A 113,161-nucleotide genomic window follows, 5' to 3' on the forward strand; every position below is an offset into this window, starting at 1 on the left:
GTTATTCTTTTCAGCAGCCAAGCCTACGACCGTGACAGTTTTCTCGGTGAGCCGCTGCCTGCGGGCGTTGAGCTGCAATTCCAGCCCGCCCGGCTCAACCTCGACACCGTGGCCCTGGCCGAGCAGCACGAAGTGGTCTGCGCCTTCATCAACGACGACCTCAGTGCACCGGTGCTGGAGCAGTTGGCCAAGGGCGGCACGCGCCTGATTGCCTTGCGCTCGGCCGGTTACAACCATGTCGACCTGGCCGTCGCCAAGCGCCTGGGCCTGACCGTGGTGCGTGTCCCCGCCTACTCGCCCCATGCAGTCGCCGAGCACGCCGTCGCGCTGATCCTGGCCCTCAACCGGCGCCTGCACCGCGCCTACAACCGCACCCGCGATGGCGACTTCAGCCTGCACGGCCTGACCGGGTTCGACTTGGTCGGCAAGACCGTCGGCGTGGTCGGCACCGGGCAGATCGGCGCCACGATTGCCAAGATCATGGCTGGTTTCGGCTGCCAGTTGCTGGCCTATGATCCCTTCCCCAACCCACAGGTCCAGGCCCTGGGCGCCCGCTATGTGAGCCTGCCCGAACTGCTGGCCGAGGCGCAGATCATCAGCCTGCATTGCCCGCTGACCGCCGAAAGCAAACACCTGATCAACGCCAGCTCCCTGGCGCACATGCAGCCGGGGGCGATGCTGATCAACACCGGTCGCGGTGGCCTGGTGGACACTCCGGCGCTGATCGAAGCGCTCAAGGACGGCCAGCTCGGTTACCTGGGGCTGGACGTGTACGAGGAAGAAGCACAGCTGTTCTTCGAGGACCGCTCCGACCTGCCCCTGCAAGATGACGTACTGGCGCGCCTGCTGACCTTCCCCAACGTGATCATCACCGCTCACCAGGCGTTCCTCACCCGCGAGGCCCTGGCCGCCATTGCTGGCACCACACTGGCCAACATCAGCGCGTGGGCCGACGGCCAGCCGCAGAACGTCGTGCAAGGATGATCAGCGGTCACATACCAGGCTCATGATGGGCGGGCACCCGTGATAGGATGCCGCGCCTATTTGGAGGATCCATGGCCGAACACGATTTCCGCTTCAGCTTGCTGAGCCCGCAACACACCCTGATCGAATGCCGCGCCCTGGTGCCGGGCCGTTACCAGGTCACCGGCAACGGTGGCGCGATCAAGAACGGCGACGTTCTGATCGTCACCCTGCGCGGCAGTAAAACCCTGTCGATGCGCCTTACCGTCGAAGGTGACGCGCGCTACTCCATCCGCCCTGCGGGCCAATGGGTCGCCATGGCCCAGGGGCCGAAATTCGGCGAACTGGAGATTCACACCTGGAAGGTCAACTGCGACAGCTGCGACAGCGTGCTGGAGTTTGAATTTGCGGTCGAAACCAAGCTGACCAAAGAGCCCCTGCAACCGGCGGCCAATGCGCGCATCAAGGAATTGGGCTGGGCCAGCGAAGGCGACCAGCACCGCTGCCCGAAATGCCAGCAGGCCGCACAATGAAAGGCCTGCTTCTGCTCGCCGCCGTCGGGGCAGGCCTTGCCGGCTGTGCCGGGGACGCGGTCAAGCTCAAGCAGGACCACAGCTACGTGGTGGAGTGGATCGGTGAGCGGCCGTTGATGGACTACGCGCACCTGACCGTCACCCTCGGCGCCGATGGCCGCGCTTACGGCAACGGCGGCTGCAACCACTGGTTCGCGCCCTACACCGTCGATGGCGACAAGCTCAGCTTCGGCAAGATCGGCAGCACCCGCAAGCTCTGCGCCGAGGCCCTGATGGAGCAGGAACACCGCTTCTTCCAGGCCTTGCAAGGCGTGCAGCGCTGGGACATTTCACCGATCGAGCAGACGCGTTTCTGGCCGGCCGATGGCATGCCGATCCGCCTGTGGCTCGAAGAAGGCTGATACACCTTCCCCTGTATGTAGGGCCCGCTCCCACAGGGGTTATGTGTTGTTGATTTATCCGCGCAGGGCCTTGAGCTTGGCCAGCACCCCTTCCGCCGTCTGCTCACCCATCAACTGCTCGCGCACCTTGCCCTTGTTATCGATGATGTAGGTCACCGGCAACGCTTCGCTGCGCGGGATATCGAAAATCTCTTCCGGGTTCTGCGCCAGCACGGTGAACTTGATCCCCAGCTTCTCGCTGGCGGCCTTGAGTTCTTCACCTTGCACATTGTCGAAGTTGACCCCGAACACCCCTACCTTCTGCGCTTTCAGCTGCTCGGCCAGGGCATTGAGCTCCGGGATTTCCGTGCGGCACGGGCCACACCATTCGGCCCAGTAGTTGACCACCACCCACTGCTTGTCCAGGCGCTCGGCCGCCACTTTCTGGCCATATTGGTCAACGCCGTAATCGTTACCGCAGCCGCTGAGCAGCAGGGTTGTGATGATCGCCAATGCACCGATCAGTCGCCTTGTCATGGGGTAATCCTTCGCAAAAATGAACGTTGGCTGCGACCTATCGCCTCTTACGGTTTAAGGACGGGGCGCAGCCCGGGTAGAATACCCGCCACCTTACGCAAGATGCGACCCGCACATGACCGATCTGACGCTTTATCACAACCCGCGCTGCTCGAAATCCCGCGGTGCGCTGGAACTGCTGGAAGCCCGTGGCCTCACCCCGACCGTGGTGCGCTACCTGGAAACCCCACTGGGCGCGGCGCAATTGAAGGCCCTGCTGGCCAAGCTCGGCCTCAGCGCCCGCCAATTGCTGCGCACTGGCGAAGACGAATACAAAACCCTCAACCTGGCCGACACCAGCCTCAGCGAAGCGCAATTGATTGCGGCCATCGCCGAGCACCCCAAGTTGATGGAACGCCCGATCCTGGAAACCGCCGACAAAGCCATCATCGGCCGCCCGCCGGAAAACGTGCTGGAGATCCTGCCGTGACGACGCCGTATGTGCTGGTGTTGTATTACAGCCGCAATGGCGCGGTGAGCGAAATGGCCCGGCAGATCGCCCGGGGCATCGAGCAGGCCGGGCTGGAAGCGCGCCTGCGCACCGTGCCGGCGATTTCCGCCGAGTGCGAGGCCGTGGCCCCCAGCATTCCGGACGAAGGCGCGCTGTATGCCAGCCTGGACGACTTGAAACACTGTTCGGGCCTGGCCCTGGGCAGCCCAACCCGCTTCGGCAACATGGCGGCGCCGCTCAAGTACTTCCTCGACGGCACCAGCAACCTGTGGCTCACCGGCGCCCTCGTCGGCAAGCCGGCCGGAGTGTTCACCTCCACCGCCAGCCTGCATGGCGGCCAGGAAACCACCTTGATGTCGATGCTGCTGCCGCTGCTGCACCACGGCATGTTGATCACCGGCCTGCCCTACAGCGAGCAAGCCCTGCTCGACACCCAGGGCGGCGGCACGCCCTATGGCGCCAGCCACCATTCGGGACCGGACGGCAAGCGCATGCTCGATCAGCATGAAATCACCCTGTGTCGCGCCCTGGGCCTGCGCCTGGCGAAAACCGCGATCCTGCTGGAGAACGGCCGTGGCCAGGAAGCCTAAGGTCCTGCCGCCCCAGGCGTGGCTGGAGCCACGGGTGAAAGTCGCCCGCATCTTGAGCCTGCTGGCGTTCCTGGGCCTGGTGGGGTTGTTGTGCGTGTATTACCTGTTCGTCGCCGACCTGCATGGCGCGCGGCCGTGGGTGATCCTGGTGATCGAATTGGTGCCGCTGCTGATCCTCGCGCCGGGGATGTTGCTCGGTAGCGCGCGCGGCTATTCGTGGATGTGCTTTGTGGTGAACCTGTATTTCATCAAGGGCGCGCTGGCAGCGTATGACCCGAACCGGCAGTGGTTCGGAGTACTGGAGATGTTGGCGAGCCTGGCGGTGTTTTGTACGGCGTTGCTGTATGTGCGGTGGCGGCATCAGCTCAATCGCCGGCTGGCTAAGCCTGTGGTGGCCTGAAGACCGCTATCGCCGGCAAGCCGGCTCCTACATTTGGAATGCATTCCCCTGTAGGAGCCGGCTTGCCGGCGATGGCATCACCTCAATCTCAATGATTCACCGTATAAGCCAGCATCATCGACAGCTGGCACATCGGCCGCCCACTCTCGGCATGCCACTGGTTGAACGCCCCCTGCACCGTCGCCAGATCCCGCAAGCTGGTGGGCACCTTGTCGATGATCTTCTGCGCGTTCAGCGCCGCCACCACGTCATAACTCGGCACAAAGGTGTCCTTGCCCACCATGCGTAAGAAGCGCGGCGCCGACAGCCCGCCCAACTGGTACCCGTGTTTGCTCAGGTACTTCCACAGCCCGACGATATCCGTCACCGGCCAGTCGGCGATAAAGGCACCGAAGCTGCCCTTCTCCTGCTGGATGTCGAGGATCATCTGCGCATTGCGCGGCACGCTCTTGAGCTTGCCCAGGTGGCGGATGATGCTGGTGTCCTGCATCAGTCGCTCCAAATGCTCGGCGCCCATCAGCACGACTTTTTCCGGGTCGAAGCCGAAAAACACTTTTTCGAACGCCGGCCACTTGGCATCCACCACGCTGTGCTTGAGCCCCGCGCGAAACACCCGCAGCGCCAGGGTGGACAGGTAACGATCATCGCTGATCTTGCGCAATTGCGCCGGGGTATGGGGTACAGGCAGGTGGGCTTCCAGCTCGGCCGCCGAACCAAAACGGTTCAGACAATATTCGTGCAGCCACTTGTAATCGCGCATGCCCTCTCCTGGCAATGGAATTGAAAACGGCGCCCGCGAGCGCCGTGTGTCAGAGCATTGGAATCGCTCAGAGGTTCACAACATTGACGAAGCGCGATGCGGCCGTCTCGTCGATCTTCAAGCTGGTGAAATCGAACAGGTTGCGGTCAGCCAACTGTGACGGCTGTACATTCTGCAGGCTGCGGAAAATGCTCTCGGTACGGCCCGGGGTCTTGCGTTCCCAGTCCACCAGCATCTCCTTGACCACCTGGCGCTGCAGGTTTTCCTGGGAGCCGCACAGGTTGCACGGGATGATCGGGAACTGCTTGAGGTCGGAGTAGGCCTGGATGTCCTTCTCGTTGCAATACGCCAGCGGGCGAATCACCACGTTGCGCCCGTCGTCGGCACGCAGCTTGGGCGGCATCGCCTTGAGGGAGCCGTTGAAGAACATATTGAGGAAAAAGGTCTCGACGATGTCGTCGCGGTGATGCCCCAGGGCCATCTTGGTTGCGCCGATTTCATCAGCGAACGTGTAGAGCGTGCCGCGGCGCAGGCGCGAGCACAGCGAGCAGGTGGTCTTGCCTTCAGGGATCAGTTCCTTGACCACCGAATAGGTGTCTTTCTCGACGATGTGGTACTCCACGCCCAACTCTTTGAGGTAGGCCGGCAGCACATGCTCCGGGAAGCCCGGCTGTTTCTGGTCCATGTTGACGGCGACGATCTCGAACTTGATCGGTGCGACCTTCTGCAGGTGCAACAGCACGTCGAGCATGGTGTAGCTGTCTTTGCCGCCGGAGAGGCAGACCATGACCTTGTCGCCGTCCTCAATCATGTTGAAATCGGCGACCGCTTCACCGGCCAGGCGACGCAGGCGTTTTTGCAGTTTGTTCTGGTTGACCGTAAGAGTGCCCATGGCGCTTGGATCCGCTAGAGGTGTGTGACGAAAAGCGCAGCATTTTACGCAAAAATACTTCAATGGGCGACGCCGATCCAATGTGGGAGCTGGCTTGCCTGCGAAAGCAGTGGATCAGCCAGCTCATTTGTTTCTGACCCGCCGCTTTAGCAGGCAAGCCAGCTCCCACATCGACCGTGGCAGTCCAGACAGACCTCGCCGCGATTAAGCTCCCCGTTTACAGCGCGATTTGCTCTAAAGCCCTACAGTTTTTCCGGTCATCACTTCCTATACTGCGACTTGAGGTCGCACATATATCCAGACCTTTGTGGCCATTTGGCCCGTGGGCGCTCCGATGGGGGGCGATGGTAATAACGACAGGAGTGACTGGCATGATCCATCACGTCGTGGGGCTTTTTACCCATCCCGACCAGGAATGGCGGGAAATCCGTGGCGATAAAGAAGAAAGCATCGGCCACATGTACCTCACTCACACCCTGATTCTCGCGGCGATCCCCGCCATATCAGCCTTTATCGGTACCACCCAGGTCGGTTGGGTCATCGGCAGCCGTGCGCCGGTGATGTTGACCCAGGAAAGCGCGTTATGGATGACCCTCATGTCCTACGCGGCCATGCTCGGCGGCGTGGCGGTGATGGGTGCGTTCATCCACTGGATGGCGCGCACCTACGACGCCAACCCCAGCATGGCGCGCTGCGTCGCGTTTGCCACCTACACCGCCACCCCCCTGTTCATCGGTGGGTTGGCCGCGCTCTACCCGCATATGTGGCTGGGCATGATCGTGGGTACGGCGGCGATCTGCTACACGGTGTACCTGTTGTATGTGGGCCTGCCGACCTTCATGAACATCGACCCGGATGAGGGCTTCCTGTTTTCCAGCTCGGTATTGGCCGTGGGCCTGGTGGTGCTGGTGGCGATCATGGCGTTTACCGTGATCGTGTGGGGCCTGGGCGTGGGGCCGATCTACACCAACTAGCCAGTTTCAAACTGTGAGCAAGGCCACCGCAAGGTGGCTTTGTGCGTTATGCATGACCATTCGGCGCCTGACAGATTCGGAAACACCCAGCTTTGCGGCATACTGGAGGTCTCTGGAGATATGTAAAGCATGCCCGAGCAACTCAATACCCGCGTCGAAGATTGTTTCCTACAAGCCGAATCCTTTTTCAAACGAAGTTTCAAACGCCCCCAGGTCAGCCTCAAGCTGCGGGGCCAGAAGGCCGGTGTCGCGCATTTGCACGAGAACCTGCTGCGTTTCAACCCACAGCTGTACCGTGAAAACACCCAGCACTTCCTCAAGCAGACCGTGGCCCACGAAGTGGCGCACCTGATCGCCCACCAATTATTTGGCGAGCGCATCCAGCCCCATGGCGAGGAATGGCAATTGATCATGCGTGGGGTCTACGAGCTGCCGCCTGATCGTTGCCACACCTATGAAGTGAAGCGCCGCCAGGTGACCCGCTATATCTACCGCTGCCCGTGTGCGGACAGTGATTTTCCGTTTTCGTCGCAGCGCCATGGGCTCGTCGCTCAGGGGCGGCGGTATTTGTGTCGGCGGTGCCGGCAGACCTTGGTGTTTACCGGGGAAACCCGGGTGGAATGACCTTCTCTGTAGGAGCTGGCTTGCCGGCGATTGCGCCCTCAAGATCGCCATCGCCGGCAAGCCGGTTCCTACAGGATTGCGCCGGTTTGCCGCCAGGCATCTATCTGCTGAACACTGAAACCCAGCTCTGCCAGCACTTCATCCGTGTGCGCCCCCACGGCGGCCCCAATATGCTTGGGGGCTGGCAAACCCTCGGAAAATTTCAACGGGCAAGCAATTTGCGCCTGGGTCGACCCATCCCCCCTCGGCACCTGGCTCACCAGCTGCCGCGCCTTGAGCTGTGGATGCGCCACAGCCTCACTCAAGCTCAACACCGGCTCCACGCACGCATCCACCCCGGCGAACAGCTCACACAGCTCATCAAAGCTGCGCTTCTCAAATTCAACCTGCAGGGCCGCCTTGAGTTTGGGTGACAAGCCCAACGCCGCCAACTCCGGCCGCCCCAACGCCTCGCAGAGCTGCTGCATGAACGCCGGTTCCAGGCTGCCCACCGACATCCAGCGCCCCTCCCGCGAGCGGTAGTAGTCATAGAAACTGCCGCCGTTCAGCACATGGTTTTCCCGCGCCGGCTCCACCCCGCACGCCAGGTAGCCCGCGCCGGCCATGGCGTTCAGGCTGAACGAGCAATCGGTCATGCTCACATCCAGGTACTGGCCCACCCCGCTCTGTTGCCGGGCGATAACCGCCGCCAGCAACCCCACCACCGCATGCAACGAGCCCCCGCCCACATCCGCCAGTTGTACGCCCAGCGGCACCGGCCCGCTGTCCTCGCGCCCGGTGTAGCTGGCCACCCCCGCCAGCGCCAGGTAATTGATGTCGTGCCCGGCGCGGTCCTTGTAGGGGCCGGTCTGGCCGTAACCGGTGATCGACACATAAATCAGCCCGGGGTTGATCGCCTTCAGCGCCTCATACCCCAGGCCCAGGCGCTCCATCACCCCGGGCCGGAACTGCTCCAGGACAATGTCGTATTCCTTGACCAGCGCGCGCACGATTTCCAGCGCCTCGGCCTGTTTGAGGTCCAGCGCCAGGCTGCGTTTGTTGCGATTGAGGTAGGCGTGGCTCGCCGAAGTGCCGTGGTCGTGGGGCGGCAACACCCGCAGCAAGTCCGGGCGTGTGGGCGATTCGATACGCAGCACCTCGGCGCCCATGTCCGCCAGCATCAACGACGCAAACGGGCCGGGCAGCAAGGTGGAGAAATCCAGTACTTTGAGGGACGCCAAGGGACCTGACATGGGCACTCCAATTCCGTTTCGGGTGCCCACAGACTAGGCAGCCTTGGGCCCGTCGGCAATCGCCGGAACGGTCAGCGACAGTGACCGTTTTGATCACGGCGGGCTTTTTCGTGGCGGCGGCTTTATCATTGGCCCACGTTTGCTGGCAGAGTGTTCCATGAAGTTTGCAATTGCCCTGTTTTCCGCCGCCCATGCGCCCTCCTCGCGCCGCGCCTTGCTGTTTGCCAAGGCCGCGCTGGCCGGCGGGCATGAGATCGTGCGGCTGTTTTTCTATCAGGACGGCGTGTACAGCGCTTCCAACGCCATCGTCGCCCCTCAGGACGAGCAAGACATCGCCCGCCAATGGCGCGAATTTGTCAGCGAGCACAGCCTCGACGGCGTGGTGTGCATCGCCGCCGCCCTGCGCCGTGGCGTGCTCAACCAGGAGGAAGCCACGCGTTATCAACGCAGCGCGGTGAACCTGGAAGCGCCGTGGGCGCTCTCCGGCCTGGGGCAGTTGCACGATGCTGCGCAGGTCGCCGACCGCCTGATCTGCTTTGGAGGGCCGTGAGATGTCCAAATCCTTATTGGTGATCAGCCGCCAGGCGCCCTGGTCCGGCCCGAGTGCGCGGGAAGCCCTGGACATCGTGCTGGCCGGTGGCGCCTTCGATCTGCCGATCGGCCTGCTGTTCATGGATGACGGCGTGTTCCAGCTCGCACCGCACCAGAATGCCAAGGCCGTACAACAGAAGGACCTCAGCGCCAACCTGCAGGCATTGGGGCTGTTCGGCATCGACGACGTATTTGTCTGCCGTCATAGCATGGCCGTGCGTGGCTTGACGCCGCCCACCGAGGCGCAACCGTTGAGCAACGAAGCCATTTCCGAATTGATTGACCGTTACGACCAGGTGATTACCCTCTGATGTCGACTTTACATGTGGTGTCTCACTCGCCGTTTTCCGATAGCCGTCTCGACAGCTGCCTGCGTATCTGCGGCACCGAGGACGCAATCCTGCTGTGCGGCGACGGCGCCTACGGGCTCCATGCCCCTGCCCTGCACACCAAGGGCGTGAAGGTGTTTGTGCTGGCCGAAGACATGCAGGCACGTAACCTGCCCCTGCCGGACTGGGCCGACAGCGTCGACTACCCGGGCTTCGTGCAGTTGTCGATCGACTACGACAAGGTCAACACCTGGCTATGAACACCCTGACCGTAGGCGAACACACCCTTGAGCTGGACAAGGACGGCTACCTCGTCGACCTCAATCAATGGTCTGCCGACGTGGCCAACGCCCTGGCCGCCGCCGAGTCCCTGGAGCTGACCCCGGCCCACTGGGAAATCCTCGAACTGCTGCGCGGTTTCTACGCCGAGTTCCAGCTGTCCCCGGCCACGCGCCCGCTGATCAAGTACACCGCCTTGAAGCTCGGCCCGGAAAAGGGCAACAGCCTGCACCTCAACAAACTGTTCAACGGCACTCCCGCCAAACTCGCCGCCAAGCTGGCGGGCCTGCCCAGGCCGACGAATTGCTTATGACCGACTTTGCCCCGCTGACCCTCCAAACCCCGGCCGAACACCCGTTTGCGCAGTTCGTGCGCATCCTGGGCAAAGGCAAGCGCGGCGCGCGCAACCTCACCCGCGAGGAAGCCCGCGAAGCCATGGGCATGCTGCTCGATGAAAAAGTCGAAGACACCCAGCTCGGCGCCTTCCTGATGCTGCTGCGCCACAAGGAAGAAAGCCCGGAAGAACTCGCCGGCTTCACCGAAGCCGTGCGCGAACGCCTCGACGCCCCGGCGTTGAACGTGGATATCGACTGGCCGACCTACGCCGGCAAGAAGCGCCACCTGCCGTGGTACCTGCTGGCGGCCAAATGCCTGGCACAGAACGGCGTGCGCATCCTCATGCACGGCGGCGGCGCGCACACGGCCGGTCGGCTGTACACCGAACAATTGCTGGAAGGTTTGCAGATCCCGCTGTGCCGCACTTGGCAGCAGGTCGAGGCGGCCTATGAGCATGGCAACCTGGCGTTTATCCCGCTGGGCGACTGGGCACCGCAACTGCAACGCATGATCGATTTGCGCAACACCCTGGGCCTGCGCTCACCGATCCACTCCCTGGCGCGCCTGCTCAACCCGCTGAATGCGCGCCTGGGCCTGCAAAGCATCTTTCACCCGGGCTATCAGGGCGTGCACCGCGATGCCAGCGGCCTGCTGGGCGATAACGTGATTGTGGTGAAAGGCGATGGCGGCGAAATCGAGATCAATCCCGACTCCGCCAGCCATCTGTACGGCACCACCGGTGGCGAAAGCTGGGACGAAGAATGGCCTGCCCTCTCCGCCCAGCGCCACGTCAAGCCGGCGGCGCTGGAGCCCGAACACCTCAAGGCTCTGTGGCGTGGCGATGTCGAAGACAGCTACCCGCAATTGGCCCTGATCGCCACCATGGCCCTGGCCTTGCGTGGCCTCGGTCACCCGCGGGAACAGGCGTTCGTGCTGGCCCAGCAGTACTGGGACGCGCGGGACAAATCGATTTAATCGATTATTCACGCCCGGTCTTTGCGCTTTTAAATCGAACTCAGCCCTTTAGACTGGCCTCCAACGCTTATTAGCCGAGGAGCCAGTCATGGGCTTGCTGATCGAAGGACACTGGAAAGACCAGTGGTACGAAAGTAGCGCCGATGGCGCATTCCAACGCGAACAGGCACAACGCCGGAACTGGGTCACCGCCGACGGCGCGCCCGGCCCGAGCGGCGAAGGCGGCTTCAAGGCCGAGGCCGGCCGCTATCACCTGTATGTGTCCCTGGCCTGCCCTTGGGCCCATCGCACCCTGATCCTGCGCAAGCTCAAGGGCCTGGAAGACCTAATCGACGTGTCGGTGGTCAGTTGGCTGATGCTGGAGAACGGCTGGACCTTCGACAAGGCCCACGGCTCCACCGGCGACACGCTGGATGACTTCAATTTCATGCACCAACGCTACACCGCCGATAACGCCGACTACACCGGCCGCGTCACGGTGCCGGTGCTGTGGGACAAAAAGCTCAAGCGCATCGTGAGCAACGAGTCGGCGGAGATCATCCGCATGTTCAATAGCGCCTTCAACGGCCTGACCGGCAACACCCTGGACTTCTACCCCGAGGCCTTGCGCCCGACCATCGACGCCCTGAACGAGCGCATCTACCCCGCCGTGAACAACGGCGTGTACCGCGCAGGCTTCGCCACGTCGCAGCAGGCGTATGAGCGTGCGTTTGATGATGTGTTTGCCGAGCTGGATCACCTGGAACAACACCTGAGCGATCATCGCTACCTGGCCGGTGAGTACCTGACCGAAGCCGACGTGCGCCTGTTCACCACGCTGATTCGCTTTGACGCGGTGTATTACGGGCACTTCAAATGCAACCTGCGCAGGATTGCGGATTATCCGAACCTGTCGAACTGGCTAAGGGAAATGTATCAGTGGCCGGGAGTGGCCGAGACGGTGGATTTTGCGCACATCAAGGGGCATTACTACGCGAGCCATCGCACGATCAATCCGACGGGGATTGTGCCTAAAGGGCCCTCGCAATCGTTCGATACCCAGCACAACCGCGAACGATTAAACGGTAAGTCTGTAGTGAGCGGGCTTGCCCCGCGCGGCGATATACCAGGCGCCTAGAGTCTGCCTGACACACTGCGGCGCGGGGCAAGCCCGCTCACTACAAGGTTCAGAGTTGAGATTGGGCGCCTTCGAACCACTTGAGCTTCTCGCGCAGCACCACCACCTCACCAACGATCACCAGTGTCGGGGCATGCACTTCATGCTCCGCCACCATGCGCGGCAAGTCGGCCAGGGTGCCGGTGAACACGCGCTGGTTGGAGGTGGTGCCCTGCTGAATCAACGCCGCTGGCGTATCCGCCGCACGACCATGCTTGATCAGCTGTTCGCAGATGATCGGCAGACCGATCAGGCCCATGTAGAACACCAAGGTCTGCGAGGGGCCCACCAGGTCATGCCAAGGCAAGTCTGACGTGCCGTCCTTCAAATGCCCGGTGATGAACCGCACCGACTGCGCATAATCGCGGTGGGTCAACGGGATCCCGGCATACGCCGCGCAACCGCTGGCCGCCGTGATACCCGGCACCACCTGGAACGGGATGCCGTGGGCCGCCAATTCCTCAATCTCTTCGCCGCCGCGCCCAAAGATGAACGGATCGCCACCCTTGAGGCGCAGCACCCGCTTGCCTTGCTTGGCCAGGTCGACCAATTGCTGGTTGATCTGGTCTTGCGGCACAGCGTGATCGGCGCGGCGTTTGCCGACGTACACGCGCTCGGCGTCACGACGGCACAGCTCAAGGATCGCCGGTGCGACCAGGCGGTCGTACAGCACCACGTCAGCCTGCTGCATCAGGCGCAAGGCGCGGAAGGTCAGCAGGTCCGGGTCGCCGGGGCCGGCGCCCACCAGGTACACCTCACCCGGCGCGTCTGGCGGTGCGCCGTTGACCTTCTCGATCAACAGCCGCTCGGCCTCGGCGCCCTGCCCGGCCAGTTGGCGGTCGGCAATCGGGCCCTGGAAGACGTCTTCCCAGAACGCGCGACGTTGCTGCACATCCGGGTACAAATTCTTCACCTGGGCACGAAAGCGCGCCGCCAACCCGGCCAGTTGGCCGTAGGTGGACGGGATCCAGGTTTCCAGCTTGGCGCGGATCAAGCGTGCCAGCACCGGCGCATCGCCACCGCTGGACACTGCAATCACCAACGGTGAACGGTCGACAATCGCCGGGAAGATCACGCTGCACAAGGCCGGCGCGTCCACCACATTGACCGGCACGCAACGACGCTTGGCATCACTGGACACTTGCGCGTTCAGTGGCTCATCGTCGGTGGCGGCGATGATCAGGGTGCACCCGTCGAGGTCGGCCTCCTGGTAACCGCGCAAAATCAGTTCCCCGCCACTACCCAGCACCAACTCGTTGAGCTGGCTTTCGATCTGGGGAGCAACCACCCGCAGCAACGCACCGGCGTCGGCCAGCAGCCGGGATTTGCGCAAGGCAATCTCCCCGCCACCGACGACCAACACACGACTGCCGCGCAGGTTATGAAACAGCGGCAGAAATTCCATTTAGCGGATGACCTCAACGCCCGCCATGTAAGGCTTGAGCACGTCCGGTACGCGGATCGAACCGTCAGCCTGCTGGTAGTTTTCCAGCACTGCCACCAGCGTACGGCCCACGGCCAGGCCGGAACCGTTGAGGGTGTGCACCAGCTCCGGCTTGCCGGTTTCCGGGTTACGGAAACGCGCTTGCATGCGACGGGCCTGGAAATCACCGCAGTTGGAGCACGACGAAATCTCGCGGTACTTGTCCTGGCTCGGCACCCACACTTCGAGGTCGTAGGTCTTCACGGCGCTGAACCCCATGTCGCCGGTGCACAGCGCGAGCACGCGGTACGGCAGTTCCAGCAGTTGCAGGACGCGTTCGGCGTTGGCGGTCAGGCCTTCCAGGGCTTCCATCGACTTCGACGGCTCGACCACTTGCACCATCTCGACTTTGTCGAACTGGTGCTGGCGGATCATGCCGCGAGTGTCACGGCCCGAAGCACCGGCTTCGCTGCGGAAGCATGGGCTGTGCGCCACAAACTTCAGGGGCAGTTGCTTGGCGTCGAGAATTTCGCCAGAAACGATGTTGGTCAGCGACACTTCGGCCGTCGGGATCAGGTACAGGTCGGCTTCGCCGTCGCGGCTGATCTTGAACAGGTCTTCTTCGAATTTCGGCAGTTGGCTGGTGCCCACCAGCGCCGGCGCCTGCACCAGGTAAGGGGTGTAGGCCTCTTCGTAACCGTGCTCGGCGGTGTGCAGGTTGATCATGAACTGCGCCAGGGCACGGTGCATGCGCGCGATAGGACCGCGCAGCAAGGCAAAGCGTGCGCCGGACATTTTCGCCGCGGTTTCGAAGTCCAGGCCGCCGGTCAATTCGCCCAGGGCGACGTGGTCCTTGATCTCGAAATCAAAAGCGGTTGGCGTGCCCCAGCGGCGCACTTCGACGTTGCCGTCTTCGTCTTCGCCAATCGGCACGGATTCGTGAGGCACGTTTGGAATGCCCAGCAGGATCGAGTCCAGCTCGGTCTGGATCTTGTCCAGCTCGACCTTGCCCTCGGACAGCTCGGTGCCCATGCGCTCGACATCCGCCATCAACGGCGCGATGTCTTCGCCGCGCTGCTTGGCCTGACCGATGGATTTGGAACGCGCATTACGCTCAGCCTGCAGTGCTTCGGTGCGGGTCTGGACGGTCTTGCGCTGTTCTTCCAGCGCTTCGATGCGCGCGACGTCCAAGGCAAAGCCACGGGATGCCAGGCGGTCCGCTACGTCCTGAAGGTTGCTACGTAACAGTTTGGAATCGAGCATGTCGGTCTCTCGTTTATCAAAGTTTGGTCAAGGACAGGCCAGCCCAGGTGGCGAGCAGCCCGCCGAACACGCTGATGCCCAGATAACCGAAGGCTACCAGGGCCTGCCCGCTTTCCAGCAGGCGCAGCGTATCCAGTGAAAAGGATGAAAAGGTCGTCAGACCGCCTACAAAGCCGACAATCAAGCCGGCGCGAATTTCAATCGGTACTTCCGGGCGCAACAGGAACCAGCCGTACAACAGCCCGATGATCAGGCAGCCCACCAGGTTGACCGCCAGGGTCGCCGCATAAAAATGCTTCGGCCAGTTGGCGCTGACCCAGGTGCCCGCGGCGAAACGCAATAATGTACCAGCGATGCCGGCTGCGGACACGGCAAGAATCGTCTTGAGCACTACTTTCTCCGCTGCCGGGGGCTGAGTCGATCCAGTTGCGCGAGGTGATTGAGCTTTTCACCAATCTTCAGCTCCAGCCCACGGGGCACCGGCTGATAGAGCGCCAGCGGCTCAAGCTCATCGGGGAAGTAGTCTTCACCCGCCGCATAGGCGTCCGGCTCATCGTGGGCATAGCGGTATTCATCACCGTAGCCCAATTGCTTCATCAGTTTGGTCGGCGCATTGCGCAAGTGCATCGGCACTTCGAGTGAGCCGTACTCGGCGGCAGCTCGCAACGCAGACTTGAAGCCCATGTACACCGCGTTGCTTTTGGGCGCGCAGGCCAGGTAGGTAATGGCCTGGGCCACGGCCAGCTCGCCTTCGGGGCTGCCGAGGCGCTCCTGCACGTCCCACGCGGCAAGGCACAGGCTCAGCGCGCGCGGGTCAGCATTGCCGATGTCTTCGCTGGCCATGCGCACCACACGGCGCGCGAGGTAGAGCGGGTCGCAACCACCGTCGATCATCCGTGCAAACCAGTACAGTGCGCCGTCGGGGTTGGAGCCACGCACGGATTTGTGCAGCGCCGAGATCTGATCGTAGAAGGCTTCGCCACCCTTGTCGAAACGACGACGGGTATCACCGAGCAGGCTCTGCAGCAGGTCGACGCCTATCTCGCCGCCATCTTCGGCCAGGTCCGAGGCGTTTTCCAGCAGGTTGAGAAAGCGCCGCCCATCGCCGTCAGCGGCACTGAGCAGGATCTTGAAACCTTCGTCACTGACGCTCAGCTGGCGCTTGCCCAGCCCTTTGTCTTCACTCAGGGCGCGCTGCAGCAGCTTTTGCATCGCCGCCTCGTCCAGGCTCTTGAGCACGTAGACCCGCGCCCGCGAGAGCAAGGCGTTGTTCAACTCGAACGAGGGGTTTTCGGTGGTGGCGCCGATGAAGATCAGCGTGCCGTCTTCGACATAGGGCAGGAACGCATCCTGCTGCGACTTGTTGAAGCGATGCACTTCGTCGACAAACAGGATGGTGCGCTTGCCGTACTGCCCGGCCTGCTGCTTGGCCACGTCCACCGCCTGGCGGATCTCCTTGACCCCGGCGAGCACCGCCGAGACCGTTTCGAAGTGCGCATCCGAGACTTTCGCCAGCAGCCGCGCCAGGGTGGTCTTGCCCACGCCTGGCGGCCCCCAGAAAATCATCGAGTGCAGCGCACCCTGCTCCAGGGCTTCGCGCAATGGCTTGCCACGGGCGAGCAGGTGTTCCTGGCCGACGTACTCATCCAGGTTGGTCGAGCGCAGGCGCGCGGCCAAAGGTTGAGCAATCGGGTCACTTCGAAACAAATCCATGGGCAGCGTTTGAAACCTCTGGGCAGATTATTCCTGGATCACGTCGGCACCCTTGGGGATGTCGAACTTGAACTTGGACGCCGGCACCGGCTCATTGGCCTTGACCCCGGAGAACAGGATATCGGTGCGCTGGCCGACGCTGTCGATCAGGCGCATGTTGTTGATCACACCGTTGCCAAACGACAGGTTCAGGCTGTCGAACAGCGTGTCCTTGGATTTGGGCTTGAGGGTGAACTCAATCACGTTGCTGGTTTGCTTGGAGGTGATTTCGAAGCTGTCATTGATCTTCGACACATCACCGGACAGCAGCAAGGCCGGGGTCTGGTTCAGGCGCGGGTCAAGCTTCTTGATGGTCGCCTGTTCCAGATCCGGGTCCCACAGGGTGACTTTCTGGCCGTCGGAGACGATGGTCTGCTCGGACTTGCCTTCGGTGTGCCAGTAGAACAGCCCTGGGCGCTGCACGGCCATTTCGCCTTCGGTTTGCTGCAGCTGGGTGCCGCCGGCATCCAGGGTCAGCTGCGAGAAACGTGCGGTCAGGGTCTTGGATTTGTCCAACAGGTTGGTCAGGCTGGCAACGGAAGCCGGGTCGGCATGGGCCGAAACAGCGGTCAGGGCCAGGGCCGGCAACAACAGCATGCGGATAAGACGCATGGGAGTCCTCATTGAATGGTCAGGGCGCGCCGCGTGCTGCCACGCGGCGCGGGATCAGTCGCGCATCTGCCCGGGGGCAATGACTTCGCGCGAGCCGTTGGTGTTCATTGCGGTGACGACGCCGGCCATTTCCATGGCTTCGATCATGCGGGCGGCGCGGTTGTAGCCGATCTTCAGCTTGCGCTGTACCGCAGAGATCGAGGCACGACGGCTTTCCAGCACAAACGCCACGGCTTCGTCATACAGGGCATCGGTTTCGGCATCGTCTTCACCGCCACCGCCGCCGTTTTCAAAGCCGCTGCCAGCCTCTTCGACGCCGTTGAGGATGTCGTCGTTGTATTCCGGTGCGCCCCGTAGCTTCCAGGCTTCCACCACGCGGTGCACTTCATCGTCGGACACGAACGCGCCGTGAACCCGGATCGGCAGACTGGTGCCGGGCGGCATGTAGAGCATGTCACCGTGGCCCAACAGTTGCTCGGCGCCGCCTTGGTCGATGATGGTCCGCGAGTCGATCTTGCTCGACACCTGGAACGCCATGCGCGTGGGGATGTTGGCCTTGATCAGGCCGGTGATCACGTCCACCGATGGCCGCTGGGTGGCGAGGATCAGGTGGATACCGGCCGCACGGGCCTTCTGGGCGATACGTGCGATGAGTTCTTCAACCTTCTTGCCGACGATCATCATCATGTCGGCAAATTCGTCGACCACCACCACGATGGTCGGCAGCTTGGTCAGCTTCGGCGCTTCGTCGTGAATGCTTTCGCGCCTGTACAACGGGTCGTCAATGGTCTCGCCGCGCTCGTGGGCTTCCTTGATCTTGGCGTTGAAACCCGACAGGTTACGCACGCCCATCTTCGCCATCAGCTTGTAGCGGCGCTCCATCTCGGCAACGCTCCAGCGCAGGGCGTTGGCGGCGTCCTTCATGTCGGTGACCACCGGACACAACAGGTGCGGGATGCCTTCGTAGATCGACAGTTCGAGCATTTTCGGGTCGATCATGATCAGCTTGGCGTCTTCCGGGCCGGACTTGAACAGGATCGACAGGATCATCGCGTTCACACCCACCGACTTACCGGAACCAGTGGTACCGGCCACCAGCAGGTGAGGCATTTTCGCCAGGTCCGTGATCACCGGCTTGCCGCCGATGTCGTGGCCCAGGGCCAGGGTGACCGGCGACTTGAAGTTGTCGTATTCCGGTGTCGACAGCACTTCGGAGAAGCGCACGATCTGGCGGTCTTCGTTGGGAATCTCGATACCCACGGTGGTCTTGCCGGGAATCACCTCCACCACACGCACGCTGGTCACGGCCAGGGAGCGAGCCAGGTCTTTGGCCAGGTTGGCGATACGGCTGACCTTGACACCGGCGGCGGGCTGGATTTCGTAGCGGGTGATCACCGGGCCGGGGTGGATGGAGTCCACCGACACTTCGACGCCGAATTCCTTGAGCTTGATTTCCAGCAGGTGGCCGACGGCCGCCAGGGATTCCGGGGAATAGTTGAGTTGTTTCTTTTCGGCCGGGTCGAGGATCGAGATCGGCGGCAAGGTGCCTTCGACGGCGCTGTCGACAAACAGCGGCGCCTGTTTCTCTTTCTGCACGCGATGGCTCGGCTCGGGGGCCTTGGGCGGCGCAGGAGCGATCACCGGCGGCACCTGCTTCTCGCGGTCCGACATGTGCTTGCTCAGGGCCTGTTCGCGCTCGATAAGGCGCTCCTTGACCTTGGCCTGCTCGCGACGGTCCGGTGTGCTCGGGGCGACGACCTCGTTGACGCGGGTGTCCACCTCACGCAACTGGGCCACCATGCGCTTGCGGTCGACACGCGCTTCCCACCAGCGGTTGGCGGCGCCCTGGAACAGCTCCAGCAGGTCGAGGGTGATTTTGCCGGTCACGTCCATCACCTTGAACCAGGACAGGTCGGTGAACACCGTGAGGCCGAACAGGAACAACGCGATGAACATCAGGGTGCTGCCCTGGATATTCAGGGTCCTGCGGGCCAGGTCACCGAGGCTTTCGCCCAGCGCGCCGCCCGCGCCCGCCGGCAGACCGGTGGGTGCATGGAAATGAATGTGGGCCAGCGCCGCGCCGGACAGCACCAGGAACACCAGGCCGATCAGGCGCCAGGAAAACAGCCAGCCGCTCCACTGCCATGGCTCATGACGCTGGCGGAAGATCTGCCAGGTCTTGATCGCAAGCAACAAGGGGAAGATGTAAGCGAAGTAACCCAGCACCATGAACAGGATATCGGCGCTGTAGGAACCGGCAGGCCCGCCGAAGTTTTGCACGTCTTCGATCTTGCTGTTGTGGCTCCAGCCCGGATCGTCCTTGCCATACGTGAGCAAGGCCATCATCAGGAACAGGCACAGCGCGCCGATCGCGATCAACGCACCTTCCTTGAGTCGATAATGCAGGTGCTGGCGCCAGGCCGGCACGACTGCTGCTTTGGGTGTTGCGGCGGATTTCTTCAAAACGGGTCTATTCCTGCGCCATCAGCGCGTCCATCTGTTGAATGACTGCACATGACTGCCCAATCCGAGCAGCTGAAAAATGAACGAATGTCGTTGAATCTACTTTTAACACCGGATAACGGCTAGGTGAAATGGCGATAACGCCACAATGGCCGCATTGTACGGGTTTGTGCCCCCGATGCCACGCCCTTGCCCCTTACCCAGCAGCATAGACAATTGTGTTGTTATGACGCGGTCAATTTGAGCATGCATTGTCTTTGCTGACAAAGGCTTATGAGCTGTTTTTATCAATCCGGACTAGCTTGCCAAATGGCCTGCACGGCGCGGACCCGATTACGACCGCGACGATGACCCAGAGTTGCAGAAACACCTGCTCACGCTAATCCGTGCCGACACCCGATTCGGGCTGGCCCCACAGCGCTGCGTCGACAATAATCAGCACTTGTGCGGCAGGCGCCTGACCTGCCACTCCCCTCCCCTTCCGTAAGCCTGGATGCCATGCTGACCTGGTTGCAACGCGACTCTTTGACTTTCCCACCGCTGGCCAAGGCCATGCGTGAACCCAATGGCCTGCTGGCCGCCGGTGGCGACCTGTCGGCCGAACGACTGGTCCAGGCCTATCGCCATGGCTGCTTTCCGTGGTTCTCCGATGGCCAGCCGATCCTCTGGTGGTCGCCGGACCCGCGCACCGTGATCTTCCCCGACGAGCTGCATGTCTCGCGCAGCCTTGCGAAACTGCTGCGCCAGCAGCGCTATACCGTGACCTTCGACCAGGACTTCGCCGCCGTCATCCAGGCCTGCGCTGCGCCGCGCGCCTACGCTGACAGCACCTGGATCACCGAAGGTATCCAGAATGCGTACCTGGAGCTGCACCACCGCGGCTACGCACACTCTGTGGAAGTGTGGGATGCGGGCACGCTGGTGGGCGGCCTGTACGGCCTGGCGATGGGGCAACTGTTCTTCGGCGAGTCCATGTTCAGCCGCGCCGACAACGCTTCGAAATTCGGCTTTGCCACACTCACCCGCCAACTGCAGGCCTGGGGTTTCGTCCTGATCGACTGCCAGATGCCCAATGACCACCTGCACAGCCTCGGCGCCAGGGCCATACCGCGCGACGTTTTTGCCGGTTTCCTGCGCGACCACCTGGACCAAGCCAGCTCTGGACCGTGGGTTTCCTAGGCGACTTGCGCGCACCTGGCTTACACTTATTTCAAAGCTTATCCCGAGGGTTGATCATGACCGAGCTGGCGCGATTGAAGTTCTATGCCACTCAAGCCCACTCTTGCAGCTATCTGCCCGACGAGCAGGCCACGACGCTGTTCCTCGATCCCAGCCAGCCGATGGACGTGCATGTGTATGCCGACCTTTCCGAGATGGGCTTCCGGCGCAGCGGCGATCACCTGTACCGCCCTCACTGCCAGAATTGCAACGCCTGCGTACCGGCGCGCATTCCGGTGGCGCAATTCCTGCCGGACCGCAATCAGAAGCGCATCCTCAAGCGCAACGCCGACCTGACGGTCACCGCCACCAAACCTCGGTTCAGCGAAGAATATTTCGACCTTTACCAGCGCTACATCGAACAACGCCATGCCGACGGCGATATGTTTCCGCCAAGCCGCGATCAGTTTTCGACGTTTCTGGTGCGCGACCTGCCGTTTTCGCGATTTTATGAGTTTCGCCTCAACGGCCGCCTGCTGGCCGTCGCGGTCACCGACTTGCTGCCCAACGGCCTTTCGGCGGTTTATACCTTCTATGAACCCGCCGAAGAGCGCCGCAGCCTCGGGCGCTTTGCCATCCTATGGCAAATCGGCGAAGCCCTGCGCCTGGAACTGGAAGCGGTGTACCTGGGCTACTGGATCAAAAACTGCAAAAAGATGAACTACAAGACCCAATATCGGCCCATTGAACTGCTGATTAATCAAAGATGGGTCGTGCTTAACTAGAACCCCTTGGCTTAAACACCCTTTTTCGGGCACAATGCACGCCGCTTTTGCCTGGCGCAGTTGCACCGGGCCATTCACTGGATACCGAGGGCTTTACTGCATGTCGAAAGAAGACAGCTTCGAAATGGAAGGCACTGTCGTCGACACCCTGCCCAACACCATGTTTCGTGTGGAGTTGGAAAATGGGCACGTCGTAACCGCGCATATCTCCGGCAAGATGCGCAAGAACTACATTCGTATTCTTACCGGTGACAAAGTGCGCGTCGAGCTGACGCCCTATGACTTGAGCAAAGGGCGCATCACTTACCGCGCTCGCTAAGCAAGTCAATACAAAACGCCCGGTTATGCCGGGCGTTTTTGTGTGTGCGCTATTTAACCATCACCACCATTCTCCTGTGGGAGCTGGCTTGCCTGCGATGGCGGTGGATCAGTCACACATAGGCGAGTTGGGCCGCCGCTATCGCAGACAAGCCAGCTTCCACAGTGGATCTTCAGTGATCATGCGATAGCGGCCAACCTCATTACACACAGCAAAAAGGCGCCTTTCGGCGCCTTTTGCTTTATTGCAGTCAGCTATCAGGCCATTTCAGCCGTGGTTTCGAACTCGAAGGTCAGCTCGCCGTCCTTCAGGTCGATGTGCACCACGCCGCCATGGTCGGACAACTCGCCGAACAGGATCTCTTCGGCCAATGGCCGCTTGATCTTGTCCTGGATCAGACGCGCCATCGGGCGAGCGCCCATTGCCGCATCGTAACCACCTTCGGCCAGCCAGCTGCGTGCCGCGTCCGTGACTTCCAGCTGCACGCGCTTGTCTTCCAACTGCGCCTGAAGCTCGGTAAGGAACTTGTCCACCACGCTTTTGATGACCTCATGGCTGAGGCGACCAAACTGGATAATGGTGTCCAGACGGTTGCGGAACTCCGGCGTGAAGCTCTTCTTGATCACTTCCATGGCATCGGAGGAGTGATCCTGATGGCTGAAGCCAATCGAAGCCCGCGCGGCCGTTTCGGCACCGGCGTTGGTGGTCATGATCACGATCACGTTGCGGAAGTCCGCTTTGCGCCCGTTGTTGTCGGTCAGGGTCCCGTGGTCCATCACCTGCAGCAGCAGGTTGAAGACTTCCGGGTGAGCCTTCTCGATTTCATCGAGCAGCAACACGCAATGCGGTTGCTTGGTGATGGCCTCGGTCAAAAGGCCGCCCTGGTCGAAACCGACATAGCCCGGAGGCGCACCGATCAGGCGCGACACAGTGTGACGCTCCATGTATTCGGACATGTCGAAACGTACCAGCTCGATCCCCATGGCCTTCGCCAATTGCCGCGCCGCCTCGGTCTTGCCGACGCCCGTCGGGCCTGCGAACAGGAACGAACCCACTGGCTTGTCCGGCGACTTGAGGCCCGCACGGGACAGCTTGATCGCGGTGGACAACGAGTCGATCGCCGCATCCTGGCCAAAAACGGTCAGTTTCAGGTCGCGCTCGAGGTTACGCAGCAGCTCTTTGTCGGAACTGGTGACGTGTTTTGGCGGAATCCGCGCGATCTTCGCCACAATGTCCTCGACCTGAGGCACGTCGATGCGCTTCACACGCTTCTCGACCGGTTGCAGGCGCTGGTAGGCACCCGCCTCGTCGATCACGTCGATGGCCTTGTCCGGCATGTGTCGATCATTGATGTAGCGCGACGCCAGCTCAGCCGCCGAGCGCAGGGCTTCATCGGTGTACTCGATGCCGTGGTGCGCCTCGAAGCGCCCTTTGAGCCCGCGCAGGATGCCGATGGTGTCTTCAACCGAAGGCTCGGACACGTCGACTTTCTGGAAGCGACGCGCCAGTGCACGGTCTTTTTCGAAGATGCCACGGAATTCCTGGAACGTGGTCGAGCCGATGCAGCGGATATCACCCGACGACAACAGCGGCTTGAGCAGGTTGGAGGCGTCCATCACCCCACCGGACGCCGCACCGGCACCAATGATGGTGTGAATTTCGTCGATGAACAGGATCGCCTGCGGGCGTTTTTTCAGCTCGCCGAGCAGCGCCTTGAAGCGCTTCTCGAAGTCGCCACGGTACTTGGTCCCGGCGAGCAACGCGCCCAGGTCCAGGGAATAGACGACACTGTTGGCCAGCAGGTCTGGCACCTGGTTGTCGACAATGCGCTTGGCCAGGCCTTCGGCAATCGCGGTCTTGCCCACGCCTGCCTCACCCACCAGCAACGGGTTGTTCTTGCGACGACGCGCGAGGATCTGCGCTACACGCTCAACCTCATTCTCACGCCCCACCAGCGGATCGATCCGCCCCTGGCGCGCCAGTTCATTGAGGTTGCTGGCATAGGCATCCAGTGGATTGCCCGAAGAAGAAGACTCACCGCCCTCGTCGTCCTGCATATCCTGCTCACCCTCGGAATGATCGCCGTGCCCGGGCACCTTGGAGATACCGTGGGCGATGTAGTTGACGACATCGATACGGGCAACGCTCTGCTGCTTGAGCAGGAACACTGCCTGGCTTTCCTGTTCACTGAAGATCGCCACAAGCACGTTGGCGCCTGTGACTTCTCGCTTGCCGGAGCTCTGCACATGGAACACGGCACGCTGAAGCACCCGCTGGAAGCCCAGGGTCGGCTGGGTTTCACGGTCTTCATCGTGAACGGGGATCAGTGGCGTTGTGGAGTCGATAAACTCCTGCAGGTCATGCTTGAGTTTGTCGAGGTTGGCGCCGCACGCACGCAAGACGGTGGCGGCAGCTTCGTTATCCAAAAGTGCCAACAGCAGGTGTTCGACGGTCATAAATTCATGACGTTTCGAACGGGCCTCCTTGAAGGCAAGATTGAGGGTGACTTCGAGCTCGCGGTTTAACATAGCTTCACCTCATACCCAAGTGGTCGGCGTTAACCGTCCTTCTCGATTTCACAGAGTAGCGGATGCTGGCTTTCCCTGGCGTACTGGTTGACCTGCATGGCCTTTGTCTCGGCGATGTCGCGGGTAAACACTCCACATACTGCCCGTCCTTCTGTGTGAACGGCCAGCATTACCTTGGTCGCCAACTCGCGGTTCAGGTTAAAAAACACCTCGAGCACTTCGACGACGAAATCCATCGGTGTGTAGTCATCATTGAACAAAACCACCTTGTACATCGGCGGAGCCTGCAGGGCGGGCTTGGCCTCCTGAACAGCAATGCCTGCAGAACCGTCGTCGTCATGTTCCTGATCCGGGCGATCCTGATTGAATGTTAGTCGAATCTGGCTGTTTGCATGCATGGAAAGAAAGGTTCGTCAGTGGTTCAAATACAGTGGTGGGGGCGACCTGTCAGAATTTCAACTCCGACCGGCTGGTCGCCTTGACTATCGGCGAAACGGTGTTACAACCAATAGAACCCACAGTGGGTAAAAAAGGTCCGCGCAGTCAACCTTATTTATTCGGGTTAGGACGGATAAACTGGATGATACTCCAGTGATGGAGTCTGGTGCAGAGGGATATGGGCATGACTAGCGGTAAGGTCAAGTGGTTCAACAATACCAAGGGTTACGGCTTCATCATTGAAGACGGCAAGGACGAAGACCTTTTTGCGCATTACTCAGCGATTAACATGGAAGGCTACAAAACACTGAAGGCGGGGCAGCCGGTCTCCTTTGACATTCTTCAGGGACCCAAAGGTATGCACGCAGTGAATATCAGTGTGCCAGGCACCAACGACACAGCAACTAACGGCACTGCTCGAAAATCAGAAAACGAATTGGCCTGATTGGCCACTGAGCAAGCGCCCAATAAAAAACCGGCCATTCCGCTTCGACGGTATGGCCGGCTTTTTATGCCCAGCCGCTTACATGTGCGAAATCAGCGCATCACCAAAGCCCGACGATGACACCAGCTTGGCGCCCTCCATCAAGCGCTCGAAGTCATAGGTCACAGTCTTGGCCGAAATCGCGCCATTGGTGCCCTTGATAATCAGGTCGGCTGCCTCGGTCCAGCCCATGTGGCGCAGCATCATTTCCGCCGACAGGATCAGCGAGCCGGGGTTCACCTGGTCCTTACCCGCATACTTGGGCGCCGTACCGTGGGTGGCTTCGAACATGGCCACGGTGTCGGAGAGGTTGGCCCCCGGCGCAATACCAATCCCACCCACCTCCGCCGCCAGCGCGTCGGACAGGTAGTCACCATTGAGGTTGAGGGTCGCGATCACGTCATACTCAGCCGGGCGCAGCAGGATCTGCTGGAGCATGGCGTCGGCAATGGCGTCCTTGACCACCACGCTCTTGCCGGTCTTCGGGTTCTTGAACTGCATCCACGGGCCGCCATCCAGCAGCGTCGCACCAAACTCTTCAGCCGCCACTTCATAGGCCCACTCCTTGAAGGCCCCCTCGGTGAACTTCATGATGTTGCCCTTGTGCACGATGGTCAGCGAATCGCGGTCATTATCCACCACATATTGCAGGGCTTTGCGCGCCAGGCGCTTGGTGCCTTCCTTGGAGACCGGCTTCACGCCAATCCCGCAATCCTGGTCGAAACGGATCTTGGTAACGCCCATTTCTTCCTTAAGGAACTTGATAACCTTGATCGCTTCCGGCGAGCCAGCCTTCCACTCGATGCCGGCGTAAATATCTTCGGAGTTTTCACGAAAGATGGTCATGTCCACATCGCCGGGCTTCTTGACCGGGCTTGGCACACCTTCAAACCAGCGCACGGGGCGCAGGCATACATAAAGATCGAGCTGCTGGCGCAGGGCCACGTTCAGCGAACGGATGCCGCCACCCACCGGCGTGGTCAGCGGGCCTTTAATGGAAACCACGTAATCCTTGACCGCATCCAGGGTTTCCTGAGGCAGCCAGGTGTCCTGGTCGTAGACTTGAGTCGCCTTTTCGCCGGCATACACCTCCATCCAGGAGATCTTGCGCTTGCCGCCGTAGGCCTTTTCAACAGCTGCATCGACCACCTTGATCATCACCGGGCTGATGTCGACGCCAATACCGTCACCTTCTATATAAGGGATGATCGGGTTATTAGGAACATTGAGAGAATGGTCTGCATTGACGGTGATTTTGTCGCCGACTGCCGGAACCTGAATCTTCTTGTATCCCATGCTGAACTCCATCTATGGATTGAACATCTGGCTGCGTTCGAGCCTACTCCAGATAAATGGCGACTGAAACCTCGCGCCATGCTCATTTGCATCGAAAACAGCACATTTAGTGGCCTACAAGCCTGAAAGAAACGGGAAAAGTGCCAATCTTGAGCACAACGTGCGGCTTCTGGCGCAACCCGGCCCCTGCGACCTTTAGACCAATGGACGACACACCTTTTGTATGAAGGCTCGGCGTAAGCATAGCGACCTATGTATAATGCCGCCGCTGACCAAAGAGTCACGACGGCCGACCGCTCTATAACAGTGCCCTCCGCCAGAAAAGCCGGACTAAACAATAGTCCACCCGCTTGACGCTCGACTGATGCAACCCAACATCACCGCGAAGAAACCTCGACATTTCGCTCATGGATGACTTTGAACGAACGCGCTCCACCCGGCGCATCTCGAGTTTCTGCGCACGCTTTCAGCAAAGAAGAGAGTTAATCCGAATATGCCCACCCGCTCGAAGATCATCTACACCTTCACCGACGAAGCCCCAGCCCTCGCCACCTATTCACTGCTGCCTATCGTAGAGGCCTTCACCGCTTCCGCTGATATTGCCGTGGAAACCCGCGACATCTCCCTCGCCGGGCGCATCCTCGCAAGCTTCCCCGAGCAACTGGGCGCCAAGGCCATCCCGGACCACCTCGCCGAACTGGGCGACCTGGCCGTTACGCCTGAAGCCAACATCATCAAGCTGCCTAACATCAGTGCCTCGACCCCACAGCTGCAAGCGGCGATCAAGGAACTGCAGGCCTTGGGCTACGCCCTGCCGGACTACCCGGAAACCGTAACCACCGACGCGGAAAAAGAAACCCGTGCACGTTACGACAAGGTCAAGGGCAGCGCCGTGAACCCGGTCCTGCGCGAAGGCAACTCCGACCGCCGTGCACCGCTGTCGGTCAAGAATTACGCACGCAAGCACCCGCACAAGATGGGCGCCTGGGCTGCTGACTCCAAGTCGCACATCGCGCACATGAACAACGGCGACTTCTACGGCAGCGAAAAAGCCGTACAGATCGAAGCCGCTGACGCTGTCAAAATCGAGCTGATCGCTCAAGACGGCACCGCAACCGTCCTGAAAGAAAAGACCTCGGTACAAGCTGGCGAGATCATCGACACTGCCGTGCTGAGCAAGAAAGCCCTGCGCAGCTTCATCGCCGCTGAAATCGAAGACGCCAAGAAACAAGGCGTTCTGCTGTCGGTTCACCTGAAAGCCACCATGATGAAGGTCTCCGACCCGATCATGTTCGGCCAGATCGTTGCCGAATTCTACAAAGATGCCCTGACCAAGCACGCTGCCGTGCTGGAGCAGATCGGCTTCAACCTGAACAACGGCATCGGCGACCTGTACGCACGCATCAAGGCCCTGCCGGCCGAGCAACAAGCGCAGATCGAAGCCGACATCCAGGCGGTCTATGCTGCTCGCCCATCCCTGGCGATGGTCAACTCCGACAAAGGCATCACCAACCTGCACGTGCCGAGCGACGTCATCGTCGACGCCTCGATGCCAGCCATGATCCGTGACTCCGGTAAAATGTGGGGCACCGACGGCCAGCTGCACGACACCAAGGCTGTGATTCCGGATCGCTGCTACGCCACCATCTACCAGGCGGTCATCGAAGACTGCAAGGCCAATGGCGCCTTCGACCCAACCACCATGGGCAGCGTGCCAAACGTTGGCCTGATGGCGAAGAAAGCCGAAGAGTACGGCTCCCACGACAAGACCTTCCAGATCAAGGCTGACGGCGTTGTCCGCGTCACCGACAGCAAGGGCACCCTGCTGATGGAACAGGCTGTTGAAGCCGGCGACATCTTCCGCATGTGCCAGACCAAAGATGCGCCGATCCAGGACTGGGTCAAACTGGCCGTCAACCGCGCTCGCGCCAGCAACACCCCGGCCATCTTCTGGCTGGACCCTAAGCGTGCACACGACGGCGTGGTGGTCGAGAAAGTTCAGGCTTGCCTGAAAGACCACAACACCGAAGGCCTGGACATCCGCATCATGTCGCCAGTCGACGCGATGAAGTTCACCCTGGAGCGCACCCGCAAGGGCCTGGACACTATCTCGGTGACCGGTAACGTGCTGCGTGACTACCTGACCGACCTGTTCCCGATCATGGAGCTGGGCACCAGCGCCAAGATGCTGTCCATCGTGCCGCTGATGAACGGCGGTGGCCTGTTCGAAACCGGCGCCGGTGGTTCGGCGCCGAAACACGTACAGCAACTGGTGGAAGAGAACTTCCTGCGCTGGGATTCCCTGGGTGAGTTCCTGGCCCTGGCCGCATCCCTCGAGCATTTGGGTGTGAACTACAACAACCCGAAAGCCCTGGTACTGTCCAAGACCCTGGACCAGGCCACTGGCCTGTTCCTGGACAACAACAAGTCGCCATCGCGTAAAGTCGGCAACATCGACAACCGCGGCAGCCACTTCTACCTGGCGCTGTACTGGGCACAAGCCCTGGCTGCCCAGACCGAAGACACTGCACTGCAAGCGCAGTTCGGCGAACTGGCCAAGACCCTGACCGAGAACGAAGCGACCATCGTTGCCGAACTCAACGCCGTACAGGGCAAGCCAGTGGACATCGGCGGCTACTACGCGCCGAACCCAGAGCTGACCAGCAAAGCCATGCGCCCAAGCAACACCCTCAACGCGGCCATTGCCAAGTTGAAGTAAGGTTGTAAGGATGCAAAGAAGCCCCGGCCCCGTGCCGGGGTTTTTATTTACACCCCGTTCTCACTGAACAAACCCAATCAAATGTGGGAGCTGGCTTGCCTGCGATAGCAGTCTTTCAGTTAACACAGCAGCAGCTGACCCACCGCTATCGCAGGCAAGCCAGCTCCCACACCGATCGAGTTTCTTCAGTCACTACACATTGAGGCAACCATGACCTGGCAACCCCACATCACCGTCGCCACCATTGTCGAAGACAACGGCCGCTTCCTGATGGTCGAAGAACTCAAGGGCGGCCGCGCCGTGCTCAACCAGCCCGCCGGCCACCTCGACCCGCACGAAACCCTGACCGAAGCCGCCGTGCGCGAAACCCTCGAAGAAACCGGCTGGGACGTGGAAGCCACCGGCATCGTCGGCATCTACCTGTACACGGCCCCGAGCAATGGCGTGACCTACCAACGGGTCTGCTTCATCGCCAAGGCGCTGAAACACCACCCGGACTATCAGCTCGACGAAGGCATCCTGCGCGCCCGCTGGCTGACCCGTGACGAGCTGATGGCCGTGCGCGACGACTGGCGCAGCGAGCTGATCATCCGCTGCATCGACGATTATCTGGCCGGGCAGCGCCACAGTCTCGAATTGATCCGCCCTTCTCTTTAGCCTTGAAGGCCTGAGCCTGATAGAATCGCGTCCTTTTTCAAGACACCCGTTGAAACCCTATGCGTGATCCAGCCCCTTCTGACACACAAAAGAAGCGCGTCATCGTCGGCATGTCCGGTGGCGTGGACTCTTCCGTTTCCGCCGTTCTGCTCATGGAGCAGGGCTATGAGGTGGAAGGCCTGTTCATGAAGAACTGGGAAGAAGACGATGGAACGGAATATTGCACCGCCATGGACGACCTGGCAGACGCACAGGCCGTGTGCGACAAGATTGGCATCAAGCTGCACACCGCCAACTTCGCCGCCGAGTACTGGGACAACGTGTTCGAGCACTTCCTGGCCGAATACAAGGCCGGCCGCACGCCGAACCCGGACATCCTGTGCAACCGTGAAATCAAGTTCAAGGCGTTCCTCGACTACGCCATGATGCTCGGCGCCGACTTGATCGCCACTGGCCATTACGTGCGTCGCCGCGACATCGATGGCCGCACCGAACTGCTCAAGGGCCTGGACCCGAACAAGGACCAGAGCTACTTCCTGCACGCCGTCGGCGGTGAACAGATCGCCAAGACCCTGTTCCCGGTGGGCGAGTTGGAAAAACCCGAAGTGCGCAAGATCGCCGAGAAACACGGCCTGGCCACCGCGAAGAAGAAGGACTCCACCGGCATCTGCTTTATCGGTGAGCGCCGCTTCAGCGACTTCCTCAAGCAGTACCTGCCGGCGCAACCAGGCGAGATCCATACCACCGAAGGTGAAGTCATCGGCCGTCACCATGGCTTGATGTACCACACCATCGGCCAACGCCAGGGCCTGGGCATCGGCGGCTTGAAAGATGCCGGTGAAGAGCCGTGGTATGTGCTGGTCAAGGACCTGGAAAACAACGTGCTGATCGTCGGCCAAGGCAACGAGCATCCGCTGTTGTTCTCGGGCGCCCTGCTCGCCTCGGAGATCTATTGGGTCAACCCGATCGACCTGAGCACCCCGCGCCGTCTGACCGCCAAGGTGCGTTATCGCCAGAGCGACCAGCCCTGCACCCTGGAAAAAACCGCCACCGGTTACCGCGCCACCTTTGATGACCCGCAACGCGCGGTCACGCCTGGCCAGTCCGTGGTGTTCTACGACGGCGAAATCTGCCTGGGCGGCGGCGTGATTGAAGTGGCCGAAGCCTGGAGCGCATCGGCATGAGCCCGACCCAGGAGCAATTGACGGCATTGGGCGGGGTATTCCTCGCCGCGGTGCTGGTGGACAAGATTGCCAAGACCGGCCAGGTCACCGAAGCCGGCCTGACCTGCATGCTCGGCAGCCTGCTGATCCGCGACCCCAAGGACACCCTGGAAGTCTATGGCGGTGATGATCTGGCGCTGCGTGAAGGCTACCGCGCGCTGATCGGCGCCCTGGAGCGCGACCCGAGCACCCTGCAGCGCGAGCCGTTGCGCTATGCGTTGTCGATGCTCGGCCTCGAACGCCAACTGGCCAAGCGCGAGGACATGCTCGAAACCATCGGCAAACGCCTGCCGCAGATTCAGTCCCAAGTGGAACACTTCGGCCCCGCCCACGAAAACGTGATCGCGGCCTGTGGTGCGCTGTACCAGGACACCTTGAGCACCTTGCGCCAACGCATCCAGGTGCACGGCGACATGCGCAACCTGCAGCAACCGAACAACGCCTCGAAAATCCGCGCCCTGCTCCTGGCCGGTATTCGTTCGGCGCGGTTGTGGCGCCAGTTGGGCGGTCATCGTTGGCAACTGGTGATCAGCCGGCGCAAATTGCTCAAAGAGCTTTACCCGTTGATGCGCAACGAATAAGTCGCAGCGACCCGTTTTTTTATAGCCTCACGCGTAATACGCCGGTCAGTTGGCGACGGACCGGCGGATTTTTTCATGTATGATACGCGCCCCATTTCGTTGCCCGACTGTCCGAGAACACCCCATGCAGCTCTCTTCGCTCACTGCGGTTTCCCCTGTTGACGGCCGCTACGCCGGCAAAACCCAGGCCCTGCGCCCTATTTTCAGCGAATACGGCTTGATCCGTGCTCGTGTTCTGGTTGAAGTGCGCTGGCTCCAGCGCCTGGCCGCTCACCCCGCCATCAGCGAAGTGCCGGCGTTCTCCGCCGAAGCCAACGCTGTGCTCAACACCCTGGCGGAAAACTTCTCCCTGGAGCACGCCGAGCGTGTGAAAGAGATCGAGCGCACCACCAACCACGACGTAAAAGCCATCGAATACCTGCTCAAAGAGCAAGCGGCCAAGCTGCCGGAACTGGCCCAGGTCAGCGAGTTCATCCACTTTGCCTGCACCAGCGAGGACATCAACAACCTGTCCCACGCCCTGATGCTGCGCGAAGGCCGTGATGACGTGATGCTGCCACTGATGCGCCAGACCGCCAACGCCATCCGCGAACTGGCCATCCGTTTCGCCGACGTGCCAATGCTGTCGCGCACCCACGGCCAGCCGGCCTCGCCGACCACCCTGGGTAAAGAACTGGCCAATGTGGTGTACCGCCTGGAGCGTCAGATCGCTCAAGTCGCGGCCGTACCGCTGCTGGGCAAGATCAACGGCGCCGTGGGCAACTACAACGCCCACCTGTCGGCCTACCCCGAGATCGACTGGGAAGCCAATGCCCGCGCCTTCATCGAAGACGAGCTGGGCCTGGGCTTCAACCCGTACACCACGCAGATCGAACCCCACGACTACATCGCCGAGCTGTTCGACGCCATTGCGCGCTTCAACACCATCCTGATCGACTTCGATCGCGATATCTGGGGCTACATCTCCCTGGGCTACTTCAAGCAGCGCACCATTGCCGGCGAAATCGGTTCGTCGACCATGCCGCACAAGGTCAACCCGATCGACTTCGAAAACTCCGAAGGCAACCTCGGCATCGCCAACGCGCTGTTCCAGCACCTGGCCAGCAAGTTGCCGATCTCCCGCTGGCAGCGCGACCTGACCGACTCCACCGTACTGCGCAACCTCGGCGTGGGCTTCGCGCACAGCGTGATCGCGTACGAGGCCAGCCTCAAAGGCATCAGCAAACTTGAGCTCAATGAGCAGAAGATTGCCGCTGACCTGGACGCCTGCTGGGAAGTCCTCGCCGAGCCGATCCAGACCGTGATGCGCCGCTACAACATCGAAAACCCGTACGAAAAACTGAAAGAGTTGACGCGCGGCAAGGGCATCAGCCCTGAAGCGCTGCAAACTTTCATCGACGGCCTGGACATGCCAGCTGCGGCCAAGGCCGAGCTGAAACTGCTCACCCCGGCCAACTACATCGGCAACGCTGTAGCGCAAGCCAAGCGCATCTGATCTTCGCAAGACCCTTTGAGACGCCCGGCCGCGCCGGGCGTTTTTATTCCAGTCTGAAAAGTGCTTTCTTTCAATAGGTTACACATGAATCCTGATATCCCTCTTCAACTTCTGGGCGGCATCACGGCACGGGAATTCCTGCGCGACTACTGGCAGAAAAAACCGCTGCTGATCCGCCAGGCCATCCCTGATTTCGAAAGCCCGATCGACGCCGACGAACTGGCCGGCCTGGCCCTGGAAGAAGAAGTCGAATCGCGCCTGGTGATCGAGCACGGCGAGCGCCCGTGGGAACTGCGTCGCGGCCCCTTCGCTGAAGACACGTTCAGCACCCTGCCGGAACGCGAGTGGACCCTGCTGGTGCAGGCCGTCGACCAGTTCGTGCCGGAAGTGGCCGAGCTGCTGGAGCAGTTCCGCTTCCTGCCAAGCTGGCGCATCGACGATGTGATGATCAGCTTTGCCGCACCTGGCGGCAGCGTCGGCCCGCACTTCGACAACTACGACGTGTTCCTGCTGCAAGCCCAGGGCAAGCGCAACTGGAAGATCGGCCAGATGTGCAACTCCGAAAGCCCGCTGCTGCAGCACGCTGACCTGCGCATCCTCGCCGAATTCGAAGAAAGCGCCGAATGGGTGCTGGAACCGGGCGACATGCTGTACCTGCCGCCACGCCTGGCGCATTTCGGCATCGCCGAAGATGACTGCATGACCTATTCCGTCGGCTTTCGTGCACCGAGCGCGGCTGAAGTGCTGACCCACTTCACCGACTTCCTCAGCCAGTACCTGACTGACGAAGAGCGCTACACCGACGCCGACGCACAGCCGGCCAGCGACCCGCACCAGATCCAGGGCGATGCCCTAGACCGCCTCAAGAGCCTGTTGGCCGAGCACATGAGCGACGAGCGCATGCTGCTGACCTGGTTCGGCCAGTTCATGACCGAACCGCGCTATCCTGAATTGGTGGCCGGCGAAGAATTGGGCGAAGAAGACTTCATCAACGCCCTGCAAGATGGCGCGATCCTGGTGCGCAACCCGAGCGCGCGCCTGGCCTGGTCGGAAGTGGACGACGACGTGCTGCTGTTCGCCAGCGGCCAGAGCCGTTACCTGCCGGGCAAGCTGCGCGAGCTGCTGAAACTGATCTGCTCCGCCGACGCCCTGCACGCCGAGAACCTCGGCTCGTGGCTGGCGGACGAAGACGGCCGTGACCTGCTGTGCGAACTGGTCAAGCAAGGAAGCCTGGGATTTGCCGATGAATAAGATTCACGTAAGTGTCGCGGACTGGCAAAAGGATATCGCCGAGATACGGCGCATTCGTGAAGCGGTGTTTATCGCGGAGCAATCGGTTCCACCGGAGCTGGAGTGGGATTCGGAAGACGCAGGCGCGGTGCATTTCCTCGCATTTGAAGGCGACTTTCCTATCGGCACTGCGCGCCTGCTGCCTACGGGCGAGATTGGTCGGGTATCGGTCCTCAAGGACTGGCGCGGCCTGAACGTGGGCGACAAGCTGATGGATGCGGTGATTGGCGTGGCCCAGAAACGTGGCCAGACCAAGCAGTTCCTCAGTGCGCAGGTGTATGCGGCGCCGTTTTATGAGCGCTTGGGTTTCAAGATCGTCAGTGATGAGTTTCTTGAGGTCGGGATTCCGCATGTCGATATGGTGCGCGAGGACTGAGCTGTCTCGTTCGCGAAGGCTATTTCCGCACCAACACAAATGCCCTGCCATGCCAGGGCATTTTGCCGTCTACGATTCAATTTGCGACCCACCAGGCCGACAAACTGGCACTATCCCGCCTAAATGACTCGCAGAGATAACGGACATGTCCCTACGCACCCTGCTCACCGCCCTCCTCCTGACCGCCAGCTTCGCCGCCGTGGCCGACACCGAAGTCGTCAACCTGAGCAACCGCACCAGTGCCGACCTGCTCCCGGTGGCACAGAACTTCATCGGCAAGGACGGCACCGTCAGCGCCTACGGCAACCAGCTTATCGTCAAGGCCGACCCCGGCAAGATCCAGGACCTGCGCGCCCTGCTCACCCAACTGGACACGCCCGCCAAGCGCCTGCTGATCACCGTCGACACCAATGAGAACAACCAGCAGAACACCGGCGACAGCCAGACTCGCATCATCAGCTACGGCACCGCCAGCCGTGACGGTGGCATCCAGCAAGTCCAGGCCAGCGAAGGCGTGCCTGCGCTGATCCAGGTTGGGCAGAGCGTGCCACTCACCACCACCCAGCCGGACGCCTACGGCCGCCCGCAGAACCAGACCCAGTATCGCAACGTCACCCAGGGCTTCTACGTGACGGCAAGCGTCACCGGCGAGACCGTTCACCTGGCCATCAGCACTAACCGTGACCGCATGAGCCAGGAACGTCCCGATGTAGTGAACGTGCAAAGCACCGACACAACTGTCAGCGGTCGCCTGGGCGAGTGGATCACCCTGGCCGGCATCAATCGCGAGACCCAGGCCGACAAATCCTCTACAACCCGCAGCTACTCTACTCAGGGCCGAGATGACCTGACTTTGCGGGTCAAGGTCGACACCCTGAACTGAAGCACCAAAAACTGACCGATGAGTCGTCCTAGACTAAAGATGTAGTGCTTAAAAAAAAGCACTACAAAACATTTGACGATACAAAAAAGCCTGTGCATGATGGCCTCGCTCCCGCTAATCAGGGGCCCTGGCAAGGGCCTTCGGATCGCCGCTCCAAGCTACCCACCCGAGCCGATTCGTGTCTGTACCGCCCACAAGGCGTGTTTGACTTTGGTTGCGACTGGAACGAAGTTGTCCCGAGGGACGGAAGCTAACCAGGTAAACCGGCTACACACTGATGGAACGTACAAAGGCCCACGACGCCCGAAGACTGTCCGCAGTTTGCCCTTACCTGCTCAACTCCCCCTTGAGCACCACGTTCATCCCGTCGCCTTCCCCGCCAGACCCGACATGACCGCCTAAGCTTCTGGTCAGCGAGCAGCCCTGCCCACGCATTGAATGCACGGCTGGAAAACGGATCTTCTAAACGCGACGAGGTTTATCTCCATGGCACTGACACGCGAACAGCAAATTGCAGCCCTTGAAAAAGACTGGGCTGAAAACCCACGCTGGAAAGGCGTGACCCGCGCTTATTCCGCTGCTGACGTCGTCCGCCTGCGTGGCTCGGTTCAACCTGAGCACACCTTTGCAAAACTCGGCGCCGAGAAGCTGTGGAACCTGGTAACCCAAGGTGCCAAGCCTTCCTTCCGTCCCGACAAAGATTTCGTCAACTGCATGGGCGCCCTTACTGGCGGCCAGGCAGTGCAACAGGTGAAAGCCGGTATCCAGGCGATCTACCTGTCCGGCTGGCAAGTGGCAGCGGACAACAACTCCGCTGAATCCATGTACCCCGACCAATCGCTGTACCCGGTGGACTCGGTGCCGACCGTGGTCAAGCGCATCAACAACTCGTTCCGCCGTGCCGACCAGATCCAGTGGAAAGCCGGCAAGAACCCAGGCGACGAAGGCTACATCGACTACTTCGCACCGATCGTGGCTGACGCTGAAGCGGGTTTCGGCGGCGTGCTGAACGCCTACGAGCTGATGAAGAGCATGATCGAGGCTGGCGCTGCCGGCGTGCACTTCGAAGACCAGTTGGCCTCCGTGAAAAAATGCGGCCACATGGGCGGCAAGGTACTGGTACCCACCCAGGAAGCCGTACAGAAGCTGACCGCTGCCCGCCTGGCCGCTGACGTTGCCGGTACGCCAACCATCATCCTGGCCCGTACCGACGCCAACGCAGCAGACCTGCTGACCTCGGACTGCGACCCGTATGACAAGCCGTTCGTGACCGGCGAGCGCACCCAGGAAGGGTTCTACAAGGTACGCGCCGGCCTCGACCAGGCCATCGCTCGCGGCCTGGCCTACGCACCGTACGCCGACCTGATCTGGTGCGAAACCGCCAAGCCGGACCTGGACGAAGCCCGTCGCTTTGCCGAAGCGATCAAGAAGGAATACCCGGACCAACTGCTGTCCTACAACTGCTCGCCTTCTTTCAACTGGAAGAAGAACCTGGACGACGCGACCATCGCCAAGTTCCAGCGCGAACTGTCCGCCATGGGCTACAAGCACCAGTTCATCACCCTGGCCGGCATTCACAACATGTGGCACAGCATGTTCAACCTGGCGCACGACTACGCCCGCAATGACATGACCGCCTACGTGAAGCTGCAGGAGCAGGAATTCGCTGACGCCGCCAAGGGCTACACCTTCGTGGCGCACCAGCAGGAAGTGGGCACCGGCTACTTCGACGACATGACCACCGTGATCCAGGGTGGCACCTCGTCCGTGACCGCGCTGACCGGTTCGACCGAAGAAGAACAGTTCCACTAAGCAGCAGCGAGTACACGGCCACTGCGGCCCCACGGAAGACCTAACCGCAGTGCCGCGCAGCAATCACGCCCCGACTGGTTCGGGGCGTTTTTTTGCCCGATGGAAAGCCTCCTGACACGATGAAGATCAAAATGTGGGAGCGGGCTTGCTCGCGAATGCGGTAGGTCAATCAGCCCATCAGCGACTAGTACACCGCTTTCGCGAGCAAGCCCGCTCCCACAAGGGGGATGTGTGCAACCTCAGAATTTTGCGCAAAACATTGATCCAGAGCGGTATTCCCAAGGATCAGATCGGTTAAAAGATCCACTCCAACAACTAAGCGACAATCAAGCAAGTAACGGCAACTTCCCCCGCCACACGCGAAACATTCGCTTAAACCCCACGCAAACAATATTCATTATCATTTGGCGCATGAAAGCTTCGTTACCAGACAAACAAAACTTAATTGTTCAAAAGCCCGCTAATGCCCATAGCACAAGGGCTGCAGCCCCACAAAGGTGCACTATGTCCTTATTCCATCGAATAATTTCGCTATAGGAATTTTACTTGCCCGGTGTTTAGCCATAAAATCACCGCGATTGATTGCAGTGCGACATATCGTCACTGCATCGTTACTTTTTCGAGCTCAGAGACCTTTGCTCTCTGTTAAGGATTTCCAGCATGACCGAAGCGACAGGACTCATGGCCCACAACTGGGGCTTTGCCATTTTCCTCCTCGGTGTTGTCGGCCTCTGCGCCTTCATGCTCGGTGTCTCCAGCCTCCTCGGGTCAAAAGCCTGGGGCCGCAGCAAAAATGAACCGTTCGAGTCCGGCATGCTGCCTACAGGTGGCGCCCGCTTGCGGCTTTCAGCCAAATTCTATCTGGTCGCGATGCTGTTCGTGATCTTCGATATCGAAGCCCTCTTTCTCTTTGCCTGGTCTGTGTCCGTCCGCGAAAGCGGCTGGACCGGATTCGTCGAAGCCCTCGTTTTCATAGCAATTCTGTTGGCAGGCCTTGTCTACCTATTCCGAGTGGGTGCCCTTGATTGGGCTCCGGAAGCTCGTCGTAAGCGGCAAGCGAAGCTGAAACAATGAGGCTTTGGCGATGCAATACAATCTCACCAGGATCGACCCGGATGCTCCTAACGAGCAGTACCCCATCGGCGAACGGGAAACCGTTTCCGACCCGTTAGAAGACCAAGTCCACAAAAACATCTACATGGGCAAGCTCGAAGACGTGCTGAGTGGCGCGGTCAACTGGGGGCGTAAAAACTCCCTGTGGCCGTACAACTTCGGTCTGTCGTGCTGCTACGTGGAAATGACCACCGCCTTCACGGCGCCCCACGACATCGCGCGCTTTGGCGCCGAAGTTATCCGGGCCTCGCCGCGCCAGGCGGATTTCATGGTCATCGCCGGAACCTGCTTCATCAAGATGGCGCCGATCATTCAGCGTCTCTACGAGCAAATGCTCGAGCCGAAGTGGGTTATCTCCATGGGTTCGTGCGCCAACTCCGGTGGCATGTACGACATCTACTCCGTCGTTCAAGGGGTGGACAAGTTCCTGCCCGTGGACGTCTACGTGCCTGGCTGCCCGCCTCGCCCTGAAGCGTTCCTGCAAGGCTTGATGCTGCTGCAGGAATCGATTGGCAAGGAGCGTCGCCCGCTTTCCTGGGTCGTTGGTGATCAAGGCGTGTATCGCGCCGAGATGCCTTCGCAAAAGGAAGAGCGCCGCGAACAGCGAATCGCAGTCACCAACCTGCGCAGCCCTGACGAAGTCTGATCCAGCCCGCTTCTTTTATAGAACGAACACCTGGCTTCATTCTTTACGTTGACCGAAAGCGATAAAAAAACCATGACTACAGGCAGTGCTCTGTACATCCCGCCTTATAAGGCAGACGACCAGGATGTGGTCGTCGAACTCAATAACCGTTTTGGCCCTGATGCCTTCACCGCCCAGGCCACGCGCACCGGCATGCCGGTGCTGTGGGTGGCGCGCGCCAAGCTCGTCGAAGTCCTGACCTTCCTGCGCAACCTGCCCAAGCCGTACGTCATGCTCTATGACCTGCATGGCGTGGACGAGCGTCTGCGCACCAAGCGTCAAGGGCTGCCAAGCGGCGCCGACTTCACCGTGTTCTACCACCTGATGTCGCTGGAACGTAACAGCGACGTGATGATCAAGGTCGCCCTGTCTGAGAGCGACTTGAGCATCCCGACCGTGACCGGTATCTGGCCGAACGCCAGCTGGTACGAGCGTGAAGTGTGGGACATGTTCGGCATCGACTTCCCGGGCCACCCGCACCTGTCGCGCATCATGATGCCGCCGACCTGGGAAGGTCACCCGCTGCGCAAGGACTTCCCTGCCCGCGCCACCGAATTCGATCCGTTCAGCCTCAACCTCGCCAAGCAGCAGCTTGAAGAGGAAGCGGCGCGTTTCCGTCCGGAAGACTGGGGCATGAAACGCTCCGGCACCAACGAGGACTACATGTTCCTCAACCTGGGCCCGAACCACCCTTCGGCTCACGGTGCCTTCCGTATCATCCTGCAACTGGATGGCGAAGAAATCGTCGACTGCGTACCGGACATCGGCTACCACCACCGTGGTGCCGAGAAGATGGCCGAGCGTCAGTCATGGCACAGCTTCATCCCGTACACCGACCGTATCGACTACCTCGGCGGCGTGATGAACAACCTGCCGTACGTGCTCTCGGTCGAGAAGCTGGCCGGCATCAAGGTGCCAGACCGCGTCGACACCATCCGCATCATGATGGCCGAGTTCTTCCGGATCACCAGCCACCTGCTGTTCCTGGGTACCTATATCCAGGACGTCGGCGCCATGACCCCGGTGTTCTTCACCTTCACCGACCGTCAGCGCGCCTACAAGGTCATCGAAGCCATCACCGGTTTCCGCCTGCACCCGGCCTGGTACCGCATCGGCGGCGTCGCCCACGACCTGCCAAATGGCTGGGAGCGCCTGGTCAAGGAGTTCGTCGAGTGGATGCCCAAGCGTCTGGACGAATACCAGAAGGCCGCGCTGGATAACAGCATCCTTAAAGGTCGCACCATCGGCGTCGCCCAGTACAACACCAAAGAGGCCCTGGAATGGGGCGTCACCGGTGCTGGCCTGCGTTCCACCGGCTGCGATTTCGACCTGCGTAAAGCGCGCCCGTATTCCGGCTACGAGAACTTCGAGTTCGAAGTGCCGCTGGCGGCCAATGGCGATGCCTACGACCGTTGCATCGTGCGCGTCGAAGAAATGCGCCAGAGCCTGAAGATCATCGAGCAGTGCATGCGCAACATGCCGGCCGGTCCGTACAAGGCGGATCACCCGCTGACCACGCCGCCGCCGAAAGAGCGCACGCTGCAGCACATCGAAACCCTGATCACGCACTTCCTGCAGGTTTCGTGGGGCCCGGTCATGCCGGCCAACGAATCCTTCCAGATGATCGAAGCGACCAAGGGTATCAACAGTTATTACCTGACGAGCGATGGCGGCACCATGAGCTACCGCACCCGGATCCGTACCCCAAGCTTCGCCCACTTGCAGCAGATCCCTTCGGTGATCAAAGGCGAGATGGTCGCGGACTTGATTGCGTACCTGGGTAGTATCGATTTCGTTATGGCCGACGTGGACCGCTAAGCATGAACAGCACGCTTATCCAGACAGACCGTTTCACCCTGAGTGAAACCGAGCGCTCGGCCATCGAGCACGAGCTGCATCACTACGAAGACCCGCGCGCGGCGTCGATCGAAGCCTTGAAGATCGTCCAGAAGGAACGTGGCTGGGTGCCGGACGGCGCCCTCTATGCCATCGGTGAAATCCTCGGCATCCCTGCCAGCGACGTTGAAGGCGTGGCCACGTTCTACAGCCAGATCTTCCGTCAGCCCGTGGGCCGCCACATCATTCGCGTGTGCGACAGCATGGTCTGCTACATCGGGGGTCACGAGTCCGTGGTCAGCGAGATCCAGAACAAGCTGGGCATTGGCCTGGGCCAAACCACCCCGGACGGCCGCTTCACGCTGCTGCCGGTGTGCTGCCTGGGCAACTGCGACAAGGCGCCGGCGTTGATGATCGACGACGACACATTCGGTGACGTGCAGCCTGCTGGCGTGACCCAATTGCTCGAGGGCTACCCATGACCCTTACATCTTTCGGCCCGGCCAACCTGATCAAGCGTTCGCCTGAGACCCACCCGCTGACCTGGCGCCTGCGTGACGATGCCGAGCCGGTATGGTTCGACGAGTACCAGGCCAAAAACGGCTACGCCGCGGCGCGCAAAGCCTTCGCCGACATGGCCCAGGACGACATCGTCCAGACCGTGAAAGACGCAGGTCTCAAAGGCCGCGGCGGCGCAGGCTTCCCCACGGGTGTTAAGTGGGGCCTGATGCCAAAGGACGAATCCATCAACATCCGCTACCTGCTGTGCAACGCGGATGAAATGGAACCCAACACCTGGAAAGACCGCATGCTGATGGAGCAACTGCCCCATCTGCTGATCGAAGGCATGCTGATCAGCGCCCGTGCGCTGAAAACCTACCGTGGCTACATTTTCCTGCGTGGCGAATACACCACCGCCGCCAAGCACCTCAACCGTGCCGTGGAAGAAGCCAAGGCCGCTGGCCTTTTGGGCAAGAACATCCTCGGTTCCGGTTTTGACTTCGAACTGTTCGTGCACACCGGTGCCGGGCGTTACATCTGCGGTGAAGAAACCGCACTGATCAACTCCCTCGAAGGCCGTCGCGCCAACCCGCGCTCCAAGCCGCCCTTCCCTGCCGCCGTGGGCGTGTGGGGCAAGCCGACCTGCGTGAACAACGTCGAGACCCTGTGCAACGTGCCGGCGATCATCGCCGACGGCGTGGACTGGTACAAATCGTTGGCCCGCGAAGGCAGCGAAGACATGGGCACCAAGCTCATGGGCTTCTCCGGCAAGGTCAAGAACCCTGGCCTGTGGGAACTGCCGTTCGGCGTGACCGCACGCGAGCTGTTCGAGGACTACGCCGGCGGCATGCGCGACGGCTACACCTTGAAAGCCTGGCAGCCAGGCGGCGCCGGCACCGGTTTCCTGCTCCCTGAGCACCTCGACGCACAGATGTACGCCGGCGGCATCGGCAAGGTCGGCACCCGGATGGGTACAGGCCTGGCGATGGCGGTGGACAACACCGTGAACATGGTCTCGTTGCTGCGCAACATGGAGCAGTTCTTTGCCCGTGAATCGTGCGGTTTCTGCACCCCATGCCGCGACGGTTTGCCATGGAGCGTGAAGCTCTTGATGGCCCTGGAAAAAGGCGAAGGCCGCGAGGGTGACATCGAGACCCTGCTGGGTCTGGTCGGTTTCCTCGGCCCGGGCAAGACCTTCTGTGCTCACGCACCGGGCGCCGTGGAGCCATTGGGCAGCGCCATCAAATACTTCCGCTCGGAGTTCGAAGCCGGCATCGCGCCTACCAGCGCCGCCGTCCCGCCTCTGGCAAGGCCGATCGTAGTCGGCGCGTAACGCTTAAACAGGCGAAGGGCGCGTGCCCTTCAACTGCTCATGTGCTGACGCCTTAACGGCTGTGTAGATGCACATGAATAACAAGATTCCATTAGCCACGCCCGCTGACAACGGGCCAACGAAGAACTTTGAACCATGGCCACTATCCACGTAGACGGCAAAGCGCTCGAAGTCGATGGGGCGGACAACCTGTTACAGGCGTGTCTGTCACTCGGCCTCGATATCCCGTATTTCTGCTGGCACCCCGCACTCGGTAGCGTCGGTGCCTGTCGCCAGTGCGCGGTCAAGCAATACACCGACGAGAACGACACCCGTGGTCGTATCGTCATGTCGTGCATGACCCCCGCCACCGACAACACCTGGATCTCCATCGACGATGAAGAATCCAAGGCGTTCCGCGCCAGTGTCGTCGAATGGCTGATGACCAACCACCCCCACGACTGCCCGGTCTGTGAGGAAGGCGGTCACTGCCACCTGCAAGACATGACCGTGATGACCGGCCACAACGAGCGCCGTTATCGCTTCACCAAGCGTACCCACCAGAACCAGGACCTCGGCCCGTTCATTTCCCACGAAATGAACCGCTGCATCGCCTGCTACCGTTGCGTGCGCTTCTATAAGGACTACGCCGGCGGTACCGACCTGGGCGTGTTCGGCGCCCACGACAACGTGTACTTTGGTCGCGTTGAAGACGGCGTGCTGGAAAGCGAGTTCTCCGGCAACCTCACCGAGGTCTGCCCGACCGGTGTGTTCACCGACAAGACTCACTCCGAGCGCTACAACCGTAAGTGGGACATGCAGTTCTCGCCGAGCATCTGCCATGGCTGCTCCAGCGGTTGCAACATCTCCCCGGGCGAGCGCTACGGCGAACTGCGTCGTATCGAAAACCGCTTCAACGGTTCGGTCAACCAGTACTTCCTGTGCGACCGTGGCCGTTTCGGCTACGGCTACGTCAACCGCAAGGACCGTCCGCGCCAGCCACTGCTGGCCAACGGCGGCAAGCTGAGCCTGGACGACGCGCTGGATAAAGCCGCCGACCTGCTGCGCGGCCGCAACATCGTCGGTATCGGTTCGCCCCGCGCCAGCCTCGAAAGCAACTACGCGTTGCGCGAACTGGTGGGTGCCGAGCACTTCTACTCCGGTATCGAAGCCGGTGAGCTGGAGCGCATCCGCCTGGTCCTGCAAGTGCTGAACGACAGCCCGCTGCCGGTTCCGAACATGCGCGACATCGAAGACCACGACGCCATCTTCGTGCTCGGTGAAGACCTGACCCAAACCGCTGCCCGCATCGCCCTGTCGCTGCGCCAGTCGGTCAAAGGCAAGGCTGAAGACATGGCCGACGCGATGCGCGTACAGCCGTGGCTCGACGCCGCGGTGAAAAACATCGGCCAGCACGCGCTGAACCCGCTGTTTATCGCAAGCATCGCTGAAACCAAGCTCGACGACATCGCCGAAGAATGCGTCCACGCAGCCCCAGACGACCTGGCCCGCCTCGGTTTCGCCGTGGCCCACGCCCTGGACACCAGCGCGCCGGCCGTCGAAGGCCTGGACACTGAAGCCGTTGAACTGGCCCAGCGCATCGCCGACGCACTGCTGGCCGCCAAGCGTCCCTTGATCATTGCCGGTACCTCGCTGGGTTCCAAGGCGCTGATCGAAGCCGCTGCCAACATCGCCAAAGCCTTGAAACTGCGCGACAAGAACGGTTCCATCAGCCTGGTCGTGCCGGAAGCCAACAGCCTTGGCCTGGCCATGCTCGGTGGCGAGTCCCTGGACGCCGCGCTGCAAGCCGTAACGGATGGCAAGGCCGACGCCATCGTCGTGCTGGAAAACGACCTGTACACCCGCACCGATGCCGCCAAGGTTGACGCTACACTCAACGCCGCCAAGGTGCTGATCGTTGCCGACCACCAGAAGACCGCCACCAGCGACCGTGCCGACCTGGTCCTGCCAGCCGCCACCTTCGCCGAAGGCGACGGTACCCTGGTCAGCCAGGAAGGCCGCGCCCAGCGCTTCTTCCAGGTGTTCGATCCGAAGTACATGGACGCCAGCATCCTGGTTCACGAAGGCTGGCGCTGGCTGCATGCCCTGCGCGCCACCCTGCTGAACCAGCCGATCGACTGGACCCAGCTCGACCACGTGACCGCCGCCGCTGCTGCCAGCGCGCCGCAGCTGGCGCGTATCGTCGACGCCGCACCGTCCGCCGCGTTCCGCATCAAGGGCATGAAACTGGCCCGTGAACCGCTGCGTTACTCCGGTCGTACCGCCATGCGCGCCAACATCAGCGTGCACGAACCGCGTACCCCACAAGACCAGGACACCGCGTTTGCCTTCTCCATGGAAGGTTACTCGGGATCGGTCGAGCCGCGTCAGCAGGTGCCATTCGCCTGGTCGCCGGGCTGGAACTCGCCACAGGCCTGGAACAAGTTCCAGGACGAAGTCGGTGGTCACATCCGCGCTGGCGACCCGGGCACCCGCCTGATCGAAAGCACCGGTGACTCGCTGAACTGGTTCGCCGCCGTACCGCGTCCGTTCAACCCGGCCCAGGGCACCTGGCAGGTTGTACCGTTCTTCCACCTGTTCGGCAGCGAAGAGAACTCTTCCAAGGCCGCGCCGGTGCAAGAGCGCATCCCGACCGCCTACGTTTCCCTGGCCAAGTCCGAAGCCGACCGCCTGGGCGTCAACGACGGTGCACTGCTCAGCCTGAACGTGGCCGGCCAGACCCTGCGTCTGCCGCTGCGCATCAACGAAGCGTTGGGCGCTGGCCTGGTAGCACTGCCGAAAGGTTTCGCCGGCATCCCAGCGGCCATCTTTGGCAAAACCGTTGACGGTCTGCAGGAGGCAGCGCAATGACCTGGTTCACCCCTGAAGTGATCGACGTGATCATTGCGGTCCTCAAGGCTGTCGTGATCCTGTTGGCCGTGGTCGTCGCGGGCGCCCTGCTCAGCTTCGTCGAACGTCGCCTGCTGGGCTGGTGGCAGGACCGTTACGGTCCGAACCGCGTTGGCCCGTTCGGCATGTTCCAGATCGCTGCCGACATGCTCAAAATGTTCTTCAAGGAAGACTGGACCCCGCCGTTTGCCGACAAGGTGATCTTCACCCTGGCACCGGTCGTGGCCATGAGCGCCTTGCTGATCGCCTTCGCGATCATCCCGATCACCCCGACCTGGGGCGTGGCGGACCTGAACATCGGCTTGCTGTTCTTCTTCGCCATGGCCGGTCTGTCGGTCTACGCGGTACTGTTCGCCGGCTGGTCGAGTAATAACAAGTTCGCCCTGCTGGGCAGCTTGCGCGCCTCGGCCCAGACCGTGTCCTACGAAGTGTTCATGGGCCTCGCGCTGATGGGCATCGTGGTGCAGGTCGGCTCGTTCAACATGCGCGACATCGTCGAGTACCAGGCGCAGAACCTGTGGTTCATCATTCCGCAGTTCTTCGGCTTCTGTACCTTCTTCATCGCTGGCGTCGCCGTGACTCACCGTCACCCGTTCGACCAGCCGGAAGCGGAACAGGAACTGGCCGACGGTTACCACATTGAATACGCCGGCATGAAATGGGGCATGTTCTTCGTTGGCGAATACATCGGCATCATCTTGATCTCGGCCCTGCTGGTCACGCTGTTCTTCGGCGGCTGGCACGGTCCGTTCGGCATCCTGCCGCAGTTGGCCTTCTTCTGGTTCTTCCTGAAGACCGCGTTCTTCATCATGTTGTTTATCCTGCTGCGCGCTTCCATTCCGCGTCCACGATACGACCAGGTGATGGATTTCAGCTGGCGCTTCTGCCTGCCGCTGACCCTGATCAATTTGCTGGTGACTGCTGCCGTTGTGTTGTTGAACACGCCAGCGGGCGCGGTTCAGTGAGGATTTGACCCATGTTCAAATATATTGGCGACATCGTTAAGGGTACCGGTACCCAGTTGCGAAGCCTGGTGATGGTTTTCGGCCACGGCTTCCGCAAGCGCGACACCCTGCAATACCCGGAAGAAGCGGTGTACCTGCCGCCGCGCTATCGCGGCCGCATCGTGCTCACCCGCGACCCCGATGGCGAAGAGCGTTGCGTAGCCTGCAACCTGTGCGCCGTGGCGTGCCCGGTGGGTTGCATCTCCCTGCAGAAAGCTGAAACCGAAGACGGTCGCTGGTACCCGGACTTCTTCCGCATCAACTTCTCGCGCTGCATTTTCTGCGGCCTCTGCGAGGAAGCTTGCCCGACCACCGCAATCCAGCTCACGCCGGATTTCGAGATGGCCGAGTTCAAACGTCAGGACCTGGTGTACGAGAAAGAAGATCTGCTGATCTCTGGTCCCGGTAAAAACCCTGATTACAACTTCTATCGTGTTGCAGGTATGGCCGTTGCCGGTAAGCCAAAAGGCGCCGCACAAAACGAAGCCGAGCCGATCAACGTGAAGAGCTTGCTGCCTTAAGGAAGAAAGATGGAATTCGCTTTCTATTTCGCGTCCGGTATTGCAGTGGTGTCCACGCTTCGCGTGATCACCAACACCAACCCCGTGCACGCCCTGCTCTATCTGATCATTTCGTTGATCGCCGTGGCCATGACCTTCTTCAGCCTCGGCGCACCGTTCGCCGGTGTGCTGGAAGTGATCGCCTACGCCGGCGCCATCATGGTGCTGTTCGTGTTTGTGGTGATGATGCTCAACCTGGGGCCGGCTTCGGTCGCCCAGGAACGTGTCTGGCTCAAGCCCGGCATCTGGCTCGGCCCGGTCGTCCTGGCAGCCCTGCTGCTGGGTGAACTGCTGTATGTACTGTTCGCTCACCAGAGCGGCCAGGCCATCGGCCACACCACCGTAGACGCGAAGGCCGTGGGCATCAGCCTGTTCGGCCCGTACCTGCTGGTGGTCGAACTGGCGTCGATGCTGCTGCTCGCTGCAGCCGTCACCGCCTTCCACTTGGGCCGCAACGAAGCCAAGGAGCAATGACGATGCCTGCTATCCCTTTGGAGCATGGTCTGGCGGTCGCCGGCATCCTGTTCTGCCTTGGCCTGGTCGGCCTGATGGTTCGCCGTAACATTCTGTTCGTGTTGATGAGCCTGGAAATCATGATGAACGCCGCCGCACTGGCCTTCATCGTTGCGGGTGCACGTTGGGGCCAGCCGGATGGACAAGTCATGTTCATCCTGGTGATCAGCCTGGCAGCCGCCGAGGCCAGTATCGGCCTGGCGATCCTGCTGCAACTGTATCGTCGCTTCCACACGCTTGATATCGACGCTGCCAGTGAGATGCGCGGATGAACATGATCTTTCTGACTTTCGTATTCCCCCTGATCGGTTTCCTGCTGCTGTCGTTCTCTCGCGGGCGCTGGTCGGAAAACCTCTCGGCCCTGGTGGGCGTGGGTTCCATTGGCCTGTCGGCCATCGTGGCCGCCTACGTCATCTGGCAATTCAACGTGGCGCCGCCGGAAGGCGGCCACTACACCCTCGTGCTGTGGCAGTGGATGTCGGTGGAGGGCTTCAAGCCCAACTTCGCCCTCTACATCGACGGCCTGTCGATCACCATGCTCGGCGTGGTGGTGGGTGTGGGCTTCCTGATCCACCTGTTCGCGTCCTGGTACATGCGCGGTGAAGCGGGCTACTCGCGCTTCTTCTCGTACACCAACCTGTTTATCGCCAGCATGCTGTTCCTGGTGCTGGGCGATAACCTGTTGTTCCTGTACTTCGGTTGGGAAGGCGTGGGCCTGTGCTCGTACCTGTTGATCGGTTTCTACTACAGCAACCGCAACAACGGTAACGCCGCCCTCAAAGCCTTCATCGTGACCCGTATCGGTGACGTGTTCATGGCCATCGGCCTGTTCATCCTGTTCCAACAGGTGGGCACGCTGAACATCCAGGAACTGCTGGTGCTGGCACCGCAGAAATTCCAGGTTGGCGACTTCTGGATCACCCTGGCCACCCTGATGCTGCTGGGCGGCGCTGTCGGTAAATCCGCGCAACTGCCACTGCAAACCTGGCTGGCGGATGCGATGGCCGGTCCTACCCCTGTTTCCGCACTGATCCACGCGGCAACGATGGTAACGGCGGGTGTCTACCTGATCGCACGTACCCACGGCCTGTTCACCCTGGCGCCGGAAATCCTGCACCTGGTAGGCCTGGTGGGCGGCGTGACGCTGGTACTGGCCGGCTTCGCCGCGCTGGTGCAGACCGACATCAAGCGTATCCTCGCCTACTCGACCATGAGCCAGATCGGCTACATGTTCCTGGCCCTGGGCGTTGGCGCCTGGGACGCGGCGATCTTCCACCTGATGACCCACGCCTTCTTCAAGGCCCTGCTGTTCCTCGCTTCCGGTGCGGTGATCGTTGCCTGCCACCACGAGCAGAACATCTTCAAGATGGGCGGTCTGTGGAAGAAACTGCCACTGGCCTACGCCAGCTTCATCGTCGGTGGTGCCGCCCTGGCCGCCCTGCCGCTGGTGACCGCCGGTTTCTACTCGAAAGACGAAATCCTCTGGGAAGCCTTTGCCAGCGGTAACCAGAACCTGCTGTACGCAGGCCTGGTGGGGGCATTCATGACCTCGCTGTACACCTTCCGCCTGATCTTCATCACCTTCCACGGTGAAGCCAAGACCGAAGCACACGCAGGCCACGGCATTTCGCACTGGCTGCCTTTGTCGGTACTGATCGTGCTGTCGACCTTCGTCGGCGCCCTGATCACCCCGCCACTGGCTGGCGTGCTGCCAGAAAGCGCCGGCCATGCCGGTGGCGCTGCCAAGCACAGCCTGGAAATCGCCTCGGGCGCCATCGCTATCGCGGGTATCCTGCTGGCCGCGCTGCTGTTCCTGGGCAAGCGTCGCTTCGTGACGGCGGTTGCCAACAGTGGCATTGGCCGCTTCCTGTCGGCCTGGTGGTTCGCTGCCTGGGGCTTCGACTGGATCTACGACAAACTGTTCGTCAAGCCTTACCTGGCCATCAGCCATGTACTGCGCAAAGACCCGCTCGACCAGACCATCGGTTTGATCCCGCGCGCCGCCAAGGCCGGTCACACCGCCCTGAGCCGCAGCGAGACTGGCCAACTGCGCTGGTATGCAGCCTCCATGGCGGCCGGTGCCGTTCTGGTGATTGGCGCCATCGTGGTGGTAGCGGTCTGATTATGAACATTGCCAACTTTGCGAACTTGCGAAAGGAAACGAGCCTGTCATGATTCTGCCCTGGCTAATCCTGATCCCCTTCATCGGCGGCCTGCTCTGCTGGATGGGTGAACGCTTCGGCGCCACCCTCCCCCGCTGGATTGCGTTGCTGACCATGTCCCTGGAACTCGCGCTCGGCCTCTGGCTGTGGGCCCATGGCGACTATTCATTTGCTCCGGCACCGGGTGTCGATCCAACGTTCGCGCTTGAATTCAAGCACGTGTGGATCCAGCGCTTCGGCATCAACGTGCACCTGGCCCTCGACGGCCTGTCGCTGTTGATGATCCTGCTGACCGGCCTGCTGGGTATCCTCTCGGTACTCTGCTCCTGGAAAGAGATCCAGCGTCACGTGGGCTTCTTCCACCTGAACCTGATGTGGATCCTGGGCGGCGTTGTCGGCGTGTTCCTCGCCCTCGACCTGTTCATGTTCTTCTTCTTCTGGGAAATGATGCTGGTGCCGATGTACTTCCTCATCGCGCTCTGGGGTCACAGTTCTTCGGACGGCAAGAAAACCCGGATCTACGCAGCGACCAAGTTCTTCATCTTCACCCAGGCTTCCGGCCTGATCATGTTGGTGGCGATCCTGGGCCTGGTACTGGTCAACTTCAACAACACCGGCGTGATCACCTTCAACTACGCCGACCTGTTGAAGACCAAGATGTCCCTGACCACCGAGTACATCCTGATGCTGGGCTTCTTCATCGCGTTCGCGGTGAAGCTGCCGGTGGTGCCGTTCCACTCCTGGCTGCCTGACGCTCACGCCCAGGCGCCGACTGCAGGTTCCGTGGACCTGGCGGGCATCCTGTTGAAGACCGCTGCGTATGGTCTGCTGCGTTTCGCCCTGCCGCTGTTCCCGAATGCCTCGGCCGAGTTCGCGCCGATCGCCATGACCCTGGGTCTGATCGGGATCTTCTACGGTGCGTTCCTGGCCTTCGCACAAACCGACATCAAGCGTCTGATTGCCTTCTCGTCCGTTTCCCACATGGGCTTCGTACTGATCGGCATCTACTCCGGCAGCCAACTGGCGCTGCAAGGCGCGGTGATCCAGATGTTGGCCCACGGTGTTTCGGCCGCTGCCCTCTTTATCCTGAGTGGCCAGCTGTACGAGCGCCTGCACACCCGTGACATGCGTGAAATGGGTGGGGTGTGGTCGCGTATCGCCTACCTGCCGGCGATCAGCCTGTTCTTCGCCGCCGCGTCCCTGGGCTTGCCGGGTACCGGTAACTTCATCGGCGAGTTCCTGATCCTGATGGGCGCGTTCGTACAGACCCCATGGGTCAGCGCCATCGCCACGTCCGGCCTGGTGTTCGGTTCGGTCTACTCGCTGATCATGATCCACCGCGCCTACTTCGGCCCGGCCAAGTCCGACACCGTCCTGCAAGGGATGGACGCTCGCGAACTGATCATGGTGCTCGGCCTTGCGGTCCTGCTGATCTACATCGGCGTGTACCCGCAACCGTTCCTGGACACTTCTGCCGCAACGATGCATGGCGTGCAGCAGTGGTTCGGCACCGCCTTCTCTCAACTCGCTTCGGCCCGGTAAGAGCGCTATGGAATTCACGATCCAACACTTTATCGCGCTTGCGCCGCTGCTGATTACCAGCCTCACCATCGTGGTGGTGATGCTGGCGATCGCCTGGCGCCGCAATCACTCGCAAACGTTCCTGCTGTCCTGTGCCGGTCTGAACCTGGCCCTGCTGTCGATCATCCCGGCCCTCAAGGTCGCGCCACTGGCGGTCACGCCTTTGATGATGGTCGATGACTTCGCCCTGCTGTACATCGCGCTGATCCTGGTGGCCACGCTGGCCTGCGTCACCCTCGCCCACGCCTACCTCGGCGAAGGCGGCACCGGCTACCCAGGCAACCGCGAAGAGCTGTACCTGCTGATCCTGCTGGCTGCGGCCGGTGGCATCGTGCTGGTCAGCGCACAGCACCTGGCGGGCCTGTTCATCGGCCTGGAACTGCTGTCGATCCCGACCTACGGCCTGGTGGCCTATGCGTTCTTCAACAAGCGCTCCCTGGAAGCCGGCATCAAGTACATGGTGCTGTCGGCGGCCGGTTCCGCGTTCCTGTTGTTCGGTATGGCCCTGCTCTATGCCGAAGCCGGCAACCTGAGCTTCACCGGTATCGGCCACGCCCTGGCCGCCACCAGCATGCCTGCGCCGATTGCCCAACTGGGCCTGGCCATGATGCTGATCGGCCTGGCGTTCAAGCTCTCCTTGGTGCCGTTCCACCTGTGGACCCCGGACGTGTACGAAGGTGCCCCGGCGCCGGTGGCTGCGTTCCTGGCCACTGCGTCGAAGGTTGCAGTGTTTGCGGTGATGGTGCGTCTGTTCCAGATCTCCCCTGCCGCCAATACCGGCGTGCTGAGCACCGTGCTGACCGTGATCGCCATTGCGTCGATCCTGTTCGGCAACCTGCTGGCCCTGACCCAGAACAACCTCAAGCGTCTGCTGGGTTACTCGTCCATCGCCCACTTCGGCTACCTGCTGATCGCCCTGGTGGCGAGCAAAGGCCTGGCCGTGGAAGCCATGGGCGTGTACCTGGTGACCTACGTGATCACCAGCCTGGGTGCATTCGGCGTGATCACGCTGATGTCCTCGCCATTCAAAGGCCGTGACGCCGACGCCCTGTACGAATACCGCGGCCTGTTCTGGCGCCGTCCGTACCTGACTGCCGTACTGACCGTGATGATGCTGTCCCTGGCCGGTATCCCGCTGACGGCCGGCTTCATCGGCAAGTTCTACATCGTCGCGACCGGTGTTGAAGCCCACGAGTGGTGGTTGGTCGCCTCCCTGGTACTGGGCAGCGCCATCGGCGTGTTCTACTACCTGCGCGTGATGGTCACCCTGTACCTGATCGAGCCAAACCTGCGTCGCGTGGACGCCGAGCTGCACTGGGAACAGAAGGCAGGCGGCGTGATGCTCCTGGCCATCGCCCTGCTCGCGTTCTTCCTGGGCGTATACCCACAACCGCTGCTCACCCTGGTGCAGCACGCGGTGTTGGGCGTTTGATCGCTTAGCACAACGTAGAAAACAAAACGGCGCCTTCGGGCGCCGTTTTGCATTCCCGGGAACAACAAAGCCCGCTCACCACAGAATATGCCGTTGTAGTGAGCGGGCTTGCCCCGCGCGGCGATGTCTCAGGTGACGCGCTACATCAGGTAGATCGCGGCGCGGGGCAAGCCCGCTCACTACAGGTGATCACCAGGCTCTACCGTCCACCCAGCATGTCAGCGAAGGTCTCGCCATCCGGCAGCCCCTCCCCTACCCAGATCGACGGCGCAACGCGGGGCGAGCCTTCGGTCCAGAACAGTGAGTGCCGCGCGAGGCCCGAAGGATCGATCTGCGCGCTTAATTGCGGCATGCCGTCACCAATCCGCTCCGGGTCGGGCAAGTCGAGCCATTGTGCGGGTACCCAGGCCGTGTCGGCGTGGCTTGCCGGTGTCCAGCAGCCGGCCAATGGCAGGGCCTGCAACACCTCGTCGAACGATTCCAGGGCAAACCCTTCGCTCAGCGCCGACAACGCCAGGCGCTCCAACTGGCCGTACCACACCTCATCCCGTTCCAACCGCGCCAGCAAGGGCACGTCCTCGCCTGCACTGGCGAGGGTCAGCGGAAAATACCGCCCCACGCGGTCCACGCTGGGAATCATCACCCCCGCCCAACCGCTGTCACCGCACACCCCCGCCGCCAGCGCAAAACGCCAGATCGGGCTGCACAGGTACACGTCCAGCCACTGGTCACCCAGGCGCTCACGACTGCACTGCAAACCGGCCTGCAGCCAAGTGTCCCAGGTGTTCAAAAACGCCGGCGGCAAACGGCGGCTGACAAAATCCCCATGGCTTGCGACCTTGCCGAAAAATCCATTCATGACGGGTCCTTAAAAACTGCTGGGGCAATGGAACGGCTCAAGGCTGTCACGCCGGAACGGGTTGATCACACTGCTGGCGCGCAACTGGTACGCCACGCGGTGGCCCTCCACGGTGAAGGTCAATTGCAATTGCTCGCCCTGGGCGCTCACCGCCGCCTTGTCCATCATGCGCAGCCAGCCCCAAGGGCCGTCACTGCGCAACGGGTTGACCAGCGCCGGCGTGGCGTCCAGGCGCACCAACCCTCCGGACTTGCCGCTGGGCAGGGAGATGCTGGTGAAGTCCGGCGAAGTGCCGGTGTCGTACACCACCGGCTGGCCATCGATGTCCAGGGTCACTTTGGTCAACGCCGGATCAGCCCCCAGGGCCTTCAGATCAAAACGCATCGACGGCTGGCGCGCCCCGGCCACAAAGAACATGTCGCGCAGTTTGGCGCCGCGCTGGAACTGGTTGAGCACATCCTGGGAAATATTCAGCGGCGTCACACCGGTTGACCGCCAGCGCCACTGGCTGCCGCTCATGTCGACGTAAGGCGCAAGGTTCTTGCTGAAAAAATCATCCATCAACCCACCCGGGCCGAAGAACTTGCCGAAGTCATCGGCGGTGGCATCACGCCCGGAACTGCGCACCAGCGGGTAGCGCCCCTCAATCGCCACCCGGCAGAACGGCGCGCCAGTGGCCTCCCACAGCGCGTTCAAGCGGGCCTTCTCGTTACCCAGGGTCAGCGCGCTGCCACCGGCCTCCACATCACGCAGCAAGGTCGACAAAGGCGCCGGCTGGGTGTCACCCGAACGCTTCAAGCGCCCCAGCACTTCGTTGGAGGGTGCCGGCGCAGCACTGCGGCGGGCCGCATCGGCGCTGTCGAAAAACTGCCCGGCATCTTTCAGCGAGGCCAGCACGTCATCCAATGGCTGCGGGCCGGTGCCGGTTCCGACCAAACGATGCAACGCCGCAAAATGCTGATCCACCGGGTTGGCCGAAGCGTCCGCAACCGCAGCCGGGGTGTCACCGCCCAAGGCCGATTGCAGTTTCTGGGTGGCGGCAGCGATTTTGTCGCGCACGCGCTGGTCGGTGTCCTTGCTGGTAGCCGAAGTCAGGGCACCGTCCAGGGTTGTTTCCTTGGAGACGGCTTGCAACAAGGCGCGCAGCAGTGAATCAGTGGCAGCCAGCGTATTGGTCACCTGGGACGCCTGGCCCAGGCCGGTCAACGGCACCAGGTGCACATCCGCGAGAAAGGTGTCCCACTGGCGGATGTAGTCGGCGTAATACAGCTCCAGCACCGCCGCCTGCATCGCCGGGTTGCCGCCGGCGATCTGCGCCGATTCCTGGCGATCGAGCACCCAACTGTCCTTGGCCATGTCGGCCACGGCTTGCGGGGTCTTGTCGGTCAACTCACGGTAACCGGCGATCCGGTACACACCGCTGACCCCACGGGACAACGGCTCACCACTGGCGCGGGTAAACAGCGACGATACGTCCCGCCCCACCGCGCTGTTGACGCTCAATTCCGGCAGATGTTGCTGATCCACCTGGCGCTTGACCCGGTTATAGATGCGCTGGGACAACGGCATGCTCGCCAGCGCCAGGCGCACCTTGGCGATCAACGCGCTGTCCAGTTGCACCGGTTCGGCTTCGTCATCGGCCTCGAGCAACGCCGCCACGTGATCCGACAATTGCTGCAACTGCGCCGGCGTCGCCTGGGGCAGTTCGCGGCGCCAGTCCACATCGACCCAGGCCTGCACCGACGGCGCGTCGAAGAACTGCCGCTCGCCCAGCATCAGGTAGGCGCGCAGGGTTTCATACAGAAACTCCTGATTGCTCGCATCACCCCGGCGCAACGCGTTTTCCATGTTGGCGACGATGTGCGGCAACAACGTACTGCGCAGCAGGCGGCGGTACAGGGTGATCGCCCCCGCACCCAGCTTGTTGCCCTGGTACAGGCCCATGCGGCTGAGCAGCGGCACGCTGTTGTCGGCGTCGCTGTAGCCACTGGGCAAACTGCGCGTGGCATTGAGCAACGGCAACGTCACCAGCACATCACCCTCTACCGGCAGTGCCTTGGCCAATTGCGCGACGTTGTTGGCGGCGCCAGACGCATCGGCGATCAATTGCAGGTTGCGGTTGTAGCTGATGGTCATCGCCGCCAGCAGCAACACGAACACTGCCGCCGCCGTGATACGCCCGGCCCGGCCAAGCAAGCGCCGACGCCGCTCCTCTTGATGATTGACCCCGGCAAGCCCGGCCTCCTTGAAAATCACCTCACGCAGCAACCGCGTGATGAAATAGCTGCGCCCGCTGGCCACATTCGGCGCCAGCACCTTGCGGCCCAGGCCGAACGAAGCCGCCAGCGAAGTCAGCACGCGGTCAATCGGGCTGCCTTCCTGGGTGCCGCTGGTGAAGTACACCCCACGCAACAGCGCCGGCTCCTGGTAGCGGTTGGTTTCAAACACCGTGTTGAGAAAGCGCGTCAGGCCATCGCCCAGGCTGGCAAATTGTTGCGGGAAGCTATAGAGCAAGGCACGTCGCGACAGGTCGCGCTCCTGCTGCAAACGCTCCAGTACCCGCCGCTGCAACTGGCGCTCCAACGCATCGAACTCGCCCGGGAACGACGCCAACCCCGTGTCGGGCTGCGGTGGCTGGGGCAATGGAAAGGTCACCCCCCACACCTGCGCACGCTCATCGCGGCCGAAGGTCTCGAAAAACTCCGAGAAGCCCGCCAGCAAATCGCACTTGGTGATGATCACGTACACCGGAAACCGCAGGCCCAGGCGCTCGTACAGCTCGTTGATGCGCGCGCGGATCGCCACGGCCTGGGCCTGGCGCTGGGCGTCGGTCTGTTGCAGCAGGTCGCTGACACTCAAGGCCACGATCACACCGTTGACCGGGCGCTGGCGACGGTACTTTTTCAGCAGGTCGAGAAAGCCGCCCCAGGCCGCCTTGTCCACCTCGGTGTAGCTGTCCTGGGTGGTGTAGCGCCCGGCGGTGTCGAGCAACACGGCTTCGTCGGTGAACCACCAGTCGCAATGCCGGGTACCGCCCACGCCGCCGATGGCACCACTGCCCATCGCTTCGCGCAAGGGAAACTGCAGGCCGGAGTGGGTCAGCGCGGTGGTCTTGCCGCTGCCCGGCGCGCCGACAAACATGTACCACGGCAGTTGGTACAGGTACTGCCCGCTCATCTTCCAGCCCGGGTTGGCCTTGCGCAGCACGGCCATGGCCGAGCGCATGCGCTCGCCCAGCTCAGCCACTTCGGCCTGGGTTTCACGCACGCCGGGCGCGACCGCTGGCGCCTCGGCGACGCCGGCCATCAGGCCACGGTTGGCCCGCCAGGCACGCCACAGGCGCCAGACGAAATAGCCCAGCCAAATCAGCATAAACAGCGCGATCAACCCCCAGCGACGTGACTCCGGCGCCAGCGGCTCACTGCCGTTGAACGCCAGCAGCGGGCCTTCGTACCACACCAGCAACGACAGCAGCGCCACGCCGATCAGCGACAGCAACCACGGCTTGAGCAGCCACAGAATAAAGCGCTCCACCGGGGACCATAACAATGAGAAAAACGAAGAAAAGTTCATGGTTATTGCGCCTGGGAAGGGATCAGCACGGTGATATCGACGCGGCGGTTACGTGCACGATTGGCCGCCGAATCATTGGGCACCAGCGGCTCGGTTTCGCCACGGCCCTCGCTGCGGTAACGCTCGGCTGGCCCGGCACGCTGCGCGAGCAAACGCGCCACGGTCTTGGCCCGCGCCTGGGACAAGTCGAAGTTGGACCCCAGCCGCGACGTCGCCGACGGCCGCACGTTATCGGTATGCCCGACCACCACCACATCCCCCGGCACCGTGGCCAGGGCGTCACCAATGCGCGCCAGCAGCCCGTCAAAATTGCTCGACACCTCGGCACTGCCGGAGGCAAACACACCGTCGCCGCGCAAGGTGATGACCGAGCGGTCGGCACTGTCTTTCACCGCCACCAGCCCTTGGGCCACTTCCGGCGCGAGGAACCCGGCCAGGCGCACTGGCGCCGGCGCCGTGGGCACCGCCACCTTCAGCGGCGAGGCCACACGAATCGAACCCAACTGGGCAAACACCGGGTCGGACGCACGGTTGAGCAGCCAGCTGTAAGTCAACTGCACACTCAACAACAGCACCGCCGCCACCGACGCCAGCACCCACAACGGTACCCGGCGCAGCATTGATGCTTGCGGGGCCTCGGCGCCACGCCAGCGCGGTGAGAGGTCCTGCTCCTGCTGGCCGCGTTGCTGGTTGATCAGTTGCAACAGGCGCTCGCGCAACAGGCCCAGCTGATCCAGGCCGCGCTCCAGCACCCGGTAGCGGCCCTCCAGGCCCAGGGCCATGCACAGGTACATCAACTCCAGCACATCGATGTGAGTACGCGGGTCCTGGCTGAGGCGCTGCAGGATCATGAAAAATTTCTCGCCACCCCACGCCTCGTTGTGGAACGTCACCAACAGGCTGCGGCTGCCCCACACCCCCGCGCCCCAGGGCGTACTGGCGATGGTCTCATCCACCAGAGTGCACAACGCGTAGCGTGCAGCGGCCACGGTTTCCACATCCACCTGGCTCGCACGGGCCTGGGCTTCAAAGGCCTGCACCGCCTGGATCAAGCGCTGGCGCAGGCTCTCCATGTCCGGCATCGCCGTCAGGGTGCGCAACGGCACCACCAGGTCCAGCAGCGGGTTGGCCGCCCGTACCAGCGGGTTGAGGCCCTGTCCGTGCAGCACAGGCGCGGCGCGTTGCACCGGCGCGGCCACAGTGGGCGACGGTGTGGCCCGGCGCCCGCCGGGGGTAGGGATCAGCAAGGTGCGGTCCGGGTCCTGGCCGCCTTCAAAAGTGTCGTTCACGTCAGTCACCTTGCCTTAATTGCGGATGGCCCAGAACTGCATATCGAGCCCCGGGAACACCCCGGCGATGTGCATGGCAAACCCCGCCGACTGGCTGAGCAATTGCCAATATTCGCTGCTGCGGTCGAGTTCGAAATAGGTGAAGCCGGCGTGGAACGGCAACTGCCGTGGCGCCACCGGCAACGGACGCAGGCCGATGCCCGGCAGTTGCAGGTTGACCAGGTCGCGGATTTTTTCCACCGAGCCGATCTTCACCTGCGGCGGGAAACCGTTGCGCACGCTTTCAGCCGACATCTGCGCCTGCACCGCCAGGATGAAGGTCGCCGAGCGCAGCAGTTCCTGATCGGGCAGCACCGCCACGCGAATCCCGTACTGACGCTCTTCCAGCGGGATCGCGATGGCGCGCACATCCATCACCGCCGACAGCGCGCGGCGCAGGTCGAGCATCACCGGGGCGAAGGTTTCCGCCAGGGCGCCATGGCGATACACCGGGTAACTGGCGGCACGCTTGTCATCACGGGTAAAGGTCGCCAACTCACCGGCCAGGGAGGCAAGGTCGCGGTACAGCTGTTCGGGGTGCAAACCGGTCATTGCCGCCAGGTGCCGTACCAGCGGCACGCTGCGGTTGAGCACTTGCAACAGCAGGAAGTCGGCGATTTCCGCCGCACCGCTGCCGTCCGGGCGGGTCAGGCGCGACGCCAGGGCTTCGACCCGTTGCTGCACCAGGCCCAGCAGTTCGTCGTTGAATGCGCGCAGGCGTTCGGCCGCACGAATATCCAGGCACGGCGGGCAGTAATCGCGGTCAAGCAGCACGCTTTTGTCGGCGCGTTTTTCCACCACGTGAGCAACGCCCAACACGCTATGGGTGTCGGCCACATCGCCTTCGAACGCCAGGCGCAGGCGCAATTTGCCGATGCTCATCAGCGCGCTGCTGTCCAGGCCATTGCTGTCCCAGGCCTCGTATTCGCTGCTGCGATGGCGGGCAAAGTTTTCAAAGCTGGGGTTGTCGTCGACCTCCGACACGCCCGGACGCAGGCTCGGCAAGGCCAGCACCACTTTCAGGTCGCGGGCATCGTCGGGGATCTCCAGGGGCAGCGGCATTTCATCATCAAACGGCAGGCCCACGGGTGTGCCGTCGGGCAATACGCCGCTGTAGGAGAGCAGCGACAGCTTGCCCATCGCCAACTGCTGCGGGTCGATGTCCAATTTGGAAAAACCCCAGCCGTAGGCGCGCAAGGTCGCGACCCGGGCTTCGAGTTGGGTTTGCAGAAAACGGTCATGCTGCTGCAGGTGCTGGGGCTGCAGGAGCATGCCTTCGGACCAGACGACTTTGTTGTTCCAGGACATAAATTTTTCTCATCAAATGAATGCGTTGCGTGGCCATGATCACGTGCGCATGCGGGCGACTTGTTCTTCGTAAGCCTTGGAAAACAGTTCGCCAAACAGGCGTTGCAGGTCCTCGTCGGCGTCCCGTGCCAGGTCTTCGTAGCGCTCCACCAGGCGGTCCCACAGGCGCGCCTTGCGCCGCGCCGGCATCCACTTGTCGAGCGCGCCGTGGGTGGTGCGCCGCTGCTCGACCCGGGCCGGGTCGAAGCGCTGCACCACCGCGCCCAGCGCCGCACGCATGCCGGCGATCACCGCCAGCTCGTGGGCCTTGAGGTCATCGAACGAGGCATTCAGCGCCTTGACCGGGCGCATGTAGGCCGGTGAATCGCTGTTGAGCATCTGGGTCAAGGCGCTGTCGGCGTCAGGAAAGAACTTCAGCGGGTTGTTGGAATAGGCACCGATCATGGTCATGTCGATGTGGCTTTCACGCTTGGTCAGCGCACGGGCCATCAGCACATCCATGGTGCCGCCCGTGGCGGCACGCAGCATTTCACCCACCAGCTGGGCGAGTTCGGTGGGGGTACGGGTGGTGTGCAGGTCGGGAAGGCCCAGGCCCAAAAGCAGGGCCGTGAGAACACCTTCATCCCCTGTGGGGGCGGGCTTGCTCGCGAAGGTCTCAAGGACGACGGGTTGTTCCTGGATGACCGCATGATCGTTCTTCGCGGGCAAGCCCGCTCCCACAGGGGATGTGGATAGCCCAAGTAACGGGTCGTAATCCTCCGGGATCACCTGGGGCTCGGCCTGCCAGATTGGCGGGTTGAACGCCTGCAGTTGCGGCGCCACATGGTCGCTCTCGGTGCCGCGAAACACCGGGGTCAGCGATGGGTTCAAGCCCAGCGGGTCCGACAGCGGCATCGCCCCGTCGAACAGCGAGTGGCCTTCGAGGATCCGCGCACCGGCCAGATCGTCGTGCAACAGCACCGGCACCACCACCTCCGGGTCGCGCACGAGCGCCTGCGGCACTTCCAACGGCGGCAGTTCGGCGGCCACGGGCGGTGGTGGCGGCACGAACAACGGCGGCAGGATGCGCGTGGCCAGGGCGTCGTCTTCGGGTTCCGGCGCCTGGGGCTGTTCCAGGCGCACGAGCAACGCGTAGTCGCCGATCACCAGGCGATCACCCTCCTCCAGCACACGCTCGCGGCCGTTGCCCAGCGGCCGTTCGTTGACCAGGCTGGGGTTGCTGCCGGTGTCGGTGAGGTAGAACTGCTCGCCGCGCAGGTCGATGCGCGCGTGCACCCGGGAGATGTATTTGCCCGGGTCGTCCAGGGTCAGGTCGTTGTCCGGCCCACGGCCAATGGAGCCGCCCACTTCGGTGAAGCGGCAGATCACATCGCCGGGCATGGGTTGGTCGCGGTAGCTTTTGACCAGCAGGATCAGGTTCATAGCGGGCTCCAGAGTGAGTTACTTGCCATCGTCGGCCTCCTTGGGCGGCAACGGCACGCCAGCCGGTCCGGTGGCGGCCGTGAGAGCCAGGGCTTGTGCCGCCGAGGCGGCTTCGGGCAGTGGCAGCGGGATGGTCGAGGCGACGATCATCGCCGGCGTGAGGGTCAGGAAAGTGGAGCCGACCTTGAGCGTGATGGTCGCCCCGGCCTCGATCACCACGTTCATGCCGCCCTTGATGTAGGTGTCCATGCCAGCGGTGATGCCGGTCTTCATGCCACCGTTGATGATCATGTTGGCGCCGGCCGCCATCGACACGTCGCCCGTGGCTTTCTCGTTGCGATGGCCGCCCACCGACGAATGCCGGTCACCGCCGACCTTCTCGCGCAGGTCCTGGTCGATCTTGGAATGGCGGTCGCCGCCCACCCAGTCCAGGGAGTCCTTGAGCACGCGCTGGTCGAGGTTTTTCTGCGCGTGCAGGAACACCTGTTCCGAACCCTTTTTGTCTTCGAAACGCAGCTCGTTGTAGCCCCCGCCCCCCTTGGACGAGTTGCTCTTGAGGGTCGAGCGTGTGGCGTTCTCCGGCAATGAATACGGCGGCATGGTGTCGGCGTTGTAGACGCTGCCCGTGACCAGCGGCTGGTCGGGATCACCTTCCAGAAAGCTCACCACCACTTCCTGGCCGATGCGCGGCGTGTATAGCGCGCCCCAGCGCTTGCCCGCCCAGCTCTGCGCCACGCGGATCCAGCACGAGCTGTTTTCGTCGCGCTTGCCTTCGCGGTCCCAGTGGAACTGCACCTTGATGCGCCCGTATTTGTCGGTCCAGATTTCTTCGCCCTGCTTGCCCACCACCATGGCGGTCTGCGGGCCGTGCATCAGCGGCTTGCGCGCTACACAGGGCGCACGGAACTGCTGCTGGCGTGACAGCGCGACAAACTCGCAGCTCAGCACCGGCGCGGGGTCGGCGGGCGGGGTAGGCTCGTAGGTGTCCGAAGACAATGCATAACGCGCCTCCAGCAACAGGAACTGCGCGTTCTGTTCGCTGCGCGGGTGTTCGGTCAGGGTCAACAGGGCGCCGGGGAACAGGCCTCGGGCACGGGTCGCACCGGTCACGCGCTGGGTGTCGGTGTGCAGCGACTCAATCAAGGTGCGCGCATAGGTTTCACCCTGTTTGCGTTCGGTGTACTTGCCCGGGTAGTCATAGCGCTCGTGGCGCGACTGCGGGTAACTGCCGGCCAGAGTGGACTTGGCCAGCAGGTTGGCGCTGGGCTTCTCGAAGTCGAAGTCTTGCAGCGTATAGCCGCCCGGTTCCACGTCGCCGCCCATGCGCCAGTCATAGATCACTTCGCTTTCGCGCATGGCGTGGTCTTCGGCGGGCATGAAGCGGATCTGCGCGTACCCCGGCGCCGGTGAATGCGCGCCGTAGGAGTCCGCCAGCACCAAGGTGTGACGCCCTGCGGCACTCTTGAAGTAGTAGTAGATGCCCTCCTGCTCCATCAGGCGGCTGACGAAGTTGAAATCGCTCTCGCGGTACTGCACGCAATAGGTCAGCGGCTTGTAGCTGCCGCTGAGGCCCGAGGTGTCGACGTCGGCAATGCTGTAGGGCGCGAACACCTGCTTGAGGATGTCCGGCACACTCAGTTCCTGGAAGATCCGGCAGTCGCTGGTCAGCGTCAGGAACCACAACCACGGGCGCAGCACCGCCTTGTAGGTGGCGTAGCGGCCCTGGCGCGTGCTGAACGAGAAGTGGCTGACATGCCCGCTGAAATAGCGGCTGCCGCCCTTGGGCAGGTCCACGGCCACGGTCATCTGGGTGGCCAGCAGGTCGTCGATGTTCAGGTCGGCGCGCTCGCTGTACAGCTCCACGTGGTATTCGCTGAGCTGGGACAAGCCTTCGCTCGCCTGCATGCGTCGAAACAACAGCACGTCGGGGCCGAGGACGCTGGTCACCTGGATCTCGCGATGGGTCTGGGTCGTTGCCATCGGGGCTTACCTCTCGGCCTCGGCCGTAAAGGCATAGGCAAACTCGCCCGCCTCCACGCTGACCTGCACTTGGGTCGCCGGTGTGCCCAGCAGCAGGCGGTTGAGAAATTCGGTGCTGATCGCCGGCAGCATCGAGTTGGTGAGGATCGCGTCGATCATGCGCCCGCCACTTTCCAGCTCAGTGCAACGGCTGGCGATCAGGTGCACCACGTCGTCGCTGTAGGTGAACGGGATCTTGTGGTTGTCGGCGATGCGTTTTTCGATGCGCCCCAGTTGCAGGCGGATGATGCTGCCGAGCATGGCGTCGCTCAGCGGGTAATACGGGATCACCACCAGGCGGCCGAGCAAGGCCGGTGGGAACACTTCCAGCAGTGGCTCGCGCAGGGCCTTGGCGATGTCATCCGGCGCGGGCGTGGTCTTCGGATCGCGACACAGGCGGCTGATCAACTGAGTGCCGGCGTTGGTGGTGAGCAGGATCAAGGTGTTCTTGAAGTCGATGATCCGGCCCTCGCCGTCCTCCATCCAGCCCTTGTCGAACACCTGGAAAAACAGCTCATGCACGTCCGGGTGGGCCTTCTCCACTTCGTCCAGCAGCACCACGCTGTAAGGCTTGCGCCGCACCGCTTCGGTCAGCACGCCGCCCTCGCCATACCCCACGTAGCCGGGTGGCGCGCCCTTCAAGGTGGAGACGGTGTGGGCTTCCTGGTACTCGCTCATGTTGATGGTGATCACGTTCTGTTCACCGCCATACAGCGACTCGGCCAGGGCCAGGGCGGTCTCGGTCTTGCCCACGCCGGAGGTGCCCGCGAGCATGAACACACCCACCGGCTTGCCCGGGTTGTCGAGGCCCGCGCGGGAGGTCTGGATGCGCCGTGCGATCATCTCCAACGCATGGTTCTGGCCGATGATGCGTTGGCCCAGGCGCTCGGCCAGACGCAGCACGTTATCGATTTCGTTCTTGACCATGCGGCCCACGGGGATGCCGGTCCAGTCCTGCACCACCGAGGCCACGGCCTGTTCGTCGACACTGATCAGCACCAGCGGGTGTTCACCCTGTTGCGCGACCAATTCGTCCTGCAACTGGCGCAATTCGATCAGCCCGGCTTCACGGTCAGTGGCATCGGCCAACTGACTGCGCAGGCGCTGGATCTGCTCCACCAGTGCCAGCTCGTTATCCCAGCGCCCTTCCACCTCATCCAGGCGTTCACGTTCGCTGGCCAGCAAGGCCTCGACCGAGGCACGGCGGCTGGCGGTTTCCACGCCAATCGCGGTTTCACGCTCGATAATTGCCAGTTCGGTTTCCAGGGATTCAATGCGCCGACGGCTGTCGTCCACCTCGGCGGGCGTGGCGTGCAGGCTGATGGCCACGCGGGCGCAGGCAGTGTCGATCAGGCTGACGGCCTTATCCGGCAACTGGCGTGCCGGGATGTAGCGATTCGACAAGCGCACCGCCGCTTCCAGCGCCGAGTCCAGGATATGCACCTGATGGTGGTCCTGCATGGTCTCGGCGATGCCGCGCAGCATCAGCAAGGCGCGGGCTTCGTCGGGTTCGTCAACCTGCACGGTCTGGAAACGCCGGGTCAGCGCCGGGTCTTTTTCAATGTGCTTCTTGTACTCGGCAAAGGTGGTCGCCCCGACGGTACGCAAGGTGCCACGGGCCAGCGCCGGCTTGAGCAGGTTGGCCGCATCACCGGTGCCGGCTGCACCGCCCGCGCCCACCAAAGTGTGGGTTTCATCGATGAACAGCACGATGGGTTTGACGCTGGCTTGCACCTCGTCGATCACCGAGCGCAGTCGCTGTTCGAACTCGCCTTTCATGCTCGCGCCAGCCTGCAACAGGCCGACATCGAGCGCGAGCAACTGCACCTCTTTCAGGCTTGGCGGCACGTCGCCCCGAGCAATGCGCTGGGCGAAACCTTCGACCACGGCCGTTTTGCCAACGCCCGCCTCGCCCACCAGGATCGGGTTGTTCTGGCGGCGACGCATCAGGATGTCGATGACCTGGCGGATCTCTTCATCGCGGCCCACGATCGGGTCCATCTTGTGGCTGCGCGCCTGCTCGGTAAGGTCGACCGTGAAGCGTTTCAAGGCTTCCTGCTTGGCGGGCGCCACCGCGCCGAGGTCTTCACCCGGCAACTGGTAACCGTCGCTGGCAGCCATCTGCGCTTCGGGCGAGTCGTTGAGCAACGCGGCGAATCGCTCGCTCAAATCATCAATGCCAACCTTGTTGAACTCCCGGGACACGCCATACAACCCGTTGCGCAGGCTCGGGGTTTTCAGCAGCGCCAGCAGCAAATGCCCGGAACGCACCTGGGACTCGCCGAGCATCAGGGTGGCGTAGACCCAGGCGCGTTCGACCGCCTCTTCCACCTGGGAAGACAGGTCGGTCACCGAGGTCGAGCCACGGGGCAGACGGTCCAGCGCGGCGGTCAGGTCGCGGGCCAATACCGCCGGGTCGATGCCGTAATGGCGCACCAGCCGCAACAGGTCCGAATCGGTGAGTTGCAGGATCTGCTGCAACCAGTGCACCAGCTCCACATAGGGGTTGCCGCGCATCTTGCAGAACACGGTGCTGCTTTCGATGGCCCGGTAGCACAGGCTGTTGAGTTTGCCGAAAAGCGCGACGCGACTGATATCAGCCATGGGCAGGTCCTTGAGAAGAAATGCGAGGGTTGATCAGCAATTGCCGATCATCGTGTTGAGGGGCTTTGCTGCTCAGCCAACTGGTCCAGCCCAGGGGCGCAGACCCCAGGCGCAGGCCCGGCAGCTGTTCTTTCTTGACGATCAGGTTGACGTCCCAGTCCATCGCCAGGCCGACGTACTGGCGCACCCAGTCCTGCACGCGCTGCAGGCTGTCGCCACCGGGCAGCAGGCGACGGGTTTGCGCGAGGTCCAGGGGGCCGATCAACAGGCGGAACTTGTGCTGGGTGTTCCAGACTTTCTTGCCCATCACCGTGGTCTGGCCGAGCACGGCGGCGTCGGGGCCGCTGCGCAGTGCACACAGCCCGTCGGCGGGCAAGGTCATCCAGTGGCCGACAAACTGCTCGACCTGCACCGGCACACCCAGGTAATCGCTGAGTAACGCCGCCAGGCCCTCGGCATTACGTGTCTGTGGCCCGAGGCGCCCGGCGAAGTGCAGCTTGGCCACGTCCGGCACGGCATTGCGGTTAAGCAACGACGCCTGACCGATGCCGATCAATGAACCCAGGTACTGGGCGAAACGGTCCGCCCCCGGCCGGTCCAGGCTCACCGCCGGTTGGGCACTGGCCCAGGCGCGGTAGAACAGGCTGATCATGCGGTGGTGGAACACGTCGCAGAACGCGGCCAGGGTCGGGTCATTCAGGTTGCGCTGGCGGTCGCGGATGTATTCGGTGAGGTGGATCGGCAGCGGGCCATTGGCGCCCATCAGGCCGAAAAAATTCAACAGCAGCTTGGGCGTCACACCCGGCTTGAGCGCGGCGATCATCGCCGGCTCGAACGCCAGCGACGGTTGCTGGCCGAAGCGCACGGGCTCATCCGCGGGGCGCGCGGCCTGGCCGATGCGCGGCAACTGCGGGAACGCGCATTCGAGTTGGCGCAGCGCGCCGTAGAAGTCGAAGCGTCCGGGGTGCGCCTCAAGGGCGCTGAGCAGGCTCAGAGGATCTCGCATCTGCCCACCCGCGCCGGCCACTGCATGATCACACCGCGTGCCGTGCTCTTGATCACCGTTTCAGTGAACGAATTGAGTGACACGTACTTGGCAAAAAACTGTTCCAACACCGAACCCAACACAAACACACCAGCGCCTTCGAAGGCCGACTCATCCAGGGTCACGCTGATTTGCAGACCGCGTCCGTAAGTGATCGGCCCCGGCAGTGGCAGACGCCGCACGATGCTCTCGGCGGTGACGGAACGCAGGCCTTCGATCTGCTTGTGCGCAGCTTCATCGTCGATGCGGCAGTACAGGCGCAGCAGGTCGCGCAAGGCGGTGGCGCCCTGCTCCTTGTCCTGATCCAGCAGCGACAAATAGTTGAGGGACAAATGGCTGACCAGCCGCCACGCAGTTTCCCCTTCGGCAAACGACGCCGCCGGCACCGTCGGCCCGGCCACGCAACGCACCGACTGCACCGGCGCGCCGCTCTCGACCGTGAAGTCGGTACGGCCGCTGCCCACCGGCATGCTCAACACCAGGTCGCGGTTGCTGCACAGGGTGTCAATGCCCAATTGGCGCAAGTCACTGCGGTGCGGCGCTTCCTGGGCGTCCACCAGCGACAGGAACAGCTCGCTGCCGATGTAGCTGGAGCGCGGCCCCTGGCGCCGTTGCTGTTCGGACAGCACGCGGGTATCGCGGCGCACCTGGTAGAAGGCCTTCGGTGGCGTGCGCGCATGCAGGTCGTTGGCGCGGTAGAACGATTCGAACGTCTGGCTGGCCTCGGCGCCGCTGCCGTAGCCGGTGACGCCTTCGATCTGGTAGATCTCGTAATCCATCGGCCGCGTGCGGTCCGGGATCACGTGGTATTCCGATTGCTGATCCGACAGGTGCACACGCTCGGTGCGCATCGGGAACAGGTTGATTGCCGGTGTGCAGTACAAGCCGAAGTTGGCCGCGCTGAGGCTCTGTTCCAGCACCGGGTCGAGCTTCTTGAACAGCACGATCACGTCCAGCTGTTCGGCCGCGCAACGGCTCACGCTGTTGGCCAGCCCGACGATGTCGGCAAACAGGAAGCGCTGGGGCATGGCGAAGTATTCCTGCAACAGCCGATAGCCCTGGAACGAGCGCGGGCCCGTGGGCAGCAAGGCTTCACTGTCGCTGTAGCCTTTGCTGCGAATCGCGCTTTTGGGCAGGAACTGGTGCCAGTCCACATGCTCCTGCACCGGCATCACCAGCACCCCGGCCGCCTGGGCCAGCAGGTGTTCGAGGATGCGCGAGGGCATGGCTTCGCCGCCACGGATGTGCAGCGCCAGGTCGTCCAGGGTCAGGTCGCTGAAGGTCAGGCCGGCGCCCACGCGCAAACGCAGGCGCAGCGCCGCCTTGACCCCACCGAGGCGCGACAGGTCGACCCCGGCCACCTGCGCGCCGCAGGCAAAGTAGCGCGCCTCCACCAGTTCCACCGGCCACAGGGTCACGTCATGGGCGGTGCGGAATTCGCAGGCGGTCTGGTCGCCCTTGCCCAGTTGGCTGTGCAGCGCGCTGTCACGCGGCACCTTGAACCCTGCAGCGAGGCTGCCCTCGCTCATGTCCGGCTGCAGCTGCACCACGGCCATCGACGGCGTGGGCGCCAGGTATTGCGGATACACCAGTTCCAGCAGGTGGTTGGTAAAGCGCGGAAATTCGGCGTCGATCTTCAACTGCACACGGGCCGCGAGGAAGCTGAAGCCCTCCAGCAACCGTTCCACATAGGGGTCGGCGCAGGCGTAGGTTTCCAGCCCGAGGCGGCCGGCGACCTTGGGGTAGTCGCGGGCGAATTCGCCGCCGACTTCCCGCAGGTGGGCCAGTTCACGTTCGTAATAGCGCAGCAGTTTGGCGTTCACCGCACGTCCCTTGTCTCGATATCGAAGACCCGGGCCTCGCCTGCTTCCAGGTCGAGTTCGGTCTTCAGGTACAGGCGCTCGGGCAACGGTTGGCCCCATAACTCGCCATGAATTTCAAAGGCCATCTGGTTAGGACTGGCCGCCGCCCCCGAGGGCGCCACCGGCACCACTCGGACGCTGTCACGTAAAATCCGCGGTTCGAAATCCCAGATCGCCTGGCGGATGCGCCGCCCCAGCTCTTCCCGGTCCAAACCTGCGGCGGTCTTGCCGGCGAGGTCCGGCAAACCAAAATTGATCACCGACTGACCCGCCAGCGGGTGTGCGCTGAGGTCGCGGAAACTGCCCAGGCTGGTGCTGTTGAGCAGCCACCCCAGGTCACGCAACACCGCCTTGCGCAGGCCGCGCATGGACAGCACACGCTTGTCACGGGGCTCCACGGAGTGCTCGGTGTCGTCGTCGCTCAAGCGATCGAGCAACGACGGTTGCAAACGTTCACGACTGGTCAGCTCTGCCATGGAATTACGTTTCCTGTAGTGAGCGGGCTTGCCCCGCGCCAGCGCCAACCCGTACCAATCAAGGACGCCGTGGCGTTTCAGACAGACCGAAGCGAATGGGTTTGGGGCGGCTTCGCCACCCAGCGCGGGGCAAGCCCGCTCACTACAGGGCCTTTTCCAGAGCCTGAGTCAGATCTTCTGGTTCTTCTCCAGGTCCCACTTCTTCGGCGTGCCGGTGATCACGGTGTCGCCGGTGAAGGAGTCGTACTCGTAGCTGATGGTGGTGAAGTTGATGGAGAAGGTTTCGCTCGGGCGTTCGCCATTACTGCTGGCGGAGTAGGAGCTGATGATGGCCTGGCCGAGGATCAGCTTGAGGAACACCTGTTGCTTCTTGTCCGGGCCGCCGGTCTGGATGAAGTGGATCTCGGCATCGCCCAGGCTTTTGCCGCACACCGCCTGCATGAACAGGTCGGCCGAGGCCAGGTCGGTGGCCTTGGTCAGGGAGATTTCCGAGAACGACGGGTTGCTGGTGTCACGGTCGGTGCCGCCGCCGCTGATGGAGATCGCACGGCCCACGCCCATCTGGATGGCGTCGATGGTGATCCAGTCCTTGTGCGCGTCGACGGTGGAAGTGCCCTTGATTTGGGTGCCTTTGAAGTTGAGCAGGATCATGGTGGTTACCTTTCAGGTTGATCAGTTGGATTTGGTAGACGGCAGCTTGGAGACCAGGCGCAAGGACACGGTCAGGCCTTCGAGCTGGTAGTGCGGGCGCAGGAAGAACTTGGCGCCGTAGTAGCCGGGGTTGCCTTCGATTTCTTCCACCACCACTTCGGCGCCGGCCAGGGGCTTGCGGGCTTTGTCGGCGTCGGTGGCGGTGGCCGGGTTGTGCTCCACGTAGCGGCCGATCCAGTTGTTGAGCCACACCTGCATGTCGTCGCGTTCTTTGAACGAGCCGATCTTGTCGCGCACGATGCACTTCAAGTAATGGGCGAACCGGCAGGTGGCGAACAGGTACGGCAGGCGCGCGGCCAGGTTGGCGTTGGCGGTGGCGTCCGGGTCGTCGTATTCAGCGGGTTTGTGCATCGATTGCGCGCCGATGAAGGCAGCCAGGTCGCTGTTCTTCTTGTGCACCAGCGGCATGAAACCGTTCTTGGCCAGCTCGGCTTCACGGCGGTCGCTGATGGCGATTTCCGTCGGGCAGGTCATGTCGACGCCGCCGTCATCGGTCGGGAAGGTGTGCACCGGCAACCCTTCCACCACCCCACCGGATTCGATGCCACGGATCTGCGAGCACCAGCCGTAGTGCTTGAACGAACGGTTGATGTTCACCGCCATGGCATACGCGGCGTTGGCCCAGGTGAAGTCCTTGGCGCCGGCGCTGTCGGTGGTTTCTTCGAAGTCGAAGGCTTCCACCGGGTTGGTCTTGGCTCCGTAGGGCGCACGGGACAGGAAGCGCGGCATGGCCAGGCCCACGTAGCGCGAGTCTTCACTGGCGCGGAAGCTGCGCCAGGCGGCGTGCTCAGGGGTCTGGAAGATCTTGGTCAAGTCCCGTGGGTTGGCCAGTTCCTGCCAGGATTCCATCAACATCACGCTAGGGTCGGCAGCCGTGATCAGCGGGCAGTGGGCCGCCGCGCTGACGCGGGCCATCTGGGTCAGCAGCTCCACATCCGGCGCGCTGTTGTTGAAGTAGTAGTCGGCGACAAATGCGCCGTACGGCTCGCCGCCGAACTGGCCGTATTCCTCTTCATAGAGCTTCTTGAAGATCGGGCTCTGGTCCCAGGCCACACCCTTGAACTTGCGCAGGGTCTTGTGCACTTCGTTCTTGGAAATGTTCATCACCCGGATCTTCAGGGTCTCGTCGGTCTCGGTGTTGTTGACCAGGTAATGCAGGCCACGCCAGGCGCTTTCCACGCCCTGGAATTCCTCGTGGTGGAGGATGTGGTTGACCTGTTCGGTGAGCTTCTGGTCGAGGGCGGCGATCAGGCCCTCGATAGTGCCGAGCACGTCGTTGGGCATCAGCTGCGTGCCTTGCAGCGCCTGTTCGGCCAGGGTGCGCACGGCGGTTTCCACCGCTTCCTTGGCCTTGTCGGTCTTGGGCTTGAACTCTTTTTGCAGCAGGCTGGCGAAGTCGCCGGCGTCGAACGCCGTGGCGGGGGCAAGCTGCCCTGGCTGTTCAGATTGGGTGGTGGACATGAAGGCATCCTCAAATTTTGGGCAAAGCGTCCCCGTACCGGGGCAAACGGGGCACCGGCGGCGTTAACGTTGTTTCAGTTATTCAGGTTGTTTGGGTGCACTGCTCAAGGCTTGCATCACGGCCGGATCGCTGAGCAGCTTGGCCAGCAATTCCTCGGCGCCCACCTTGCCGTCCATGTAGGTCAGCAGGTTCGACAGTTGGCTGCGCGCCGTCAGCAGCTGGTTGAGGCTCGGCACCTTGCTGGCGATGGCGGCCGGGGTGAAGTCGTCCATCGATTCGAAGGTGATCTCCACCGGCAGGTTGCCTTCGCCGGTCAGGGTGTTGGGCACCTGGAACGCCACGCGCGGTTTCATGGACTTGAGGCGTTCGTCGAAGTTGTCGATGTCGACTTCCAGGAACTTGCGCTCGGCCACCGGTGGCAGAGGCTCGGCCGGTTTGCCGGAGAGGTCCGAGAACACGCCCATGACGAAGGGCAACTGCACGGTCTTTTCCGCCCCGTAGATCTCCACGTCGTATTCGATCTGCACACGTGGCGCCCGGTTGCGAGCGATGAACTTCTGACTGCTTTCTTTGGCCACAGGAATAGCTCCGGTGAGTGGGGGTGAGTACTAAAAGGGTCAGTCGTCGCTGTTGCGAACACCGCTGACCAGCGCCAGTTGCGCGAGACCGTCGGGTGCGAGGTCTTGCAGCAATTCCATGAAATTCTTGTCGATCAGCTTCTTGGCCCGTTGCAGCAGAATCGGCACCGGGCTTGCGGGTTCAAAGGTCTGGAAATACGTACACAGGCGGTCGATGGTCTGGCGTGCGTCTTCGCGGCTGTTGATCTCACCGCGCACGGCTTGCGGCGCCGCGACAGCGATTGGCGCCGTGGCAGTGACGACCGGTGCCGCTTCGACGGGCGCAACACCCGGCAGACGGCGCCGGATCACCTCGCCGGCACGGCGCAACAGGGTCGCCAGGCCGCTCAGGTCGATGGCACGGCCCACGCCGACCTTCTCGGTGAGCAGCTGCTCGATCTGCACGCTGTGCTTCAAGGCCTGCGTCAGGGCCGCCTCAGTGGCGCTCAAGTCCTGGGGATCGGCTTCGGCAAATGCGCCGTCGATGATCGCCAGGTTGGCGTTCTCGCCGTCACTTTGCTCGCCGGTGGCCGCCTCCACCTGTCGCAGGCTCACGCGGCCCAGGCTGCGGGCACTGACCAGCGGCGCATCGAGCACGTCGCGCAGCAGGCCGGTGGGCTCGCACAGGAACGCAAGAATGTTGATGCGCAGCAGTGGGTCGTTGTCGTCATCGGGGTCCAACTGCGGGTGCAGGCCGTCCCAGCAGTTTTCCAGCAGGGCCTGCACCAGTTCCAGGCCTGCGGCAAGGCCATTGAAGCCATTGAGGTTGAGTTGGGCGCGGGTCAGCCAGATGGCCAGGCGCAAGTCGCGGCTGCGCTCCATCAGCGGCAGTGCGAGGGTCATCACCCGCTTCCAGCTCGGCTCGATGGCCTGGGTGATGGTGTCGCCGTACTGCACTTCGGGCTTGCCGAGGGCTTCTTCTTCCAGCTCAAGAAACTGGGGGTCGTACTCGAAGTTCTGGCCACAGGCGTCGGCCTCGCCCTCTCCCAAGAGCAGGGGCAAGGCCAGCGCGGTGAAATCCAGTGGTTGAGCTTCGGTGGGCAGGCCCATCGTACTTCCCTCGTTCAAGTTGTTCTGGGAATAGAACAAGCGAGGGAAATGATTTATTCCGCGCGGCGAGAAAAATTCTTAATGCGCGCGTTCTTCCTCGACACGCCGCCGATGGGATTCGGCATACGCGGCTTCGCGGGCCATCAGCAGCGGGTCATCCGAAGGGCCGATGCCGGCCGGCAGTTCCAGCGGGTTGAAGTCCACATCGCGGCAGGCGCCCTCCACCTGGGACTGCTGGCGGTCGATGACCAGGGTGCCAGCATTGATCTGGCGGCGCCCTTCCGGCCAGCGCACGGTGGCGTCGGTGGTCACATCGCCGGGGTTGGCCAGGGTGATGATCAGGTGCCAGCGCACCGGGCCTTGCTCCAGCCGGGTGGCGAAACCGAAGGCGAGGAAGTCGGGGTCGCGCGATTGCCCGGCTGTCATGGGCTTGTAAGGCGTCTCTGGCACCATGCTCCAGCGCACGAAGTGCACCCGGCCGCTGGCGTCAGTCATGCGAAAGGCATTGACGCTGTAGAACGTGGAGTTATCAAACCCCGACGCTTCCGGGTGGGAGGCCAGCCAGTTCTCGAACGGGCGGATTTCGGGGTGGCTGTTTTTGAAAGCCTGCATCTTTTGCGGGTCGGGGCCGCTGCCGCCATATTCCGGCATCGAGGCGCGCAACTGTTCGTAGAGGCCTTCGGGGGTGTTGACCGGGAACACCGGCACGGAATTCATCGCCATGTACCAGGCCTCCCCTTCCGCATCGGCCAGGCGCAGGGCCATGCTGCGGATCATGCCATGGACATCGGCCTGGGACGGGTCCCCCCCGGCCGCCGACAAGCGTCCGATCAGCGGGAAGTTGCCACGTTGTAACAAGGACGCGCTGGAAATCTCTACCGCATTACCGTTGCTTTCAAAATGGCCGCTGATGCACTGGCCCTTGGCATGGTTGCGACGAAACCCGGGGTGAGTGCCGCCCGCCACGGCTTCCATCTCATCGACGATTTGCACGGCAGTAGGGGACGCAGGATGAAACGACGGCAGCAGCCAGGCAGCGAGGCCTGTGACCACCACGGCAGCGAGGGCGAGGGGCAGGTAATGACGTTTTTGCAGCGAGAAGGTTGTTTTCATCTAGCTATCTGAGGTCGCGGCATTGGAAACCCATGCCCGACCCCAGAGCGGTTATTTCTGGATAGCGGCGATCCACATCGGTGCAGGCACAGCAGCAAACAGCTGGGCAGCACTTCGGTCGGCGACAAGTCGGGCAACGGCGTTGAGGTCTACACCTTGTTCGGGCTCGCCGATCAGGGCGTAGCCCAGTTCAGACTGGCGCCAGGTTACTACGTTCATCTGCGCGACGCTTTGCTGGGTGATGGACTGGTCCGGCTTGGGCTCCTTCATCACACACAGCGCCACCGGCGCACCGTTGGCCGGCAGGTACACCAGCTGGATCAAAGCCTTGTTGTTGAAGCGCAGGCGTTGCACGCGCTTGAAGGTCAGGCCGGCGGAACTCAGGTCGGGCACGCGCAGGGCCAGGCCGTCGATGTCGCGGATATCGGCGAGGGTCTTGGTCACCACGTCCGAAGGCTGTGCGCCGTAGGCAACGGTTTCACGGGTGTAGAGATGCTGGTAGGCAGCAGCCTGCTGAACCCAGGGAGAGGTCTGGGCAACGGCCGGCGCACTTGCATCAAAACCGGGCTTGAGGGCACCGCTGAATGCACCAACCTGGAGCACCAGGGCGTAGCAGGCGGCACCGGCAACGAACGTCAGGGCCGGCCATGCAAATTTAGGTTGGAGGAACGCGAACAGGCGCGAGAAAACGCTGTCTGCTTTACCGGACGGATGGACAGCCGCGCGTTGGGCAGGCGCCGGCTCGGGTTCGGCCGCCGCCGAATGCTGGGCAGCCAGGGCCGCGATACTGAGCTTGAGGCTCTCGGGCACAGGCGGCAGGTTCTGGCGGGCGAAGGCTTCTTCATAAGGCAGGCACGAAGCCATCAACCGAGAGACGCGCTCAGCCAGGTCCGGCGACGCATCGATCAGCCGCTCAAGCTCCTGGTTCTGCTGCGACGAAAGCTCGCCGTCAACATAGGCCATTAGCAAGGCATCATCCGCTACCATGGGGTTATCTCTCCGTTTGTCATCATCAGTTTCTGCTAGGTGGTTCTCGGCCTTATGGGCCGAAGCGGCGAGTCAGCGGGTAGCGACAAGCCATCATATTGACATCATCAATGCCCTGGCAACAGGGGCCAAAGCACTTTTAAAACAGCCGCAAAAACACTCGGCGACACGTACAAAGACATTAAGAAAACACCCTGGAACTGAAAATATTCCCAGGGCCGAATAAATCTTATATGTTTCACCATGTGTTAGGGGTACTTTTCCTGACACGATTGTCAGAATGTTTGGCCTGGTACCTGCATAAGCTGTCAATAACCTTTCAAAACCCTGCCAAACTGATACATTTTGTTAACGACTTGATACAATTCGCCGTCATCAAAGGAGCCCCAGCACCGCAAAAAGGACGCCGCGACACAGGCATCCGCTACGGTATCGACCTCGTAGCCTGACCGCACCATTTTAGGCATCAAGAAATAAAAAGAGGAAATATGTCGATCACCGGTGCTGACTTACCCGCACTGCTTCCAGAACTGCTGCCACGCCTGTGGGCATTCGCGTTGCGCATTTCCGGCGACAAGCACGATGCCGAAGACCTGGTTCAGCTCGCCTGCGTGCGTGCGCTGGAACGCTCCCATCAGCTGCAGCCCGACACCTCGGTACTGAGCTGGATGTTCTCGATTGTCCATTCCACCTGGATCAACGAACTGCGTTCACGCAAGGTGCGCAGCCGTTCGCGCATGGACTGGAACGACGAATTCCTGGAAACAGTCAGTGACCCCGAGGCACCCAACCCGGAATCGGACCTGATGCACCGGCAAATCATCGAAGCCGTGGAAAAACTCCCCGACGGCCAGCGCGAAGTCATGCTGCTGGTGGGCGTCGAGCGCTTCAGCTACAAGGAGGCGGCCGAGATGCTCGACCTGCCGATCGGTACGGTAATGAGCCGGCTGTCGCGGGCGCGTCAAGCGATCGGCGCGCTTTTTGATTCGCCAAAAAGCAAACCTTTGCGCGCTCGCCCCGCCAACTCGTCAACCTCCTGAAACCGCTCTAGGCCGGCGTCCGCAACGGGACCACCCGAAGGACTACGCCAGCCCTCCTCCCTCCCCGCGAAACGCACTGGGGCTCACCCCCGTCCAGCGCTTGAACGCCCGCCGAAAGCTGCGCACATCGCTGTAGCCAACCTCTTCGGTAATCCGCTCGATCGACAACCCCGGGTTGCCCAGCAAGCCCATGGTGCGCGCACGCCGTACCTGTTCCAGCAGGCCTTCGAAGGTCAACCCGTGCTCGGTCAGGCGCCGGCGCAGGGTGCGGCCGCTCATGTTCAGGTCGCTGGCGACCTTCTCCAACTGGCTGCCTTGCAGGTCGCGGGAGATGGCGCGTTCCACGGCCTGGATCAGGTCCATCTTCTGGTGCAACTGCGCACTTTCCAGCTCAAGTAATTCCAAGGCCTGGCGCAACGCCAAGGCATGGTGATTGGGCAAGCGCACGTCCATCCAGTGCGGCGCCAGCACCATGCGGTTGTGCAGGCAGCCGAAGCGCACGTCATCGCCGAGCAGGCGCTGGTACTCCGTTGCATAAGGCGGCGCGGCGTGCATGAACTCCACCCGCAACGGCATGAAGTCTGCCCCTACCAGTGCTCGGCCGTACACCATGATGCTGGCGAAGAACTCTTCAGCAGCAAACACCTGCACGTCGGCGTAGGGCAGCAGGCATTCCACGTCGATAAACACTTCATGAGCGCTCTCATGGGTGCGGGTGGTGGCGATGCCGCCGGAGGTGTGCTGGTGGCGCTCGCCGATGGCGAAGGCGTCGCGCAGGGTCTTGCACAGGGAAATCACATGGCCGAGCAAGCCGAGGGTGCCCAGCACGTTCTGGTGCCCCACACACAGGCCCAGGCCCTGGTCGGGCAGCACTTTGAGCGCGCGCTGGATCATTGCTACCGCTTGGCGATAGGAAATGCGTTGGGCTGGGTCATCCAGGTCGGCCAGGGTAAAGCCCAGGCCACGGCACAGCGCTTCGGCACTGGCGCCCTTCTGCGCCACCACCTGCCCAAGGGTCTGCAACAGGAACGGCGACACGAGCGCCAGCTCGAATTGTGGGTCAACGGCTTTCCTTTGCATGGATCACGGGTTCCTGACTGAGTGCTTCAGTTCTTGTTTTAGAAACATTCTGACAATCATAGGCGCTTGCAAGAGTCGTTGCATACTGAGTGAAACCTGTCCGGCAAAGTCCCCCTATCTGTCCTCCAAAACCCTGCCTCACTGCGCGCCGAGGGCTTATTTCTATGGCCTGCGGTGCCCTAACAATAATAAAGAGGCCAGACATGAACCCCACCCGTGCGTTTCACCCCCTGCATGTTGCGCTGTTAAGCCTGATCAGCCTGCCGGCCCTGGCCACCGAAGGCGGCGTCGACAACATCGGCCCCGGCACCGATGGCTTCTACATCCTGCCCCTGGACGTGAACAACCTGCCGGACCATATGTTCGCCTTCAACCTGTATTACAACCACTACGAGGCGCGCAAACTGGACATCAGCTCCCTGGGCGGCAAGGTGCCGGACGTGCGCATCAAGTCCGACGCCATCATCCCCCGCCTGGATTACCTGAGCCCGGTGCGCATCTTCGGCGGGCGGCTGGGTGGCTATATCGCGCAGCCCTACCTCAAACAGCAGGTGTCGTTGTTCGGCATGTCTGACACCCGCGAAAGCATGGGTGACACCACCGTCGCGCCGATCATCCTGTGGGACATGGGCAAGGACCTGACCCTGGCGGCCGCCGTGGAAATCACCCTGCCCACCGGCGAATACGACGCCACGCGCCTGGCCAACACCAGCAACAACTTCTACACCTACAAGCCACTGGTCTCAGCCACCTGGATGCCCAACGCGCGCACCGAACTGTCAATCAAGACCACCTACAGCTTCAACGAAGAGAACCACGACACCGACTACCGCTCCGGGCAGATCTTCCACTTCGATTATTCGGCCAGCTACAAAGTGACCGACAACCTGAGCCTGGGGGTCAACGGCTACTACCTCAAGCAGACCACCGACGATAAGCAGTACGGGCGCACGGTGGTCAACATCTTCGGCGAGGACGTGAACGACGGCGTGCGCGGGCAGGTGTTTGCGATCGGTCCTGCGGTGTATTTCACCTTTCTCAAATACGCCAGTGCGGAGATCCGTTGGGCCAAGGAGTTCGACGTGAAGAATCGGCCAGAAGGCGACATGTTGTGGGCGAAGCTGACGATTCCGTTTGCCCTGTAAAATGTGGGAGCTGGCTTGCCTGCGATGGCATCACCGAGGTGTGACTGACACACCGAGGTGCCTGCATCGCGGGCAAGCCCGCTCCCACATTTTTACCGCGTTTCGTCAGGTGTAGACGGGCCAGGTGTCGACGATCTTGCCGCCACGTACCGCGAGCAAATCACCAAACTGCAGCAGCACGAACTCACTCTGGGTGGGCCGCAGGAACACCTGGTCCTCGACATTCAAACCCACCGACGGCGAGCCGTTGACCATTTCCTGGTTCGAACTGCGCCCGTACAGGTCGTTGCTTTGCAGCCCCTGGGGCGATTCGAATTCGGCCATCCAATTGCCGCCATAGATAAAAAACGTGCTGCGCTGGTTCGGGTCCCACCACGAGAACACCCGCGACTTGCCGTCCAGCGCCGGGATGTTCACCGGCCCGGTGCTTTTTAATACCGGCGTGGCGATAAACGCGGCGGGCACGTGCTCGCTGAGGGACGCCAGGTCGTAATGGGTGGGCTTGAGCAACGCCGTGCCCACCGACACTTCCGTGCTCAAGCGCTCTTGCTCATGAATGCGATAGCTCGGGCTGCCGGCGGTATTCAAGGTCAGCCCTTCCCTCCACAGCCCGGTGACGTGCTGGCGGGTGAAATCGACATAGCCGTTGTAGCGTTGCATCACCTGCTCGAACAATGCCTGGGGCGAACCGAGAATCCCCGGCACGCCCATGCCCACGAACGGGTCGTAGCCCATGAAACCGGCAAATGCCAGGTGCTGCGGGTGGGCGCCGATCAGCGTAAGCATCTGCCCCAGCACGGCGTTATCGCTGATTCCGCCACGGTGCAACCCCACGTCCAGCTCGATATTGACCTGCAAGCGCGTGCCCAAGCCCTGCGCCAAACCCAGGTACTGCTGGAGGCGCTGCGGCGTATCCAGCAACCACTGCAACTGCCGCGCAGGGTCGAACGTGCCCCTGTGGGTTTGATAAAACAGCTCGGCCGACCGCACCGGCAGCGGCTTGCCGATCAGGATATCGGCCTCGGGAAACACCTGGGCGTCATGGTTCAGAAATGGCTGGTGAAACGACATCAAGCGCTGCGTCCCCGCGCGCTTGGCGATGTACGCCAGCAGCCCCGGCGACGGCAAGGACTTCTCCACCAGCCGCAAGTGCTTGCCGCCGCGCTTCACCGACTGCATCACCACGTCGATGTTGTGATCCAGGCGGTCGAGGTCGATCAGCATCACCGGGCGCATCGGCCCGTGGGCCTTGAGTTCGGCATTGAGGGTGCGGAAATACTCGTTGTAAGGCCCGCCGCGATCACTCGGGCGCAGCAACCAGGCGCCGGCTGCCAGCACAGCGGCGCTGCCCAGTACAAAATGTCGGCGCTTCATCAGGCCACTCCCAGGATGGATGACAGGTGTGCATTGAGGAATTTGCCGCTGGGGTCCAGCTCGCGGCGCACCCGGGTAAATTCGTCCCAACGCGGGTACAGCGGCTGCAAGGTGCGCGCGTTGAGGGTGTGCAACTTGCCCCAGTGCGGGCGCCCGGCGTACTTCCAGAAAATCGGCTCCACGGCGGCAAAGAAGTTGTGATGGTCCATCGCATAGTGCTGGTGCACGGAGATCGAGCAGCTGTCGCGGCCTTCGAACATGCTCAAGGGGATGTTGTCGGCCTTGACGTAGCGGTACTCGATGGGAAACCAGGTGCGCAGGTCCTTGTCGTCGATCAGCTTGAGGATCTCCCGCAGGCACGCCGGGCCATGTTCAGCGGGCACCGAGTACTCCATTTCGTTGAAACGCACATTGCGCACATTCGCGTAAACCTGGAACGACTCGGCCACCCGGTCCTGAAAACTGGCAAAGAACCGCAGGCTGTTGAGCAAGGTGCGGCGGGTGTCAGGGAAGTCGCTGGCGTACTTGTCGAGCTTCTCGATGATCGTCACGAACTCATTGCCGCCTGCCTCGGCCGGGTCGATGAGCGGCGTCTCGGGGTCGGTGGTTTCATTGAGCGCGATGGACAAGGCGTAGTCGGAATGGGTGACCACCAGCATTTCCCAGTGCTGGTTTTCCCGGGTGTTCTTCTCGACGTCTTCCAGCAGTTCTTCGGTCTTGGCGATCCACTGGCGTTCCCGCAGTCGGTACGGCGCGCGGTTCTGCGAGCGGATGCGGGTGGCCACGCCCAGGGCGCCAAGGGACACCCGGGCTGCACTGAATATCTCGGGGTGATGTTCGGCGTCGCAATCGAGCACGTCGCCCTGGGCCGTCACCAGTTGCATGCCAGTGACGCAACCGGAATACGAGGTGAAGCCCACGCCCGTGCCATGGGTGGAGGTGGAAATCGCCCCGGCCAGGGTCTGGTAATCGATATCGGCCATGTTCGGCAGCGCCTGCCCCACCGCCTTCAGCGCCGGCCCCATGCGCGACATCGGCGTACCGGCCGCAAAAGTAGCCTGCAACGTGGCGGGATCATGGTCGAGCAGCCCGTTGAAATAGCTCAGGGACAGCAGCGTGCCGTCGGTTGGCACCAGCGCGCTGAACGAATGGGCCGATCCCACCGGCCGGACAGTGCCCGGCGCCTGGCGTATCACCTGCACCAGCTCATCCAGGTCCTTCGGCGCCAGGCGCGCCAAGGGCAGGCAGGTCTGCGCTCCCGACCAGTTGCGCCACGGAATCAGCCGCGGCGCACGCGCCAATTGGGCCAGCACCGGGTTGCTGGTCAGCGCCAGAAAGGCGCCGGCCGCCGCCGACCGTTGCAAGAGTTGCCGCCGTGAAAGCGTCATCCACCACCCCTTCTTATTGTTGGATTTGAGTACCGGACATAAAGCTGATCAGCGCCAGGAACTGCTCTTCGGAACACTGCATGCACAGGCCCATCGGCGGCATGCCGTTGTAGCCGTTGATGCTGTGGTCCAGCAGGGTGTCCGCGCCCTGGGCCACACGCGGGCTCCAGGCGCTGCGGTCGCCGGTCAAAGGCGCGCCGGACGCCGGGTTGGCGTGGCACAGCTTGCAACTGGTGTCGTAGACCTGGGCCAGGGCTGGGTCGGCGGGCATGGCGGTGGCAGCGGAGGCACTATCAGGGCGGGGTTTGGGTTTATCGTCACAGGCCGTCAGCAGGCCGAGCAGAGCCAACAGTAACGCGATGCGGCGCATGGCCACCCTCTCTTCTTATACGGTGGAAAGTGCAGTCCACACTAAGGCAGCCGTCTCGCGGCGTTGAGGGTTTTGGGGGACACAAAGGGGGGCTTGGGCGGCCAGCCACCCTGCCCCCACATCGGGCGGTCAGGCCTGCAACAGGCCTTCGAGGGCAGTGCGCAGCGCAGGCAGTTGCGCCAAACGCAGACCAAAGGTGTCGCCGAGCAACGCCAGCAGTTCATCGGCGCTGTCCAGGGTGCGCTTTTCGCTGGGCTGGTCGAGGGAATGAACCGCGTAGTTCGTATTATTCAAGGTATAGCGTTTGCCTGGCGCCAACAGCGCAGCTTTCAACTGGCCCACAAACGTCGAGCCCGGGTGTGTGGAGACGTACCAGTTGCCGATTTCATAGTCGATCGCCACCTGCTCTTGCAGGTCGAACACATACAGGCCACGCCATTCCTCGGCGACCTGGGCCCACAGCGTGTACTGCCCCTCATGGTGGGTCAGGCGATAGGGTTCATGGGCGGTGGCTTGCGGCGCTTCGGTGTCCAGGCGCAGCGGGCTGCTGGGCACCATGCCGCCAAAGCCGACGTCGGTGATATAGCTAACGCCGTCCAGGGTCACCAGGCTCAGGCGATGGGTACGCCCGGTGCGCACGTCCGGCGGCCCGCCCATCACCACCCAACCGGTAATGCCCCGCGCTTCGAAGCCCAGCGCCTGCAACAGCGCCAGGAACATTTGGTTCAGCTCATAGCAATAGCCACCACGCCCATCGAACAACACTTTCTGCTCGACGCTGGCCAGGTCGATCGGCACCGGCAGGTGCATCAAGGTCGACAGGCTCTCGAACGCAAAGGTACACACATGGCGCAGTTGCAGCGCCTGCAAGGTCTGCAGGGTGGGCGGTGGCGGCGCGTCATAACCCAGGCGCTGCAGGTAGCGCTGGCTGTGGGTCAGGTGGGGCATGGCACATTCCTTGGGCGCGTGGCAGAGGCGTCACTATGCCGCGCCAGCGTGCACCTTGTCATTTTGAGTGAACCTTTTTGAACGCCAACCTATCCATTCATAACAAGACAGGGAGGCAACATGAGTACCGCAAAAATCTACACCATCCATTACCAGCTGCACGGTCAACCGAAATCCTTTGTAGTGCGCGCCGAAATCATGAACAACGCCGAGGCCTGGCACTGGGCGGCGGTGGATGCCGACATCGCCCACGTCAGCCGCGTGGGACGTGTGGGGCATGAGCAGGTTAAAAAGACCACACGGCCCTGGGCGGAGAAGTTCGGGATTACCGAGGTGACGTGGGTTGCGCCGAAGTGAAGGGAAAAGCCCCGCCTTATAAGGCGGGGTTTTTGCAGGTTATTTGCCTTTTTCAAAGGTGACGGGCTATAAAATCAACGATTCGACAGCTACCTGAACGCTGACATCTAGAATGCCCACCAAACCCTCCCCCCAAGCCTCCCGCGCCGAGTACGCACGCCGCATAAACCGTGTGCTCAACCACATCGACGCGCACCTCGACCAACCGCTGGACGGCGCGCAGCTGGCTGACATCGCCAATTTCTCGCGCTTCCACTTTCATCGCGTCTTCGCCGCCTGGATGGGCGAAACCCTGGGCAGCTATGCGCAGCGTCGGCGGCTGGAGAAAGCGGCTTTCCGGTTGTCTTGCGGTAACCCGGAAACGGTACTGGAAACCGCCTTGGCCACGGGCTTCCAATCCGGTGAAGCCTTTGCGCGGGCCTTCAAGCTCAAGTTCGGCTGCACGCCTTCGGCCTGGCGCGCCACGACGCTTGAGCGGCTCAAAGCCCAGGCCGCCGCGATTGGGCAGTCGCCTGGCAGCCAGCAGAGCAATCCTGATCAGGTCTTCGGCAATCCACATCAGGCGGGCGAGCGCGAGTTCGGCGAATCTGACGGCTCTTATCGGCCAGCGGATGACTTTGCCATGGATGTACGCATCATCGATTTACCTAAAGCACGTGTCGCGTACCAACGTTTGATCGGCCCCTACGGGCCTGCCATCGGCGAGTTCTGGCGCGGGGTCATGGCGCCGTGGATGCATTCCCATGGCCTCAGTGACCAAACCTGCTACGGCATAGGCTATGACGACCCGTCGCTCACCCCCGCCAACAAGTGCCGCTATGACGCGTGTGTCGAAGTACCGGCGCAGTTTGTCGCCAGCGGCCAGGCCGATACCCAGACGCTGCCGGGCGGCCGGTATGCCGTGGCGCGGTTCAAAGGCAAACCGGAACAGATCGCCAACGCCTGGATGTGGCTGACACGAGAATGGATGCCGTCCAGCGGGCTGCAATGCGACGACCGGCCGTGCTTCGAGATGTTTTCGGCGCCTACGGTGATTGATCCTCGGACCGGGGAATTCAACTGCGAGATCTGTATTCCGGTGCGGGCGTTGTAGTGCCCATCTTCGAAGTTGCGAGTATCAGTGCCAATCCCTTAAGCAGTGCATACATTGTCGTGCACGCCAGGTTCTCAGTTGCCCACCGCAGAATGAACAGAAGGCAACCTTTTGCACGCAACGAAGCCTCATCCGATGGTGGAAGTACTCCCACACAATGACGGGATCAATGTGTTCCCGTCGCACTATCTCATCGACTACAGCCTGGTCACCCAAGTCATGGAAAACCCCTATGGTTGATAGCGTTTCAATCGAAGGGCAATAAGCGGTTATCTGTTCGCCGCAGCGATTACAGACGCGGTGGGTAGGTAGGGAAGTCATAAGGTCATCCGTGGGCTTAGACTCGGAACAGTATCCTGAGCTCGCCTCACTGGAAACAGGAACGCTACGATGGATGACCTCAACCTCGCCCTTAGCAACTCTTCTCAGTGAGTGGAATTGGCCGTCAGTTATTTTTTAATCTGCTCCCCAAGTAAAAGATCACTTGGCCGATACCCGTAGACGATTAAACCAGGTGATGTCGTATGCGTGATCTACCCTGCCCGTGCTGCGGTTTCGAGACATTGGAATACGAGTACGGCTCGTACACTATTTGCGCCCTCTGTGGCTGGGAAGACGATGGTGTCCAGTTAGCTAATCCAACGTCAGACGGAGGCGCAAATTCGATGTCCCTCGCTGCCGCTCAGATGAGCCTCTTAAACAAATACCCAAGATCTGTTCAGCATGCAGGGGGATTTCGACGAGGGGTCGAATGGCGACCGTTAGACGTCAATGATATTGAAGCTGCGAACGCACGTAAGACCATCAAGCACTGGCACTCCATCGCGATTCGCTGGGAAGCAGAAGCCTATTGGACTGTAGCTGGAACGACCGGCGTCAAGGTTTGAATTGACGAGACCAACAGTTTTTTCCGAGTATGGCCGGAAGCGGATTCGTTATTGACCGAACGTTGCCATCGAAGACACGGCATCAGATTCGACTCCACTTCTTTCTAGACACTGAGAACAGCCACATGGGCGCCCCCATCATCATCGGTGACAGCTATAACCTTTGGATCAGCAATGCCCTGAAGGATGCTTTTTGCGACGTGCTGACCCGTGTTGCAGCACTGGAAGGCAACGACATCATGGCCATTTACGAGGACGCTCCAGGGGTTGCCGGCACCTATGGCGTGAGCGGTGTGGGCATTTATCTCGATGAATTTTATCGCTACCTCGGCGGGTTCTCGGGGGTACGGCGCCACATCGATATTTGCCGGGCGCGCTTGCACGAGGTCGCCGAGGCCTGCAAATTGACGCCGTCGGGGACGAAGCGGATGGCGCACATACTGGCGTGGGTGGCCTACCACATGGATGGCAACCCGGTCTCTGAAGGCTGCTTTGTCTATGAGGATTGGCCGCCGGACGCCGCGTACGCCCCCAGCAATTGCGCCACCTCCTGATAACACCGCGCCAACTCCCCTGCCCCCAGCAACCGCAAACCCTGCGCTGTGCGCCGGGCCTGAAGCGCATTCAGCCCAGGCTCGAACGCATGCCTGGAAAGCCGCCGAATACCCCGCTGTGCACACCGCGCAACCGGTGTGCCCGGCGCCAGTTCCCGTGTCCTGGCAAACACCCGCCCCAAGCTGCGACTCAACTGCAACGACAACGCGCCCACCGCTCCACCCTCGCCCCCCGGCAAGGCCTGCAATGACACCATCCGATGCTGTTGCCTGGCCTGCCATTTCAACAGGTCCATGTGCGCGCCATCGCGCAGTAACCGCCCGGTGCTTGTGTGCAGCGCCCGTTTCAGCGCACGCACCTGGGCGGCGGGGTTTCTTGGCAATATCTGGAAAGCCAGCATGCAGATCGCCAGCGCCACCGGCCAGGCGAGGGCCTGGTTGGCGAAGTCGGTAAAGTCGTATTGGGCGGTGCCACCGGTGCCGACCAGCGTGTTGAAGGCGATCAGGTAGGCAATCGCCTGCAAGGCATGACGCGGCTGGGTAGTGGCCTGCATCCCCCACACCCAGAAGGCGATCAGCACCACCGCCAGCAACGCGAAGCCGCTGATGTGCGGCAGCAGCAAGAACTTGCACGCGGCCGCCGCCACGATGCCGTAAATCGTGCCCCTGAACAGACCGGCAAGGCCCTTTGTAGGCGTGGGACTGGTCGCCAGCAAGGTGCAGGACGGGCCCAGCACGGCCAGCAATGTTGGCCCCTGATCCCACGCCGTGAAGTACCAGACGGCAGCGGTCGTCAGGGTCGCGACCAGGGCGCGCAGGCCGTTGAGCAACGCGTCGCCATAGTGCCGGTGGAAGCCGACCGCACGGGCCGGCGCCGGGGTGTCGTGTTCGAGGCAGGCGAAGTTCTGCAAGGCATTGGAGAGGTCCGCCAACGGATCGCTCAGCTGTACCGACTCTTCATCAAGGCCATCTTGCAACGCCCTGATCCGCGCGGCGGTCGTGGAAAAATCCGCATCGGTTTCAGCCAGCTTTTGCAGGGCCTCAGCCACGCCCACGACCGGCGTGCTGACCGACAGGTGTTGCAGGGCCACGGCATGCAGATACGCCAGCCCCGCCTGCAGCGTCGCGAACCGGGAACGGATCAGCACCGATTCGCCTCGACCGATCCCCAGCAGGTCATCCACCTTGGCGATGTCGAGGGCGAGTTGGCGCCGTTCGGCAGCGGCTACATCCTCCCCCTTGAACTGGCTCGCCAGCAACCGCAGCGCGCGCGAAGAAACGTCCTTGAGCATCGGGCCCAGGCGCCGCTCGACGGTCTTTCGCCCAAACAAGGAGGCCACCAGGCTCAGGCTCAACACCCCCAGCACCACCGCCGTGCCCCGCGTGACCAGGTGATCAAACCCTTGCTGAGGCGCGACGATGGCCGGGCCCAGCGCCAGGCACACCGTATAACCCGCCACCACCGCCGCCGTGGCGTGGTAGTGCCGCAGCAGGGTCATGCCAGCGACACACAGCCCCAACCACACGCCGATACCGAGGATGAACAACAGCATTTTCTGCGCGAACAACCCCAGCAGAATCACCGCCACCAGGAGCCCCAGCGCAGTGCCCACCACCCGCATGAAGCCCTTGCCGATCACCGCGCCTTGGAGCGGATGGATCAGCAACAACACCGTCGACGCCGCCGAGAACGGCGAGTCCAGGTGCAATTGAAAACCCAGCCACAACGCCAATGTCGCCGCCATCACACTGCGCGCCACGTAGCCCCAGGTGGCCTGGGTCCACGGCCGAGGCAGTACGGCCCATAGCCGCCCCACATACCCCGCCATCACATGAACGCCTGCAGCCAGCGCGACAGCCGCCAATGCGGCGCGCTCCCGGGCTCGGTCACTTCGATACTGGCCGTCATCCCCGCCGCCAGCTCCACACCCTCGGGCACCGCATCCAGCTCGATGCGCACCGGCACGCGTTGCGCCAAGCGTATCCAGCTGAACGTCGGCGCCACCTGGGGCAGGCCGCTGTCACTGCGCAACTCGTTACCGTCGGCGATGCCCCGGCCGATGCTCGCCACATGCCCTTCCAGCAACGGCGCAAAGCCCATCAGCTTGATCGAGGCCGGCGCGCCCACCCACACGCCCGGCAGCTTGGTCTCTTCGAAGTACCCGGTGACCCAGAAACTGTGGCCGTCGACCACATAGATGTTGGTGCTGCCCGCCACCGCGTAATCCCCCGGTTGCAGGCGAAGCTGCGTGACGTAGCCGTCCACCGGCGAACGAATCGTCGTGCGCGCCAGGTCCAGCTCGGCCTGGGCCAACTGGCTCTGCGCCGCGTCCACCCGCGCCTTGGCTACGGCCAGGTCCTGGGCGGCGTTGTCGGTTTCTTCCCGCGCAATCGCGTCACCCAACTGAGTGCGCCGCCGGAACTGCGCGGTGCGCTGCGCAAACACACTGCGCGCCTCGGCCAGCTCGGCCATGCGCTGCTGCTGGGCCAACAGGTAGGCACGCTGATCGATCTGATACAGCAACGCGCCCTTGGCCACCCATTGGTTGTCGCCCACCAGCAACCGCTCGACCTGGCCGGACACCTCGGGCGCAATCCGCAATACCTGCGCGCTGACCCGCCCGTCCCGCGTCCAGGGCGCCAGCACATAGGCGCGCCACAACTGCGTGCAGAACAGCAAGGCAACCAGCCCCAGCACCAGCGTCACCAGGATTTTCAACGTGTTGTTGAGCCTCATCGCGTCGCCCTCACAGCTTCAGCACTAGGGTGGAAAGTACAATCAGCGAGACAAAAAACCGCGTGAGGCTGGGGTGCCAGGTCCAGTCCAGCCACCGGCGCATGAACCGCTCCAGCACCGCATACATCAACGCCGCAGCGCCCACATAAAGCAAAAACGGCGGCAGGTAGAGGTTGGCAAACGTGATTTCGCTGAGCATTGCAGAAGTCTCACCATCGGCCTTCACCTTGAAGGCCCTGCTGCCATGGTAGGCAGTGCCCGGGCGCGCCGATATTGAGTATGCTGCCAACTTATAATCAAATTCAGACACCTGAGTGCCGCGCAATGGACGAGACCACCCTCTACACCGTGGGCCAGTTTGAACTCGATGATTTCACGCAACCCGCCGTCGCGGTGATGCTCGGCACCCAGCGCAACAACGCCGAATACGCCGTACACACCCATCGCAAAGGCCAACTGGTAGTGGCCTGCCACGGCGGCATCGTGTGCACCGTGGAAGACGGCGTATGGATGGTGCCCACCGGGTTCGGCGTATGGATCCCGGCCGGCGTCGCCCACAGCAACCGCATCACCGCCAACGGCAAAGTCGGCTTCCTGTTCATCGAACCCGGCGCCGCCGCCCTCCCGGAAAAATGCTGCACCCTGGTGCTGTCCCCCCTCATCCTCGAACTGATCCTGCACCTGAGCACCCTGCCCCAGGACTACCCCCCCCGAAAGCCCCACCGCCCGCCTGGCGGGCGTGCTGATCGAACAAATGGAACAGGCGCCCTCGGAACAGCTGTACCTGCCCCTACCCGCCTCGACTCAGTTGCGCGCCATTGCCCGCCAACTGGCCCAGGCGCCAGACAATCGCAGCACCATGGCCGAGTGGGCGAAGCAAGTGGCGATGAGCGAACGGTCACTGGCGCGGTTGGTGAAGCGCGAAACCGGGCTGACGTTTGGGCAGTGGCGCAAGCAGTGGCAGATTATCGTGGCGTTGCAGAGCCTGGCCGAGGGGGAGTCAGTGCAGCGGACGGCGGAGGCGTTGGGGTATGAGTCGGTGAGTTCGTTTATCAGTATGTTTAGGAAGACGTTGGGGGCGTCGCCGGGGAGGTATGTGCGGGGGGTTGGGGGTGTGAGGTTTTCTGGGGGGTTGGGGTGATGCGGGGGATGTTGGGTAAAAACGTTGAGGGGGACTGACCGCTTTCGCCCAATAGCAGTCATTGCTGGCGCTGAATCGGACGCTGTCGACGCCTGAAGTTAGTTTTCGCCAGCACTATGGGATGCAGTCAATGAAGATGAGGTACGCGGAGCAGGATTGCCATATCAGGCTGACAGAATGTAGTTAACGCCCAAAAAGCCCCCCAAAGCTTAGCTTAAGTTTGAGAGGCCATTGTACATAGGCAGTATTTCATCTCGCCGCAACTAAGAACGGAAGTAGACCCCGCGAGAGAAGTTGATGACATGACTTCTGGATAGTTAGTCTTGCTTGTAACCACGCGTATTGAGCAGCATCCCGGACTTGTCAAATACAAAAGCTAATATTGTATTGGTTTTAAGTTTATAAAGGTATACGTAGCGACCGTCCGGATTGTAGTTTTCATGAGAGGGCGAGCCCAGGCAGCTTTGAACTTCCTGAGATGTTAATTCGCCTGCTTTGTAGTCACCAAAGGTTTTTGGACAACTTTCAGAAGGCGTAGGGTTTGGTTGGTTCAATCTTTTGATTTGAAAATCTGTCCCGCCCGCGCCAGTCTCATTAAACGTTATGACAAACTTTTCGACTGCGCCTGGTGAGTCAACAATCCACATTTCTCTCCATGCGCTGACGCCGGGGCTTCCAACAGGCTGCTGAATTACGGTTTTCAATATATTGGTTTGCGGCGTAATCTCAAAACCTCCTAATATCTTTTTCAATCCCGCGTTGGTGTCAGATGTCAGTTTCTCATTAGCAAGCGTTCCCTCGCTAAAATTTATTTTATTTTTTTGTGCCGGATCTATGTCGCCAGAGGACTGGCAGCCAGATAGTACTAAGGAAAAAATGACCGCAATAAACTTTATATTCATCAATTCACTCCTTGAATGAGATTTGCAAATCAAATAGTCAGTAACTATTACCTCTGACTAAATGACATGCCTTACTGCCCTTTTGGTTCGAAAGTAGGCACAGGAAGATATCCATTTGCCATCATTGTGTCCACTGCCCTTCCTTATCGTTAGCGGGCTCCCACGATCGGCAACATTGGATCAATAACAGCCTCCCGCAGAGCAATAATTCAATCCACCACTAATCTCCTTCCCCCAAACACCTCCCCCCTCCCCACCCAAACAACCATCCCCCCCAACACCAACACCCCCAACACCACCCACGGAATCCCCCCCGCCCCCCACGTCGCCAACATCACCCCACCCACTACCCCACTCCCCGCAAACGCCAGGTTAAAAACCGTCACCAACATCGACTGCGCAATATCACCCCCCTCCCCGGCAACGTCCGCCAAGGCGGTTTGCAACAAAGTCGGCGCGCCACCAAAACTCATGCCCCACAGCACCATGCCCATATAAATCGCACTGACAGACAACCCACCCACCCCAAAGGCAAACGCAACGCAGGTGAAGGCGGTAAGGCTCAGCACCATCAGCCGCCGAACCCTGCCATCAATCAGCACGCCCGTGATCCATAGCCCAACCAGCGCCGCCACGCCGAACGCAAAGAGCCCCTGCTCCACCTGATCTGCCATCCCGACGGAGGCCAGGAAGGCGGCGATGTAGGTGTAGAGCGTGTAGTGCGCCAGTATCCAGAGCATGACCACCGCCAGTACAGGCCGCACACCAGGGGTCAGCAGGACGGTGCGCAGTGGCAGGCGTCGGTCGGGGCGCTGGCCTGGGTAGTCGGGCACGTTGAGGCAGGTCCAGGCCATCAGTAGCAGGCTCAGCCCGGAGAGCGTGCCGAACACCCAACGCCAGCCCAGGAGCTGGCCGAGCCAGGCGCCCAGCGGTACGCCAAGGGCCAGGGCCAGTGGGATGCCGAGCATGGCCAGGGCCATGGCGCGGCCGTGCAATGCCGGGGGGACCAGTCGTCTGGCGTAGCCAGCCAGCAGGCTCCAGGCCAGGCCGGTGGCGATGCCGACGAAGAAGCGGGCAGCCAGCGTCAAGGAGAACCAGGGCGACAGGGCCGTCACCGCGTTGCACACAACAAACACCGCGACGGCCAGCAGCAGCACCAAACGCCGGCTCCAGCCCTGCAGTGCGAGGGTCAACGGAATGGCCGCCAACCCGGAGCCGAGTGCGCACAGTGTCACCAACTGGCCCGCCCAGGCTTGCGACACGCCGAATGCCTCGGCGATTTGCGGCAGCAGCCCTGCGGGGACGGTTTCGTTGGCGGTGGCGATGAAGCTGCCCAGTGTCAGGGCCAACAGGGCCGCCAGTGGCAGGCGTGCGGTGGTGCGATGTTCGTGCTCGCCGGGTGGATTTAAAACGCTATTTTCAAGTTGCGATTCGCCGTTCATGACCTGTGCTCAACGGGATAGGAAGCGCCAGTGTGGGGAATTGCATTGGTTTTGATAATTGGCCTACTCTTTGATGAATTATCAAAACTGAATTGAATATGGCCACTGACCGGTTGGGTGATATGCGTTTGTTTGTCGAGGCGGCGGCACTCGGCAGTTTGTCGGCCGCGGGCCGCAAACTGGCGTTGTCGCCTGCTGCGGCGAGCGCGCGGCTTATCAAGCTGGAGGCGGCGTTGCGCACCAAGTTGTTTGATCGCACCACGCGCCAGCTGCGCCTCACGGAAGAAGGCCGGTTTTACTTGCAGCAGTGCTGGGTTGCGTTGCGGGCGATCGATGAAGCTGAAGCCGGGCTTCAAGCCAGTCAAACAGAGGTGCGCGGCAAGGTGCGGATATCCGCGTCGGCTGATTTTGGCCGTAACCTTTTGAACGACTGGCTGGAGGCATTCAGCACGTTGCATCCGCAGTTGTGCGTGGCACTGACCTTGTCGGATTCGGTGTCGAACCTGGTGCAGGACGATGTCGACCTGGCCATCCGGTTTGGCCAGCCCCAGGACAGTTCGATGATCGCCAAGCAACTGGCGCCCAATTGGCGGGTACTCTGCGCCTCACCCGATTACCTGGCGCGATACGGCGAACCTCAAACACCCGCCGACCTGGATCAGCACAAGTTCATCGTGCTGGTAACGTCCGCAGGCCCCTTGAACACCTTTCACTTCACGGTGGACGGCCAGGAATGGAACCACACCGTGCCCATGAGCCAGGCCTGGGAAACCAACGATGGCGCACTCGCACGCGCCTGGGCGCTGGCCGGGCACGGCATCGCCCGCAAGACCATTTGGGACGCCGCGGCCGATATCCGTGCCGGAAGGCTGAAAGTTCTGTTGCCGGAGTTTTGTGTACGTGAGGCCGGCGTGTACGCGGTGTTGCACGGCAACCGCTACCGGGCTCCCCGGGTGCGGGTGTTGCTGGATTTTCTGACTGAGCAGTTTGGTCGCGCCACCGAAGAGCTGTTGCTCGACCTTGAGGAGCCGCGTGTGGGGAAGTTGTGAGCCTGTTCTGGCAGCGTGGATGTTTTCTGCCTACGCTGTGCCTGCCCGTTTCGAGCCACTCGCCGATTCAGTCCTGTACCAGAAGGATCTAAACCATGGGATATCTTGTCGTGGCTCACGCGATGAACGTGATGCCGGCGCTGGAGCCACTTTCCACGTTACCGAAGAGCATTGGCTGGTCATTGCACAGGGATGAAAACACCACGTCGTTCTACCTGGACACGTTCAAGGAAGGCGCAGAACGCAAATGGCCCTTTACGTCCATGCCGCCCATCAAGGATGTACCGCTTGAGCTGCCTGAAGAACTGGCAGCGTTGTCGCGGGTATACAACCTGCTTGAGAGCGCCCGGCTAGCCAACACGTTCAAGAGAGCGTTCTTGAACCTGGCGCTCAGTAAAAGCCTTCAATTAGAGATTTTCAGCGTTTGCACCGATGACGACGGGCTGGATTTTGTGTGCCTCTCGTCGAAGGGTGAACTGCAAAGGCTGCGTTGTGTATGCGGTGATCTGGAAATCACTTATGAGCCTGGGACAGTCACGGTCCAGCCGCTGCTGATGGAGGGCGTTGATGGCTGCGATGTGAGTAGTCTGCATGCCCCGGAGAATGGGATACAGGTATTGAGGCGGGACAGAGCGCCGTCGTCGTTGCTGCATGGGGTGGCTTCGGCAGAAATCATGGGTTTTCTAAAAACAGAGAGCCCACCGCTGGGCCTGGGTTGCCTCGATGGCATGGAGGTCCCACCGATGAAGATCGCAAGTTCCGAGAGGGCTTCACTGGCGCCTGAGGTGATTGTTCAGAAGGCCTGGTGGAAGTGGTGGTAGCGCCTCCTGTAACCAACCAAGAGAAATCGACTTACCCAATCGACGACCGTCAGCAGCCTCATTGGCCCCTGGAAAGGCGTGGCCGAAACTTCGTTACAAGAGCGATGCCGAGACGCCTGGAATACGCCGCTTGACGAGCTTTCAGACCTGGAGGTCGCTACTTTTCTGAACCAGAAGATCGCAGCGCCCCAAATGCTGGTCGAGGCTAAGCGGCGGTTGAAGTCCGCTTTCTGCCTCTCACAAAGGGCAGAAAACGGCCAAAAGCAGCGCCTAAATTCAGGGGTGTTTTCGTCCGAAAAAATACCATTCAGAAATGTCTGAGAGAGGACGCGCAGGTATCTACCTCAAGGACGATGCAGCCCTGTCGCATCCCGCCAGTACAAGGTTTGTTCGAACTGAAAGCTAATAAGAAAGAAGGCCGAGCACGACTGAAATATGGACTGAGCGATTTTATCCAAGTCTTCCATAGCCGACTCCCCCTCTGGTTCGGGCCCTTTAATTCTGATGGTACAACGCACCGCGACAGTGAAGTCGATACCCATTGTATTCTCAGCATAAATCGTAGGGTCATCGAGTACGTCATTGGTACTCAATTTAAGTCCCGAGTTAAATTCAGCGTATAGCCCATTTCCTGCGACCTCTATTTTCCACGCACCAGCATTTTTAAGTGCTTTGCTCAGCGTCGAAATTGGGAGCGTACTATCAGCTTCCAAGCACAGATCAAGGCTCATGAACCCTCTCTTTTCCTTGGCCGCACACTTGCACCAAAATTTTCCAATGCGATCTTCTCAACAGTGTATTTGCTAGCGGTCTGAATGTCTGCTTTTGGCCGGTTTCTGCCAGTCGCGACCGGCTAAAACGCCCCAAGGCAGCCGGTTAGATCCCATGGATGTCAGACAAATAACCCAAGCGCTTAAGGCATTCCCAGGCTGGTGCTCGAGAGGGTAACCTGAGCACCTTTCCATCTGTGTGGTACCGATATGGACATCAATCTACTGACCGAATCCATGCTTGGCCACTGGCGTACCCCCTCGGGTGTTCGGCAATGTGAATTCCAGTTCGGCAACAGATTGATTTACGTCCAGCACCACGATAACGAGTCACCTCACGTCAGGATCGGCGCCGCGCAACGCGTGGTCAAAGCCATGTGGGATGACTTGCCCCAGGCACTGAAGTTTGCCGAACAGCACTGTAAAGCACAGATGCCCGAGCTGATGTGGCTGTACGAAACCCACATGCCGTGGGCGTCTCCGTTGTTCGTGTACTCGATCCACTTCGATCTCGACAAGCCTTACCCTAGCTATGCCATTTCCAAGAACCCTGACTTCGATTGGGGTCGCATCCTGATCTACGAAGATGAACTGTGCCAGGAACACAGCGTTTGCATAGAGCAATATGAACCAAGGGATGACTTTTGGATTTATGTCACGCGTGTGGGGTTTCAGCAATTCGAGTTTGGGGATTAGCTTGGCAATTGAGGATGTACACCTCAGCCCCTCAATCATGCCGGCTTTGCTAGAAACATTGATGCCTGCTGCTGGCCAACTCTCGCCCATCGTGACCGGCAGAGGTCGGCCAGCAGTAGACGTTCAAACTAGCGAGTAGCCTCTCAACCTGACAACGCCACCTATTCCGGTGGTACCTGAAAATAGCGCGCGGTTTGAATATTCAATATTCTTCCGGCATGTCCAGATCTGAACGCCTCCTCAATCTCCTGCAAATCCTGCGACGCTACCGGCATGCCGTCAGCGGGCAAACGCTAGCTGACGAACTCGGCATCGGGGTTCGCACACTCTATCGCGACATTGCCAGCCTGAAGGCACAGGGCGCGGCAATCGAAGGGGGTGTCGGCGTCGGCTACATCATGAAACCCGGCTTCATGCTGCCTCCACTGATGTTCGGCTCCGTCGAATTGGAAGCGCTGGTTCTTGGGATGCGGCTGGTAATGGAGCGCCGAGACAGCGAGCTGACGCAAGGTGCGCAGGCGATGCTGACAAAAATATCGGCGGTTTTGCCACCGCCCCTGCGGCGCGAATTGGAGGTCTCCACGCTGTTTGCTGGCATGGAACAAACATCGACAGATGCCACAGCTCACTCGGGCCTTCTAAGGGAGAGCGTCCGGCTTGAACGCAAGCTGGAACTGAGCTACCAGACTGCCGCTGGAGCAGTCTCCCAACGCACAGTCTGGCCGTTTGCACTCGCATACTTCGAGCGGGTGCAGGTGTTAATGTGCTGGTGCGAACTGAGAGGGGCTTTCCGCAATTTTCGTACTGATCGTATCAATCAAGTGGTGCTCTCAACGGATCGCTACCCTCAAAGCAAACAGGCGTTGCTTGAAGAATGGCGTCGCTCGATGCCGGCAAGGGGCATAACGATACTGTCAGAAACTGACACGGGTTGGCTTTAAGGTGAGATTTCTCCCTCTCGCCAGGTCTGCTCATGAACTTTGCCTCCGTACGTATCGTCACCCAAAACTTCAAACGCGTCGTCGACTTCTACAAAACACTCTGCGCCATTGAGCCTAAGCATCTCGCTGAGGGATTCGCCGAAATTCATTTCAATGGCATCGTTTTGGCAATCAGCGAAGAACGCTTGATCCGGCTTTTTAACAATGGGCTTGCCTCGGCGGCGGCAAATCGCTCCGCTATCCTGGAGTTCGAAGTCGACGACGTGGAGGCGGCCTTGATGCTCGCAGAAAAGGCAAACGCAGAAGTCGTAATGCCGATCACACTGATGCCTTGGGGTAATACCTCGGCGCTGTTGCGCGACCCAGATGGCACATTGGTGAACATCTTTTCCCGAGGTGCGCGCGACTTATCGTGACTGCAAGTTAGGAGCCAGGCGGCGAAATTTGTCGTGTACATCGTTGGAGAACACAGGCGCTCACTCAACTCCACTATTTGCACCGACCCGGGAGTGTCTGGATATTGCCAACGCGGTGACGCCGAAAGCTCCCTGGCTTCAGCGACCAAATGAGCGGTAATGACGGGGTTCAAAATCATAAGCTGGCTCGCCTGCATTCAAGGGATTGAGGGAAGTTCGCGAGTGACCACCGAGGACGCCTACATGACCATCACAGCAAGCACCGCCCAATCCCCCCTATCCCAGTCACCACCCACGCAAACGCCGCCAGCGCCTTGAACACCTTCCGCGAGGGGCTGAAAACAACCCCAAGCAAGGCCCCGATGAGAATGCCGGGAAAGCTGAACAAATAGAAAAGCCACCCCATGGAGTCTGTGACCCAGAGGTGAAAAAGGAACAAGTACAGCGCTATGCCAGCTTTCAGATAGATAGAAACGGTCCTCAGTAAAGTGACTTTGGACGCACGTTGCTAACGAAGCTCCCGCTCCCTGTTGCTACTGATCGACGTCCGGATATGGCCAGATCTGCATCGCAGACTTGGCCAGCACCGCTCCCCTGGCGAAAATTTCCTGCTCCGACCATTCTTCATGGTCATGCAAGTCACGGCTGAGATTCAACTTGCTCCACTTCAAAAGCTCCGGCTTCTTGGCTGACCAGGCGGAGTTGGACAACGCAGGGTTCAGGCTGCTGGTCACGAGTGTCAAATTGCCCAGCGTGTGTTTGATTAGATCACGACGTTGGCTGAACTCCACCTTTGCCTGGGCATCATTCTGCACCTCTGCAGGCAGCGGCCAGTGCTCCTGCCAGCTCACAGGCAGAATATGCTCGATGGTCAACCCCTTCGGCAGGCTGATAGCCTCGCTTTTTACATGCGCCAGCCCACCCTCCAAAGCCTTGAGTACCGCACGCACACGGTACTGGGGCCACCACTGGTACAGCGGGAAGTCGAGTAGTGCAATGCTCAGCTCACCGTCTTTCGGGAAGCGCACACTTTCCCCTTCGCCGGAGAGTAGGAACGCACCAACCACGTGGGCCGTAATTCTTTTTTCCCGCTCAAGATGACGAATCAGATCCAGGAATAGTCGGTTGTAGTTTTTGGTGGTTAGGCCACAGATCATCCGACGGAACAGATAGGACTCAAGGACCGTCAGGATCGCCTCGAACTCGGTTTGCTGCTGCGGAAGCAGTCGCTGGCTACATAACAGCAGCAACGGATAAACCGTCGACGTATCGATTACCCCAAGGCGCGCCAGAAAACGTGCCAGACGAGATCCTGCCGTAGGCGAAGAGAACTGGCGAAAATGCTCGGCATAGATCTTAAGCAGCGCGATATGCTCACTGGCGGAGTTGGCTGGATCGATGAAACAAGAGCTCCAGTCGGCTGTGTGCTGCACGTAGTTCTTGTATTCGTTGAAGATGTGGCCGACGCGAATGTCGCGGCGCATCGCCAAGGTCAGGAAATGGCGGATGAAGATGTCAATACGTGGACGGTTTTCCCGCCCCTGCTTGACCTCTTGACGCCAGAACTCGCCATCGAACTCCGCCCAATGCTCTTCGTATAGCGTGTCGATATCACCGCCTTCACTTTGAGCGCGCCGGAATAGAAAGTTCTTGATCAGATCCGCCGGCAGCAATTGCGTGCCACGGGCATTGAGCGTTTCAAAGATCACTTGCGATTCGTCGTCTTCACCAAGATCAATGACCACCAACTGCAAGCCATTACGAACCACGGCCCAAAGCGCATCCAGCAGCTTCTCCGGCGAATCTTTGGTTTCTTCAGCCTCTGGCTGCAACCAATCCTCGAACTGCCGATAGAAGTACAGGTATGCGCCGACGATGCCCTGATCGTAGCTGAAATCGACGCCCTTCTTGCTCGCCTGCTGCAACAACGCATCCGGACTGCCCACGCCATGTACCCAGGCAAACGCGTGACGATCGGCATTGGTTGGCAACAGTTTGGGCACCTCCGACGGGTCATCGACCATCGTGTCACTGTTGGAGACCATCGACTCGAAGCGTCCGGCAAAGCGCTCGCTGCCCCGGTTGCGGCAAAGGTCGCGGGCGGCGATCAGCAGAAGCTGCAAGGTGGTGAAGCGCTGCTGCCCATCAATGACCTGACGCCCCTGCACCGAACCGGTGTCATTACGCAGTTGCTCAAGCACCACTGCACCGAGGAAGTGAGGGCGCAGCTTCTCACCAGCCAGCACCACCCCGAGCAGGCGCTCAAGGTCCTCCCAGAGCGGCAGCCAGTTATCTTCACGCTTCCAGACATATGGCCGCTGGAACAGCGGAATCTGGTAGCACACTGTGGGCTCGAAGATTCGCAGCAAAGGACGGCTGTTGGCTTCCATCGTTCATTCAATCCTTAGTTATTTACTTGCGCAGCCGGCTCATTAGCAACTGCTGCCCCGATCGCGTACAACTTCCACCGTCTTTCTACCCTCCACGCAATGATGGCAATATAACTCCTCTTGGAGAAAGCAGCATCCGGTGCACAGCAAAGCCGGATGTCAGACGCATAGGGAAATGGAAGATGGCTTCGATTCAGATGGATGGTGAGGACAAGACTGCAAAAATCAGCGACTGGGCGATTCGCTGGAGCGAAAAGTACGAAGCCCTGGAGCTGACCTGTCACTTCCCCTCCAACAAGAAATACACTCGCCCGCTCAGTAACTGCCATGTTTCGCCCACCCGCGAATTGACCGATGTACTGATGCACAAATCCGGCAGCGCGGTCGTCACGCCCATTGCTAAAGCTACGATTTACGGCGAGCGATATGCCGTCGTGCACTACACGGGAGCCAAAAAACCCTACGTCTACAAGATGGACGGTATCGGCTTTACGGCCACGACATCAATGAAAGAATCGCCTGTCTTCCGCTACTTCACTACCGTGGCGAATGCCCGACAGGATCACGCCGAGTCGAAGACTGATCGTGAAATTGCCAACAATGTGGTGCGCCAGCTCGGAAAACTGCCCGCCATTGCTGGCACCGCCTTGCAAGCCTATTGTTCGGGGCGCAATGGCACGCTGGCGCCAGGTCAGGACCTCATCTATCCGTTCGGGCTTAACGAAAGTCAACTTCAGGCGGTGGAGCAGGCGTTCAGCGCGCAAATCAGCGTGATCGAGGGTCCACCCGGGACCGGCAAGACCCAGACGATCCTCAACATCCTCGCCAATATTCTGTTACGTGGGCAGACGGTAGCGGTGCTGTCCAACAACAATGCTGCCGTGGAAAACGTCTACGAAAAGCTGGAGAAATACGGTCTGGGCCACTTGGTCGCCAAGCTTGGCAACCAGGACAAACGTGAGGCCTTCTTCGCCGACCTGCCTGCGTGGCCATCAAGTGCGCCTGAGTCGGCACCGTCCCTAGATGAGATTCAGACCTTGCTGACTCGCTTGAAGAAGCATCTACAAGACCATAACAGGGCGGCACAACTGCAAATCGAGCTGGACGAGTTGGTCATCGAGCGGCGCTACCTGCAGCAGTGGCAGGCCGAAAGTGATGTGCAGACCACAGGTTCGCTCGACAAGTACGGCCTGACACCGCGCAAGACTGCAGACCTCATGGCTTACCTGGCTTACCTCGGCGAACAGCGCATTCATTTCAAAGACCGCATCGAGCTACTGTTCAAATTCAGGATTTTTCGCACTCAACCATTCGCTGAGGGCGAGGCGCGCATAGCGGTTTTCCACGCACTGCAGATGCATTACTACGACAAGTCGGTACGGGATAAGGAGACGGAGCTACGCGAGTGCCGCGAATCGTTGGCACGCGCGAATTTTACGGCCCTGCTGAAAGAACTGACAACGGCATCGATGCACCACCTGAAGCAGCACCTGCAACTTCAGGAACCGCCGCAGGGCAGCTTTGATGTCAAAACTTACTGCAGGCATTTCGATGCCTTCGTGCAGCGATTTCCCATACTGGGCAGCGGTACGCACTCCATCGTCAATTCGATCGCGCCGGGAGCGGTTCTCGACTACGTAATCATCGACGAAGCCTCTTTGCAGGACATCGTGCCGGGCATCCTGCCACTGGGCTGCGCAAAGAATCTGATCGTCGTTGGAGACAACCGTCAGTTGCCACATATCCCTGTGGCACTGGGGCTTCAAGCACCCGACGAGGCCTACGATTGCGAGGTCTACAGCCTGCTGGATTCGTGCATTGCCGTATTCCAGGACGCGCTGCCCAGAACCCTGCTGAAAGAACATTACCGCTGTCACCCCAGGATCATCCAGTTCTGCAACCAGCAGTTCTACGACAACGCACTGGTGCCGATGACCGAGGACAAGGGCGAAGCCCCCCTTCGCCTGGTGGTGACAGCCAAGGGTAATCACGCCAGAAAGAACACCAACCTTCGGGAATTGGACTCGCTACTGAAGGTGCTCGAGAACGAAGGGCCGCCGGTCGGAATGGACGGCGAAGGTCGTGGCTACATCGCCCCGTTCCGGGCGCAAGTCAACCTTTGCAACACACACTTGCCGACGGATTTCGTCAAGGACACCGTGCACAAGTTTCAGGGGCGCGAATGCGACGAAATTGTCTTCTCCACCGTGCTGGACAAGAAGCGCTACAACCAGACGCGAACACGCTTGGATTTCGTCGACGACCCCCGCATGGTCAACGTGGCAGTTTCCCGGGCCAAACATCGCTTCACCCTGGTGACCGGCGACGAGGTATTCACTGACAACAATAGCCACATCGCCGCACTGATCCGCTACATCAGCTATTACGCGCAAGATGAGCAGATCGTACGCGCGCCGGTGGTGTCGGCATTCGACTTGCTGTACCGCGAATACGACCAGTCTCTGGCACGCTTGGATGCCCGCTTGCGGTCCGAGGATTCACGCTACAAATCCGAGCAGATCGTGGCACAGTTGCTGCGCGAAGCGCTGTCGGCCCCAGCGTGCCAGGCATTGAAGTTCCACACACAGATCGACCTGGATAAGATTGCCTCGCCGGGTAGCCTCGACTGGACGGAGCCTCAGCGAGCGTTCATGAGGCGCGCCAGTTGCGATTTCGTGATCTATTTCAAAGTAGGCAAGAAACCGATAGGGGTGATCGAGGTCGACGGCGGGTACCACGACCACCCCGTGCAGGCTGCTCGGGACGCCATGAAAAACGAGATTCTGGCGAGAAGTGGCATTCCTATTTTGCGGCTGCGGACAGTTGAAAGTGACATCGAGCGCAGAATTGGCAGCTTTATCGGACAGTGGGCCAGCCCTGCGCATGACGCATAAACACTGGGTTAGAGGCCGTCAATCTATGATGGTAGCAATAGACTCAGTACAGTCCCGCGCGGCGAGTCACTTCCTGAGCACGGGAAAGCCTTTTCAATGAGCGAAGCATTAGAGGGGCGATTCATATTGCGGCAGCGCAAGGAGTTGCCGTCTTTCCTCTAAAGCTATAGCTGCAAAACCTTTTCTCACACCTCTTTTCGACAGCGAGTAATCCTGATGAGCAGAGATGTCCTCCCAGCGCTCGACTGTTTGAATCGTCAGGTGTGCACTATCAGTGTCAACCTCGAACGCAATGAATTGTTCGGTTTGAGTGAGCAGTAGTCCGAACAAGCTGGGCATGCCGGGAAAATCTATTTCCAATTTGAGGACGACGGTATCAGACCAGACTACACCTTGGCTTTCGGCGTACTCGGCCAAGCAAGCAGGAACTCCCCTGCCCCGCCAATAGCTAGCGGTGATCGAAATGTTATGTGCCGTGATCGTATTCTGTTCCTGGACGTTCAGTTGACGCTTTTTCAGTAGCCGGTTGATATCCAAGAGAGGCCTCTAAGCACACGGGAGTCATAAAATCAGAGTGACCGCAGTCAGTCATCGTAGGATATCTAGGCCAGAACGTCCGCCCGACAGTGATGGCGCAATTACACACGTTATCAATGTATCCACCAACGCAACCCACTACGTTGCATCAGCTTCTGGCCTAGAGTGTGTAACGTCAGACTGGGCTTTCTATATCGACGCGAGAAGACCTCTCTCAGGTTTCGCAAGCGGATCAAGGTTACGACGTTTTCTGGAACAGTCAAAACGGCGAAGCAACCTCTTACAGCCCTTTAGCTGAGGTAAAAAACCGTTTTTTATGCCGTTAACATTTTCATCAAGTCAGTGGTGCCGATGATTCCCGCTCCGCGCGTCATCATGGAGCGGGCGTATGGGCAGCCCCTCACATCAGGCTGCTTTCGACCCGAAGCGCGCGGTTGCCAGCCATCAAACGCCCGCATGCCTCACCTCAGCGAGGTTCAATCAAGCCGAGTTCGATAAAACTCCTGGCCGTTGCAATAATCGCGTCTTCCGGGCTACGAGGTGCCCAGCCCAACAGTGTCATGGCCTTGGCCGCCGTGACGCTCATATCGACGCCCAACAGCTTGACCATGCCCAGCAGCATCGGATTCGTTTTGGCAGCGGCACGAATGTTGTCATCGCTCAGTTCCTGAGTGGAAACATTCCTAGCAGCCTCACCCAGATGATCGCGCAGCGTGCGTGCCACCTGGACCATCGGCAAGCTGTCGCCCGAACTGGCCAGGAAACGTTCGCCGTTAGCGGCCGGATGCGTCATGGCCAGCAGGTGCAACTCGGCCACATCCCTGACATCCACGAAACACGAATTGATGTTCGGGCAGCCAGGCTGTCCTTCCAGCATGTCTTTGATGATCCGGGTGGAGTGAGAATAGGTTGCGCCCAATACCGGGCCCAGCACCGCGACCGGGTTGATTGCCGCCAGTTCAAGACCTTGCCCTTGCGCACTCTGGATGAATTCCCAGGCCGCGCGTTCCGCCAGCGTTTTTGATTTCTGATACGCCCAGACATCGCCGCTGACATCACTCCAGTCGGTCTCATCAAACGGACGGCGGTAGTCAGCTGAATGGCCCACGCCGACCGCACCAAACGCCGAGGTGAGGACAACACGCTTGACTCCCGCCTCGCTCGCGGCGCGCAGTACACGCAAGTTTCCTTCAATGGCTGGATTGACCCAGTCCGCTTCAGTCACCTGGTTGCCTGACGGCGTAGGCGATGCACCGTGAATCACGTAGCGACAACCGGCGACGGCCTCTTTCCAACCGTCATCGGACATCAAGTCGGCGACCACAAACGACAGGTCGCTCCCCGGGTCGACATTGCGTTGTTTCAGATGCCTGCGCACTTCAGCTTCGCGCGCCAGCGTGCGCACAGTCGTACGGACCTTAAAGCCCTTCTCCAGCAGTGTGATGATGCAGTATTGGGCTATAAAACCTGTGCCACCGGTTACCAATACAATGTGTTCACTCATGCCTGCCTTCCTCACCGGATTGATCGTCAGGAAAGGCTACCGGCCTGCTACCGGATTCTGAATATTTGATCGTACGCCAGGCTTGCGCGATAGTACGGAAATGCACAACGATCCTTTTTCCGACATCCTCAAACTCGCCCGCGCCGAATCGCTGGTGACAGGCGGTTTTACCGCAGGCGGGCGCTGGGCGCTGCGTTTTCCCGCTCCGGACAACATCAAATTCTTTGCGGTCATCAAAGGCAGTTGCTGGGTCACGTTCGAAGGCGACGAAAGCCCGATGTTGTTCCGCACGGGTGATGTGGGGCTACTCAGTGCCAAACGCGCTTTCGTACTCGCCAGTGATCCGGAGGTCGAACCCACCGATGCAATGCGTGTGTTTTCGGGCCCGGGCAAATCCCACGCGCCCATTGGTGAGGGCGACGATTTCGCACACATTGGGGGTCACGTACTCCTCGACCCTGTCAGTGGGAGGCTGTTGAAACAGGTCCTGCCGCCGTGGATTCACGTGCCAGCGGCGGCGCCTGAGGCCGCTTCTTTTCGCGGGCTGCTTGATCAACTGGTGCAAGAACGGCTAACCCCAAAGCCAGGCGCGCAGTTGGCATCCGCGCACTTGGCTCAACTGCTGTTCATCCAGATCCTGCGCGCTCACCTGGAAACCAACGGTGCACCGCTGGCGGGATGGCTGGCCGTGCTTGGCAATGCCCGTCTTGCACCGGCCCTGCAACTGATGCACGGCGATCCTGCCCGCTCGTGGCACCTGGAAGACCTGGCACGCGCATGCGCCATGTCACGAACGACGTTTGCACACCACTTTCGCACCGTGGCGGGGATGACGCCAATCGCGTACCTCACACATTGGCGGATGCGGCTGGCTGAGCGCGCGCTACGTGAGGGGAACGAGCCTATCGGCACGGTTGCGCAGGCGCTGGGGTACGCATCCGAAAGCGCCTTCAGCCATGCTTTCAAGCGGGAGACAGGTCTCGCACCCAAGGCGTGGCGGTTTGCTGCGAAAGGATGAGTCGGTTGAGTGCCTTGATCTGTTCAACGCTGGGCAAAGATACCTCGACATGGCTTGACCCCTTCAGCAACCGTTGAACCTGGCGATAACCTGTTCAGTGACTCACGCGGACTCAAGCGCTTTCCCACCAGGCGCCCCCCGGCCCTCTATCGTTGAATGGACTCCCTATGCATCACCGCATCCATGCCGCTTACCATCAAGCGAAATTCAGCCGTAGCCGTTGTGCCTGGCTGTTTATCGACGATGTACCGATTGAGGAATGGCTAAACAGTCACCTCGAATACCCCGATCTCGACCTGAACGGCCTTTCATTGATCTGGTTGCTGGACGAGGAAGAAGGCGCGCTCGCCCAGCGGCGTTTTACGCCCGCAGAAGACGGCACATCGACGCCAGTTCCGCTGCTGGTCTGCAGCGATGACATGGACTTCGATTGCTTTGTGCTGATGACCGAACAAGTGATTGACGGAGAGACGCTGCACTGGCGCCGTTTTGGGTTGAGCGTGTCCAGCGGTCTGGAAGTCGGTATGACCACTCGATGGGACGTCGAGAATCGCCCGATCAGCTTTTCCCTGACGGAATTTCGCCAGGCGCTGGAAGACTTTTACAGGCTGGTGAAAGCCTGAAGGGCTGAGTGCTGGATAACTGGCCCAGCCCTCCGGCATCTGCCTTGAAATCCAGCATGCTTGCGGCTGCCAAGACTATTGCTGGGTTCTGATTACTCTGGGATTGAGTATCTACTGTCGGCCTATGGCGGAATGGGCTCATTAAATGAACTCATTCTTGGTCAAAGCTATGTCGATGGCGTCCTTTCTTGGAATCCAGGTCATGTCGAGCTAAACGAAAAATTCATTGAATTGTGTAACAACACCAAACAGCTCGCCAACGCGATAAAACGGTCTCAAACTTGATCACTCACCTAAACAACGCCCCCGCAGCCACGTTTGTACATTCCCTTCACGCCAAACCTTAGACGGCAATAATAGATGAGCCCAACTCTCGATACGGCAGCCAATGGACACCTGACACTCAGTTTCAACGCGTTGTCAGACGCTTGTTGGCTATCGCTAGCTGAAAACCTGATCAAACGCCGAGGGTTCAAACGATTGGGCTCACCTGTCATAGGCGTTGATGAAAAAATTCACCAGAATTTCCAATGTGCTGAGTTCAGCCTAGCCGCTGGCTGGGACATTTGGTCTGGGCATTATTTGCTATCAGACTCAGTGGCGGGCGATGTTTTCCTGCAAGAGCTATTCGACCAGCTCAGCTCCTGACAGGCGACTCAAGTCATTCGCTCCGCTTACTGGGAATGCGTGCCTGGGCGTACGGGAACGTCTGAAATGGGTGGATTGTAGCTGGTCGCGAAAGACCGGAGCCGGCCAAAACGGTCAGTCGTGGCCGTCAGCTTTCGGCCAGAAGCGGGCATTGGGTGGTACATGGCGATATATTCCAGGCATAGCAATCCACCTTCATTCACGATACTCACTAAAGACAATGGTCAGGAAAGACATGAACTTCACCGACGAATTAGTAGCCGCCTTCCCGGCAAGCAACCCGGTACCTCCAGTATTACGACAGACCATGGAATTCTTGGAAGCACTAGGCTGCGTCCGTCACTATCGGACCGGGGGCCGCTACATGACTTTGCATCCCGAACCTGAATACAACAACAGCGCTATCACCGCCTTTCACGTTCCGGACTCCGCCGATACTGCTCGATGGACGGCCTGCGAAGATCCCAGAGTAAACGAGCGGCTATCAATATTCCTCAGGACTGGTGGCGATGGATCGTGGGCAGGGTTATGGCTGGACGACCACGATCAGCAGCGAATCGTCCATCTTGGCTCGGGCTCGGGATCAGACATGCTCTGCGTCTTGACCAATAGTACGCAAGACCTGATTCGCTTACTGGCCATCGGTTACAACGAGCACTGCTGGCCAGAGGAGTTTACGAGAACACCGGCCGAACTGCGGGAGCAGCAATACGCAGATGATGACTACCCAGCACCACCTAGGGCATTGCGGGCGTACGTGGAACGCACGCTTGGCCTCAGCGTCCCGGCGCGCGCATCAGATCTCATCTCAAGCACAACAAGCATGGACGCGCATGAATCCAGTGATCATTTCTGGAACTGGCTCAAACAGGTAAGAAATGATTGAAAGGTCCCGTCACGATCTCGACCACCAGAAGGTCAGAGAATCGCAGGATTTTTCATCAGGCCTTGGATTCATTGGCCGCTCGCAACGGGCGTAGATCAGCAAAAAATCGACGTTAGACACGTAATCGCGAGCTGCCTAATCCAAGCTTCGAAACCACGATAGGGGAAAGATATGGCAGGAGGGAACATCATCTGCGGCACCTTCCAAAGTGCTGACAAATCCGGACCAGCCTTGGAGGCTGTGTTAGAGGCACTCCCGTTGCAGGCTCACGAACTGATCGAAAATGTTAAACAGCAACTCGATACAGCAGAATTTGTCCTCATAGAGGTTGAACAAGCGAAAAACTTGCTTCCATTCTTACAGGTCTACCAGGCTCAATTGATCGCTGAGATCGGGCACGATGATTGGGCTCGCGCAACACAGGAGGAAAAGTCTTCGCTTGAACCTGTCGCGGCAAAGTGGGGATCAGGTAAGGGATGGAGGCTTTACTGTGTGCGAGATCTCGTAGGGGCCTGTGAAAATTCGTTGGTAGAGATGGAACCAGTCTGCATCACGTTTAGTTAACTGCTTCCAGCTCGTTTTCACACAACCTGGGTCGATAGCAGCCCTTTGCCAAAGGCAGCCATCGACCAACAGCACCCCCTGGGCTCCTTCCGCGTTGCGGGTTCAACAAAGGCGAAACCGCAACGCGAATACACCCAGGGGTAAAGCATGGCCCTTCGGCCGATTACAGACCGACCGCTATCGGCCAATAGCGGACGCTCACAAACGACCGCTACCGACCCAAAACTGCCCCTCACAGGGGGCAGTTTTCGGACATGAACGGACTGATTGAACCTTCTTAGCCTGCACCTTTTCGAGACTTCGGCATATCCAGGAAAACCGGGGAGATTCACTCATCTAAGAACTGGCGCACTGCTCCAATTACCTGCCAGCGATTGCGCTCCATAAACACGCTGTGTGTGCCTTCGCCGATTTCCACCCAGCGCCGGTAGACGGCATTGATCAGTTTTGAAAACACCGTACGGGACATCTCCAGCGGACAGTCACGGTCACCGTCGGCATGCACGATCAGCACCGGCACCCTGATCATGGCCGGATCGTATAGTGAACGTCCGGCGGCCCAGAATTCGCGACTGTCTTGTACAGTACCGTTAGGGGCCTTGATCTGTGTTTCGCAGGGGCCGAAGGTAGCGACGGCCCAGGCTTCAAACCAGGCTTCGGGCAGTACGGCTTCGTGGCGTTCGGCGGGTACGCCATTGAGCCAGCGCGCCTTGGCCTCGCTGCGGTTGACGATTCGGTAGGCCCCCAGTGCGCCGCCGCTGTCGGCCAGGCTCGGGGTATCGCGAATCCATTGCGGCGCCACCAGCACCAACTTGACCACCTTGTCGTTGTGCTCGGCAGTATAGTTCGCCATCAACGAGGTGCCCCACGACCAGCCAATCAAGTTGATACGGCTGACTCCGTTGCGTTTGCGCACAAAAGCCGCGGCCGTGGCGACATCGTCGGTTGCAACCGGTGTGCGTACCACCGGTGGGTTGTCTGCAGCGGGTTGTGCAAGCTCTGCGGGTTTGCTGGAGCGGCCATACCCGCGCACGTCCACCAGGTAGGTGTCATAACCCTGTTGCGCCAGTTGGTCCATCCAGGACTGGCCATCAAGTGGCAGGTCAAACGTGCTCGACGCTGGATAGGTAGAACCTGCGACGAACAGCACGGTTTTTTCGCCCGACCAGTCGGCCATGTCCGAGCGCCGTTTGTTGCGTACGTACAGTTCGATGCCTGGCGTACCACTGGGGATCATGAATTCGGTACAGGTAAGTGCTGTCATTGAGTTGCTCCCGATCAAGTCAGATAAAACGCCAGTCGAACTGGCCGTTCGCTTCGGTCACAAGGCCTGCCGAAGTTTTGGCGAAGTGGCTGGTGAACACGGTCAGGCCGCGCCCGGCGGCCTGTTCCAGCAACCAGTGACGTGAGGCTCGCGCCTGTTGTGGGTGGCTGCAAAAACAGCTGTTCCACTCGGGGCGGAACACCTGCAGGGGTTGGTGCATGATGTCGCCGCTGAAAATGGCCCCTTGGGCGCGGTGCACCAGTTCGATGGCCAGATGTCCGACGCTGTGGCCCGGCGTGGGATGAATCAGCAAGGCGTCGCCGATCAGGCCCTCGTTATCGACGATTTGCGCCTGGCCCTGCTCAATCACCGGCAGCACGCTGTCTTCAAACACGTTGGCGTTGAAGCTGTCCTGACCTATCTGGTCGAGCCAGTACTCATGTTCCGCGCGGGAAAAAACGTACTTGGCGTTTGGAAACGTCGGCACCCAGCGCCCATCGATCAGGCGCGTGTTCCAGCCGCAGTGGTCGGCGTGCAGGTGCGTGCACATTACGTAGTCCACCGACTCGGGCGTCACGCCCGCTTCGAGCAGGCGCTCAAGAAACGGCAGTTGCTGTTGATGAAAGCGCGGCATGCCCGGGCGTTCCTTGTGGTTGCCGGCGCAGCTGTCGACCAGGATGGTGTGATGGGGTGTCTTGACCACCCAGGTATGGATGCTGGCGATAAAACGATTCAATTGCGGGTCGAAGCAGTCCGGCACCATGAGGCGGTGATGCTGTTCCAGCGCCAGGGGATCCCAGTCGGGGTACAGCGCTTCGGGGGCAAATCCGGGACCGCGTTGTTCGGTCACTCGCATCACTGAAACGTTGCCGAAATGGTAAGTGTGCATGGGGTTTGACCTCCTGGCTGTAACCGGTTGATGGGTGAAAATGCTATACAGCTTCCCCTCCACCGTGAAATCGACTCTTGGGATACGGGGCATAACCGTCATGAATATCACCGGCCATAATCTGGCGTTGCTGGCCTCCCTAAGCACCTTGCTCGATGAGCGCAACGTGACCCGCGCGGCCGCACGCTTGGCCATCAGCCAGCCGGCGCTGTCTGCGCAACTATCGAGGTTGCGTGACTTGTTTGGCGACCCGTTGCTCACCCCGGCGCTGTCGGGCAAGGGCATGATCCTGACCCCGCACGGCGCGCGGTTGCAGGAGCCGTTGCGCCTGGCCTTGCAGGCGCTGGAAGACGTGATCAACCACACGCCCGAGTTCGACCCGCTGACCGCCGACCGCACGTTTTGCATTGCCGCCAACGACAACGGCGGCGCCATCATCGGGCCGCGTTTGATCCAGCTGACGCGTGAAGCCGGCTGCCAGGGCATTCGCTTTGCCTTTTGTAGCCTTGATAAGGCTAGGCTCGCCGAACAGCTGGAGAACGGCGAAGTCGATGTGGCTCTGACCGGCAAAGACTCGGTGGCCAAAGCCTCTCAGCAGCCGTTGCTTGAAGAGGAATTCAGGATGGCCCAGCGCATCGGCCACCCGCGCGGTGCGGGGCCATTGTCGCTGGAGCAGTACACGCAGCTTGAGCACGTGATTGTATCGGGTGATGGCGGGGGCTTTTACGGGTTTGTGGATGAGGCGTTGGCGAAGCTGGGGTGCAGCCGGCGAGTGGGCGTTTCGGTGCAGTACTACAGCCTGGTGCCGGTGATGCTGCAGGCGACGGATCTGGTGTGTACGTTGCCGGCTCAGTTCCTGGCGCGGTATGCCGAAACCCTAGAGTCTTTCCCGTTGCCGGTGGGGGTGCGGCGCTACAGCTTGTATGCAGCGTGGCATTCACGGTTCGACAAGGACGCAGGCCACTGCTGGCTGCGCACCATGCTGGAGGCCGCGGCCCGGCCCTGAGCCGCGGCGCTCCAACGGAGTTGTTTACTTGGCCGGTTGCCAGATGAAGTGATCACCCTCGGCTGCGATTGTGCCGATGCCGGGGAACGGAAAGTGCGGGGCGAAAATGGTCTCATGGCTGGCGGCCAGTTTCGTCAGTTCTGCACGACGAATCTTCACGCCCTCGTCTTCATCATTGTCAAAGGTGATCGCCCAGTCAGGCTTGGCCAGTGAAATGATTGAGCTGTGCACCAGGTCACCCACGTCCAGTACACGGTTTTTGCCGGATTCGATCTGATACCCCACATGCCCCGGCGTATGGCCCTTGAGCGGCACGGAGCGAATGCCCGGGGCCACGCTGTCGCCCGGCGTGAAAGTCTTCACCTGAGGGGTGATGATCCTGATCAAGTCCGCCAGTTCCGGCTGAGTCTGGACCCATTTCCAGTCCGGGCTGGAAATCCGTACCACCGCCTTTGGAAAGGCTTGTTTGCCCTCGGCTGTCGCCAGGCCGCCGATATGGTCGCTGTGCACGTGGGTGATCAGCACATCGGTGATCTGTTCGGGCGTATAGCCGGCCTTGGCCAGGCTCGGGATCAAAACGCCTTGAGCGCTTGGGCCCAGGCCGGTGTCGAGCAGCACCGTGTGCTGGCCGTCCTTGACCAGCAGCGCATCGATGCCCAGGGTGATCTGATCGGTAGGGGCGCCCGCTGCCGCCAATACTCCGGCAACCGCTTGGGTGCCCTGGGTGCTGCCGAACACCTTGCCGTCGTTAGGCATGCTGTGCACTTTGTCACGTAGTGCGGTGATCGTCAGTGAGCCGAAAGTGAAACTATGGGCGGCGGGGCCGTCTGCTGGGTCTGTTTGCGCGAAGGCCACTGAGCAAGTGATGGCTGACAACACGGCAAAAGCCAAGGGTTTAAGCATGGTGGTGTTCTCTGGCGGGAAGAAGGTGACTTCGGATGCCTGAGGATGCTATCGCGCTTGCGCTGGACGTTGAAATCCAAATTCAGCATATGGGGTATAAGCGCTTTGAGTGGGTGCCGATTAAGCTGAATAGTCCCGAGTCTCGTAGAGATTTTCATAGGCCGCTTGTGGCCGGAAGGCGACATAACATCATATGGACAAATAACGCCCCACTCTCCCCTCGAGCAGCTTGATCAAAGCCGGTGCCATGTATTCGTAATCATCAGGAACATGCAGACAGACAATACGCTTACCCTTCAACTCCGAGGCAAAGCGAGCCGTCAGTTTTTTCCGATGGATCGGCTCCATCACAAAAATCAGCTCGGCCCATGCCAAAAGCTCTTGGCTTACGGGCACATCTGCATCGTTACTGACGCCAGCAGATGCCGTCTCAATACCTGGCCAATCCGCAAACAACTGTTCGGCGGTCGGACTGCGTAGGCGGTTTTTGCTGCAGATGAAAAGCACATTCAAAGTGAGTCAGCTCCATGCGAACACTCAAACATTAAAAGCAAGCGCCAACAGCGGAGCCCCGCCCGCGGCCACCATTCGCCAATTCACAAATCCCGCACACTCCACCAACGCCTCAAACTGTTCAGGACAGCGGCGTTTGAAGCCCTGGGCATTCTCGATGACCAACAGAAGCGTTTGTCCGCTTTGAACGTGAACAGAAGACATTTCTGCGCCAGGGTCATCCAGGTAACAAAGACAATCCACCCAAGCATCCATGTTGCGACCGTAAAAACCCGGAAAGCCGAACGCCTCGGCGAAAACACTGTGGAAGGTTTGCCAATCGGTAATCAGGTCTGCATCCACTTGCACCATTGCCACGTCAACCTTCGCTAGCCTGTAAAAAAAACAGGTATGGCTGTCTCGCAATGTAAAGTCAACGGCGGGGTATGAGTCGACCGCTTCCAAGGCAGACTCACACCCCACTCTCGTTACAAGGGGCGGGCCTTGTCGTGAAGGTTTTCCAGGTCTTCTTCTACCTGTTCCACGTCGTTGTCCTGACGCTCCGCCGGGTCATTGGGGCGTAACGCATCGTTGTCGCGCTCCTCTTCGCCGGGTGTGCGGTCAGGGTTGGGTGTACCAGGCGGCGGCTGTTTGTATTCGGGCATGACGGTTCACCTTTCAAGTGGGTGGCCTACAGCGTTTTAGAGAAAGCCCCGGGAACCATCGTTCAACTCTTTTGCGCAAGCATG

General features: G+C 61.0%; 108 protein-coding genes and 1 pseudogene (1 of these 109 running past the window's edge). 60 read left to right on the forward strand and 49 right to left on the reverse strand.

Going from position 1 to position 113,161, the window contains the following annotated elements; all coding sequences use genetic code 11:
- The 3 genes from ACVWVP_RS20900 to ACVWVP_RS20910 all read left to right on the forward strand — a co-directional run.
- A protein-coding gene (locus ACVWVP_RS20900; RefSeq protein ID WP_457407757.1) for a 2-hydroxyacid dehydrogenase crosses the window boundary here: on the forward strand, window positions 1-984 show its 3' portion. 6 nt of this gene lie to the left of the window's left edge; 984 of the gene's 990 nt are visible here — the last part of the coding sequence; the start codon falls outside the window, past its left edge; the stop codon is at window positions 982-984.
- Window positions 985-1,055: 71 nt separating this feature from the next.
- A complete protein-coding gene (locus tag ACVWVP_RS20905) occupies window positions 1,056-1,496 on the forward strand; it encodes a hypothetical protein (RefSeq protein ID WP_178918773.1) in 441 nt (146 codons plus the stop codon).
- Window positions 1,493-1,897, forward strand: coding sequence for an META domain-containing protein (locus tag ACVWVP_RS20910; RefSeq protein ID WP_178918774.1), 405 nt, complete (start codon window positions 1,493-1,495; stop codon window positions 1,895-1,897). Before ACVWVP_RS20905 ends, ACVWVP_RS20910 begins: the two co-directional genes overlap by 4 nt.
- Window positions 1,898-1,951: 54 nt before the next feature.
- On the opposite strand, the gene ACVWVP_RS20915 is transcribed toward ACVWVP_RS20910, so the two are convergent.
- Window positions 1,952-2,413 carry a redoxin domain-containing protein gene (locus ACVWVP_RS20915; protein WP_457407761.1) on the reverse strand — a complete coding sequence of 154 codons (462 nt, stop codon included), beginning with the start codon at window positions 2,411-2,413 and terminating at the stop codon, window positions 1,952-1,954.
- A gap of 115 nt (window positions 2,414-2,528) precedes the next feature.
- Here ACVWVP_RS20915 and arsC point away from each other — a divergent pair, with 115 nt between their 5' ends.
- The 3 genes from arsC to ACVWVP_RS20930 are packed head-to-tail and all read left to right on the forward strand — an operon-like array spanning window position 2,529 to window position 3,893.
- Window positions 2,529-2,882 carry an arsenate reductase (glutaredoxin) gene (gene arsC / locus ACVWVP_RS20920; RefSeq protein WP_457407763.1) on the forward strand — a complete coding sequence of 118 codons (354 nt, stop codon included), beginning with the start codon at window positions 2,529-2,531 and terminating at the stop codon, window positions 2,880-2,882.
- Window positions 2,879-3,493, forward strand: coding sequence for an NAD(P)H:quinone oxidoreductase (gene wrbA, locus ACVWVP_RS20925; protein WP_457407766.1), 615 nt, complete (start codon window positions 2,879-2,881; stop codon window positions 3,491-3,493). Before arsC ends, wrbA begins: the two co-directional genes overlap by 4 nt.
- Entirely contained in the window at window positions 3,477-3,893 is a 417-nt protein-coding gene (locus tag ACVWVP_RS20930) for a DUF2069 domain-containing protein (RefSeq protein WP_457407768.1), read from the forward strand. Before wrbA ends, ACVWVP_RS20930 begins: the two co-directional genes overlap by 17 nt.
- Window positions 3,894-3,981: 88 nt before the next feature.
- On the opposite strand, the gene ACVWVP_RS20935 is transcribed toward ACVWVP_RS20930, so the two are convergent.
- Both ACVWVP_RS20935 and ttcA read right to left on the reverse strand, forming a co-directional pair.
- On the reverse strand, window positions 3,982-4,653 hold the full coding sequence (locus tag ACVWVP_RS20935) for a DNA-3-methyladenine glycosylase I (protein WP_457407771.1): 672 nt from the start codon (window positions 4,651-4,653) through the stop codon (window positions 3,982-3,984).
- Between the two features lie 67 nt (window positions 4,654-4,720).
- Complete coding sequence (ttcA, locus tag ACVWVP_RS20940) at window positions 4,721-5,545, reverse strand: tRNA 2-thiocytidine(32) synthetase TtcA (protein WP_176995500.1); 825 nt, start codon at window positions 5,543-5,545, stop codon at window positions 4,721-4,723.
- A 371-nt stretch (window positions 5,546-5,916) separates the two neighbouring features.
- Between ttcA and ACVWVP_RS20945 the strand changes: the two genes are divergently transcribed.
- Together ACVWVP_RS20945 and ACVWVP_RS20950 are read left to right on the forward strand one after the other, a co-directional pair.
- The gene (locus ACVWVP_RS20945; protein ID WP_178918778.1) at window positions 5,917-6,519 is read left to right on the forward strand and encodes a Yip1 family protein; all 603 of its coding nucleotides are present in this window, start codon (window positions 5,917-5,919) and stop codon (window positions 6,517-6,519) included.
- Between the two features lie 129 nt (window positions 6,520-6,648).
- Window positions 6,649-7,143 carry a SprT family zinc-dependent metalloprotease gene (locus tag ACVWVP_RS20950; RefSeq protein ID WP_176995498.1) on the forward strand — a complete coding sequence of 165 codons (495 nt, stop codon included), beginning with the start codon at window positions 6,649-6,651 and terminating at the stop codon, window positions 7,141-7,143.
- 68 nt (window positions 7,144-7,211) lie between these two features.
- On the opposite strand, the gene ACVWVP_RS20955 is transcribed toward ACVWVP_RS20950, so the two are convergent.
- A complete protein-coding gene (locus ACVWVP_RS20955; RefSeq protein ID WP_457407775.1) occupies window positions 7,212-8,375 on the reverse strand; it encodes a CaiB/BaiF CoA transferase family protein in 1,164 nt (387 codons plus the stop codon).
- A gap of 157 nt (window positions 8,376-8,532) precedes the next feature.
- Between ACVWVP_RS20955 and tusD the strand changes: the two genes are divergently transcribed.
- The 6 genes from tusD to ACVWVP_RS20985 all read left to right on the forward strand — a co-directional run bounded on the left by tusD (window position 8,533) and on the right by ACVWVP_RS20985 (window position 12,002).
- A complete protein-coding gene (gene tusD, locus ACVWVP_RS20960; RefSeq protein ID WP_178918780.1) occupies window positions 8,533-8,925 on the forward strand; it encodes a sulfurtransferase complex subunit TusD in 393 nt (130 codons plus the stop codon).
- Window position 8,926: 1 nt separating this feature from the next.
- The gene (tusC, locus tag ACVWVP_RS20965) at window positions 8,927-9,277 is read left to right on the forward strand and encodes a sulfurtransferase complex subunit TusC (protein ID WP_178918781.1); all 351 of its coding nucleotides are present in this window, start codon (window positions 8,927-8,929) and stop codon (window positions 9,275-9,277) included.
- Complete coding sequence (gene tusB, locus ACVWVP_RS20970) at window positions 9,277-9,555, forward strand: sulfurtransferase complex subunit TusB (RefSeq protein WP_177052075.1); 279 nt, start codon at window positions 9,277-9,279, stop codon at window positions 9,553-9,555. The genes tusC and tusB overlap by 1 nt, the downstream gene beginning before the upstream one ends.
- Window positions 9,552-9,887 (forward strand): TusE/DsrC/DsvC family sulfur relay protein, encoded by a 336-nt coding sequence (locus tag ACVWVP_RS20975; protein ID WP_178918782.1) that lies wholly within the window; start codon window positions 9,552-9,554, stop codon window positions 9,885-9,887. Before tusB ends, ACVWVP_RS20975 begins: the two co-directional genes overlap by 4 nt.
- Window positions 9,884-10,885, forward strand: coding sequence for a glycosyl transferase family protein (locus ACVWVP_RS20980; RefSeq protein ID WP_457407779.1), 1,002 nt, complete (start codon window positions 9,884-9,886; stop codon window positions 10,883-10,885). Before ACVWVP_RS20975 ends, ACVWVP_RS20980 begins: the two co-directional genes overlap by 4 nt.
- An 88-nt stretch (window positions 10,886-10,973) precedes the next feature.
- On the forward strand, window positions 10,974-12,002 hold the full coding sequence (locus tag ACVWVP_RS20985; protein WP_457407782.1) for a glutathione S-transferase family protein: 1,029 nt from the start codon (window positions 10,974-10,976) through the stop codon (window positions 12,000-12,002).
- 49 nt (window positions 12,003-12,051) lie between these two features.
- Here ACVWVP_RS20985 and cysG read toward each other — a convergent pair whose 3' ends face one another.
- From cysG to ACVWVP_RS21015, 6 genes are read right to left on the reverse strand one after another with little or no spacing between them, the layout of a single operon-like run.
- A complete protein-coding gene (cysG, locus tag ACVWVP_RS20990; RefSeq protein WP_178918785.1) occupies window positions 12,052-13,446 on the reverse strand; it encodes a siroheme synthase CysG in 1,395 nt (464 codons plus the stop codon).
- Entirely contained in the window at window positions 13,447-14,727 is a 1,281-nt protein-coding gene (gene serS, locus ACVWVP_RS20995; RefSeq protein ID WP_457407785.1) for a serine--tRNA ligase, read from the reverse strand.
- A gap of 16 nt (window positions 14,728-14,743) precedes the next feature.
- Entirely contained in the window at window positions 14,744-15,118 is a 375-nt protein-coding gene (crcB, locus tag ACVWVP_RS21000) for a fluoride efflux transporter CrcB (protein ID WP_078049024.1), read from the reverse strand.
- Window positions 15,118-16,440, reverse strand: coding sequence for a replication-associated recombination protein A (locus ACVWVP_RS21005; protein WP_178918788.1), 1,323 nt, complete (start codon window positions 16,438-16,440; stop codon window positions 15,118-15,120). The genes crcB and ACVWVP_RS21005 overlap by 1 nt, the downstream gene beginning before the upstream one ends.
- A 27-nt stretch (window positions 16,441-16,467) precedes the next feature.
- The gene (lolA, locus tag ACVWVP_RS21010) at window positions 16,468-17,091 is read right to left on the reverse strand and encodes an outer membrane lipoprotein chaperone LolA (RefSeq protein ID WP_176995486.1); all 624 of its coding nucleotides are present in this window, start codon (window positions 17,089-17,091) and stop codon (window positions 16,468-16,470) included.
- Between the two features lie 54 nt (window positions 17,092-17,145).
- Window positions 17,146-19,554, reverse strand: a complete 2,409-nt coding sequence (locus ACVWVP_RS21015; RefSeq protein WP_178918789.1) for a DNA translocase FtsK — start codon at window positions 19,552-19,554, stop codon at window positions 17,146-17,148.
- A gap of 498 nt (window positions 19,555-20,052) precedes the next feature.
- Between ACVWVP_RS21015 and aat the strand changes: the two genes are divergently transcribed.
- The 3 genes from aat to infA all read left to right on the forward strand — a co-directional run bounded on the left by aat (window position 20,053) and on the right by infA (window position 21,816).
- On the forward strand, window positions 20,053-20,733 hold the full coding sequence (gene aat, locus ACVWVP_RS21020) for a leucyl/phenylalanyl-tRNA--protein transferase (protein ID WP_178918790.1): 681 nt from the start codon (window positions 20,053-20,055) through the stop codon (window positions 20,731-20,733).
- Window positions 20,734-20,789: 56 nt separating this feature from the next.
- Window positions 20,790-21,497, forward strand: coding sequence for an arginyltransferase (locus tag ACVWVP_RS21025; RefSeq protein ID WP_178918791.1), 708 nt, complete (start codon window positions 20,790-20,792; stop codon window positions 21,495-21,497).
- 100 nt (window positions 21,498-21,597) lie between these two features.
- Window positions 21,598-21,816, forward strand: coding sequence for a translation initiation factor IF-1 (gene infA, locus ACVWVP_RS21030; protein ID WP_002553999.1), 219 nt, complete (start codon window positions 21,598-21,600; stop codon window positions 21,814-21,816).
- A gap of 257 nt (window positions 21,817-22,073) precedes the next feature.
- On the opposite strand, the gene clpA is transcribed toward infA, so the two are convergent.
- Both clpA and clpS read right to left on the reverse strand, forming a co-directional pair.
- Window positions 22,074-24,344, reverse strand: a complete 2,271-nt coding sequence (gene clpA / locus ACVWVP_RS21035; RefSeq protein ID WP_176995482.1) for an ATP-dependent Clp protease ATP-binding subunit ClpA — start codon at window positions 24,342-24,344, stop codon at window positions 22,074-22,076.
- A 29-nt stretch (window positions 24,345-24,373) separates the two neighbouring features.
- Window positions 24,374-24,742 (reverse strand): ATP-dependent Clp protease adapter ClpS, encoded by a 369-nt coding sequence (gene clpS / locus ACVWVP_RS21040; protein ID WP_005789091.1) that lies wholly within the window; start codon window positions 24,740-24,742, stop codon window positions 24,374-24,376.
- A 224-nt stretch (window positions 24,743-24,966) separates the two neighbouring features.
- Here clpS and cspD point away from each other — a divergent pair, with 224 nt between their 5' ends.
- Window positions 24,967-25,227, forward strand: coding sequence for a cold shock domain-containing protein CspD (cspD, locus tag ACVWVP_RS21045; RefSeq protein WP_405046584.1), 261 nt, complete (start codon window positions 24,967-24,969; stop codon window positions 25,225-25,227).
- Window positions 25,228-25,305: 78 nt separating this feature from the next.
- Here the strand turns inward: cspD and icd are convergent, their stop codons facing one another.
- Window positions 25,306-26,562 (reverse strand): NADP-dependent isocitrate dehydrogenase, encoded by a 1,257-nt coding sequence (gene icd / locus ACVWVP_RS21050; RefSeq protein WP_457407790.1) that lies wholly within the window; start codon window positions 26,560-26,562, stop codon window positions 25,306-25,308.
- Window positions 26,563-27,055: 493 nt separating this feature from the next.
- Between icd and ACVWVP_RS21055 the strand changes: the two genes are divergently transcribed.
- The 22 genes from ACVWVP_RS21055 to nuoN all read left to right on the forward strand — a co-directional run bounded on the left by ACVWVP_RS21055 (window position 27,056) and on the right by nuoN (window position 53,207).
- On the forward strand, window positions 27,056-29,281 hold the full coding sequence (locus ACVWVP_RS21055) for an NADP-dependent isocitrate dehydrogenase (RefSeq protein ID WP_457407792.1): 2,226 nt from the start codon (window positions 27,056-27,058) through the stop codon (window positions 29,279-29,281).
- A 210-nt stretch (window positions 29,282-29,491) separates the two neighbouring features.
- Complete coding sequence (locus ACVWVP_RS21060; protein WP_259174987.1) at window positions 29,492-29,938, forward strand: NUDIX hydrolase; 447 nt, start codon at window positions 29,492-29,494, stop codon at window positions 29,936-29,938.
- Window positions 29,939-29,997: 59 nt separating this feature from the next.
- A complete protein-coding gene (gene mnmA, locus ACVWVP_RS21065; RefSeq protein WP_457407795.1) occupies window positions 29,998-31,122 on the forward strand; it encodes a tRNA 2-thiouridine(34) synthase MnmA in 1,125 nt (374 codons plus the stop codon).
- On the forward strand, window positions 31,119-31,742 hold the full coding sequence (hflD, locus tag ACVWVP_RS21070; protein ID WP_016969254.1) for a high frequency lysogenization protein HflD: 624 nt from the start codon (window positions 31,119-31,121) through the stop codon (window positions 31,740-31,742). The genes mnmA and hflD overlap by 4 nt, the downstream gene beginning before the upstream one ends.
- A gap of 124 nt (window positions 31,743-31,866) precedes the next feature.
- The gene (purB, locus tag ACVWVP_RS21075) at window positions 31,867-33,237 is read left to right on the forward strand and encodes an adenylosuccinate lyase (RefSeq protein ID WP_034098692.1); all 1,371 of its coding nucleotides are present in this window, start codon (window positions 31,867-31,869) and stop codon (window positions 33,235-33,237) included.
- Window positions 33,238-33,321: 84 nt separating this feature from the next.
- Complete coding sequence (locus tag ACVWVP_RS21080) at window positions 33,322-34,488, forward strand: ribosomal protein uL16 3-hydroxylase (protein ID WP_178918798.1); 1,167 nt, start codon at window positions 33,322-33,324, stop codon at window positions 34,486-34,488.
- A complete protein-coding gene (locus ACVWVP_RS21085; RefSeq protein ID WP_178918799.1) occupies window positions 34,481-34,903 on the forward strand; it encodes a GNAT family N-acetyltransferase in 423 nt (140 codons plus the stop codon). Before ACVWVP_RS21080 ends, ACVWVP_RS21085 begins: the two co-directional genes overlap by 8 nt.
- Before the next feature lie 145 nt (window positions 34,904-35,048).
- A complete protein-coding gene (locus ACVWVP_RS21090; RefSeq protein ID WP_457407796.1) occupies window positions 35,049-35,786 on the forward strand; it encodes a secretin N-terminal domain-containing protein in 738 nt (245 codons plus the stop codon).
- Between the two features lie 486 nt (window positions 35,787-36,272).
- Window positions 36,273-37,598 carry an isocitrate lyase gene (gene aceA / locus ACVWVP_RS21095; protein ID WP_016969250.1) on the forward strand — a complete coding sequence of 442 codons (1,326 nt, stop codon included), beginning with the start codon at window positions 36,273-36,275 and terminating at the stop codon, window positions 37,596-37,598.
- Window positions 37,599-38,258: 660 nt separating this feature from the next.
- Window positions 38,259-38,672 carry an NADH-quinone oxidoreductase subunit A gene (locus ACVWVP_RS21100; protein WP_003219575.1) on the forward strand — a complete coding sequence of 138 codons (414 nt, stop codon included), beginning with the start codon at window positions 38,259-38,261 and terminating at the stop codon, window positions 38,670-38,672.
- Between the two features lie 10 nt (window positions 38,673-38,682).
- Window positions 38,683-39,357 (forward strand): NuoB/complex I 20 kDa subunit family protein, encoded by a 675-nt coding sequence (locus tag ACVWVP_RS21105; RefSeq protein ID WP_016969249.1) that lies wholly within the window; start codon window positions 38,683-38,685, stop codon window positions 39,355-39,357.
- A 72-nt stretch (window positions 39,358-39,429) separates the two neighbouring features.
- Complete coding sequence (gene nuoC, locus ACVWVP_RS21110) at window positions 39,430-41,214, forward strand: NADH-quinone oxidoreductase subunit C/D (RefSeq protein WP_259174993.1); 1,785 nt, start codon at window positions 39,430-39,432, stop codon at window positions 41,212-41,214.
- A 2-nt stretch (window positions 41,215-41,216) separates the two neighbouring features.
- Window positions 41,217-41,714 (forward strand): NADH-quinone oxidoreductase subunit NuoE, encoded by a 498-nt coding sequence (gene nuoE / locus ACVWVP_RS21115; protein WP_003174721.1) that lies wholly within the window; start codon window positions 41,217-41,219, stop codon window positions 41,712-41,714.
- Entirely contained in the window at window positions 41,711-43,066 is a 1,356-nt protein-coding gene (nuoF, locus tag ACVWVP_RS21120) for an NADH-quinone oxidoreductase subunit NuoF (protein ID WP_178918802.1), read from the forward strand. The genes nuoE and nuoF overlap by 4 nt, the downstream gene beginning before the upstream one ends.
- Window positions 43,067-43,201: 135 nt before the next feature.
- Window positions 43,202-45,916: an NADH-quinone oxidoreductase subunit NuoG gene (nuoG, locus tag ACVWVP_RS21125; RefSeq protein ID WP_457407797.1), complete on the forward strand. Its 2,715-nt coding sequence runs from the start codon at window positions 43,202-43,204 to the stop codon at window positions 45,914-45,916.
- Window positions 45,913-46,920, forward strand: a complete 1,008-nt coding sequence (gene nuoH / locus ACVWVP_RS21130; RefSeq protein ID WP_060755669.1) for an NADH-quinone oxidoreductase subunit NuoH — start codon at window positions 45,913-45,915, stop codon at window positions 46,918-46,920. Before nuoG ends, nuoH begins: the two co-directional genes overlap by 4 nt.
- Before the next feature lie 11 nt (window positions 46,921-46,931).
- Window positions 46,932-47,480 carry an NADH-quinone oxidoreductase subunit NuoI gene (gene nuoI, locus ACVWVP_RS21135; protein ID WP_003174725.1) on the forward strand — a complete coding sequence of 183 codons (549 nt, stop codon included), beginning with the start codon at window positions 46,932-46,934 and terminating at the stop codon, window positions 47,478-47,480.
- Window positions 47,481-47,489: 9 nt separating this feature from the next.
- On the forward strand, window positions 47,490-47,993 hold the full coding sequence (gene nuoJ / locus ACVWVP_RS21140; protein ID WP_016974048.1) for an NADH-quinone oxidoreductase subunit J: 504 nt from the start codon (window positions 47,490-47,492) through the stop codon (window positions 47,991-47,993).
- Window positions 47,994-47,995: 2 nt separating this feature from the next.
- Entirely contained in the window at window positions 47,996-48,304 is a 309-nt protein-coding gene (gene nuoK / locus ACVWVP_RS21145) for an NADH-quinone oxidoreductase subunit NuoK (protein ID WP_003174727.1), read from the forward strand.
- Complete coding sequence (gene nuoL / locus ACVWVP_RS21150) at window positions 48,301-50,154, forward strand: NADH-quinone oxidoreductase subunit L (protein WP_017255329.1); 1,854 nt, start codon at window positions 48,301-48,303, stop codon at window positions 50,152-50,154. Before nuoK ends, nuoL begins: the two co-directional genes overlap by 4 nt.
- 49 nt (window positions 50,155-50,203) lie before the next feature.
- The gene (gene nuoM / locus ACVWVP_RS21155; protein WP_178918804.1) at window positions 50,204-51,736 is read left to right on the forward strand and encodes an NADH-quinone oxidoreductase subunit M; all 1,533 of its coding nucleotides are present in this window, start codon (window positions 50,204-50,206) and stop codon (window positions 51,734-51,736) included.
- 7 nt (window positions 51,737-51,743) lie between these two features.
- The gene (gene nuoN, locus ACVWVP_RS21160) at window positions 51,744-53,207 is read left to right on the forward strand and encodes an NADH-quinone oxidoreductase subunit NuoN (RefSeq protein ID WP_012724956.1); all 1,464 of its coding nucleotides are present in this window, start codon (window positions 51,744-51,746) and stop codon (window positions 53,205-53,207) included.
- A gap of 199 nt (window positions 53,208-53,406) precedes the next feature.
- Here nuoN and tagF read toward each other — a convergent pair whose 3' ends face one another.
- The 16 genes from tagF to ACVWVP_RS21240 form a co-directional block, all read right to left on the reverse strand.
- Window positions 53,407-54,066 (reverse strand): type VI secretion system-associated protein TagF, encoded by a 660-nt coding sequence (tagF, locus tag ACVWVP_RS21165; RefSeq protein WP_457407799.1) that lies wholly within the window; start codon window positions 54,064-54,066, stop codon window positions 53,407-53,409.
- Between the two features lie 9 nt (window positions 54,067-54,075).
- On the reverse strand, window positions 54,076-57,639 hold the full coding sequence (gene tssM / locus ACVWVP_RS21170) for a type VI secretion system membrane subunit TssM (RefSeq protein WP_457407800.1): 3,564 nt from the start codon (window positions 57,637-57,639) through the stop codon (window positions 54,076-54,078).
- 2 nt (window positions 57,640-57,641) lie between these two features.
- Window positions 57,642-58,928: a type IVB secretion system protein IcmH/DotU gene (icmH, locus tag ACVWVP_RS21175; protein ID WP_457407802.1), complete on the reverse strand. Its 1,287-nt coding sequence runs from the start codon at window positions 58,926-58,928 to the stop codon at window positions 57,642-57,644.
- 15 nt (window positions 58,929-58,943) lie between these two features.
- Window positions 58,944-60,275, reverse strand: coding sequence for a type VI secretion system baseplate subunit TssK (tssK, locus tag ACVWVP_RS21180; protein ID WP_457407803.1), 1,332 nt, complete (start codon window positions 60,273-60,275; stop codon window positions 58,944-58,946).
- Window positions 60,276-60,314: 39 nt separating this feature from the next.
- Complete coding sequence (gene tagH, locus ACVWVP_RS21185) at window positions 60,315-61,697, reverse strand: type VI secretion system-associated FHA domain protein TagH (RefSeq protein ID WP_457407805.1); 1,383 nt, start codon at window positions 61,695-61,697, stop codon at window positions 60,315-60,317.
- A gap of 18 nt (window positions 61,698-61,715) precedes the next feature.
- Window positions 61,716-63,677, reverse strand: a complete 1,962-nt coding sequence (locus tag ACVWVP_RS21190) for a type VI secretion system Vgr family protein (RefSeq protein ID WP_457407807.1) — start codon at window positions 63,675-63,677, stop codon at window positions 61,716-61,718.
- A gap of 6 nt (window positions 63,678-63,683) precedes the next feature.
- A complete protein-coding gene (gene tssH / locus ACVWVP_RS21195; RefSeq protein WP_457407808.1) occupies window positions 63,684-66,320 on the reverse strand; it encodes a type VI secretion system ATPase TssH in 2,637 nt (878 codons plus the stop codon).
- Window positions 66,313-67,326, reverse strand: a complete 1,014-nt coding sequence (tssG, locus tag ACVWVP_RS21200; protein ID WP_218172596.1) for a type VI secretion system baseplate subunit TssG — start codon at window positions 67,324-67,326, stop codon at window positions 66,313-66,315. The genes tssH and tssG overlap by 8 nt, the downstream gene beginning before the upstream one ends.
- The gene (gene tssF, locus ACVWVP_RS21205; RefSeq protein ID WP_457407812.1) at window positions 67,311-69,188 is read right to left on the reverse strand and encodes a type VI secretion system baseplate subunit TssF; all 1,878 of its coding nucleotides are present in this window, start codon (window positions 69,186-69,188) and stop codon (window positions 67,311-67,313) included. The genes tssG and tssF overlap by 16 nt, the downstream gene beginning before the upstream one ends.
- Window positions 69,185-69,703, reverse strand: coding sequence for a type VI secretion system baseplate subunit TssE (tssE, locus tag ACVWVP_RS21210; RefSeq protein ID WP_457407814.1), 519 nt, complete (start codon window positions 69,701-69,703; stop codon window positions 69,185-69,187). The genes tssF and tssE overlap by 4 nt, the downstream gene beginning before the upstream one ends.
- Before the next feature lie 168 nt (window positions 69,704-69,871).
- Window positions 69,872-70,354 (reverse strand): Hcp family type VI secretion system effector, encoded by a 483-nt coding sequence (locus ACVWVP_RS21215; RefSeq protein ID WP_176995461.1) that lies wholly within the window; start codon window positions 70,352-70,354, stop codon window positions 69,872-69,874.
- Window positions 70,355-70,375: 21 nt separating this feature from the next.
- On the reverse strand, window positions 70,376-71,875 hold the full coding sequence (tssC, locus tag ACVWVP_RS21220) for a type VI secretion system contractile sheath large subunit (protein ID WP_176995460.1): 1,500 nt from the start codon (window positions 71,873-71,875) through the stop codon (window positions 70,376-70,378).
- Between the two features lie 78 nt (window positions 71,876-71,953).
- Window positions 71,954-72,454, reverse strand: a complete 501-nt coding sequence (tssB, locus tag ACVWVP_RS21225) for a type VI secretion system contractile sheath small subunit (RefSeq protein ID WP_178918818.1) — start codon at window positions 72,452-72,454, stop codon at window positions 71,954-71,956.
- A 39-nt stretch (window positions 72,455-72,493) separates the two neighbouring features.
- A complete protein-coding gene (gene tssA / locus ACVWVP_RS21230) occupies window positions 72,494-73,543 on the reverse strand; it encodes a type VI secretion system protein TssA (RefSeq protein ID WP_457407817.1) in 1,050 nt (349 codons plus the stop codon).
- Between the two features lie 78 nt (window positions 73,544-73,621).
- On the reverse strand, window positions 73,622-74,656 hold the full coding sequence (locus ACVWVP_RS21235; RefSeq protein WP_178918820.1) for a catalase family peroxidase: 1,035 nt from the start codon (window positions 74,654-74,656) through the stop codon (window positions 73,622-73,624).
- 51 nt (window positions 74,657-74,707) lie between these two features.
- A complete protein-coding gene (locus tag ACVWVP_RS21240) occupies window positions 74,708-75,643 on the reverse strand; it encodes an anti-sigma factor family protein (RefSeq protein WP_457407819.1) in 936 nt (311 codons plus the stop codon).
- A 488-nt stretch (window positions 75,644-76,131) separates the two neighbouring features.
- Between ACVWVP_RS21240 and ACVWVP_RS21245 the strand changes: the two genes are divergently transcribed.
- Entirely contained in the window at window positions 76,132-76,683 is a 552-nt protein-coding gene (locus ACVWVP_RS21245; protein ID WP_176995456.1) for an RNA polymerase sigma factor, read from the forward strand.
- A gap of 42 nt (window positions 76,684-76,725) precedes the next feature.
- Here the strand turns inward: ACVWVP_RS21245 and ACVWVP_RS21250 are convergent, their stop codons facing one another.
- The gene (locus tag ACVWVP_RS21250; RefSeq protein WP_457407821.1) at window positions 76,726-77,763 is read right to left on the reverse strand and encodes an AraC family transcriptional regulator ligand-binding domain-containing protein; all 1,038 of its coding nucleotides are present in this window, start codon (window positions 77,761-77,763) and stop codon (window positions 76,726-76,728) included.
- A gap of 203 nt (window positions 77,764-77,966) precedes the next feature.
- Between ACVWVP_RS21250 and ACVWVP_RS21255 the strand changes: the two genes are divergently transcribed.
- Window positions 77,967-78,908 carry a SphA family protein gene (locus tag ACVWVP_RS21255; protein ID WP_259175009.1) on the forward strand — a complete coding sequence of 314 codons (942 nt, stop codon included), beginning with the start codon at window positions 77,967-77,969 and terminating at the stop codon, window positions 78,906-78,908.
- A gap of 105 nt (window positions 78,909-79,013) precedes the next feature.
- On the opposite strand, the gene ACVWVP_RS21260 is transcribed toward ACVWVP_RS21255, so the two are convergent.
- The 4 genes from ACVWVP_RS21260 to ACVWVP_RS21275 all read right to left on the reverse strand — a co-directional run bounded on the left by ACVWVP_RS21260 (window position 79,014) and on the right by ACVWVP_RS21275 (window position 82,988).
- A complete protein-coding gene (locus tag ACVWVP_RS21260; protein ID WP_178918834.1) occupies window positions 79,014-80,222 on the reverse strand; it encodes a DSD1 family PLP-dependent enzyme in 1,209 nt (402 codons plus the stop codon).
- Window positions 80,223-80,281: 59 nt separating this feature from the next.
- Entirely contained in the window at window positions 80,282-81,610 is a 1,329-nt protein-coding gene (locus ACVWVP_RS21265; protein WP_457407894.1) for a D-arabinono-1,4-lactone oxidase, read from the reverse strand.
- Window positions 81,611-81,683: 73 nt separating this feature from the next.
- Window positions 81,684-82,040: a c-type cytochrome gene (locus tag ACVWVP_RS21270; protein WP_176995453.1), complete on the reverse strand. Its 357-nt coding sequence runs from the start codon at window positions 82,038-82,040 to the stop codon at window positions 81,684-81,686.
- A gap of 129 nt (window positions 82,041-82,169) precedes the next feature.
- Window positions 82,170-82,988 (reverse strand): arylamine N-acetyltransferase family protein, encoded by an 819-nt coding sequence (locus ACVWVP_RS21275; RefSeq protein WP_457407824.1) that lies wholly within the window; start codon window positions 82,986-82,988, stop codon window positions 82,170-82,172.
- A gap of 120 nt (window positions 82,989-83,108) precedes the next feature.
- Between ACVWVP_RS21275 and ACVWVP_RS21280 the strand changes: the two genes are divergently transcribed.
- From ACVWVP_RS21280 to ACVWVP_RS21295, 4 genes are all read left to right on the forward strand, one after another.
- Window positions 83,109-83,345 (forward strand): DUF6555 family protein, encoded by a 237-nt coding sequence (locus ACVWVP_RS21280; RefSeq protein ID WP_178918825.1) that lies wholly within the window; start codon window positions 83,109-83,111, stop codon window positions 83,343-83,345.
- A 112-nt stretch (window positions 83,346-83,457) separates the two neighbouring features.
- Window positions 83,458-84,438, forward strand: coding sequence for an AraC family transcriptional regulator (locus ACVWVP_RS21285; RefSeq protein WP_457407826.1), 981 nt, complete (start codon window positions 83,458-83,460; stop codon window positions 84,436-84,438).
- Window positions 84,439-84,962: 524 nt separating this feature from the next.
- The gene (locus ACVWVP_RS21290) at window positions 84,963-85,325 is read left to right on the forward strand and encodes a CPCC family cysteine-rich protein (protein WP_259175012.1); all 363 of its coding nucleotides are present in this window, start codon (window positions 84,963-84,965) and stop codon (window positions 85,323-85,325) included.
- A gap of 125 nt (window positions 85,326-85,450) precedes the next feature.
- Entirely contained in the window at window positions 85,451-85,879 is a 429-nt protein-coding gene (locus ACVWVP_RS21295) for a hypothetical protein (RefSeq protein ID WP_457407827.1), read from the forward strand.
- Here the strand turns inward: ACVWVP_RS21295 and ACVWVP_RS21300 are convergent.
- The 3 genes from ACVWVP_RS21300 to ACVWVP_RS21310 are packed head-to-tail and all read right to left on the reverse strand — an operon-like array spanning window position 85,822 to window position 88,815.
- Window positions 85,822-87,708 carry an FUSC family protein gene (locus ACVWVP_RS21300; RefSeq protein ID WP_457407896.1) on the reverse strand — a complete coding sequence of 629 codons (1,887 nt, stop codon included), beginning with the start codon at window positions 87,706-87,708 and terminating at the stop codon, window positions 85,822-85,824. The two genes, ACVWVP_RS21295 and ACVWVP_RS21300, sit on opposite strands and share 58 nt — an antisense overlap.
- Complete coding sequence (locus ACVWVP_RS21305) at window positions 87,708-88,616, reverse strand: efflux RND transporter periplasmic adaptor subunit (RefSeq protein WP_457407828.1); 909 nt, start codon at window positions 88,614-88,616, stop codon at window positions 87,708-87,710. The genes ACVWVP_RS21300 and ACVWVP_RS21305 overlap by 1 nt, the downstream gene beginning before the upstream one ends.
- 10 nt (window positions 88,617-88,626) lie before the next feature.
- A complete protein-coding gene (locus ACVWVP_RS21310) occupies window positions 88,627-88,815 on the reverse strand; it encodes a DUF1656 domain-containing protein (RefSeq protein WP_457407831.1) in 189 nt (62 codons plus the stop codon).
- A gap of 125 nt (window positions 88,816-88,940) precedes the next feature.
- Here ACVWVP_RS21310 and ACVWVP_RS21315 point away from each other — a divergent pair.
- A pseudogene (locus ACVWVP_RS21315) lies at window positions 88,941-89,757 on the forward strand (AraC family transcriptional regulator).
- Between the two features lie 317 nt (window positions 89,758-90,074).
- Here the strand turns inward: ACVWVP_RS21315 and ACVWVP_RS21320 are convergent.
- Together ACVWVP_RS21320 and ACVWVP_RS21325 are read right to left on the reverse strand one after the other, a co-directional pair.
- Complete coding sequence (locus ACVWVP_RS21320; protein WP_178926113.1) at window positions 90,075-90,659, reverse strand: hypothetical protein; 585 nt, start codon at window positions 90,657-90,659, stop codon at window positions 90,075-90,077.
- 209 nt (window positions 90,660-90,868) lie between these two features.
- On the reverse strand, window positions 90,869-92,101 hold the full coding sequence (locus ACVWVP_RS21325; protein WP_457407835.1) for an MFS transporter: 1,233 nt from the start codon (window positions 92,099-92,101) through the stop codon (window positions 90,869-90,871).
- A 98-nt stretch (window positions 92,102-92,199) separates the two neighbouring features.
- On the opposite strand from ACVWVP_RS21325, the gene ACVWVP_RS21330 reads away from it, so the two are divergent.
- Both ACVWVP_RS21330 and ACVWVP_RS21335 read left to right on the forward strand, forming a co-directional pair.
- Window positions 92,200-93,150 (forward strand): LysR substrate-binding domain-containing protein, encoded by a 951-nt coding sequence (locus ACVWVP_RS21330; RefSeq protein WP_457407837.1) that lies wholly within the window; start codon window positions 92,200-92,202, stop codon window positions 93,148-93,150.
- Window positions 93,151-93,245: 95 nt separating this feature from the next.
- On the forward strand, window positions 93,246-93,971 hold the full coding sequence (locus ACVWVP_RS21335; protein ID WP_457407839.1) for a hypothetical protein: 726 nt from the start codon (window positions 93,246-93,248) through the stop codon (window positions 93,969-93,971).
- 344 nt (window positions 93,972-94,315) lie between these two features.
- Here ACVWVP_RS21335 and ACVWVP_RS21340 read toward each other — a convergent pair whose 3' ends face one another.
- Entirely contained in the window at window positions 94,316-94,702 is a 387-nt protein-coding gene (locus tag ACVWVP_RS21340) for a hypothetical protein (protein ID WP_457407841.1), read from the reverse strand.
- Between the two features lie 249 nt (window positions 94,703-94,951).
- On the opposite strand from ACVWVP_RS21340, the gene ACVWVP_RS21345 reads away from it, so the two are divergent.
- From ACVWVP_RS21345 to ACVWVP_RS21355, 3 genes are all read left to right on the forward strand, one after another.
- The gene (locus ACVWVP_RS21345; protein ID WP_457407844.1) at window positions 94,952-95,437 is read left to right on the forward strand and encodes a hypothetical protein; all 486 of its coding nucleotides are present in this window, start codon (window positions 94,952-94,954) and stop codon (window positions 95,435-95,437) included.
- 194 nt (window positions 95,438-95,631) lie between these two features.
- Window positions 95,632-96,378, forward strand: a complete 747-nt coding sequence (locus tag ACVWVP_RS21350; protein ID WP_457407846.1) for a helix-turn-helix transcriptional regulator — start codon at window positions 95,632-95,634, stop codon at window positions 96,376-96,378.
- A 32-nt stretch (window positions 96,379-96,410) separates the two neighbouring features.
- Window positions 96,411-96,794, forward strand: coding sequence for a VOC family protein (locus ACVWVP_RS21355; protein ID WP_178922591.1), 384 nt, complete (start codon window positions 96,411-96,413; stop codon window positions 96,792-96,794).
- A gap of 533 nt (window positions 96,795-97,327) precedes the next feature.
- Here ACVWVP_RS21355 and ACVWVP_RS21360 read toward each other — a convergent pair.
- Entirely contained in the window at window positions 97,328-99,184 is a 1,857-nt protein-coding gene (locus tag ACVWVP_RS21360) for a DUF262 domain-containing protein (RefSeq protein ID WP_457407850.1), read from the reverse strand.
- Window positions 99,185-99,366: 182 nt separating this feature from the next.
- Here ACVWVP_RS21360 and ACVWVP_RS21365 point away from each other — a divergent pair, with 182 nt between their 5' ends.
- Window positions 99,367-102,078 (forward strand): AAA domain-containing protein, encoded by a 2,712-nt coding sequence (locus tag ACVWVP_RS21365; RefSeq protein WP_457407852.1) that lies wholly within the window; start codon window positions 99,367-99,369, stop codon window positions 102,076-102,078.
- Between the two features lie 108 nt (window positions 102,079-102,186).
- On the opposite strand, the gene ACVWVP_RS21370 is transcribed toward ACVWVP_RS21365, so the two are convergent.
- On the reverse strand, window positions 102,187-102,615 hold the full coding sequence (locus ACVWVP_RS21370) for a hypothetical protein (RefSeq protein ID WP_457407854.1): 429 nt from the start codon (window positions 102,613-102,615) through the stop codon (window positions 102,187-102,189).
- A 466-nt stretch (window positions 102,616-103,081) separates the two neighbouring features.
- Window positions 103,082-104,119: an SDR family oxidoreductase gene (locus ACVWVP_RS21375; RefSeq protein ID WP_457407857.1), complete on the reverse strand. Its 1,038-nt coding sequence runs from the start codon at window positions 104,117-104,119 to the stop codon at window positions 103,082-103,084.
- A gap of 100 nt (window positions 104,120-104,219) precedes the next feature.
- Between ACVWVP_RS21375 and ACVWVP_RS21380 the strand changes: the two genes are divergently transcribed.
- The 6 genes from ACVWVP_RS21380 to ACVWVP_RS21405 all read left to right on the forward strand — a co-directional run bounded on the left by ACVWVP_RS21380 (window position 104,220) and on the right by ACVWVP_RS21405 (window position 107,858).
- Window positions 104,220-105,137, forward strand: a complete 918-nt coding sequence (locus tag ACVWVP_RS21380; protein ID WP_457407859.1) for an AraC family transcriptional regulator — start codon at window positions 104,220-104,222, stop codon at window positions 105,135-105,137.
- Window positions 105,138-105,304: 167 nt separating this feature from the next.
- Window positions 105,305-105,760: a hypothetical protein gene (locus tag ACVWVP_RS21385; protein ID WP_178922599.1), complete on the forward strand. Its 456-nt coding sequence runs from the start codon at window positions 105,305-105,307 to the stop codon at window positions 105,758-105,760.
- A 78-nt stretch (window positions 105,761-105,838) separates the two neighbouring features.
- Window positions 105,839-106,045 carry a DUF6966 domain-containing protein gene (locus tag ACVWVP_RS21390; protein WP_372339926.1) on the forward strand — a complete coding sequence of 69 codons (207 nt, stop codon included), beginning with the start codon at window positions 105,839-105,841 and terminating at the stop codon, window positions 106,043-106,045.
- A 75-nt stretch (window positions 106,046-106,120) separates the two neighbouring features.
- Window positions 106,121-106,408, forward strand: coding sequence for a hypothetical protein (locus ACVWVP_RS21395; protein WP_178922601.1), 288 nt, complete (start codon window positions 106,121-106,123; stop codon window positions 106,406-106,408).
- 235 nt (window positions 106,409-106,643) lie between these two features.
- The gene (locus tag ACVWVP_RS21400; protein ID WP_457407863.1) at window positions 106,644-107,294 is read left to right on the forward strand and encodes a hypothetical protein; all 651 of its coding nucleotides are present in this window, start codon (window positions 106,644-106,646) and stop codon (window positions 107,292-107,294) included.
- Window positions 107,295-107,465: 171 nt separating this feature from the next.
- Window positions 107,466-107,858, forward strand: coding sequence for a hypothetical protein (locus tag ACVWVP_RS21405; RefSeq protein WP_457407865.1), 393 nt, complete (start codon window positions 107,466-107,468; stop codon window positions 107,856-107,858).
- A 328-nt stretch (window positions 107,859-108,186) separates the two neighbouring features.
- On the opposite strand, the gene ACVWVP_RS21410 is transcribed toward ACVWVP_RS21405, so the two are convergent.
- Both ACVWVP_RS21410 and ACVWVP_RS21415 read right to left on the reverse strand, forming a co-directional pair.
- Window positions 108,187-109,122 (reverse strand): alpha/beta hydrolase, encoded by a 936-nt coding sequence (locus ACVWVP_RS21410; RefSeq protein WP_395607638.1) that lies wholly within the window; start codon window positions 109,120-109,122, stop codon window positions 108,187-108,189.
- 19 nt (window positions 109,123-109,141) lie between these two features.
- A complete protein-coding gene (locus ACVWVP_RS21415) occupies window positions 109,142-110,011 on the reverse strand; it encodes an MBL fold metallo-hydrolase (protein WP_395607637.1) in 870 nt (289 codons plus the stop codon).
- Window positions 110,012-110,111: 100 nt separating this feature from the next.
- Between ACVWVP_RS21415 and ACVWVP_RS21420 the strand changes: the two genes are divergently transcribed.
- Window positions 110,112-111,017, forward strand: a complete 906-nt coding sequence (locus tag ACVWVP_RS21420) for a LysR family transcriptional regulator (RefSeq protein WP_457407867.1) — start codon at window positions 110,112-110,114, stop codon at window positions 111,015-111,017.
- A 24-nt stretch (window positions 111,018-111,041) separates the two neighbouring features.
- On the opposite strand, the gene ACVWVP_RS21425 is transcribed toward ACVWVP_RS21420, so the two are convergent.
- The 4 genes from ACVWVP_RS21425 to ACVWVP_RS21440 form a co-directional block, all read right to left on the reverse strand.
- Window positions 111,042-111,773 (reverse strand): MBL fold metallo-hydrolase, encoded by a 732-nt coding sequence (locus ACVWVP_RS21425; RefSeq protein ID WP_457407868.1) that lies wholly within the window; start codon window positions 111,771-111,773, stop codon window positions 111,042-111,044.
- Window positions 111,774-112,109: 336 nt separating this feature from the next.
- Window positions 112,110-112,433: a low molecular weight protein tyrosine phosphatase family protein gene (locus ACVWVP_RS21430; protein ID WP_457407872.1), complete on the reverse strand. Its 324-nt coding sequence runs from the start codon at window positions 112,431-112,433 to the stop codon at window positions 112,110-112,112.
- A 24-nt stretch (window positions 112,434-112,457) separates the two neighbouring features.
- Window positions 112,458-112,877 carry a barstar family protein gene (locus ACVWVP_RS21435; RefSeq protein WP_457407875.1) on the reverse strand — a complete coding sequence of 140 codons (420 nt, stop codon included), beginning with the start codon at window positions 112,875-112,877 and terminating at the stop codon, window positions 112,458-112,460.
- Between the two features lie 23 nt (window positions 112,878-112,900).
- Window positions 112,901-113,077: a hypothetical protein gene (locus tag ACVWVP_RS21440; protein ID WP_176995421.1), complete on the reverse strand. Its 177-nt coding sequence runs from the start codon at window positions 113,075-113,077 to the stop codon at window positions 112,901-112,903.
- Window positions 113,078-113,161 lie beyond the last annotated feature (84 nt).

The organism is Pseudomonas sp. TE24901, assembly GCF_054058375.1.

Bases quoted from the DNA above. Each gene is read 5' to 3' on its own strand.
- tusC (WP_178918781.1), top strand. From the start codon at position 8,927: ATGTCCAAATCCTTATTGGTGATCAGCCGCCAGGCGCCCTGGTCCGGC.
- ACVWVP_RS21305 (WP_457407828.1), bottom strand. From the start codon at position 88,616: ATGAGGCTCAACAACACGTTGAAAATCCTGGTGACGCTGGTGCTGGGG.
- nuoI (WP_003174725.1), top strand. From the start codon at position 46,932: ATGTTCAAATATATTGGCGACATCGTTAAGGGTACCGGTACCCAGTTG.
- ACVWVP_RS21360 (WP_457407850.1), bottom strand. From the start codon at position 99,184: ATGGAAGCCAACAGCCGTCCTTTGCTGCGAATCTTCGAGCCCACAGTG.
- tssA (WP_457407817.1), bottom strand. From the start codon at position 73,543: ATGGGCCTGCCCACCGAAGCTCAACCACTGGATTTCACCGCGCTGGCC.
- ACVWVP_RS21440 (WP_176995421.1), bottom strand. From the start codon at position 113,077: ATGCCCGAATACAAACAGCCGCCGCCTGGTACACCCAACCCTGACCGC.
- ACVWVP_RS21285 (WP_457407826.1), top strand. From the start codon at position 83,458: ATGCCCACCAAACCCTCCCCCCAAGCCTCCCGCGCCGAGTACGCACGC.
- ACVWVP_RS21250 (WP_457407821.1), bottom strand. From the start codon at position 77,763: ATGCAAAGGAAAGCCGTTGACCCACAATTCGAGCTGGCGCTCGTGTCG.
- ACVWVP_RS21215 (WP_176995461.1), bottom strand. From the start codon at position 70,354: ATGATCCTGCTCAACTTCAAAGGCACCCAAATCAAGGGCACTTCCACC.
- icd (WP_457407790.1), bottom strand. From the start codon at position 26,562: ATGGGATACAAGAAGATTCAGGTTCCGGCAGTCGGCGACAAAATCACC.
- ACVWVP_RS21025 (WP_178918791.1), top strand. From the start codon at position 20,790: ATGACCGAGCTGGCGCGATTGAAGTTCTATGCCACTCAAGCCCACTCT.
- ACVWVP_RS21105 (WP_016969249.1), top strand. From the start codon at position 38,683: ATGCAATACAATCTCACCAGGATCGACCCGGATGCTCCTAACGAGCAG.
- ACVWVP_RS21300 (WP_457407896.1), bottom strand. From the start codon at position 87,708: ATGGCGGGGTATGTGGGGCGGCTATGGGCCGTACTGCCTCGGCCGTGG.
- nuoC (WP_259174993.1), top strand. From the start codon at position 39,430: ATGACTACAGGCAGTGCTCTGTACATCCCGCCTTATAAGGCAGACGAC.
- ACVWVP_RS20910 (WP_178918774.1), top strand. From the start codon at position 1,493: ATGAAAGGCCTGCTTCTGCTCGCCGCCGTCGGGGCAGGCCTTGCCGGC.
- ACVWVP_RS21375 (WP_457407857.1), bottom strand. From the start codon at position 104,119: ATGAGTGAACACATTGTATTGGTAACCGGTGGCACAGGTTTTATAGCC.
- ACVWVP_RS21340 (WP_457407841.1), bottom strand. From the start codon at position 94,702: ATGAGCCTTGATCTGTGCTTGGAAGCTGATAGTACGCTCCCAATTTCG.
- ACVWVP_RS21245 (WP_176995456.1), top strand. From the start codon at position 76,132: ATGTCGATCACCGGTGCTGACTTACCCGCACTGCTTCCAGAACTGCTG.
- ACVWVP_RS21415 (WP_395607637.1), bottom strand. From the start codon at position 110,011: ATGCACACTTACCATTTCGGCAACGTTTCAGTGATGCGAGTGACCGAA.
- nuoG (WP_457407797.1), top strand. From the start codon at position 43,202: ATGGCCACTATCCACGTAGACGGCAAAGCGCTCGAAGTCGATGGGGCG.
- tssG (WP_218172596.1), bottom strand. From the start codon at position 67,326: ATGCGAGATCCTCTGAGCCTGCTCAGCGCCCTTGAGGCGCACCCCGGA.
- ACVWVP_RS21310 (WP_457407831.1), bottom strand. From the start codon at position 88,815: ATGCTCAGCGAAATCACGTTTGCCAACCTCTACCTGCCGCCGTTTTTG.
- tssK (WP_457407803.1), bottom strand. From the start codon at position 60,275: ATGTCCTGGAACAACAAAGTCGTCTGGTCCGAAGGCATGCTCCTGCAG.
- ACVWVP_RS21240 (WP_457407819.1), bottom strand. From the start codon at position 75,643: ATGGTAGCGGATGATGCCTTGCTAATGGCCTATGTTGACGGCGAGCTT.
- clpS (WP_005789091.1), bottom strand. From the start codon at position 24,742: ATGCATGCAAACAGCCAGATTCGACTAACATTCAATCAGGATCGCCCG.
- tssM (WP_457407800.1), bottom strand. From the start codon at position 57,639: ATGAACTTTTCTTCGTTTTTCTCATTGTTATGGTCCCCGGTGGAGCGC.
- cspD (WP_405046584.1), top strand. From the start codon at position 24,967: ATGACTAGCGGTAAGGTCAAGTGGTTCAACAATACCAAGGGTTACGGC.
- ACVWVP_RS21190 (WP_457407807.1), bottom strand. From the start codon at position 63,677: ATGGCAACGACCCAGACCCATCGCGAGATCCAGGTGACCAGCGTCCTC.
- ACVWVP_RS21425 (WP_457407868.1), bottom strand. From the start codon at position 111,773: ATGCCTAACGACGGCAAGGTGTTCGGCAGCACCCAGGGCACCCAAGCG.
- nuoH (WP_060755669.1), top strand. From the start codon at position 45,913: ATGACCTGGTTCACCCCTGAAGTGATCGACGTGATCATTGCGGTCCTC.
- ACVWVP_RS21080 (WP_178918798.1), top strand. From the start codon at position 33,322: ATGAATCCTGATATCCCTCTTCAACTTCTGGGCGGCATCACGGCACGG.
- ACVWVP_RS21320 (WP_178926113.1), bottom strand. From the start codon at position 90,659: ATGAATATAAAGTTTATTGCGGTCATTTTTTCCTTAGTACTATCTGGC.
- aceA (WP_016969250.1), top strand. From the start codon at position 36,273: ATGGCACTGACACGCGAACAGCAAATTGCAGCCCTTGAAAAAGACTGG.
- ACVWVP_RS21405 (WP_457407865.1), top strand. From the start codon at position 107,466: ATGGCAGGAGGGAACATCATCTGCGGCACCTTCCAAAGTGCTGACAAA.
- infA (WP_002553999.1), top strand. From the start codon at position 21,598: ATGTCGAAAGAAGACAGCTTCGAAATGGAAGGCACTGTCGTCGACACC.
- ACVWVP_RS21060 (WP_259174987.1), top strand. From the start codon at position 29,492: ATGACCTGGCAACCCCACATCACCGTCGCCACCATTGTCGAAGACAAC.
- serS (WP_457407785.1), bottom strand. From the start codon at position 14,727: ATGCTCGATTCCAAACTGTTACGTAGCAACCTTCAGGACGTAGCGGAC.
- ACVWVP_RS21365 (WP_457407852.1), top strand. From the start codon at position 99,367: ATGGCTTCGATTCAGATGGATGGTGAGGACAAGACTGCAAAAATCAGC.
- ACVWVP_RS21330 (WP_457407837.1), top strand. From the start codon at position 92,200: ATGGCCACTGACCGGTTGGGTGATATGCGTTTGTTTGTCGAGGCGGCG.
- cysG (WP_178918785.1), bottom strand. From the start codon at position 13,446: ATGGAATTTCTGCCGCTGTTTCATAACCTGCGCGGCAGTCGTGTGTTG.
- lolA (WP_176995486.1), bottom strand. From the start codon at position 17,091: ATGCGTCTTATCCGCATGCTGTTGTTGCCGGCCCTGGCCCTGACCGCT.
- ACVWVP_RS21085 (WP_178918799.1), top strand. From the start codon at position 34,481: ATGAATAAGATTCACGTAAGTGTCGCGGACTGGCAAAAGGATATCGCC.
- ACVWVP_RS21280 (WP_178918825.1), top strand. From the start codon at position 83,109: ATGAGTACCGCAAAAATCTACACCATCCATTACCAGCTGCACGGTCAA.
- ACVWVP_RS21100 (WP_003219575.1), top strand. From the start codon at position 38,259: ATGACCGAAGCGACAGGACTCATGGCCCACAACTGGGGCTTTGCCATT.
- hflD (WP_016969254.1), top strand. From the start codon at position 31,119: ATGAGCCCGACCCAGGAGCAATTGACGGCATTGGGCGGGGTATTCCTC.
- ACVWVP_RS20945 (WP_178918778.1), top strand. From the start codon at position 5,917: ATGATCCATCACGTCGTGGGGCTTTTTACCCATCCCGACCAGGAATGG.
- ACVWVP_RS20915 (WP_457407761.1), bottom strand. From the start codon at position 2,413: ATGACAAGGCGACTGATCGGTGCATTGGCGATCATCACAACCCTGCTG.
- ACVWVP_RS21295 (WP_457407827.1), top strand. From the start codon at position 85,451: ATGGGCGCCCCCATCATCATCGGTGACAGCTATAACCTTTGGATCAGC.
- nuoM (WP_178918804.1), top strand. From the start codon at position 50,204: ATGATTCTGCCCTGGCTAATCCTGATCCCCTTCATCGGCGGCCTGCTC.
- purB (WP_034098692.1), top strand. From the start codon at position 31,867: ATGCAGCTCTCTTCGCTCACTGCGGTTTCCCCTGTTGACGGCCGCTAC.
- arsC (WP_457407763.1), top strand. From the start codon at position 2,529: ATGACCGATCTGACGCTTTATCACAACCCGCGCTGCTCGAAATCCCGC.
- nuoE (WP_003174721.1), top strand. From the start codon at position 41,217: ATGAACAGCACGCTTATCCAGACAGACCGTTTCACCCTGAGTGAAACC.
- ACVWVP_RS21235 (WP_178918820.1), bottom strand. From the start codon at position 74,656: ATGAAAACAACCTTCTCGCTGCAAAAACGTCATTACCTGCCCCTCGCC.
- ACVWVP_RS21255 (WP_259175009.1), top strand. From the start codon at position 77,967: ATGAACCCCACCCGTGCGTTTCACCCCCTGCATGTTGCGCTGTTAAGC.
- ACVWVP_RS21290 (WP_259175012.1), top strand. From the start codon at position 84,963: ATGCGTGATCTACCCTGCCCGTGCTGCGGTTTCGAGACATTGGAATAC.
- tagH (WP_457407805.1), bottom strand. From the start codon at position 61,697: ATGAACCTGATCCTGCTGGTCAAAAGCTACCGCGACCAACCCATGCCC.
- ACVWVP_RS21410 (WP_395607638.1), bottom strand. From the start codon at position 109,122: ATGACAGCACTTACCTGTACCGAATTCATGATCCCCAGTGGTACGCCA.
- mnmA (WP_457407795.1), top strand. From the start codon at position 29,998: ATGCGTGATCCAGCCCCTTCTGACACACAAAAGAAGCGCGTCATCGTC.
- ACVWVP_RS21090 (WP_457407796.1), top strand. From the start codon at position 35,049: ATGTCCCTACGCACCCTGCTCACCGCCCTCCTCCTGACCGCCAGCTTC.
- ACVWVP_RS21400 (WP_457407863.1), top strand. From the start codon at position 106,644: ATGAACTTCACCGACGAATTAGTAGCCGCCTTCCCGGCAAGCAACCCG.
- tssE (WP_457407814.1), bottom strand. From the start codon at position 69,703: ATGGCAGAGCTGACCAGTCGTGAACGTTTGCAACCGTCGTTGCTCGAT.
- tusD (WP_178918780.1), top strand. From the start codon at position 8,533: ATGAAGTTTGCAATTGCCCTGTTTTCCGCCGCCCATGCGCCCTCCTCG.
- ttcA (WP_176995500.1), bottom strand. From the start codon at position 5,545: ATGGGCACTCTTACGGTCAACCAGAACAAACTGCAAAAACGCCTGCGT.
- nuoJ (WP_016974048.1), top strand. From the start codon at position 47,490: ATGGAATTCGCTTTCTATTTCGCGTCCGGTATTGCAGTGGTGTCCACG.
- ACVWVP_RS21345 (WP_457407844.1), top strand. From the start codon at position 94,952: ATGGACATCAATCTACTGACCGAATCCATGCTTGGCCACTGGCGTACC.
- ACVWVP_RS20955 (WP_457407775.1), bottom strand. From the start codon at position 8,375: ATGTCAGGTCCCTTGGCGTCCCTCAAAGTACTGGATTTCTCCACCTTG.
- ACVWVP_RS21335 (WP_457407839.1), top strand. From the start codon at position 93,246: ATGGGATATCTTGTCGTGGCTCACGCGATGAACGTGATGCCGGCGCTG.
- tagF (WP_457407799.1), bottom strand. From the start codon at position 54,066: ATGAATGGATTTTTCGGCAAGGTCGCAAGCCATGGGGATTTTGTCAGC.
- ACVWVP_RS21355 (WP_178922591.1), top strand. From the start codon at position 96,411: ATGAACTTTGCCTCCGTACGTATCGTCACCCAAAACTTCAAACGCGTC.
- ACVWVP_RS20935 (WP_457407771.1), bottom strand. From the start codon at position 4,653: ATGCGCGATTACAAGTGGCTGCACGAATATTGTCTGAACCGTTTTGGT.
- tusB (WP_177052075.1), top strand. From the start codon at position 9,277: ATGTCGACTTTACATGTGGTGTCTCACTCGCCGTTTTCCGATAGCCGT.
- ACVWVP_RS21270 (WP_176995453.1), bottom strand. From the start codon at position 82,040: ATGCGCCGCATCGCGTTACTGTTGGCTCTGCTCGGCCTGCTGACGGCC.
- ACVWVP_RS21385 (WP_178922599.1), top strand. From the start codon at position 105,305: ATGCATCACCGCATCCATGCCGCTTACCATCAAGCGAAATTCAGCCGT.
- nuoF (WP_178918802.1), top strand. From the start codon at position 41,711: ATGACCCTTACATCTTTCGGCCCGGCCAACCTGATCAAGCGTTCGCCT.
- aat (WP_178918790.1), top strand. From the start codon at position 20,053: ATGCTGACCTGGTTGCAACGCGACTCTTTGACTTTCCCACCGCTGGCC.
- clpA (WP_176995482.1), bottom strand. From the start codon at position 24,344: ATGTTAAACCGCGAGCTCGAAGTCACCCTCAATCTTGCCTTCAAGGAG.
- ACVWVP_RS20905 (WP_178918773.1), top strand. From the start codon at position 1,056: ATGGCCGAACACGATTTCCGCTTCAGCTTGCTGAGCCCGCAACACACC.
- ACVWVP_RS21420 (WP_457407867.1), top strand. From the start codon at position 110,112: ATGAATATCACCGGCCATAATCTGGCGTTGCTGGCCTCCCTAAGCACC.
- ACVWVP_RS21325 (WP_457407835.1), bottom strand. From the start codon at position 92,101: ATGAACGGCGAATCGCAACTTGAAAATAGCGTTTTAAATCCACCCGGC.
- ACVWVP_RS21005 (WP_178918788.1), bottom strand. From the start codon at position 16,440: ATGGATTTGTTTCGAAGTGACCCGATTGCTCAACCTTTGGCCGCGCGC.
- nuoL (WP_017255329.1), top strand. From the start codon at position 48,301: ATGAACATGATCTTTCTGACTTTCGTATTCCCCCTGATCGGTTTCCTG.
- nuoK (WP_003174727.1), top strand. From the start codon at position 47,996: ATGCCTGCTATCCCTTTGGAGCATGGTCTGGCGGTCGCCGGCATCCTG.
- ACVWVP_RS20980 (WP_457407779.1), top strand. From the start codon at position 9,884: ATGACCGACTTTGCCCCGCTGACCCTCCAAACCCCGGCCGAACACCCG.
- ACVWVP_RS20975 (WP_178918782.1), top strand. From the start codon at position 9,552: ATGAACACCCTGACCGTAGGCGAACACACCCTTGAGCTGGACAAGGAC.
- ACVWVP_RS21395 (WP_178922601.1), top strand. From the start codon at position 106,121: ATGAGCCCAACTCTCGATACGGCAGCCAATGGACACCTGACACTCAGT.
- ACVWVP_RS21275 (WP_457407824.1), bottom strand. From the start codon at position 82,988: ATGCCCCACCTGACCCACAGCCAGCGCTACCTGCAGCGCCTGGGTTAT.
- ACVWVP_RS21055 (WP_457407792.1), top strand. From the start codon at position 27,056: ATGCCCACCCGCTCGAAGATCATCTACACCTTCACCGACGAAGCCCCA.
- tssH (WP_457407808.1), bottom strand. From the start codon at position 66,320: ATGGCTGATATCAGTCGCGTCGCGCTTTTCGGCAAACTCAACAGCCTG.
- ACVWVP_RS21380 (WP_457407859.1), top strand. From the start codon at position 104,220: ATGCACAACGATCCTTTTTCCGACATCCTCAAACTCGCCCGCGCCGAA.
- tssC (WP_176995460.1), bottom strand. From the start codon at position 71,875: ATGTCCACCACCCAATCTGAACAGCCAGGGCAGCTTGCCCCCGCCACG.
- ACVWVP_RS20950 (WP_176995498.1), top strand. From the start codon at position 6,649: ATGCCCGAGCAACTCAATACCCGCGTCGAAGATTGTTTCCTACAAGCC.
- nuoN (WP_012724956.1), top strand. From the start codon at position 51,744: ATGGAATTCACGATCCAACACTTTATCGCGCTTGCGCCGCTGCTGATT.
- ACVWVP_RS20985 (WP_457407782.1), top strand. From the start codon at position 10,974: ATGGGCTTGCTGATCGAAGGACACTGGAAAGACCAGTGGTACGAAAGT.